This is a genomic window from Staphylococcus sp. 11511212 (genome assembly GCF_011394755.1).
Lineage (GTDB): Bacteria > Bacillota > Bacilli > Staphylococcales > Staphylococcaceae > Staphylococcus > Staphylococcus chromogenes.
In genome coordinates, this window is record NZ_JAANBQ010000003.1 from 749,725 (window position 1) to 865,067 (window position 115,343).

Annotated in this window: 117 protein-coding genes, 2 tRNA genes, 1 pseudogene and 1 riboswitch (2 of these 121 only partly in view); of the genes and pseudogenes, 25 read left to right on the top strand and 95 right to left on the bottom strand. The window is 35.2% G+C overall.

The genetic code is table 11. The features are described 5' to 3' along the window. The 9 genes from G8Y84_RS05030 to G8Y84_RS11340 form a co-directional block, all read right to left on the bottom strand. Nucleotides 1–186, bottom strand: the beginning of a protein-coding gene (locus G8Y84_RS05030; RefSeq protein WP_037571882.1) for a prolyl oligopeptidase family serine peptidase. 633 nt of this gene lie to the left of the window's left edge; the window shows 186 of its 819 coding nt (coding positions 1–186); its start codon is at nt 184–186; its stop codon lies beyond the left edge, outside the window. Between the two features lie 19 nt (nt 187–205). After that, complete coding sequence (locus G8Y84_RS05035) at nt 206–1,123, bottom strand: ABC transporter ATP-binding protein (RefSeq protein WP_107366530.1); 918 nt, start codon at nt 1,121–1,123, stop codon at nt 206–208. Between the two features lie 5 nt (nt 1,124–1,128). Beyond that, nucleotides 1,129–2,319, bottom strand: coding sequence for a glycosyltransferase family 4 protein (locus tag G8Y84_RS05040; RefSeq protein WP_107370418.1), 1,191 nt, complete (start codon nt 2,317–2,319; stop codon nt 1,129–1,131). A gap of 21 nt (nt 2,320–2,340) precedes the next feature. Next, nucleotides 2,341–3,150 (bottom strand): ABC transporter permease, encoded by an 810-nt coding sequence (locus tag G8Y84_RS05045; protein ID WP_037571891.1) that lies wholly within the window; start codon nt 3,148–3,150, stop codon nt 2,341–2,343. Continuing rightward, entirely contained in the window at nt 3,147–5,012 is a 1,866-nt protein-coding gene (locus G8Y84_RS05050; protein WP_037571893.1) for a hypothetical protein, read from the bottom strand. The genes G8Y84_RS05045 and G8Y84_RS05050 overlap by 4 nt, the downstream gene beginning before the upstream one ends. Nucleotides 5,013–5,026: 14 nt before the next feature. Next, nucleotides 5,027–7,588, bottom strand: a complete 2,562-nt coding sequence (locus G8Y84_RS05055; protein ID WP_165806162.1) for a glycosyltransferase — start codon at nt 7,586–7,588, stop codon at nt 5,027–5,029. 1 nt (nt 7,589) lies between these two features. After that, on the bottom strand, nt 7,590–8,516 hold the full coding sequence (locus G8Y84_RS05060) for a hypothetical protein (protein WP_037571900.1): 927 nt from the start codon (nt 8,514–8,516) through the stop codon (nt 7,590–7,592). A 120-nt stretch (nt 8,517–8,636) separates the two neighbouring features. Then, nucleotides 8,637–9,899, bottom strand: coding sequence for a nucleotide sugar dehydrogenase (locus G8Y84_RS05065; protein ID WP_103159134.1), 1,263 nt, complete (start codon nt 9,897–9,899; stop codon nt 8,637–8,639). 341 nt (nt 9,900–10,240) lie between these two features. Continuing rightward, nucleotides 10,241–11,854: an SH3 domain-containing protein gene (locus G8Y84_RS11340; protein WP_233654941.1), complete on the bottom strand. Its 1,614-nt coding sequence runs from the start codon at nt 11,852–11,854 to the stop codon at nt 10,241–10,243. 188 nt (nt 11,855–12,042) lie between these two features. Here G8Y84_RS11340 and G8Y84_RS05075 point away from each other — a divergent pair, with 188 nt between their 5' ends. Continuing rightward, nucleotides 12,043–13,380, top strand: a complete 1,338-nt coding sequence (locus G8Y84_RS05075; protein WP_232160012.1) for an SH3 domain-containing protein — start codon at nt 12,043–12,045, stop codon at nt 13,378–13,380. 77 nt (nt 13,381–13,457) lie between these two features. On the opposite strand, the gene G8Y84_RS05080 is transcribed toward G8Y84_RS05075, so the two are convergent. Next, nucleotides 13,458–15,110 carry a phospho-sugar mutase gene (locus tag G8Y84_RS05080; RefSeq protein ID WP_311542643.1) on the bottom strand — a complete coding sequence of 551 codons (1,653 nt, stop codon included), beginning with the start codon at nt 15,108–15,110 and terminating at the stop codon, nt 13,458–13,460. Between the two features lie 351 nt (nt 15,111–15,461). Between G8Y84_RS05080 and G8Y84_RS05085 the strand changes: the two genes are divergently transcribed. The 6 genes from G8Y84_RS05085 to G8Y84_RS05110 all read left to right on the top strand — a co-directional run bounded on the left by G8Y84_RS05085 (nt 15,462) and on the right by G8Y84_RS05110 (nt 24,706). Continuing rightward, a complete protein-coding gene (locus tag G8Y84_RS05085) occupies nt 15,462–16,709 on the top strand; it encodes an LCP family protein (protein ID WP_165806163.1) in 1,248 nt (415 codons plus the stop codon). Between the two features lie 16 nt (nt 16,710–16,725). Beyond that, nucleotides 16,726–17,196, top strand: coding sequence for a DUF2538 family protein (locus G8Y84_RS05090; protein ID WP_037571909.1), 471 nt, complete (start codon nt 16,726–16,728; stop codon nt 17,194–17,196). 132 nt (nt 17,197–17,328) lie between these two features. Further along, nucleotides 17,329–17,751, top strand: coding sequence for a GNAT family N-acetyltransferase (locus tag G8Y84_RS05095; RefSeq protein WP_037571912.1), 423 nt, complete (start codon nt 17,329–17,331; stop codon nt 17,749–17,751). Nucleotides 17,752–17,953: 202 nt separating this feature from the next. Further along, nucleotides 17,954–22,048 (top strand): N-acetylmuramoyl-L-alanine amidase, encoded by a 4,095-nt coding sequence (locus tag G8Y84_RS05100; RefSeq protein ID WP_165806164.1) that lies wholly within the window; start codon nt 17,954–17,956, stop codon nt 22,046–22,048. A 412-nt stretch (nt 22,049–22,460) separates the two neighbouring features. Then, complete coding sequence (locus G8Y84_RS05105; protein WP_037571918.1) at nt 22,461–23,468, top strand: acyltransferase family protein; 1,008 nt, start codon at nt 22,461–22,463, stop codon at nt 23,466–23,468. A gap of 71 nt (nt 23,469–23,539) precedes the next feature. After that, entirely contained in the window at nt 23,540–24,706 is a 1,167-nt protein-coding gene (locus G8Y84_RS05110) for an aminotransferase class I/II-fold pyridoxal phosphate-dependent enzyme (protein WP_037571921.1), read from the top strand. A gap of 92 nt (nt 24,707–24,798) precedes the next feature. On the opposite strand, the gene menB is transcribed toward G8Y84_RS05110, so the two are convergent. From menB to G8Y84_RS05130, 4 genes are read right to left on the bottom strand one after another with little or no spacing between them, the layout of a single operon-like run. Further along, the gene (gene menB / locus G8Y84_RS05115) at nt 24,799–25,617 is read right to left on the bottom strand and encodes a 1,4-dihydroxy-2-naphthoyl-CoA synthase (RefSeq protein ID WP_037571924.1); all 819 of its coding nucleotides are present in this window, start codon (nt 25,615–25,617) and stop codon (nt 24,799–24,801) included. Next, entirely contained in the window at nt 25,610–26,425 is an 816-nt protein-coding gene (menH, locus tag G8Y84_RS05120) for a 2-succinyl-6-hydroxy-2,4-cyclohexadiene-1-carboxylate synthase (RefSeq protein ID WP_165806165.1), read from the bottom strand. The genes menB and menH overlap by 8 nt, the downstream gene beginning before the upstream one ends. Beyond that, nucleotides 26,412–28,085: a 2-succinyl-5-enolpyruvyl-6-hydroxy-3-cyclohexene-1-carboxylic-acid synthase gene (menD, locus tag G8Y84_RS05125; RefSeq protein WP_037571931.1), complete on the bottom strand. Its 1,674-nt coding sequence runs from the start codon at nt 28,083–28,085 to the stop codon at nt 26,412–26,414. The genes menH and menD overlap by 14 nt, the downstream gene beginning before the upstream one ends. Nucleotide 28,086: 1 nt before the next feature. Continuing rightward, nucleotides 28,087–29,439 (bottom strand): isochorismate synthase, encoded by a 1,353-nt coding sequence (locus tag G8Y84_RS05130; RefSeq protein WP_103159403.1) that lies wholly within the window; start codon nt 29,437–29,439, stop codon nt 28,087–28,089. A 174-nt stretch (nt 29,440–29,613) separates the two neighbouring features. Between G8Y84_RS05130 and G8Y84_RS05135 the strand changes: the two genes are divergently transcribed. Next, nucleotides 29,614–30,552, top strand: a complete 939-nt coding sequence (locus tag G8Y84_RS05135; protein ID WP_165806166.1) for a 1,4-dihydroxy-2-naphthoate polyprenyltransferase — start codon at nt 29,614–29,616, stop codon at nt 30,550–30,552. 22 nt (nt 30,553–30,574) lie between these two features. On the opposite strand, the gene G8Y84_RS05140 is transcribed toward G8Y84_RS05135, so the two are convergent. From G8Y84_RS05140 to G8Y84_RS05285, 31 genes are all read right to left on the bottom strand, one after another. Then, nucleotides 30,575–31,351: an ABC transporter permease gene (locus G8Y84_RS05140; RefSeq protein WP_103159402.1), complete on the bottom strand. Its 777-nt coding sequence runs from the start codon at nt 31,349–31,351 to the stop codon at nt 30,575–30,577. Continuing rightward, nucleotides 31,348–31,995: an ABC transporter ATP-binding protein gene (locus G8Y84_RS05145; protein WP_165806167.1), complete on the bottom strand. Its 648-nt coding sequence runs from the start codon at nt 31,993–31,995 to the stop codon at nt 31,348–31,350. The genes G8Y84_RS05140 and G8Y84_RS05145 overlap by 4 nt, the downstream gene beginning before the upstream one ends. A gap of 11 nt (nt 31,996–32,006) precedes the next feature. Next, a complete protein-coding gene (locus G8Y84_RS05150; RefSeq protein ID WP_037571946.1) occupies nt 32,007–32,564 on the bottom strand; it encodes a GNAT family N-acetyltransferase in 558 nt (185 codons plus the stop codon). Between the two features lie 794 nt (nt 32,565–33,358). Next, the gene (locus G8Y84_RS05155) at nt 33,359–34,096 is read right to left on the bottom strand and encodes a hypothetical protein (RefSeq protein ID WP_037571949.1); all 738 of its coding nucleotides are present in this window, start codon (nt 34,094–34,096) and stop codon (nt 33,359–33,361) included. A gap of 5 nt (nt 34,097–34,101) precedes the next feature. Then, nucleotides 34,102–34,893: a HipA family kinase gene (locus tag G8Y84_RS05160; RefSeq protein WP_037573026.1), complete on the bottom strand. Its 792-nt coding sequence runs from the start codon at nt 34,891–34,893 to the stop codon at nt 34,102–34,104. A 1,050-nt stretch (nt 34,894–35,943) separates the two neighbouring features. Next, the gene (locus G8Y84_RS05165; protein ID WP_105965927.1) at nt 35,944–37,389 is read right to left on the bottom strand and encodes an SH3 domain-containing protein; all 1,446 of its coding nucleotides are present in this window, start codon (nt 37,387–37,389) and stop codon (nt 35,944–35,946) included. After that, nucleotides 37,370–37,804, bottom strand: a complete 435-nt coding sequence (locus G8Y84_RS05170; RefSeq protein WP_105965926.1) for a phage holin — start codon at nt 37,802–37,804, stop codon at nt 37,370–37,372. Before G8Y84_RS05170 ends, G8Y84_RS05165 begins: the two co-directional genes overlap by 20 nt. A 121-nt stretch (nt 37,805–37,925) precedes the next feature. Then, nucleotides 37,926–38,219: a DUF2951 family protein gene (locus G8Y84_RS05175; RefSeq protein ID WP_037571969.1), complete on the bottom strand. Its 294-nt coding sequence runs from the start codon at nt 38,217–38,219 to the stop codon at nt 37,926–37,928. A gap of 15 nt (nt 38,220–38,234) precedes the next feature. Next, nucleotides 38,235–38,528: a hypothetical protein gene (locus G8Y84_RS05180; RefSeq protein WP_037571971.1), complete on the bottom strand. Its 294-nt coding sequence runs from the start codon at nt 38,526–38,528 to the stop codon at nt 38,235–38,237. A gap of 39 nt (nt 38,529–38,567) precedes the next feature. Then, on the bottom strand, nt 38,568–38,711 hold the full coding sequence (locus G8Y84_RS05185) for a hypothetical protein (protein WP_165806168.1): 144 nt from the start codon (nt 38,709–38,711) through the stop codon (nt 38,568–38,570). Next, nucleotides 38,695–42,609 (bottom strand): phage tail spike protein, encoded by a 3,915-nt coding sequence (locus G8Y84_RS05190; RefSeq protein ID WP_119513452.1) that lies wholly within the window; start codon nt 42,607–42,609, stop codon nt 38,695–38,697. Before G8Y84_RS05190 ends, G8Y84_RS05185 begins: the two co-directional genes overlap by 17 nt. 1 nt (nt 42,610) lies before the next feature. Then, nucleotides 42,611–44,125 (bottom strand): phage distal tail protein, encoded by a 1,515-nt coding sequence (locus G8Y84_RS05195; RefSeq protein ID WP_105965924.1) that lies wholly within the window; start codon nt 44,123–44,125, stop codon nt 42,611–42,613. Beyond that, nucleotides 44,125–49,143, bottom strand: coding sequence for a phage tail tape measure protein (locus tag G8Y84_RS11460; RefSeq protein WP_165806169.1), 5,019 nt, complete (start codon nt 49,141–49,143; stop codon nt 44,125–44,127). The genes G8Y84_RS05195 and G8Y84_RS11460 overlap by 1 nt, the downstream gene beginning before the upstream one ends. 16 nt (nt 49,144–49,159) lie before the next feature. Further along, a complete protein-coding gene (gpGT, locus tag G8Y84_RS11565) occupies nt 49,160–49,303 on the bottom strand; it encodes a phage tail assembly chaperone GT (RefSeq protein WP_262900615.1) in 144 nt (47 codons plus the stop codon). 59 nt (nt 49,304–49,362) lie between these two features. Continuing rightward, nucleotides 49,363–49,734, bottom strand: a complete 372-nt coding sequence (gene gpG / locus G8Y84_RS05205; protein WP_096652163.1) for a phage tail assembly chaperone G — start codon at nt 49,732–49,734, stop codon at nt 49,363–49,365. A 60-nt stretch (nt 49,735–49,794) separates the two neighbouring features. Further along, nucleotides 49,795–49,974, bottom strand: coding sequence for a hypothetical protein (locus G8Y84_RS05210; protein WP_107371937.1), 180 nt, complete (start codon nt 49,972–49,974; stop codon nt 49,795–49,797). Nucleotides 49,975–49,994: 20 nt separating this feature from the next. Further along, nucleotides 49,995–50,618, bottom strand: a complete 624-nt coding sequence (locus G8Y84_RS05215) for a major tail protein (protein ID WP_107371938.1) — start codon at nt 50,616–50,618, stop codon at nt 49,995–49,997. Between the two features lie 12 nt (nt 50,619–50,630). After that, complete coding sequence (locus G8Y84_RS05220; protein WP_246864348.1) at nt 50,631–51,041, bottom strand: hypothetical protein; 411 nt, start codon at nt 51,039–51,041, stop codon at nt 50,631–50,633. A gap of 5 nt (nt 51,042–51,046) precedes the next feature. Then, nucleotides 51,047–51,436, bottom strand: a complete 390-nt coding sequence (locus G8Y84_RS05225) for an HK97 gp10 family phage protein (RefSeq protein ID WP_107372806.1) — start codon at nt 51,434–51,436, stop codon at nt 51,047–51,049. Continuing rightward, complete coding sequence (locus G8Y84_RS05230) at nt 51,426–51,794, bottom strand: hypothetical protein (RefSeq protein WP_165806170.1); 369 nt, start codon at nt 51,792–51,794, stop codon at nt 51,426–51,428. The genes G8Y84_RS05225 and G8Y84_RS05230 overlap by 11 nt, the downstream gene beginning before the upstream one ends. Next, nucleotides 51,778–52,065, bottom strand: a complete 288-nt coding sequence (locus G8Y84_RS05235; RefSeq protein ID WP_107371941.1) for a hypothetical protein — start codon at nt 52,063–52,065, stop codon at nt 51,778–51,780. Before G8Y84_RS05235 ends, G8Y84_RS05230 begins: the two co-directional genes overlap by 17 nt. A gap of 17 nt (nt 52,066–52,082) precedes the next feature. Continuing rightward, nucleotides 52,083–53,291, bottom strand: a complete 1,209-nt coding sequence (locus G8Y84_RS05240) for a phage major capsid protein (protein WP_165806171.1) — start codon at nt 53,289–53,291, stop codon at nt 52,083–52,085. Nucleotides 53,292–53,302: 11 nt separating this feature from the next. Then, entirely contained in the window at nt 53,303–54,016 is a 714-nt protein-coding gene (locus G8Y84_RS05245) for a head maturation protease, ClpP-related (RefSeq protein WP_107526423.1), read from the bottom strand. Then, entirely contained in the window at nt 53,979–55,157 is a 1,179-nt protein-coding gene (locus G8Y84_RS05250) for a phage portal protein (protein WP_151367956.1), read from the bottom strand. Before G8Y84_RS05250 ends, G8Y84_RS05245 begins: the two co-directional genes overlap by 38 nt. A 19-nt stretch (nt 55,158–55,176) precedes the next feature. Next, nucleotides 55,177–56,844, bottom strand: coding sequence for a terminase TerL endonuclease subunit (locus G8Y84_RS05255; protein WP_107372797.1), 1,668 nt, complete (start codon nt 56,842–56,844; stop codon nt 55,177–55,179). Next, a complete protein-coding gene (locus tag G8Y84_RS05260) occupies nt 56,831–57,214 on the bottom strand; it encodes a hypothetical protein (protein ID WP_107371945.1) in 384 nt (127 codons plus the stop codon). The genes G8Y84_RS05255 and G8Y84_RS05260 overlap by 14 nt, the downstream gene beginning before the upstream one ends. A 150-nt stretch (nt 57,215–57,364) precedes the next feature. Further along, nucleotides 57,365–57,679: an HNH endonuclease gene (locus G8Y84_RS05265; RefSeq protein ID WP_151367957.1), complete on the bottom strand. Its 315-nt coding sequence runs from the start codon at nt 57,677–57,679 to the stop codon at nt 57,365–57,367. 333 nt (nt 57,680–58,012) lie between these two features. Continuing rightward, the gene (locus tag G8Y84_RS05270; protein ID WP_107363192.1) at nt 58,013–58,414 is read right to left on the bottom strand and encodes a hypothetical protein; all 402 of its coding nucleotides are present in this window, start codon (nt 58,412–58,414) and stop codon (nt 58,013–58,015) included. Continuing rightward, nucleotides 58,407–58,562 (bottom strand): hypothetical protein, encoded by a 156-nt coding sequence (locus G8Y84_RS05275; protein WP_165806172.1) that lies wholly within the window; start codon nt 58,560–58,562, stop codon nt 58,407–58,409. The genes G8Y84_RS05270 and G8Y84_RS05275 overlap by 8 nt, the downstream gene beginning before the upstream one ends. Nucleotides 58,563–58,683: 121 nt before the next feature. Continuing rightward, nucleotides 58,684–58,890 carry a hypothetical protein gene (locus G8Y84_RS05280; RefSeq protein WP_151367958.1) on the bottom strand — a complete coding sequence of 69 codons (207 nt, stop codon included), beginning with the start codon at nt 58,888–58,890 and terminating at the stop codon, nt 58,684–58,686. Between the two features lie 53 nt (nt 58,891–58,943). Next, nucleotides 58,944–59,456, bottom strand: coding sequence for a dUTP diphosphatase (locus G8Y84_RS05285; protein WP_151367959.1), 513 nt, complete (start codon nt 59,454–59,456; stop codon nt 58,944–58,946). 109 nt (nt 59,457–59,565) lie between these two features. Between G8Y84_RS05285 and G8Y84_RS05290 the strand changes: the two genes are divergently transcribed. After that, entirely contained in the window at nt 59,566–59,880 is a 315-nt protein-coding gene (locus G8Y84_RS05290; RefSeq protein WP_165806173.1) for a magnetosome magnetite crystal formation protein family, read from the top strand. Nucleotides 59,881–59,907: 27 nt separating this feature from the next. Here the strand turns inward: G8Y84_RS05290 and G8Y84_RS05295 are convergent, their stop codons facing one another. The 8 genes from G8Y84_RS05295 to G8Y84_RS05330 form a co-directional block, all read right to left on the bottom strand. Further along, on the bottom strand, nt 59,908–60,120 hold the full coding sequence (locus tag G8Y84_RS05295) for a hypothetical protein (RefSeq protein ID WP_037572027.1): 213 nt from the start codon (nt 60,118–60,120) through the stop codon (nt 59,908–59,910). Next, nucleotides 60,120–60,356 (bottom strand): hypothetical protein, encoded by a 237-nt coding sequence (locus G8Y84_RS05300; RefSeq protein WP_037572029.1) that lies wholly within the window; start codon nt 60,354–60,356, stop codon nt 60,120–60,122. Before G8Y84_RS05300 ends, G8Y84_RS05295 begins: the two co-directional genes overlap by 1 nt. Next, nucleotides 60,356–60,592, bottom strand: coding sequence for a hypothetical protein (locus G8Y84_RS05305; protein WP_107369160.1), 237 nt, complete (start codon nt 60,590–60,592; stop codon nt 60,356–60,358). The genes G8Y84_RS05300 and G8Y84_RS05305 overlap by 1 nt, the downstream gene beginning before the upstream one ends. Continuing rightward, nucleotides 60,592–60,999 (bottom strand): DUF3310 domain-containing protein, encoded by a 408-nt coding sequence (locus tag G8Y84_RS05310; protein ID WP_107377228.1) that lies wholly within the window; start codon nt 60,997–60,999, stop codon nt 60,592–60,594. Before G8Y84_RS05310 ends, G8Y84_RS05305 begins: the two co-directional genes overlap by 1 nt. After that, a complete protein-coding gene (locus tag G8Y84_RS05315; protein WP_107369162.1) occupies nt 60,996–61,418 on the bottom strand; it encodes a hypothetical protein in 423 nt (140 codons plus the stop codon). The genes G8Y84_RS05310 and G8Y84_RS05315 overlap by 4 nt, the downstream gene beginning before the upstream one ends. A gap of 1 nt (nt 61,419) precedes the next feature. Further along, nucleotides 61,420–61,833, bottom strand: a complete 414-nt coding sequence (locus tag G8Y84_RS05320) for a RusA family crossover junction endodeoxyribonuclease (protein ID WP_423156892.1) — start codon at nt 61,831–61,833, stop codon at nt 61,420–61,422. Between the two features lie 178 nt (nt 61,834–62,011). Beyond that, nucleotides 62,012–62,797 (bottom strand): ATP-binding protein, encoded by a 786-nt coding sequence (locus tag G8Y84_RS05325; RefSeq protein WP_105963542.1) that lies wholly within the window; start codon nt 62,795–62,797, stop codon nt 62,012–62,014. Further along, nucleotides 62,798–63,541 carry a conserved phage C-terminal domain-containing protein gene (locus G8Y84_RS05330; RefSeq protein ID WP_165806174.1) on the bottom strand — a complete coding sequence of 248 codons (744 nt, stop codon included), beginning with the start codon at nt 63,539–63,541 and terminating at the stop codon, nt 62,798–62,800. It lies immediately after the preceding gene. 62 nt (nt 63,542–63,603) lie between these two features. Between G8Y84_RS05330 and G8Y84_RS05335 the strand changes: the two genes are divergently transcribed. After that, nucleotides 63,604–64,236 carry a hypothetical protein gene (locus tag G8Y84_RS05335; protein WP_037572046.1) on the top strand — a complete coding sequence of 211 codons (633 nt, stop codon included), beginning with the start codon at nt 63,604–63,606 and terminating at the stop codon, nt 64,234–64,236. 53 nt (nt 64,237–64,289) lie between these two features. Here G8Y84_RS05335 and G8Y84_RS05340 read toward each other — a convergent pair whose 3' ends face one another. From G8Y84_RS05340 to G8Y84_RS05390, 11 genes and pseudogenes are all read right to left on the bottom strand, one after another. Beyond that, nucleotides 64,290–64,958, bottom strand: a complete 669-nt coding sequence (locus tag G8Y84_RS05340; RefSeq protein ID WP_105963540.1) for a putative HNHc nuclease — start codon at nt 64,956–64,958, stop codon at nt 64,290–64,292. After that, nucleotides 64,959–65,510 (bottom strand): NUMOD4 motif-containing HNH endonuclease, encoded by a 552-nt coding sequence (locus tag G8Y84_RS05345; RefSeq protein ID WP_105963539.1) that lies wholly within the window; start codon nt 65,508–65,510, stop codon nt 64,959–64,961. It abuts the gene before it with no gap. 12 nt (nt 65,511–65,522) lie between these two features. After that, on the bottom strand, nt 65,523–65,921 hold the full coding sequence (locus G8Y84_RS05350; protein ID WP_105963538.1) for a single-stranded DNA-binding protein: 399 nt from the start codon (nt 65,919–65,921) through the stop codon (nt 65,523–65,525). After that, the gene (locus G8Y84_RS05355) at nt 65,921–66,544 is read right to left on the bottom strand and encodes an ERF family protein (protein WP_107383278.1); all 624 of its coding nucleotides are present in this window, start codon (nt 66,542–66,544) and stop codon (nt 65,921–65,923) included. Before G8Y84_RS05355 ends, G8Y84_RS05350 begins: the two co-directional genes overlap by 1 nt. Further along, nucleotides 66,541–66,759 (bottom strand): DUF2483 family protein, encoded by a 219-nt coding sequence (locus tag G8Y84_RS05360; RefSeq protein ID WP_105963566.1) that lies wholly within the window; start codon nt 66,757–66,759, stop codon nt 66,541–66,543. Before G8Y84_RS05360 ends, G8Y84_RS05355 begins: the two co-directional genes overlap by 4 nt. Then, complete coding sequence (locus G8Y84_RS05365; RefSeq protein ID WP_107363096.1) at nt 66,756–67,022, bottom strand: DUF1108 family protein; 267 nt, start codon at nt 67,020–67,022, stop codon at nt 66,756–66,758. The genes G8Y84_RS05360 and G8Y84_RS05365 overlap by 4 nt, the downstream gene beginning before the upstream one ends. Nucleotides 67,023–67,273: 251 nt before the next feature. Then, the gene (locus G8Y84_RS05370) at nt 67,274–67,486 is read right to left on the bottom strand and encodes a hypothetical protein (RefSeq protein ID WP_105965180.1); all 213 of its coding nucleotides are present in this window, start codon (nt 67,484–67,486) and stop codon (nt 67,274–67,276) included. A gap of 382 nt (nt 67,487–67,868) precedes the next feature. Further along, the gene (locus tag G8Y84_RS05375) at nt 67,869–68,129 is read right to left on the bottom strand and encodes a hypothetical protein (protein WP_105965179.1); all 261 of its coding nucleotides are present in this window, start codon (nt 68,127–68,129) and stop codon (nt 67,869–67,871) included. Nucleotides 68,130–68,140: 11 nt separating this feature from the next. Continuing rightward, entirely contained in the window at nt 68,141–68,914 is a 774-nt protein-coding gene (locus G8Y84_RS05380) for a phage antirepressor KilAC domain-containing protein (protein ID WP_151367961.1), read from the bottom strand. A 12-nt stretch (nt 68,915–68,926) separates the two neighbouring features. After that, entirely contained in the window at nt 68,927–69,196 is a 270-nt protein-coding gene (locus tag G8Y84_RS05385; protein WP_151368054.1) for an SA1804 family transcriptional regulator, read from the bottom strand. After that, nucleotides 69,193–69,368 (bottom strand): annotated as a pseudogene (locus tag G8Y84_RS05390) (transcriptional regulator). The gene G8Y84_RS05385 and the pseudogene G8Y84_RS05390 overlap by 4 nt, the downstream one beginning before the upstream one ends. Here G8Y84_RS05390 and G8Y84_RS05395 point away from each other — a divergent pair. From G8Y84_RS05395 to G8Y84_RS05415, 5 genes are all read left to right on the top strand, one after another. Next, nucleotides 69,331–70,035, top strand: coding sequence for an XRE family transcriptional regulator (locus G8Y84_RS05395; RefSeq protein ID WP_151367962.1), 705 nt, complete (start codon nt 69,331–69,333; stop codon nt 70,033–70,035). The pseudogene G8Y84_RS05390 and the gene G8Y84_RS05395 sit on opposite strands and share 38 nt — an antisense overlap. 12 nt (nt 70,036–70,047) lie before the next feature. Further along, nucleotides 70,048–71,019 (top strand): HIRAN domain-containing protein, encoded by a 972-nt coding sequence (locus G8Y84_RS05400; RefSeq protein ID WP_246864349.1) that lies wholly within the window; start codon nt 70,048–70,050, stop codon nt 71,017–71,019. 570 nt (nt 71,020–71,589) lie between these two features. Then, nucleotides 71,590–71,766 carry a hypothetical protein gene (locus tag G8Y84_RS05405; RefSeq protein WP_157946230.1) on the top strand — a complete coding sequence of 59 codons (177 nt, stop codon included), beginning with the start codon at nt 71,590–71,592 and terminating at the stop codon, nt 71,764–71,766. A 265-nt stretch (nt 71,767–72,031) separates the two neighbouring features. Next, complete coding sequence (locus G8Y84_RS05410) at nt 72,032–73,000, top strand: DUF3644 domain-containing protein (RefSeq protein WP_037572091.1); 969 nt, start codon at nt 72,032–72,034, stop codon at nt 72,998–73,000. A 181-nt stretch (nt 73,001–73,181) separates the two neighbouring features. Continuing rightward, complete coding sequence (locus tag G8Y84_RS05415) at nt 73,182–74,231, top strand: tyrosine-type recombinase/integrase (RefSeq protein ID WP_037572093.1); 1,050 nt, start codon at nt 73,182–73,184, stop codon at nt 74,229–74,231. Between the two features lie 52 nt (nt 74,232–74,283). Here G8Y84_RS05415 and G8Y84_RS05420 read toward each other — a convergent pair. The 5 genes from G8Y84_RS05420 to G8Y84_RS05440 all read right to left on the bottom strand — a co-directional run bounded on the left by G8Y84_RS05420 (nt 74,284) and on the right by G8Y84_RS05440 (nt 76,655). Beyond that, nucleotides 74,284–74,372 (bottom strand) — tRNA-Ser (locus G8Y84_RS05420). A gap of 3 nt (nt 74,373–74,375) precedes the next feature. Further along, a tRNA-Asn gene (locus tag G8Y84_RS05425) sits at nt 74,376–74,450 on the bottom strand. Between the two features lie 152 nt (nt 74,451–74,602). After that, nucleotides 74,603–75,013, bottom strand: coding sequence for a YolD-like family protein (locus tag G8Y84_RS05430; protein WP_037572095.1), 411 nt, complete (start codon nt 75,011–75,013; stop codon nt 74,603–74,605). A 225-nt stretch (nt 75,014–75,238) separates the two neighbouring features. Further along, a complete protein-coding gene (locus G8Y84_RS05435) occupies nt 75,239–75,622 on the bottom strand; it encodes a GNAT family N-acetyltransferase (protein WP_349236830.1) in 384 nt (127 codons plus the stop codon). A 394-nt stretch (nt 75,623–76,016) separates the two neighbouring features. Beyond that, a complete protein-coding gene (locus tag G8Y84_RS05440; RefSeq protein WP_051604934.1) occupies nt 76,017–76,655 on the bottom strand; it encodes a competence protein ComK in 639 nt (212 codons plus the stop codon). A 225-nt stretch (nt 76,656–76,880) separates the two neighbouring features. Between G8Y84_RS05440 and G8Y84_RS05445 the strand changes: the two genes are divergently transcribed. Further along, complete coding sequence (locus tag G8Y84_RS05445; protein WP_103159399.1) at nt 76,881–77,108, top strand: IDEAL domain-containing protein; 228 nt, start codon at nt 76,881–76,883, stop codon at nt 77,106–77,108. 67 nt (nt 77,109–77,175) lie between these two features. On the opposite strand, the gene lplA is transcribed toward G8Y84_RS05445, so the two are convergent. After that, complete coding sequence (lplA, locus tag G8Y84_RS05450; protein ID WP_165806175.1) at nt 77,176–78,168, bottom strand: lipoate--protein ligase; 993 nt, start codon at nt 78,166–78,168, stop codon at nt 77,176–77,178. Between the two features lie 174 nt (nt 78,169–78,342). Here lplA and G8Y84_RS05455 point away from each other — a divergent pair, with 174 nt between their 5' ends. Both G8Y84_RS05455 and G8Y84_RS05460 read left to right on the top strand, forming a co-directional pair. Further along, nucleotides 78,343–78,528 (top strand): YkvS family protein, encoded by a 186-nt coding sequence (locus G8Y84_RS05455; RefSeq protein WP_037572105.1) that lies wholly within the window; start codon nt 78,343–78,345, stop codon nt 78,526–78,528. Between the two features lie 6 nt (nt 78,529–78,534). After that, the gene (locus G8Y84_RS05460; protein ID WP_037572107.1) at nt 78,535–79,137 is read left to right on the top strand and encodes a CPBP family glutamic-type intramembrane protease; all 603 of its coding nucleotides are present in this window, start codon (nt 78,535–78,537) and stop codon (nt 79,135–79,137) included. 82 nt (nt 79,138–79,219) lie between these two features. On the opposite strand, the gene G8Y84_RS05465 is transcribed toward G8Y84_RS05460, so the two are convergent. The 7 genes from G8Y84_RS05465 to G8Y84_RS05495 all read right to left on the bottom strand — a co-directional run bounded on the left by G8Y84_RS05465 (nt 79,220) and on the right by G8Y84_RS05495 (nt 88,415). After that, the gene (locus tag G8Y84_RS05465) at nt 79,220–80,725 is read right to left on the bottom strand and encodes a bifunctional metallophosphatase/5'-nucleotidase (protein WP_037572110.1); all 1,506 of its coding nucleotides are present in this window, start codon (nt 80,723–80,725) and stop codon (nt 79,220–79,222) included. 169 nt (nt 80,726–80,894) lie between these two features. Then, nucleotides 80,895–82,253: a TrkH family potassium uptake protein gene (locus G8Y84_RS05470; RefSeq protein WP_165806176.1), complete on the bottom strand. Its 1,359-nt coding sequence runs from the start codon at nt 82,251–82,253 to the stop codon at nt 80,895–80,897. A gap of 16 nt (nt 82,254–82,269) precedes the next feature. Further along, nucleotides 82,270–83,883 carry a S1C family serine protease gene (locus G8Y84_RS05475; protein ID WP_165806177.1) on the bottom strand — a complete coding sequence of 538 codons (1,614 nt, stop codon included), beginning with the start codon at nt 83,881–83,883 and terminating at the stop codon, nt 82,270–82,272. A gap of 153 nt (nt 83,884–84,036) precedes the next feature. After that, nucleotides 84,037–84,846: a TerC family protein gene (locus G8Y84_RS05480; RefSeq protein ID WP_165806227.1), complete on the bottom strand. Its 810-nt coding sequence runs from the start codon at nt 84,844–84,846 to the stop codon at nt 84,037–84,039. A 76-nt stretch (nt 84,847–84,922) separates the two neighbouring features. Further along, nucleotides 84,923–85,049, bottom strand: a riboswitch (yybP-ykoY riboswitch). Between the two features lie 77 nt (nt 85,050–85,126). Further along, nucleotides 85,127–86,689, bottom strand: coding sequence for a peptide chain release factor 3 (locus G8Y84_RS05485; protein WP_037572120.1), 1,563 nt, complete (start codon nt 86,687–86,689; stop codon nt 85,127–85,129). A gap of 12 nt (nt 86,690–86,701) precedes the next feature. After that, nucleotides 86,702–86,941, bottom strand: coding sequence for a YueH family protein (locus G8Y84_RS05490; protein ID WP_037572127.1), 240 nt, complete (start codon nt 86,939–86,941; stop codon nt 86,702–86,704). Then, nucleotides 86,931–88,415: a UDP-N-acetylmuramoyl-L-alanyl-D-glutamate--L-lysine ligase gene (locus tag G8Y84_RS05495; protein WP_037572130.1), complete on the bottom strand. Its 1,485-nt coding sequence runs from the start codon at nt 88,413–88,415 to the stop codon at nt 86,931–86,933. The genes G8Y84_RS05490 and G8Y84_RS05495 overlap by 11 nt, the downstream gene beginning before the upstream one ends. Nucleotides 88,416–88,940: 525 nt before the next feature. Between G8Y84_RS05495 and G8Y84_RS05500 the strand changes: the two genes are divergently transcribed. Further along, on the top strand, nt 88,941–90,116 hold the full coding sequence (locus G8Y84_RS05500; RefSeq protein WP_037572133.1) for a diglucosyl diacylglycerol synthase: 1,176 nt from the start codon (nt 88,941–88,943) through the stop codon (nt 90,114–90,116). Beyond that, entirely contained in the window at nt 90,094–91,281 is a 1,188-nt protein-coding gene (gene ltaA, locus G8Y84_RS05505) for a lipoteichoic acid biosynthesis MFS flippase LtaA (protein ID WP_037572135.1), read from the top strand. Before G8Y84_RS05500 ends, ltaA begins: the two co-directional genes overlap by 23 nt. 330 nt (nt 91,282–91,611) lie before the next feature. On the opposite strand, the gene G8Y84_RS05510 is transcribed toward ltaA, so the two are convergent. The 3 genes from G8Y84_RS05510 to G8Y84_RS05520 all read right to left on the bottom strand — a co-directional run bounded on the left by G8Y84_RS05510 (nt 91,612) and on the right by G8Y84_RS05520 (nt 94,666). Then, the gene (locus G8Y84_RS05510; protein WP_037572139.1) at nt 91,612–92,121 is read right to left on the bottom strand and encodes a 2'-5' RNA ligase family protein; all 510 of its coding nucleotides are present in this window, start codon (nt 92,119–92,121) and stop codon (nt 91,612–91,614) included. 50 nt (nt 92,122–92,171) lie between these two features. Then, nucleotides 92,172–92,909: an esterase family protein gene (locus G8Y84_RS05515; RefSeq protein ID WP_037573034.1), complete on the bottom strand. Its 738-nt coding sequence runs from the start codon at nt 92,907–92,909 to the stop codon at nt 92,172–92,174. Between the two features lie 176 nt (nt 92,910–93,085). Continuing rightward, nucleotides 93,086–94,666, bottom strand: a complete 1,581-nt coding sequence (locus tag G8Y84_RS05520; protein ID WP_037572141.1) for an alanine/glycine:cation symporter family protein — start codon at nt 94,664–94,666, stop codon at nt 93,086–93,088. Between the two features lie 199 nt (nt 94,667–94,865). Between G8Y84_RS05520 and cozEa the strand changes: the two genes are divergently transcribed. Further along, nucleotides 94,866–95,963: a lipoteichoic acid biosynthesis protein CozEa gene (cozEa, locus tag G8Y84_RS05525; RefSeq protein ID WP_037572143.1), complete on the top strand. Its 1,098-nt coding sequence runs from the start codon at nt 94,866–94,868 to the stop codon at nt 95,961–95,963. 147 nt (nt 95,964–96,110) lie between these two features. Here the strand turns inward: cozEa and fabI are convergent, their stop codons facing one another. The 7 genes from fabI to G8Y84_RS05560 all read right to left on the bottom strand — a co-directional run bounded on the left by fabI (nt 96,111) and on the right by G8Y84_RS05560 (nt 102,986). Then, complete coding sequence (gene fabI / locus G8Y84_RS05530) at nt 96,111–96,881, bottom strand: enoyl-ACP reductase FabI (RefSeq protein ID WP_037572145.1); 771 nt, start codon at nt 96,879–96,881, stop codon at nt 96,111–96,113. A 176-nt stretch (nt 96,882–97,057) separates the two neighbouring features. Next, on the bottom strand, nt 97,058–98,893 hold the full coding sequence (locus tag G8Y84_RS05535) for a monovalent cation:proton antiporter family protein (protein WP_165806178.1): 1,836 nt from the start codon (nt 98,891–98,893) through the stop codon (nt 97,058–97,060). Nucleotides 98,894–98,903: 10 nt separating this feature from the next. Then, nucleotides 98,904–100,247 carry a magnesium transporter gene (mgtE, locus tag G8Y84_RS05540; RefSeq protein WP_103159406.1) on the bottom strand — a complete coding sequence of 448 codons (1,344 nt, stop codon included), beginning with the start codon at nt 100,245–100,247 and terminating at the stop codon, nt 98,904–98,906. A 70-nt stretch (nt 100,248–100,317) separates the two neighbouring features. Then, nucleotides 100,318–101,172 carry an RluA family pseudouridine synthase gene (locus tag G8Y84_RS05545; RefSeq protein ID WP_037572154.1) on the bottom strand — a complete coding sequence of 285 codons (855 nt, stop codon included), beginning with the start codon at nt 101,170–101,172 and terminating at the stop codon, nt 100,318–100,320. Next, a complete protein-coding gene (locus G8Y84_RS05550) occupies nt 101,169–101,978 on the bottom strand; it encodes an NAD kinase (protein ID WP_037572157.1) in 810 nt (269 codons plus the stop codon). Before G8Y84_RS05550 ends, G8Y84_RS05545 begins: the two co-directional genes overlap by 4 nt. Then, entirely contained in the window at nt 101,978–102,622 is a 645-nt protein-coding gene (gene yjbM, locus G8Y84_RS05555) for a GTP diphosphokinase (protein WP_037572160.1), read from the bottom strand. The genes G8Y84_RS05550 and yjbM overlap by 1 nt, the downstream gene beginning before the upstream one ends. Nucleotides 102,623–102,638: 16 nt before the next feature. Then, nucleotides 102,639–102,986 (bottom strand): UPF0738 family protein, encoded by a 348-nt coding sequence (locus tag G8Y84_RS05560; RefSeq protein ID WP_037572167.1) that lies wholly within the window; start codon nt 102,984–102,986, stop codon nt 102,639–102,641. Between the two features lie 201 nt (nt 102,987–103,187). Here G8Y84_RS05560 and G8Y84_RS05565 point away from each other — a divergent pair, with 201 nt between their 5' ends. The 3 genes from G8Y84_RS05565 (at nt 103,188) to yjbH (ending at nt 105,047) form a co-directional block, all read left to right on the top strand. Next, a complete protein-coding gene (locus G8Y84_RS05565) occupies nt 103,188–103,778 on the top strand; it encodes a CYTH domain-containing protein (RefSeq protein ID WP_037572169.1) in 591 nt (196 codons plus the stop codon). A gap of 88 nt (nt 103,779–103,866) precedes the next feature. Then, nucleotides 103,867–104,238, top strand: a complete 372-nt coding sequence (locus G8Y84_RS05570; RefSeq protein ID WP_037572171.1) for a truncated hemoglobin YjbI — start codon at nt 103,867–103,869, stop codon at nt 104,236–104,238. Nucleotides 104,239–104,252: 14 nt separating this feature from the next. Then, nucleotides 104,253–105,047 (top strand): protease adaptor protein YjbH, encoded by a 795-nt coding sequence (gene yjbH / locus G8Y84_RS05575; protein ID WP_037572173.1) that lies wholly within the window; start codon nt 104,253–104,255, stop codon nt 105,045–105,047. 259 nt (nt 105,048–105,306) lie between these two features. Here the strand turns inward: yjbH and pepF are convergent, their stop codons facing one another. From pepF to spxA, 4 genes are all read right to left on the bottom strand, one after another. Beyond that, on the bottom strand, nt 105,307–107,115 hold the full coding sequence (pepF, locus tag G8Y84_RS05580; protein WP_105996727.1) for an oligoendopeptidase F: 1,809 nt from the start codon (nt 107,113–107,115) through the stop codon (nt 105,307–105,309). A gap of 70 nt (nt 107,116–107,185) precedes the next feature. Continuing rightward, nucleotides 107,186–108,181: a competence protein CoiA gene (locus G8Y84_RS05585; protein WP_133170672.1), complete on the bottom strand. Its 996-nt coding sequence runs from the start codon at nt 108,179–108,181 to the stop codon at nt 107,186–107,188. 198 nt (nt 108,182–108,379) lie between these two features. Continuing rightward, nucleotides 108,380–109,093 (bottom strand): adaptor protein MecA, encoded by a 714-nt coding sequence (mecA, locus tag G8Y84_RS05590; protein WP_105996726.1) that lies wholly within the window; start codon nt 109,091–109,093, stop codon nt 108,380–108,382. A gap of 225 nt (nt 109,094–109,318) precedes the next feature. Further along, entirely contained in the window at nt 109,319–109,714 is a 396-nt protein-coding gene (gene spxA / locus G8Y84_RS05595; protein WP_037572189.1) for a transcriptional regulator SpxA, read from the bottom strand. 304 nt (nt 109,715–110,018) lie between these two features. Between spxA and trpS the strand changes: the two genes are divergently transcribed. Further along, nucleotides 110,019–111,011, top strand: a complete 993-nt coding sequence (gene trpS / locus G8Y84_RS05600; RefSeq protein WP_037572193.1) for a tryptophan--tRNA ligase — start codon at nt 110,019–110,021, stop codon at nt 111,009–111,011. A 114-nt stretch (nt 111,012–111,125) separates the two neighbouring features. Here the strand turns inward: trpS and G8Y84_RS05605 are convergent, their stop codons facing one another. The 4 genes from G8Y84_RS05605 to opp3C all read right to left on the bottom strand — a co-directional run. Beyond that, nucleotides 111,126–112,751 (bottom strand): peptide ABC transporter substrate-binding protein, encoded by a 1,626-nt coding sequence (locus tag G8Y84_RS05605; RefSeq protein ID WP_233655895.1) that lies wholly within the window; start codon nt 112,749–112,751, stop codon nt 111,126–111,128. A 65-nt stretch (nt 112,752–112,816) separates the two neighbouring features. Next, nucleotides 112,817–113,755, bottom strand: a complete 939-nt coding sequence (locus G8Y84_RS05610; RefSeq protein WP_037572198.1) for an ABC transporter ATP-binding protein — start codon at nt 113,753–113,755, stop codon at nt 112,817–112,819. Beyond that, nucleotides 113,755–114,828 carry an ABC transporter ATP-binding protein gene (locus G8Y84_RS05615; protein WP_037572201.1) on the bottom strand — a complete coding sequence of 358 codons (1,074 nt, stop codon included), beginning with the start codon at nt 114,826–114,828 and terminating at the stop codon, nt 113,755–113,757. The genes G8Y84_RS05610 and G8Y84_RS05615 overlap by 1 nt, the downstream gene beginning before the upstream one ends. A gap of 14 nt (nt 114,829–114,842) precedes the next feature. Then, nucleotides 114,843–115,343, bottom strand: the final stretch of a protein-coding gene (opp3C, locus tag G8Y84_RS05620) for an oligopeptide ABC transporter permease (protein WP_037572204.1). The gene runs 561 nt beyond the window's last position; only the last 501 of its 1,062 coding nucleotides appear in the window; its start codon lies off the right edge, out of view — the gene reads right to left on this strand; the stop codon is at nt 114,843–114,845.

The window sequence follows — 115,343 nt, forward strand, 5'->3', positions numbered from 1 at the left end:
AAACACTGGAGGTGTAGATTTATTTAAATCAATCGCTCCATTAGAATGCACAAGTAAATTTTCATTATTCTCTTTAAGATGTAATAATATATAGAAATCCAAATTATCTACCACTAGCTTAATTTTTTGATTGTTAACTTTTATTAAATCATCTTTGGTTAATTCATCAAAATTTAATTCAAACATAACTCATTCCCCTTTTATACTACATTAATTGAAAACCAAGAGAGATTAGCCATCCAACAAATACTATACTTACAAATCCATAGGTTTTCCAAGAAACTTCTTGAAACGATTGATGTGGTGTATTCATGTTTGAATTTGCTTGTTGCTGTTGTATTTTCTTTTTTTTATATTCAATTTGTTCTGCTTTAGGCATTTTTTTTATTTTTTGAATTAATGCATTATAGCGTTTAATAACAGCATTGACATCATCATACGCGACCATTTGACCATAATGAATCCAAAGCGCTTTGTCACACATTTTTCTGATTTGACTTGCGGAATGAGAAACGAAAAATATAGTTTTACCATTCTCTTGGAACTCTTTCATTTTATCAATACATTTATTAGAAAACGTTTCATCCCCGACTGAAAGCGCCTCATCAACGATTAATATATCGGGATCCGTATGAATAGCAATGGAAAAACCCAATCTAGACTTCATACCACTTGAGTAAGATTTAAGCGGTTGATAAATAAATTCATCAAGTTCACTAAACTTTACAATATCATCAAACTTGTCATTAATTTCTTTAGTGGTCATTCCATGCATTAAACATTTATAACGTATATTTTCCTCTCCTGTAAAAGAGGGATTTAAGCCAGCACCAATAGCAATTAATGACGGCTTACCTGTTGTCCTAACTTCGCCATAGGTGGGTGATACCACTTGCCCTAAAATATTGGAAAGTGTGGATTTACCTGATCCATTCAATCCGATAATACCTACTGATGTGCCTTTTTCCACCTTAAAACTCACATCTTTCAATGCATAATAGGGTTTAAACTGATACGTTTTACCAAAAGTAAATAGTGAAAGCAATTTCTCTTTTCTACTACGGTTCAAATCGTATATCTTGGTGACATTTTCGCAAACAACATTATATTTACTGTCAGTCATTTGGTTCACTCCTTCAAGAAGTTAATCAATTCTTTAATGTTTGTTTCCCAATTCAAAAATTTATCTCTATAATGCCTAATATTTAATAATTGTGATTGATAGTATGAAGTGTCATTTCGATACAATAAAATCTGCTCTAACAATTCTGAGGGGGTAGCTTTCATTTTGGCAAAACCAATTTGATAATTTCTAATGTCCTCTGCCATTTTTCCACCAATATTTGTTACAGGTAAGGTATCGACACCTAATGCATCGACAATTTTACCTGGTAAAACATTTAAAAAGGTTTCATCTTCATTCAATATTGAAAGCGCAATGTGATGCTTTGATATTTCTTTAAGACATTTTTCCCGGCTCATTGCAGGTTTAAGGATGACATTTTCTAAATTTTCTACAGCTTGTCTAAATTTAGGTGCCTTCACCCCATATACGATGGCTGTAACTTTAATTTTATGGTCATTGAGTAATTGAAATAATTCGATTAAATGATTGACATCTTGCGCATATCCAATATTTCCGGTATAAACTACGCTAAATTCTGGAAATTTTTCCTCTTCAATACGCTCTTCTTTACTCACCGAATTAGGTATAAACTTGATAGGAATATCTTTAGAAATCATTTTTGTAATATGTTGATAAAACCCTTTATTATTAATCACTATTTTATCTGCACGTTGATACATAATTTTCTCTAGTAATTTTAGGAGAGGCCACGTATATTTCAACTTAATCCCTTTAATGCCATTCACACTATCAGGCCATAAATCTCTAATTTCTAAAATATATAACGGTCTTTTAGCCTTCTTTAACAGTAAAGTTGCCCATGCGATAAATATATTTGGACTTGTCACATAGATATAATCGTAGTCATTTTGATGTCTATATATAAAATACTTCACCTTCAAAAACTGCTCTATATAATAAAATAACCTTGCAATTAAATTTTTGTTTTGCTTTGCAAACGTCATTTTCATGCGAAATATTCTATCTTTTTCATATTGATTAATCAATTCATCATTAAAATAGCTTTTATCTTTAAAGAGTTCATGATTGGGATAGGATGGGTATGTTGTTAAGACATGTGTCTTTACATTTTCTTCTGTAAAATGTTTAAATAACATTTTCATTCTATTTGCTGCTGAACCTAGTTCAGGATAAAAGTTCTGTGTAATAATTAAGAGCTTTTTAGATTTCATAATTTAAACTCCTATAAATAATTATAAATAATCTAGAATTCTCTTTCTAAATTTAGTGTGAACGATGGCACCAATAGTTATTAATAGTAATGTCGTCACCCAAAAATAAATATGATCGGACCAAGTCCCGTAAACTGCTGTCTGAGGATGAATAAACGCTGTTCGATAAACACCTATGAGATATGCAAATGGATTTAAGCTCGCTAATTTAACTAATATACCGTGTTGTTCTTCTAAAACCCAAAAAATAGGCGTCATAAAAAATAGCATTCTGATCACGTTTTGAAGTAAATTTTTAGTATCACGTACGATAACAGTTAAAGTACTCATAATTAAAGAAATACCAAAAATGATAGCAAAAGATCCTATCATAAAATACACAAACCAAAAATAATGCCATAATGGGACATAATGATTAAATAAAGAAATAATGAAAACAATCAGTGTAGTAATCAGCAAATTGATCATATTGTTAGTTAAAGCAATAGATATAAATATAGAGGATGGGAATTTCATTTTTGACAGGAGCCCTATATTTTGTTGTATTGCAGTAGCTCCTGAATTGATGCCTTGCGATATAAATAACCATGGAAATAATCCTGAAATAAGGTGAACAATAAAGGGCACACCCATCACTGAGCCAGCGCTACCTCTCAATCCAAGTCCAAATACGATGTAATAAACAATCACTTGTAATAAAGGTTGTAAAATATTCCAAAAGACACCTAAATAATGGTTCGCATATTGACTTTTCATGTTATAAATAGCTAATTTCAAAATCTTTGGCAGATTAATGATTTGTTCTTTAAAAATACTAATTATAGCTCTCATTCTATTACCTTCTTACATAAGTGGATTTCCTTGATTTGAAGTATAGCCGCATTAATCCACGACTTTTTATCGATGTTTTGCGTTGATTGCATCACTATACTCGTTTGAGAATGAGGTGGAATGAACATTTCAACATGTTCATAACCTAAATCAACGATGTCATATTTTTTTGAATCTATATGTAAAAATATTTTCCCTCTACCTTTTTCATTTTTATAAAACGTTCGGATAGCTATTTTTACATTTTCCTCCTTATGATTGACAATATTTATTTTATAAGTCTCTTCCCTGTTAAACGCAGCATGACTTAGCTTCAATTGAATACTTTGTGCCTCATTTTCTTTAACAAAATCAGACGTTAAATACTCTAACTGCAATTTATTTATCTCATCCGTTTCACTTTGTGGCTTAAGTTGCTTTTTTAAATCTAAGTATTTATCGTATAAATTAACATTAGTATTTATTCCAAAAAATTGCAGTAAAGGCCAACTCTCATTAATAATGGAAGTATGAAATTCCATATTTTTTCTAGCCTCATAGTTCATATTGATTAAGCTAAATAAAATATATCTACAATTAATCAGATTATATACCTCCATATAGGGATCGCTTTCTTGTAAAATCGTACTATGCCATCCGTTCATACGAGATTCAAGATACAAAATATCATATGGATGATATCCTTTTTCTAGAAACTCGTTTATTTCGTTTCTTGTGATAAATTCATTTAGTACTCTCTCAATCCATTGTTCATCTTTTATCTGGGACCACCTTTTCAAATAATGTACAAAATCCATTATTTTACTCTCTTGACCTTCTAGCTTTGGCGGCCGGACTCCTTTAGATAGTTCGAAAAGCGTTGATTTTATATGCGCGACATTTTGAAACTGTTGATCTTCACTATAGTGCTGAATAATATATTTAGAATGGTCCGATTCATAATAAGAATATAAATTTTTGACTTCTTCATTTATATTGGTTTTATTTATGCTAAAAAATTTATGCTTTAGATTAAGTTGTTCTACCAAATATGTTACTGCAGTATAATCATTTTGATATATCTTTCTTTGCGCCTCTGACATTTCCTTATCATCTGTTTTTAAATAAGTGAAAAATAAAGTGTCTGGTATGTGGCTTTTCAACAAAGCTAATGTAAGTCTTGAATCATATCCTCCAGTTAACGAAACAACCACCGGACGATTAAGATTAAAAATAAATTCAACCATTTCCTTCATTAAAGGGAGCACTTGTTTTACAACATTGCTTGTCGCTATCTCTTTATAGGTATTGATTGGAAAAATCCTTTTCAACGTATGATTATTCAGTTCAAATCGAAAATTAGAATTGAATTTGTATATATTCTCATACTTACTTAAATCTAAAAATCCTTTCATTTTAGGATGTATGGTAGCTTCTTCAATATTGTAAATTTGTTGAAGCAATTGATGTAATATTTCTGAGTGTGAAGCATAAATATTTTTTTCACGATGATAATATAATGAAAGAAATGACGTTGCATCATTATAAAAATAGAGTTTTTCCTTATCTTCTATAAAAATAGCATAAGCCCCATTGAAATATGACATTTCATTAAGAAACACTTCTGAGTCAATGGTATGTTGTAGTAAATCACTTACAATATTTTTCAATTTCTTTTGGCTATCTCTTACATCCACAATATGGCCGAGTACGAAGACATTAAAATCTAAAATCGAATCAGAGAAATGGTTAAAATCTTCCGTGTAATAAATAGATTTATGCTTAAATTCAAATTTTTTATACCCTTCAACATTAAAGAGCATACTGTTAGATGCGACAAAATAACATTTTGAGAAATTAATCAATTGTAAGTGATTTCCCATACAACTACCACCTTTTATTTCATTTTCACTTCATTTAAAAGCTTTGATATATACTCATCTAATTCAACATCTTTTGGTCTCTCATAATTGTGATAAAGCTGATAGATTTCTAAAAATCGCTTAATAGCTTCTTCTCTTTCTTCTTCTTTAACTTTATTCAGTCTTGGCATATACCACCCTTTTATATACAAATTAAAACGATTCTCCATATATGAATCCATTAATTTATGCTTTTCAAGAAATGGAATACGTTCTAGTTCAAGCTTATAGTACTTATCAAACAATTTTTTTGAAATAGAATTCGTTACAGATCCAGTTACTGCTGCGTAATACATGTGAATTGGAACTTTGATTCCGAGTACTTTTTTACAATAAATCATGAGCTCCTGAAAGAATACAGTATCTTGACCTGCTGCACCTTCAACCATTTTGATGTTATTTTGACTAATTATTTCTTTTTTAACCATTAGCGCCTGAATGCTTTGTGCTCTTAGTCCAGCATTTTTTAAATATTTTCCTGTGTTTGTGATTAAAGCACTGTCATTGTTGTATTTTTTGATGGTTCCGTAATAATTAAACACAGATCTCTTTTGATTGTCCTCTTTAATAATATTGCCAACCACCATATCCAACGAAGCATCTTCTACTAAGTTTTTATATAATTCAGCATACCCATCACCGATAGCTTCATTATCTGGATCCAAATAAGTAATGTACGGTGTCGTCGCAAGTTCTACCCCTTTATTTCTTGGTCTTGAGGCACTACCCGAACCAGACTCAAATCTGAAATATACGATATTTGGATATTTTCTTCTTAAGCGCTGAATCACCTTAACCGTTTCTTCATCTGTTGATCCATCATCAACAAAAATTATTTCAAGCCTATCGAACATAGAAGATCTTCTAAGACTTCTCATACATTTATCTTCTAAATAACGACCATTGTTGTGTATAGGTACAATGACACTTACTAAATCATTTTTACTTATAATTTGCTTTTCTTCATAAAATAACTCTGCATCGTCTAACGTATACCCTATGTTAAAACTCATGTTTTGATAGCATTTCGCATCAAACATTGTTAAATACTTATCTTCATAAGCATTCGTATATTCATGAACATTTGTCTCACTATTTATTACTTTTTTAACGAAATCAACATCTGTATAGTAAAATGCGCTTATTAAGTCAGCTAAATAGTACTCTTCATAATTATAACTTTCATTAAAAAATGTTATAAAGTCTAATTCATGAATACGATCATTCAACTCATCTTCCGTGATTAATACTTTTTGAACATTCATTTGGCGTTGAAACATTTCAACAAGCATATCCGTTCTTTCTGGAACAACAACTCCTATGATTGGTGTATTCGTTGTACTAGGTAGTCCTATGAAGTTTGCAATTTCATCTATGCGGTGATAAGTCGTATTTTCCAACATCACATTTCGTATGTTTTTCGCTTGAAACTCTCTTAATTCACTTTGTGAATGATTATTTATGATTGAACCCACATCTGTCTTATCATTCACCATAAAGACATTTGGAAATTGATTATTTACACCTACAGAATAATTAGAAATTAAAAGATTTCCAAAGGCTTGTAATTCAAAGACACGATTTGCAAACATTGACTCTGAATATTTGACAGAATTGACATTAATAGCCCATCTGAAAATTTTGTGTGTTTTCATTAGTGCATCATGCGTTAATGACCCCGTTATATATGGGATATATTTTTTTGGAAATAAATAACGTTCTCTTTCTAAATGAAGATTTCGATCAAAAATTGTGAAATCGTTGTCACTCATTCGTAAGCCATCAAATATTCTCTCTAAATCTTTATTTCTTTCTGGATACTTTTTCGTCCAACTCCCAGCGAATATCACTTCATTTTGATGTTTTCTAGCCTCAGCTGTTCTTGTTCCAATTGGATTATGATAGTGAGGGTTAATACCGAATTGTAAGACTTTGACATTAGTGTTATTCGTATATTCTATGTAATCATTTACCACTTCTTGTGCAGTGGTAAGTATGTAGTCACATTTTGTTGCAATGTCTTTAAATAAGTGAAAGTTAACCGGGTCTTCTTTAGAATAAAATACTAATGGCACTTGGCGTTCTACCAATTCGTCTAACATACTCATTAAATGCATTCTCATCTTACTTTTAGGACTCGCTGCGCCTTGCCATGACTCATCTATTCCTCTCCAAGTCGTCGCAACGATGACAAAATCAAACTCCAGGTTTTCCAGTTGGGCATTGCTCCCAATGTATGTAATATCTACAATATCTTTAAAAGAATTATATAAAAATTCATCTGCAATGATGCCTACTTTATATTTAGGCTTTTTTAAGATTCTTGAGCCATTGCTTGCTTTCTCTTTTTCCAATTCTTCCTTAAATTGATCTATAAAATGTAACTTGCCCTTCTCTTCTAGCAATTTAAAGTAACTATGTAAGTCATCTGTATTTAGCGTTTCTTCTAAGCGATTAAGACCTTGTAAATAGTCATATTTAAGTAATTTAACTACTTCATTAAGTTGCTCTTGTTTATTCTGAGGATTACTACTCATATTACTTCCCCCATTTTTTTCTCATATTCCAGTATTTAATTTGTAACTTACCTAATTTAGAATTTTTTAAATTTTGATATCTTTCATTTACGCGACTAGGATTATCAACGCTTTCAGTATAGCCTTCCACGCCGTTATTAATTTTATCTTTGACGAGGGAAATCAATAGTTTTTTCGATTTTTTTCTTTCATTTAAAAAGTTATTAATTAAATCATTAATCTCCGCATTTTCAGTTGGATTATATGTCTCTAAAGTACTTAAAATTTTATTTAGCTCAACGTCATCGACATACTTTAAATCAACCCAAAATTTTTTATTTTCACATTCCACTTTTCCTATCGATTTATTAGGGAAAATCATTAACAATTTATAGATATCGTTTTCATTATTTACTTTAGTTTTAAATTGGCTATCCACAAATAATTCTTTATCTCTTGGTAATGTTACCTCATACTCAACGTTATATCCGACATCTAAATCCGACGATTTCATAAATCCAACAAATCTTTCTTTTTTATAAAGTAATTCGTAAAATTCATCATTATAATTGATTAGACCTTTGGACGTTAAATACTTTTTTTGAATATCTTCTGTAAATGATTTTGTAAAATTGTATTTGATATTTAATTCATTTTGAATATTGGCGCCTTCTTTAAGAAAAACAATTTCGTTAGTTTTGTTATAAACGTAATATGAACTTTCTAAATTCACCCAACCAATTTCTCTTTTTCCTTTTATAAAACCAAATAATCTATCATTAATCATTCTAGTACTTAACACTTTATACACTTTATGATTAAAGGGTTCAACTGTCCCTAATTCTTCAGTTAAACCTTCGTCTCTATACAAAAATTGATTATTAGGTTCATCCAAAAAAATATTGAAAAGAATATCATTCGTAATAATATAGTCTCTTAACCCTCGCATAAATTAACCTCTCATTTGAAAATATTAAAATAAAAAGAGTTTGTAAAATTTCAACTCGGCAAACTATATAAGATTCATTGACCGAATATTGTATTTTTACAAACTCGTTTTAACTACTAATTATTTTTCATCAAATTCGTACAAGTTTCCGTAATTGTAATATTGAACAGTTTCAAATTCAGTTTGCACCACATTTTTAGTGTCAAAAATCACTTTGTCTTTCATAGCACTAAAATCAGCATCTGTTAAATGTTTAAATTCTGAATGATCACTTAAAATTAAAACTAAAGAGGCATCTGTTACTGCTTTATTAATATCTTTTTCAACAAAATCTAATTTAACATGCGGATCATAAGTCACAACTTCTAGACCTTGTTGTTGACGTAATAACTCATAAATATCAAATGCTGGAGATTCGCGAATGTCATCAACATCTCCTTTATAAGTTAATCCAAAGACAACAATTTTATTGCCATTTAATGTTTGAATCATATTTTTCGTTTTCTCTACAACATACTCAGGCATAGAGCGATTGACTTTACGCCCTGTTTGAATAAGCGGAGAGTTTTCAGGATCTTTAGCGATAATAAAATAAGGATCCACCGCTAAACAATGACCTCCAACACCTGGACCTGGTAGATGAATATTCACACGTGGATGTTTATTAGCCATTTCAATCACGTCTAATACATTAATGTTTAAATTATTACTAATCTTAGCCAGTTCATTAGCTAACGCAATATTTAAATCACGATATGTATTTTCCATTAATTTACTCATTTCAGCCGTACGTGCATTCGTTTCTATCATTTCACCTTTTACAAAGGTACTGTAGACACGTTTACCTGCTTCAACACACGCAGGAGTGATACCACCAATAATACGGTTATTATTAATTAATTCTTCTAAAATTTTTCCTGGTAAAACTCTTTCAGGACAATGTACAAGGTATAAATCTTCTCCGATTGTAAATCCTTGTTCTTCTAGTAATGGTTTTACATGGTCATCCATTGTTCTAGGGGCAATCGTAGATTCTACAATCACTGTATTACCTTTTTTTAAATATGGAATAATACTTTTTGTCGCAGCCATCACAATTGAAATGTCGCATGATTCATATTGATCATCGTTATTTGGTGTTGGGACGGCAATAATATAAGCATCCGCTTCTTCAGGGGTTTGAGAGGCTTTGAACTTACCTGTTGCTAAAACTTCTTCATATGCTTCTTGTAAGCCTGGCTCCTCGATATGAATATGTCCTTGATTTAGACTTTGTACAGCTTTTTCATTAATATCAACACCAACAACGTCTACACCATGTTTGGCGAACATTATAGATGTTGGTAATCCGATATATCCTAATCCAACAGTAGTTAATTTCATTTCATACACCCTTTAAGTTAGTTATTTTTTTCAAATATCTCACTATTATTAATTCCTCTTTAATTGTTCATTAAAACAATCTTAAATTCAATGTTTAAAGTGCAATTTACGGCACAATTAACAGTATATTTGTTTGGCATTAACTTTGAGATTACATTCTTTACAACTATTTAACATTTTTTTGGTTTTTACTACTTTAGAAATGATATATTTTATATACCCTTTTCATCGACACCCAAATATAAAATTACTTTTATATAAAGTATAAAAATTAAAGAGCACGAGAAATACGTTCTTAGCATCACCCCGTGCTTTATAATATTTTTTATTAAACTCCTAATTTAAAAGAACACCCCAAATATATCACTATTAGGCTTGTAGTTATTCTTGCCATCGCTAAAACCAGTTTGAGCATAATAGCGTTTTCCATTCTTTTCAAAACCAATCCAAACGTAACCATCATTAACGTATTTATAATCATATATTAAGTATTGACCTTTTTTGAGCGTATCGAATTGTTTTCCATCATTGTTGGGCTCAGAGTAAATGGCAACACCTGAATCTTTAGTAACTTTAAAGCGTCCCATCTCATTTCTAAATGTGATACCAGAGTCTGTTTGGCGCCATTGGCTCATTTTTGCATTTTTATCAAATATAGTATCCGAGTAACTTAGATTTTCTATATTAACTTTATTAAAGTTTCCAAACGGCTGGGTTTGAGGCTTAAATGATGTATGGTTATCACTAAAACCAACTTGTGCATAATAGCGTTTATTATTTTTTACATAACTAATCCATACATAGCCGTCATTAACATACTTATAATCATACGTCACTGTATCATTAACTTTGAGTTTATCCAGCATTTTTCCATCATTATCTGGATATCCATATACGGCTACTCCATCTTTTTTTGTGACATTAAAAACACCGTTTTCATATCTAAAAGTAACCCCTGAGTCAGTTTTCATCCAGTCACTCACTTTACTATCTGGATTGTAACCCGTATCAGATAGCGAATCGTAAATATTACTAGAATTAAAAATAGATTTTGCTCTTTGATAAGCACTCCTTCTTTTTTCAAGCGCATTATACCCTCCATTAATAATGCGTGTTATTTCTTCTACAGTAGCTCCGTTGCCAGCTAATGTATTCGCATTTGAGTGAATACTAAAGAACCAAGCTGCTGACTCCCAAGGATAAGTTTTTGAAACATAGCTATATCCCTTGGTTAGAACATTATTATCGTTAATATATGAAGCAAAACTTCTATAATTATTTTTACCTGTTAATTGGAGATACCCTGCACCTCTATAAAATGCGCCTTGACCAGGGCCGTTATTTCCTAACATATAATCTAAATAAGATAAATAGTTAGCATCTCCTAATTCATAGGTATACACTCCATTCCCAGATTCCGCCATAACCTGAGATAGAAAGTGGGCAATTTTTTCTGGACTATCAATATGGTACTTATTTAGTACTGCATTAAGTTGGTTTATATCTGTCTCACTCAGACTGCCTATCCAACCTAAACTGATTAATTGCTCTTTTGTTAACTTAACGCGACGTTGTGCGCTAAAATTATTAAATAGCTTTTTTTCATTAGTGTAAGCACTTGTTTTTTGAGTAACATCGTCATTTTTTATAAAAGTATTTATATTTTTTTGCTTTTGATTAACGTCTAATAAATATTCATATATATCGTTTTTTGACATTTTCTCCCAATTACGCTTAACAAAACTTATTTTGTCCTGATCTATATTTTGTTTCTTTAGATTGTCAATAAATTTTTCTTTATCATCAGATACTTTAGTTTCTTCAGTTCCATTGACTGCATGCTCACTTTTATTTGATAAATCTTTTGCAAAAGAAATATGAGTTGTTGTAAATAAATTTGATATGAGTAAACCCGAAACGATAATTGAATTGGTCATTAAACTTTTTTTATTCATATTTTACCTCCACCTTTTCTCGCTTATAAACATAACAACTATATGTAAATATAAAGTTTATTTAATATTAATATTCTATTCACACTACATTTTTGTACAATTTACAATAAAAATATAAATTATTTACAAGTATTTATAGATTGAGTGTTAGATTGAAAGCAAGAAAAAAATTATGAAGGAGACAAAATATGACTTTTAAGAAATCAAAGTTTAGTAAGGGATTAAAAGTAGGTCTTGGATCAATTGTCATAATTAGCGGTTTAACATACATCACTCCATCAATCAGTAACCAAATCACTTCTGATAATTCCTTAAAAAATTTCACTCACTCTATACAGAGCCTTGGCCTTAAGAATTTATTGAAAAACGAAACAGTTATGGCTGCGACTATCAATAAGGATACTTGGTCCCAGGTAGATGGCGTTAAATATTTACAAAACCATATTGGAGTGGGTGTAGATTTTGATGGGAAATATGGCTATCAATGTATGGATTTAGCCATTGATTATATGTACAAATTATCAAATGGAAATGTTCGTTTATTTGGCAATGCATACCAAGCGAAAAATAACAACCTCGGTAACTATGCCAAAGTATACAATAATACACCTGACTTTTTACCTCAGCCTGGAGACATTGTTGTGTGGTACCCGAGATGGTGGAACTCAAATTATGGTCACATTGGGATTATTAAAGAAGCTAATTTAAATAAATTCACCTCACTAGAACAAAACAAAAAGGGAGATTTAACATATGGTGAAGTTGGCAAATTAGGAACTCATGATTATTCCGATGTAGCTTATTTTATCCGTCCCAATTTCTCTGATGTGAATCATAACCCTGACACTTCTTATTCTGATACTAAATTAGATCCACAATCTGTTGTTGGTGATTGGTCTAAAACACGTAGTGGTATTACATTTAGAAATGAAAACGGCCAATTTACAGTAACCAAAAAAGAAGGTGCTGCTGTATACGGTGAACCTAACAATGACGGAAAGCAAGTCACTACGTTAAAACCTAATACAACGCTTAACTATGACTATAAATATGTGAATGATGGTTATGTTTGGGTTGGCTTTGAAAAAGAGGGTAAACGCTACTATGTGCAAACAGGCTTTAGCGATGGAAAAATAGGTTATAAGATTAATAGCCAACCATTCGGTGCTTTTACTAAGGTTAACTTTGGAGAAAATAGTTATTCAGACACACCATATAATAGTAATGCGATTACAACTGATTGGAGCAAAACTAAATCTGGTATTACCATGCGCTATGAAAATGGTCGATTTAAAGCAACTAAAGATTCTGGTGTCGCTATCTATTCTGAACCTAACAATGATGGAAAACAGTTCGATACACTCAAAAAAGGTCAATACTTAATATATGATTATAAATACATCAATGATGGTTACGTTTGGGTTGGCTTTGAAAAGAATGGAAAACGCTATTATGCACAAGTAGGCTTTAGTGACGGAAAATATGGCTATAAACCAAATACTCAACCATTTGGTCAATTTTATTAATCACACTCTTTTAAATCTATAACTCAACCTGAAAAAGCCCAACAGCTTACAAAACGAACTTAGCTGTTGGGTTTTATTTATAAATATGTTTCTTGAAATTCTCCAACAATTGCTTCAAAATCTGGCACTTTTAATGAAAAATAGATTTTCATTTTGGGTTCAGTCCCTGATGGGCGCATTGCGATAAAACCTTCTTCAAAAGTAAAACGAATCACATCTGAAACCGGAAAGTTCATTTTCGTCGTTTCATCTGTATCAAAATGATATATTGTCGACGTTTGATAATCTTCGATGGTCGAAAGTGTTAAACCGCACAGAGTAGACGCCTCAAAATTTCTAAATTCCGACATTAAAGTTTTAATCTTTTCTTGTCCGTTTTGGCCTTCATATTTAGGAGAGAGCGTTTTGTCTTCATAGCGTCCTACTTGTTGATAAATGTCTTCTAAGACGTTGAAAAGTGTCGTGCCTTTTTGATGAAATAACTGCTTATATTTAATTAATAACGGAATACACTGAATCGCATCTTTATCTCTAGAAAAATCTTGTAATAAATAACCATGACTTTCTTCGTATGCGAGTACGAGCTTATCATTTAAGCTTTCATGCTGGTGAAGTTGATCTGATATATATTTAAATCCAGTTAATACATCAATAACATTCAATCCTAAATATTTAGCTAATGCATCACTTGTCGCTCCAGTGACAATCGTCTTAATAATATAAGGCGTTTGGGTACAGTTCTTTAATTCTTGTGCACGCAAATAGGTTAAGAGTAGGCCTATTTCATTGCCATTAAAAAAGTAATATGTTCCATCTTCATACCGTTCTACTATCCCAAATCGGTCTGCATCAGGGTCTGTTGCGATAATTAAATCGGCATGCGCAAGCTCCGCCCTTTTTAATGCATGATCAAAGGCAACAGGGTCTTCAGGATTCGCAGTTTTACATGTCGGAAACGCCCCATCTGGGATTGATTGTTCTTCATCAATATCAAAATTAAGAAATCCTAATCGTTTTAAAATTGTGGCACTTAGCGGTAAACTCGTCCCATGTAAACTTGTTAAAAGTATATGCGCGCCTTGGTCCTGTATGCCTTCATACATTGCAACGACATGTTCTATATAGCTCTCTGTTACAGACTGGGGTAAGTAACGAATCAATCCTTGCTTCATGAGCGCATTCCAGTCGTTTGATTCTATATTCAAAGCAGAGTCAATTTGGTTGATGGTGTCACTCAATGCTTCTGAGGCTTCAGGCAATAATTGCCCGCCTTCACTGTTATAAACTTTAATTCCATTATAATCGCTCGGGTTGTGGCTTGCTGTAATCATCACCCCTGCATCCGCTTTCAAATAGCGCACGGCAAAAGAGAGCTCTGGGGTTGATTTATAATCTTCGGAAATCATTATGTACACAGATTGCGTCGCGAGGACTTTTGCCATTTCTATCGCAAATTCCTTTGATAAAAAACGTGTATCATAATGGATTACGACGAACGGTTCTACATGGTGACGACGTAAAAGTTGCGCTAATCCTAGTGCCACTTTACGCACCGTGAATTTATTTAGCCTTCCAGGACCTAAACCAAATTTACTTCTAATGCCGGCAGTCCCGAATTTTAATTGTTCTTCGAAAGCAGCATTGCGTTCTGCTTCGTCTTGTTGTTGATAGAAATCTTTGACGAGACTTTCATCTAAACGTGACATCCATTGTGCTTTCAAAATGCGCACCTTCCTTAATTTATGTATTTATCGTTCCATATCGCCCTTATTATACATGAACTTTTTATGCGATGCGAAACAATCTCTCACTTTAAAAACGCCATCAAAATTTATCTCTAAGTGAATTTGATGGCTGTCTCACTTTCAGTTGGCACTATGTTCCTATCCTGTGCCCTATTTCAAATAGCTAACTCATTATAGTAGTAGGATTTATTATCTTTTATACGGCCTTTTATACTTGTAATACACTTTACTTCTATTTCAATGAATTTGTGTTAAAATCATTGAAGTACAGTGATACTTTCCTTTACAATAAAGTATCATATAGATAAAATACACTTTTTTTAGGAGCAACTTACAATGAACAAAGCCTTGAAATACCTGTTATATGCGCTTGTCCTCATCTTAGTAATTGTTCCTGCAATATTCGCTTATATTTTATTTAATTCGTCAAGAGATGCTTTTGACGATTCTTTTTCGCAAAATGACAAAAGAGAATCAGTACTTAGAAAGCATAAAGTTAATCCCACAACTGATCCTGTATCTATTTTATTTTTAGGTATCGATGATAGTAGTGCTCGCCGTGAAAACGGACAAAGCGTTGAACAGTCTAGAACAGATGCCATGATTTTATCAACATTGAATCCTGATAAAAATCAAATTCGCTTGTTAAGCATTCCAAGAGATACATTGAGCTATATTCCAGAAGTGGGCTATTATGATAAAATCACACATGCTCATGCCTATGGCGGACCTAATGCCTCTATGGATACAGTAGAAAAAGCATTAAATGTACCTGTTGACTATTATGTACGAATCGACATGGATGCCTTTGCTCAAACCGTTGATGAACTTGGCGGCATTGAGTACGATGTCCCTTACGACTTAAATGAGCCTAACAGATCAGACAACGGTCGAATTAAATTAAAAAAAGGGAAGCAAGTTTTAAATGGTGAAGAAGTTCTTGCGGTGACACGCACGCGTAAACAAGACTCTGATTTAAAACGGGGTCAACGTCAAATGGAAGTGCTCAAGATCTTATTTAAAAAAGCCCAAGAAACACAATCCCTTCATAAGTTAGACGACATCATTGAAATTGTAGGAAAAAATTCTAAGCATAATCTATCGTATGATGAAATACGAGCGCTCGCAACGGACTACCTTGTTAAAGATACTGATATTAAAACAGAACAACTCAAAGGTGAAAACGAACTTTTAAATGGTATCTATTATATTAACCCAGATGTGGATGCTTTAATTAAAACGGCTAATCGACTTAGAAACGATTTAGGATTAGATTCGATTAAAGATAGAAATGAATTTATGTTGGTTCGTGTAAAAAATGCCTTTGGCGAAATCCCACCACTGGTGAATATTGAAGACAGTCTTAGCAATCCAAATTCAGAAACTGAGACAGAGTCATCGCGCAATCCATCAAATGAAACACCTACAAATCAACCTGATGTAAACTCAAATGAGGCTACGCCACCTGTACAACAAAATGAACCATCAGCAGAACCTCAGTCACCTAACAATCAATACAGCAGTCAACCGCCCGTTCAGAATGATCTAAACACGCAAGAACAAACGACTGCACCTGTATACTAAAAAGGAGGTATATGAGATGTCACGCCACACATACGAAAAAATTAATCAAATCAATGGGATGTTTACGATGTTAGAACAACAAATCATCCATAGTAAAGATATGGCACATTTTCGTTCTGAACTATTTTACGTTAATCACGCACATCGTGAAAATTATGAAGCCCTCCTCCTCTATTATTCTGATAGTGAAACAAATCCTGTCATCAACGGAGCTTGTTATATTGTCGCTCTGCCTGAAATATTTGATGCGATTGATGTATTTGACTCACCTTTACCATTTTCATGGGTCTATAATGAAAAAGGCTTAACAGAAGAAATGCAAAAGCTGAGCGTCCCTATTCAATATCTTGTTGCCGCAGCATTAGAAGTCACAGATGTTAACATTTTCAAACCTTCAGGCTATACAATGGGAATGAATAACTGGAATTTAGTTCAAATGCGCATCTTTTGGCAATATACAGCGCTCGTTAGACAAAATGCTGAATAATCCTAAATAGATAAATCATTCGGGAGACTACTGACAATCAACAGTAGTCTCTTTTTTATAGAACGAAAAAAATGCTTTGCTTCTGCTACTAGTTATTTTAAAATAGGAGCAATCATGAAATGGAGGGATTCGATGATTAAAAAAGTTGAAACTAATCAAGAATATAACGACGCGTTATCTATTCGAAAGGCTGTATTTATCGAAGAACAACAGGTCCCTGCTGAAGAAGAAATCGACCAATTCGAGGACAGTGCTACACACTTTATTGCATATGATGATCATGGTCAACCTCTTGCAACAGCAAGATATCGCGAGGTTGACGGAGTGGTTAAAGTCGAACGCGTTGCAGTAGCTAAAAATGCTCGTGGATTGGGTTTAGGAAAAAAACTCATCACTTTCTTGGAAAATGATGCGATACAACAAGGTTATCTCGAATTTAAGCTTGGTGCACAAACCCATGCTGTCCCTTTTTATGAATCATTAGGCTACATCACTTATGGAGAAATCTTTATGGATGCCAATATCCCACATTTAAATATGTATAAAAAAGTATAAAACACAAAAATCAATATCTCTGTAACATTTCTTGTAATAATTTACAAAATCAATATATAAAAATGTTTTAATCTAATGCATTTCGGGGGACGATTATTAAAATTAAATTACAATACAATTAAAATCACCATTTGCGATTTCTGACGCTATATAATGAACTCAATCAACTTTATACTATCTTAATGATTAAAGGGGTAATGAAATGGTAAAAAAAATTGGGTATAAAACACCTTCTATTATTGCATTGACGATTGCGGGAACAGCGATTTCAGCACATCATGCTGACGCAGCTGAAAACACGACACAACAAGCACCTGAGAAAGTCATTGACAGTGAAAATGCTTTACAACAGGCAGAACAAGCAAAATCAGCGACAACGTCTCAACAGGCTACTATTTCCGGCACACAATCTTACCAAGACCCGACGCAAGTCACTACAAATGAAACGACTACTCCAACTCAAGCCAACGATACAACATCAACAAGTGATGTTTCTTCAACAACTACAAATACAACTGAAGATAGTCATATTAACTTACATAACGAGGCACAAGTTTCACCAGAAGCTTATCACCAATCAACGGTAAACGAAGCTTCAGCATCAAATGACGCTTCTACTGAGACGCTTTCTAACAATACATCTGAGATTCAACCAAATACTGACGCATCTGTAAATACTGAAGCGACTTCAAATAATACTACAGCTGAGACACTTTCTAACAATACAACAGATGTTCCAACAAATACTGACGCATCTCTGAAAACTGAAGCGACTTCAGATGACACTGCAGCTGAGACACTTTCTAACAATACAACAGATGTTCCAACAAATACTGACGCATCTGCAAATACTGAAGCGACTTCAAATGATACTACAGCTGAGACACTTTCTAACAATACAACAGATGTTCCAACAAATACTGACGCATCTGCAAATACTGAAGCGACTTCAAATACAGACACAACAAAGACACAAACACAACCTGAACAAGCATCTGTGGCACCATCTTCTGCTGAAACATCAAAACAGTCACAACTTTCTAGTGAAAATAATACGAATTCAAACCCATCTTTAACTGCTAAACAAAATACGTATGCGACTCAGTCAAATGACACAGACATTAATGCTAATCCAGATGGTCCTACACCTCCTCGTGTAGGTGGCAAAGGTGGACCTGCGACATTATCCTTAAATTCTAGTAATACAGGGACAACTGCGTTCCGTTCTGCAGGCACTACTGCGTTACGCGCAACTGCACCCGCAGCCTATAAACCACAAGTGTCATCTCAAATTAATGATTACATTCGTAAACAAAACTACACTGTTCCTACTTATGAGGAAGATTTTTCAAGTTACTTTCCTAAATATGGCTACCGTAACGGTGTAGGACGTCCTGAAGGAATCGTAGTGCATGATACTGCTAATCCAAATTCAACTATTGATGGTGAAATCAGTTATATGAAACGTAACTATCAAAGTGCTTTTGTCCATGGATTTATTAGTGATCAACGCATTATTGAAACCCAACCTACTGATTATCTTTCATGGGGTGCAGGACCAAATGCTAACGAACGTTTCATTAATATAGAACTCGTTCACGTCTATGGTTATGATAATTTTGCGCGTCAAATGAATAACTTTGCGGATTATGCAGCAACAAACTTACAATATTATAACTTACGTCCTGATAGTGCTGAGTATGATGGTCAGGGAACTGTATGGACACATGATGCTGTGTCACGATTCTTAGGAGGTACAGACCATTCTGACCCTCATGGTTATTTACAATCACGTGGTTACTCATATAACGAATTGTATGATTTAATTAACGAAAAATATATGGTTAAGATGGGCTTAGCTTCACCAGCCTACTCAACAGGCGGCACTACAACGCCATCAACACCGTCAACGCCAAGTACAACTCCTTCGTCACCATTAACAGTAAATAAAGATACGGGTGTCGGACGCATTAAAACAACAAATAGCGGACTTTATACAACTGTCTATGATCAAGCAGGTAAGAAAACATCAGCAACGAATCAAACATTGAATGTCACAAAAAAAGCATCTCTAAACGGCAATAACTTCTACCTCGTTTCTGATTATAATACAGGTTCTAACTTAGGTTGGGTCAAACAATCTGATGTAGATTATCGCACAAGCCAACCTGCTAAAACTATCAACCAATCATACACAATTCCAGCCGGAACTGTACTCTATAGTGTGCCTTGGGGTACAAATGCACAAGTTGCTGGGAAAGTGAGTGGCACAGGTGCTCAAAACTTCAAAGCGACACAACAAAAACAAATTGCGAACAGTGTTTATATTTACGGCACTGCAAACAACTTGTCTGGTTGGGTGAATCAATCCGTATTAAAAGCACCTACAAATCAACTCAAAGTTACTGCTGATACAGGTGTAGGTCGTATCAAAACGACAAATAATGGGCTCTATGCCTCTGTTTATGATGCTAATGGCAAGAAAACATCAGCAACGAATCAAACATTAAATGTGACGAAAAAAGCCTCTCTTAATGGCGACCAATTTTATTTAGTCACAGATTACAATAAAGGTACGAATTTAGGTTGGGTGAAACAATCTGATGTGGATTACCGCACAAGTCAACCTGCGATTAAAATCAGTAAAAACTTCACAATTCCTGCAGGTACAAAACTTTATACGGTGCCTTGGGGGACAAGTGCTCAAGTCGCTGGTGCGGTAAGCGGTACAGGTGCTCAAAACTTTAAAGCGACACAACAAAAGCAAATTGCGAATGCTGTTTATATTTATGGGACTGCAAACAACCTCTCTGGCTGGGTGAACCAAACGTTATTATCAGCACCTAAAGCAACACAACAAGTTGCACAAGCGGTTTCACAAATTGGTCAATTAAAGCCTACGACATCAGGTATGCGTGCAACAATCTATGATTCAACTGCGAAAGATGCAAAACAGTATGCGAATCGCACATATAAAGTTACAAAAACCGCTTCTGCAAATAACCAAAACTTTGTATTATTACAGAGCGCAAATAATACACCACTTGGATGGTTTAAAGCTGAAGACGTCAATACACGTGCATTAGGTAAAGAAGTCCCTACTTCAGGACAATATACTGTGAATGCAACAACATCAGGTTTATATGCGATACCGTGGGGAACTTCAAATCAACGTATCGATACTTTGAAAAATCTATCAAATCGTACATTCAATGCAACGAAATCTGTTTTAGTGGGTAAAGATACTTACCTCTTTGGTAATGTGAATCAAAAAATGGGTTGGATAAACAAAAATGACTTAGCCGCTAAGGCAGTCACACAACTCAAAGCAGCACCAACACAAATTAAAACACTTACTAAACCTGAATATTATGTCGTTTATAACCGTAATGGTCAATATTACACTAATGCAGGTGATACAAACGCAAAAGGTAACTTATCAAGCTATTATGAAAGTATTTTTAAAGTACAACGCTCAGCTATCATTAATGGTGTGACATGGTACTACGGACAGTTTAATGACGGGACACGTGCGTGGATTAAATCATCAGACTTGCGTACACAACTTACACGCTACTTTAACTCGCCGTATACTTTTAACCAAGCTGTAGATACACAAATGAATTTGTCATATAAACCACAAGTTCAGCATGTCGCTGGTCAATGGGTGGATGCATCACGTACTGAAGTAGCTAATGCTATGAATCCGTCACTTATTGAAAAAGACCCAACTCAAAAATACCAATTCCTTAAATTGGACAAATATCAAGGGTTAGATGCTGCTCAATTAGACAAATTACTTGTAGGCAAAGGCATTTTAGCTGGTCAAGGCGCAGCATTTAAAGAAGCGGCACAAATGAATAATATTAATGAAATTTACTTAATTTCACACGCTTTATTAGAAACAGGTAACGGAACTTCAACACTTGCCAATGGTGGATATGTGGATGCTAACAATAAAGTGGTCACAAACGCTCCGCGCAAATTCTACAATATGTTTGGTATCGGCGCGGTCGATACAGATGCGATTCGTGGTGGTTTTAAAACTGCTGAAGCTTATGGTTGGAACACTGTGAGCAAAGCCATTATCGGTGGTGCATCATTTATTAAAGACCGTTACATTGGCATCGGACAAAATACGTTATACCGTATGAGATGGAATCCTAATAACCCAGGTACACATCAATATGCTACAGATATTAACTGGGCGCACCATAATGCTGCGCGTATGAAACAATTCTACGATCAAATTGCAGCTGTAGGTAAATTCTTTGACGTTGATCATTACAAAAAGTAAATCTAGTATATAAATGTTAGGAGCCAAGACAAAACGAAGTCTTGGCTCATTTAGATTATTGAAATGCATAGTTCGTTGTATGCTTCGTAAAAACCACTTTCTAAAGCCACGTATCTCAAGCGTAATTTTAAAACGTTAATATAGATCGTCCTCTCACTCATAATATCTAAGGTCATAGTTACTGTGACTGATTCAAGTACGTATGCCTTATGATGTCTCATGTTTAAAAATTCAAAATTGACTCTAACGCTCTAGTCATTGGATACTTCAGATGCGTGATAAAAATATAACACCGCTTAGAAAAATAACCCTTTCTCTTTGTTTAAATATGATAGGAACCCCTTTTAAATTGCATTGTCCCTATCATTTGTAATACATTTATAGTAACGATTTTAAAAGGAGTATTTCTCTTATGGCACATGGAATCCAGCGTGATGCATTTTTTGATAATGCCCGTGCAATACTTATTTTTTTAGTTGTTTTTGGACATTTGATACAACCGTATACAGATACACACTCGGCGATAAATGCATTGTATTTAACGATATATAGTTTTCATATGCCTGCCTTCCTTTTTATTTCAGGATATTTTGCTAAAAACGTAGGGAAAGCCGGCTATATCGAAAAAGTAGGGAAAAAGTTACTTGGGCCTTACCTCATCTTTTTTGCATTTTTCTCGATATATTATTTTATTACAGGAAAAAATAGTACGATTGATTTAGATCCATTTGACCCTGTATTTGCTTTATGGTTTTTACTGACCTTGTTCTTTTTTAACGTCATCATTGTGATTGTGAGAGATTATAAACCGATTATTGTTTTGCCTATCGCCATTTTGATTGCGGTATTAGCCGGATTTTCATCCAATATCGATGGCTATTTAAGTTGGTCACGTACATTAGTATTCTTCCCTATTTTTTACATTGGGTATATTCTTGATGGTGGCTTTAGTCGTTGGATTAGATGGAAAAAGTTTGTGCCGATCTCTATGTTTATTCTCATCTTCTTCTATATCGGGTATTATATTCACCCAATTAGTTCATCATGGTTACTTGGAAGTTCTCCGTATGCTAATACAGAGGGATGGAATGTGATATGGAGTCCTTTAAAACGGTTAACACTTTATATGATAATCTTTTCATCTATGTTTGCCTTTTTAAATTTAGTCCCTACGAGAAAGTTCAAATGGACCTATATTGGTTCAAGAACAATGTATGTCTATTTGTTACACGGGTTATTTATAGGGATTATACGTGGTCATAATCTCTTTGCATTCATTGATCACCCTGCCCTTGGCCTTCTTTATAATTTTATTTTATCTTTGTTTATTGTATGGCTATGGTCAACCAATTTTATCGCCAAATGGATGAATCCTTTCGTCCATTTGCAAAAACCTTCACAATTTAAACCTTATCCGTAAACAAATCAAGAGAAGTTGTTCAAAGTATGATATGCTTTGAAATAACTTCTCTTTTTTTAGGATGTGATGTTATGAAACTTGAACTCAATGAACAATCTAAATATTTGAAAGCACCTTCTATACGACAATTCTCAAGCCGAATTAGTCAAATCGAGGATGTGATTAACCTGACTGTAGGTCAACCTGATTTTGAAATGCCTCAAGTTGTAAAAAATGCTTATCAACAAGCAATCTCTGACAACCTCACGACATATTCTCACAATAAAGGGTTAATTGAAACACGTCAGGCCGTCTCGCAATTTCTAAAAACCCGCTATAACGTCAACTATGATGCTGAATCCATTATTATGACGAACGGGGCATCAGAAGCGTTGGACACGAGCTTACGATGTATTTTAAACCCAGGGGATGAAGTGCTTTTACCAGGACCCGTTTACGCCGGGTACATCCCATTAATTCAATCATTAGGGGGCGTCCCTGTATTTGTCGATACGCGCCAAACACAATTTAAATTAACCCCCTCTTTAATCGAAAGTCATATGACCGCAAAAACAAAAGTGGTCTTACTCAACTATCCTTCTAACCCTACTGGTGCGACATTGAGTTTTGACGAAGTTAAAGCGCTTGTCGATTGCTTAAAAAAATATGAGGTGTTTGTGATTAGTGACGAAATATACGCTGAAAATACATTTAATCAAACACACACTTCTTTTGCCCAATTTGAAGCGCTTAAAGACCAATTACTTCTTATTAATGGATTAAGCAAATCACACTCAGCAACTGGGATTCGCATGGGGTTTTTAGCGGGCCCTTTATACATCATTGAAAAAATGACATTCATGCACGCCTACAATTGTATTTGTGCGAATGTTCCGGCACAAGTGGCAACAGTCGCTGCGCTGTCTGAAGGCGTAAATGCCCCTCAACGCATGAATGCGGCGTACACTGAACGAAGAGATTACTTAGTGGATGCTTTAACTAAAATGGGATTTGAACTAGAATCTATTCCCCAAGGCGCATTTTATATTTTTCCAAAAATCACACGTTTTACTGAAAACGACTATGATTTTTGTGTAGAAGTTTTGGAAAAAGCACGGGTAGCGATGGTGCCTGGTTCTTCCTTTACCGAATATGGAAAAGGTTATGTACGTATTTCTTACGCCTATCATCTAGATGCGTTAAAAGAAGGCATGAAACGACTTAAGACGTATCTTGACACCTATTATCCACAAGCATAAACCTTATTGCTTACACATAAAAACGCCTTTCAAAGTTTGCATTGTCTACTTTGAAAGGCGTTTGTTTAATATATCATATCTTAATTAAAAGTTTATGGGAATTTAGGGAATTGGTCGAAATCTGGTGAACGTTTTTCTTTAAACGCATCTCGACCTTCTTTTGCTTCATCAGTTGTATAGTATAATAACGTTGCGTCACCCGCAAATTGTTGTAAGCCTGCTAATCCGTCTGTATCTGCATTCATCGCTGCTTTTAAGAAACGTAAAGCTGTTGGTGAATGTTGTAAAATTTCTTTACACCATTGAACAGTCTCATCTTCAATTTTATCTAAAGGAACAACAGTATTTGCCATTCCCATATCTAACGCTTGTTGTGCATCATATTGACGGCATAAGTACCAAATTTCACGTGCCTTTTTATGACCAACAATACGTGCTAAATAACCAGAACCATAACCCGCATCGAAAGAACCGACTTTTGGTCCTGTTTGACCGAATTTAGCATTATCTGCCGCAATCGTTAAATCACAAACCACTTGAAGTACGTTACCGCCACCAATAGCGTAACCTTTAACCATTGCAATGACAGGTTTAGGAATGACACGAATCAAACGTTGTAAATCTAATACGTTTAAACGTGGAATTTGGTCGTCACCGACGTATCCGCCGTGGCCTCGCACTTTTTGGTCTCCGCCAGAACAAAATGCTTTGTCCCCTTCACCTGTTAAGATGATCACACCGATACGTTCGTCATCTCGTGCACGTGTGAATGCGTCAATCATTTCTTGAACCGTATTGGGTGTGAAAGCATTATGTACTTCTGGACGGTTAATCGTTACTTTAGCGATACCTTCAAAATATTCATATTTAATTTCTTTATATTCTTTTAATGTTTCCCATTGTCTAGCCATGGTTGCCCTCCTTATTTAAACCATTAATAAACGCTAATGTTATTGTATCAAATTTTGTCGCATCTTCCACATGAACCGTATGTCCAACACTTGGGACAATTTCTAATTGAGCGTCAAAGAGTTGTTCTTGCATACGTTGTGCAATTTCTATAAACTTCTCATCCCATTCTCCAACTATTAGTAACACAGGCAATTGGAGAACCTCTAATTCATTCCAAAGTGGAGGCATTGCGCCTGTCCCGTAATCACGCAAAGCTTTCGCCAATCCTTTTGGAGATTGACGTAAGCGCATCTCACGAATACGATGACGTTCTACGTCAGATAAAAAGCGCTGTGACTGGAAAAGTGGCAACTGTTCCCAGTCGTTCACAAAAGTTTCTAAGGGAGCTATATCAAGCACTCTCGCTCTAGCCTCATCAACTTGTTGTCGCTCAATACGTTGGGCCTCTGTTTGAATTCCTGGAGAACCGCTCTCTAAAATCAAGCCGTCAAGGGTTTTTGGGTACCGACATGCATAATAAAGTGCAACTCTTGCCCCCATGGAATACCCATGTAAAACCGTTTTACGCTTTTGAACTTTCATTACAATTTCATGCAATGCACGGCTAATCCATTGAAAATCCCATAATTGATGGTCATCTGAGATATCTTCTCCATGCCCAGGTAAATCTATCGTAACAACATGGGTCTTTTGAGTTAACGTTGCAATATGCTGGTCAAACGTTGAACTGTCGCTTATAAACCCATGCAACATAATGAGCACGGTTTCCGATGTCTGTTTTGCCTCATAAATTTTATAGTGTAACATTGACAACCTCGCTTAATTTTTCATAGAGTTCTTGATGCGCCTCATAGTTAGATGCACGTTCTGTCATAATTTCATAGAGTGTCGCTGACATCGCATTTAACTCAGCGTATTCAAATGATTGGATATCTGTAAAACGTTTATATCCCAATTGATACAAATGCGCTGTATTTTCAAAATCGAGTCCCGTCGGTGTTCCAAACAAGCGTTCAAAATGTGGACCCGCTGCTTTTTTCTGAGGTAAATACGAAAAAATTCCGCCACCATCGTTATTGACTAAAATAATATTCATATGAATGTCATTTAATTTTGACATGAGCAGTCCATTCATATCATGATAAAATGCGATATCACCAATCAATAAAGTCACTTTTTTATGTACCGCCATCCCGAGTGCTGTAGAAACAACACCATCAATTCCATTAGCCCCTCGATTCGCATAAACACTGAACTTACGATTAAAATACAAATTATCGATATCTCGAATAGGCATGCTGTTACTTACAAAAAGATGATCCGTCTCATCCAGTTTATCTAACAAGCGAGAAATGTAGCCGGCTTCATCTGAGGCTTGTTTTTGATGCGTTGAAATAATGTCGCGCGCTTGAATTTCTAATTTTTGCCAATGCTTCAACCACACTTTACGATAAGTACTTTCTAATGTGTTGAGAGATCTAAAGAAATCATTCGCTGACATTTCATAAAAGTAATCAGGCATTTTAGGAAAAGCATCGATGTCTTTACTATTTTGAATAAGAATTTGCGTTGCATTAGTTTGTTTTAACCATTGATTCAACTTTTTAGAGACCACTGGTTTTCCTACACGAAGAACAAAATCTGCTTCTAAGGCTAAACCAGATCGTAATAATAAATCATAAGTCGCCACCACGTTAGGATGTTCTGTACGTCGAATTGGATTTAAAGGATCCGCTAGTATAGGTAAATCATATTCAGTCGCAAAAGTTAACAGTTGAGACACATCTTGATGTTGCATGTCCCCCACAATAATGAGTCCTTTGACTTGTTTTAATATGGATTGGATGGGTGTTGGATCAATCGCTTTTTGGTATTTTGGTAACGTGTACTTATGCGTTGTTAACAAATCTGTCCGTGACCAGTCTGGTGTAAGTGGTTCTCTAAAAGGCAAGTTAAAGTGAACGGGTCCTTGATGCGGGCCGACAAAATATTGGCTTGCTTTTTGCAGTTGATAGCGATTAGCTTCCAGAGTGTACGCTGTGCCATCTGCTATAGGCATATCAAATTGAAAACGCACATAATTTTCGAACATATTGACTTGATTGATGGCTTGTGGTGCCCCTACTTCACGCAGTTCGTGTGGTCGATCACTCGTTAAAACGACTAGTGGCAAACGGCTAATATGACTTTCCGCTACTGCAGGAACATAATTCGCTGCTGCCGTGCCAGACGTACAAACGAGCGCTACAGGCTTTTGACTCCCTTTGATTAAACCGAGCGCAAAGAAAGCAGCACTGCGTTCATCTGGATGTATCCAAGTTTTTAGTTCAGGATGACATTCGCAAGCAATCGCTATCGGCGTCGAGCGTGATCCTGGACTAATGACCACTTCCCTCACTCCATATGCGTAAAGTTCAGAGACAAAATGAAATACTTGTTCAGTTAATTGTTGTTGTGCGTGCGTCAATTTAGTTCACCCCTAATGCGTCCATCATCGGACTAAATTTCAAAGCCGTTTCAGCAACCTCTGCCTTGGCATCAGAATCTTTCACAATGCCTGCCCCCGCAAATAATAACGCTTGGTTACCTTGAATCAACATGGAACGAATCGCAACGATAAATTCACTGTCATCATACATGTCTATCATGCCAACAGGAGCACCGTAAAGTCCACGCGCATTAAATTCATGTGCATCTATGTAAGTCATCGCTTGTGCTTTTGGATAACCCCCTAAAGCCGGCGTTGGATGCATCACATCAATGAGTTCAATATAGTTGGACGTTGCGAGTGTCCCTGAAATTTCTGTATATAGATGATACAAATGATCATTTTTTAAAATACTTGGTGTTTTGTTGTAGTTCACATTTTTAACAAATGGCTTGATATCTTCTAAAATACTCTCCACAACAATGTGATGCTCCCCTAGATTTTTATCATCTTGCAAAAAGGCGTGAACGCGCGTTTTATCTTGTTGTGGATTTGGTGTTCGTTTGATGGTACCTGCCACAGCTTTAGTAGAGAGCATCCCCTCTTGCACTTTAAAGAGTTGTTCTGGCGTTTGTGATATAAAACAATCCTCTCCAGACTCTAAAACAAACAAATAGCTGTTTTTTTCATTTTTAAGTGCTTTTTCTAACACCAAAGCAATATCAATTGATGTATTAAACTCTATTGCGCGTCGACGAGACAGAACGACTTTTTCATCTGTATCAAGCTGACGAATTGTGTTAGCAACTAACTGTTCCCACTCTTCGACGTCTAAATCCATTTGACGACAGACCTGTTGTTCTTCAGGTGTGACAGAGGCGTTGTCGTCATTTAATGTATTAAAAAAAGTTTCCCATTCTTTAAACGTTTCATAATGAAATTGCTCAACTGGGACAGTATAAGTTAAATACGTTTCTCCTTTTACATGAGAAACTAAAATTTCAGGTAAAATAAAATGGTTCATCCCAAATTGATGCCATTCCGAACTTGTTCGTTTCGTTGAAAATTGAAACCCTCCACAGATTCTTAAATGATGTCTTTCAGACTGTGGATGTATGAGTGCGATATCATTTTTAAACTGATTCCATTCCTCAAAAATAGAACGCTTATTCTGTTTATTATTTTTAAACTCCTTGGCAACGCGACACCCAAAATAAGCTGTTTCATTATCATTCAGCCGAAAATAAAAGCGGTTACCCGCTTCTTGATTGGTCTTTTTAAATAATGTAACTGGATCCAATGTACGTGATAAACGCACCTCTATGGATACCCAGGTTTTCGATGTGTGCGCTATTGCGTCAATGATTTCCTGCTCACCAACGTCAACAGTCATCTTTCTCTCACTTCTTTCTCATAATCATAATCCCATTAACAATCATTTTAACATTTTTTAATGTTAAATGTGTGGAACATTGCTTAATTCATAGAGTTTGTTATTGATTTCATACATAAACTTTTCTATACTGTTTTTGTATTAACAATATAATTAATCGAGGTTTTGATCTATATGGTGAATCAATTTAAGCAACATTCAGCCTTTCATAAGTACTGGTTGTTAATGCGTCCGCACACGCTAACTGCTGCTATTATTCCAGTGTTGGTCGGTACTGCACTCGCAAAAATCTTTCAACTTGGGAGTGAAGATCGCATTAATATTGGATTATTTCTAGCAATGTTGCTCGCTTGTCTTCTTATTCAAGCAGCAACAAATATGTTTAACGAATATTACGACTTTAAAAAAGGCCTCGATGACCACGAATCAGTAGGTATCGGTGGCGCAATCGTCCGACATGGAATGACTCCTAAATCTATCTTCAACTTAGCGATTGCCTTTTACGTCATCGCAGCGATTTTAGGTCTCTTTATAGCAGCTCAAACGTCATTTTGGCTTATCCCTGTAGGACTCATTTGTATGGCTATTGGGTATTTGTACACAGGTGGCCCTTTTCCGATTTCATGGACACCCTTTGGTGAAATTTTCTCAGGGTTATTCATGGGCATGATTATCATTTTAATTGCCTTCTTTATTCAAATCGGCCATGTCGAAGGGTTTGCGGTTTGGATGAGTATTCCAATAGTGATTACAATCGGTCTTATCAATATGGCGAACAACATACGAGATCGTGTCAAGGACCGACAAAGCGGCCGACGTACATTGCCTATTTTTTTAGGTAAGCGTCTTTCTTTAATTGTTCTTGCAGTAATGTATGTAATCGCATATGTATGGGTGATTTATACCGTGTTTTTTGTCGCAGGAGGCTCTATTTTCTATTTACTCGTTTTACTGAGCTTTCCTTGGCCAATTAAAGTGTACCGTCGCTTTAAAAAGCACGATACACCTGCTTCAATGATGCCTGCCATGGCAGCAGCTGGAAAAACAAACACATTTTTCGGACTCTTATATGCACTTGGCATATATATTAGCGCGTTACTTGGTAATATTTAAACATTATCCCACTTAACAACGGTTAAGTGGGATTTGTTTCGTCTTTTTTAATTTGTATCAATTGATGGCGATAATTAAAAAACTGACGATAACTTAAATATGTCGCCACTAATGCCGAAATGATCGTCGCCGTCGTATGAATAAATACAACCATTAATTGAAATTTAATTGCTTGTAATGGTGGTACTCCCGCAATAATCAAACCTGTCATCATCCCCGGAATGGAAACAAGCCCATAAGTCTTCACAGAATCGATGGTTGGGACAATAGCCACTTTAATACTTTCACGAATCGCATCTTTAGCCGCTAGTGATGGTGCAGCACCTAGCGAAAGCTTCGCCTCAATGGATTCCGTTTCCTTTGTAAAAATGCGGTCTAAATTTTGATAGCTTAAATTAATCGCAATCATACCGTTACTACCTACCATTCCAGCAACAGGAATGATTTCATTAGGTGTAAAATTAATCGCTCCCGTGAGTAAAACACCACCGAGTGATAACACCGCCCCTGTCATAATGGCGATAAACGAAACCCAAAAAACATGCCGTTGAATAGAAGAAGCTCGTTTACGCGTATTGGCTGCAGCATTAATCATAATCACTAACATTAAAGCAAGGACAATCCATGCCTCTTGTACTTTAAATACAAATTCCAATAAAAAGCCAATTAAAACCAACTGTATGACTGCACGTATCGCCGCAATGATTAAATCTTTGGCAATATGTAATTTTTCTTTATAAGAAATAAAAATAGGAACGAGCAATAAAAGAGAAGTCAATAAGAGCGACGTTGTTGTCATGCGTGCGCCCCCTTCTCTATTTCACCATTGCGAACCGTGATAACACGATGAAAATGACGTTCACTTTGCGCTTTGTTATGCGTAATCCATAACACAGAAGTTCCGTTTTTTACCATGTCAAAAATCAATTGTTCAACTTGCGCACTATTTTTATCATCAAGCGCACTTGTCGCTTCATCTAACAGTAAAAACTCAGGTTGATACATGAGTTGACGTGCAATGGTAATCCGTTGTTGTTCGCCTCCCGACATACGATGGACAGAAGCGTTCAATTTATATTTTTTCAATCCTACTACTTCTAGCAAATGCTTTGCACGTGCTTTGTCAAAAGACTGGTCACGTGCAATAGAAGGAAACGCTAAATTATCTTGAACTGTCTCTCCAAATAATTCGACTCTTTGGGGTAAATAACTCACACGTTGTCTTAGTTCTTCAGGCGAATAATCTTGATAAGCATGCCCCTTAAAATAAATATTTCCTTCAGTCGGTGAGATTAAATCACCAATAACCCGAAGCAAGGTACTCTTTCCACTGCCAGAGGGTCCTACAACAGCAATCGCTTCCCCTGGTTTTACCTTCAAATCAATTTGATTTAAAATGCGTTGATCATCGACATGATAACTTACATTTTTTAAATCAAGCATCCTATCCCTCCTTAGCTTTGATAGGTCATATAATGATAGGTGTGACCATACAACGTCTTTTTATTTGTCGGTTGAAATCCCATTTGTTCATAAATTTTTCTCGCGACCGTGTTCGTTTGATCACAATTTAAACTTAACTTTTGCTCTTTATAATGGGACATCACATGTTGCATTAAAGCTTTAGCTATCCCACGCCCTCTAAACGCTGGAAAAGTTGCAATTGATTCTATGTAAATGTCCCCATCATCGGCTTCTTTGACGGGTAATGGGGTTTCTGTAGATAAAGGGAACGCTTTAGCACAAGTGAGCGTCCTCCAAGACTGTTCGTACTGTAGTTCTTTATTCCCCTCATAAGTGACAATCATCCCCGCCACTTGACTGTCCACCTCGTAGACATGAACATGTCGATAATGATTGCGATAAGGGATGTCCGTCACACTGTGTTGTATTGCTTGAATGACTTCTTCCTTTGGATATTTCCTTACAATTTCTAATTCCATATCTTTCCAAATTATGTAGGACAATTCGGCAATCGATTGCGCATCTGCTTCTTTCGCTTCACGTATCATAAGCGCGCCTCCTTTATTTATTATTCTAGAGGATTCTTCAAATTTATGAAATGCGAAAGCTTTATTTTCATGTAAATAACAAAAAAGAACACCGCAATTGCAGTGTTCTTTTACAAATAAAATATAATATATATAAGTAACCCTATACCTACCACTATTGATATCATCAGTGTTCAATCCACGCACTTTCACCTATTATTATACCGCAAACAACTGGCATTTTTTTACAATAAATTAGTGCCATTATCTAAATTTTGTTCTTAAAAGTGAGTAGTCGTCCCTTATTTATGAAGATATTTGTGTTATTTTTGTATTTAAAACAAAAATAACGGCTAGTGAACAACTCACCAACCGTTAAAAGTATAGAACCACAAAATACCGTCATATCAACGTATACAGATACGTGATACAACGGTAAATTTACGAAATATAAACAAATAACGGAAACGGAGGGATATTTTATACTTTCTACGATTATCTAAAACCGCATAACTACGGTATTTATAAAGATTTACTTTCTAACTAAAACTAACAAAACTAAAACATTTTGACACGTGTTTGACACGCGTAATATAAAAGCGACCATATTACAGGTCGCTTGATTTTTATTTACGATAACTTTCTAAATTACTTTTAACTTCTGCCAATGTATAGTCAAATTCGTCAGCATCTTCCACAAGTTCACCATCAAATAATGATTGTAAATCCTCATCTTCGATTAGAATTATGATTTATACAAAATATGCAAAATAAAAAACGTTGATTTAATGCGCTTTTTGCCATTGGTAAGTGGTTTATTGTGTCACTAAATCCTTTTCTAGCACAGCATTTATTTCTGATTCTTTGTTTATCTGATCCTTTAAATCAAAAATAAACTCCCTTTCTTTTTCCATATTATCATCCAGAATGAATGTTATATTTTCTTCGTTAAACATGGCATGAGCTATATATGATCTAATATTAAAAATAGCTTGCGGAGACTTATTTACAACTTTATAACCTATCTTTTTCCCATTTTTGGTTTCTACCATAAAATCAACCGTTATTTTATCTTGATTTTTACCACCTTGAAATACATAAGACTTTTGTACAGTATTGAATTTTTTCGACAAATAGTTGTTTATATATTCTTTTTTCTCTTTTTCAGTCATTTTATTTTTAGGATTTTGTGATGGGTGGAGAATGTATCTAGTTGTATCGTTTATAAATATATTAACTTCATCTAAACTATTGAATTCTCTAATTTGTATGTTAGTGAATTTAAAATTATTCACATAAAATCTAGTAAATTCTTTTATTTCACCTTTGAATTTAACAAAATTGTCTCTTATACCATTTAAAAAGATTTTAGTAAATTCTGGATTAAGTTCTTCGTCAAAATTAAAAAGTTTGCTCTTTCGCTGCATAAGGTTAAATCTGTTTTCATAATAGTTATTATTATTTTCAATTTGAAAAATAACACCCACTGCAATGTTAGAAATCAATAGTGTATCTGGGTAATAATTGAAACTTGAATATTTCACTTTATACATTTTCCTCACCTCACTAAATGCTTTATTATTTCTTCTATTATATCATCAAACTCATTTTTGTTTCTTTCAACAAACTTTTTCAATAATTTAATGTCTTGTTCTTGATGTCCACTTTTAATTTTAAACGGTATAGAATCGATTATAGCATCCATGTCAATATTACCTAATTTATTTTTAAAGTCAGAACCTACTTGTTGAATTTCTGCAGAAGTAAAAGTTTTGTTTTCTATTAGCAACTGATAGTTACCAGTATTAAAAACATCTTCTATCATTGTTTTTATTGATGGATTTCCTTTTTTTAGAACGTCAAACCAAATACATTCACCAGGAAATATATGCGTGTAGTCTATTGGAAACAATTCTGCTTTTTGTTTCTTTTTAGGCATCTTTATTAATAAGTTACCTTTATTCCTATCTGTATTTGAAATAAAACAATCAAAAATAATCAATTCAATAATATTTTTATTTTCAACTGTATTTAACATGCCTGGAGCATCAATAGGTAAAACAGCATTTTCTAATACGGTATATGTAAATAATTCTGCGTGATCAAAACTTACTCCACTTGAAATATGGTTTTTAGTTAGAAAACCATCATACTCTGCAAATCCAAATTCAGGATGTGGAAATTCCAAACTTTCTGCTATATAATAACCCGTTGCTTCATTAAATAAAGCATAGAAACCCTCATCATTTTTTATAGATTTGATTACAACCGCTGATGAATTTATCATTGCATAATAAGGTGTAGTGGCTCCATTACCAACCTTGCTTGTTATTTCAGTTATTTTTTCCATTTTCCACCCACTCAACACAATTATATATATAATATACAACTTATTTAAAAAAAGAAATAGACAGAACATAAAAGCGAACAAAAATACCACCCAGTGACATGCATAGGTGGTTAGAAAATGTAACGATTACGATTATTATTTTTAGCATGTATATATGTATATTATCATAAAAAAAGAGGCCAACCATTACGGTTAGCCTGTAACATAGGTCTAAAACAAATCGAACACTTAATACTCCAAATATTTGAGGTAGCTTAATTATACTACAAATAAAAAAGACGGTCAACTAAGACCGTCTAAAATAGATATGATGAAAATAATAGTAGAACATAATGATACTGTTCTATTTTTAAAATAGCATACTGTTTTTACTTTTGCCATAAAAAACATCTACTTTACAAATTACGCACCCTTTAAAATGAACGGGCGACGCTAAATGATAGATTGTCTATATTTGCATATACTTACATCTTCACACAATAAACAGGCTAACCATTTCGGCTAGCCTGAAAACATAGATTTAAAACAAATTGAACACTCTTTTACATTACCACAAAAAGAGGGTAGCTACAAGAGCTACTCTTAAAAGCTTGTAAATGCTTTTTAACTAAATACTAGGGACACCTAAATTAATGTTAACAAATACAAAAAAGACGGTCAATTAAGACCGTCTAGAAACGTTAAAACCTTTTCTTGAGGTGTGTAGTGTAGTTAGAACGAAAATGTTCTTCTAGTATAATAACACACCTTAATTTACTTGTCATAAAAAACACTTCAAGTTGATGTGAAAGTATTTAGCAATAAAGAAAGGCGGCCATATAAGACCGCCAGTTAATATATACCAAATAGTAAAGGAAAGTAAATACAGACATTGAGTGAATGTCTGTATTTAAAATAACATAAATTTTCCAGTGTGTCTCATAATAAATATTAGACATTTAATATACTTCTGTACTAAAAAAAGACAGCCATAAAGACTGCCTAGAAAAATTAACCTAACTAATATATGAGGAGTAAATGCAACGTATCCTAACATTATATTAGCACAATTTATTTTATTTGTCCCCATAAATAACCTACACCATGATTAGGTGGAGCTACACCGTTCCACGTACGTATTGGCAAATAATAGCGTTGGCCTTGCCAATCATAACTAATCCACACGTGACCATCTTGTAACATCACTTCATCGTAATCACAGTAGCCTCCTGGTTGAAATTGATAACCTATTGGACAAGTTGTAAATGGCCCTTGTAGTCTCACGGTAATAGGTTGATTACCGTTGATAAAACGCGCTTTCTCTGCCATATAATACGTACCATAACTATTACGTTTCCAAGCACTCGCAATAGGTTTAACCGTATTACTAGATGCAGATGATTTGTTAGATACAGTCGCAACTGGAATATCACCATTCATAAACGCACGAATCTGTTTAATGAAGTAGTCTTTTACTTTTAAAATAGCATTATCTGTAATCTTATCTTCTCGGGTGTTAATTCCTGCATGTAAAAGAAACGATCTGTGTGGACATTCTGTATTCTTAAATTCATGATGTAATCGTATAGTGTTACGATTAGCTGGCAACCCCCATTTTTTAAGAAGTCTTGCGCATTCTTGGAATGTGGCTTGCTCGTTTTTAAGGAATGTCGCATTATCAGCACCCATGGATTGGCACACTTCGATACCATATCCATCTCTATTGCCGTTTTTACTAGCAGTATGCCAACCAACTTGTGATTCGTCTAGCGCTTGCCAAACAGTGTTACCACTTACATAACTATGCGCAATACCTGCTTCTAATCGTGATAATGGTGCTTTTACTAAACCATTACGATAAGATTCTGCAGTCGCATATTTACTTCCTGCATCATTATGAATAACGATATATTTAGGTTTATAACCACGTTGTGGTAATTTATACCCTTGTACAACGTCTTTTACAATTTGTAGTTTAACTGGTTTAACTGTTTGCTTAACTGTCGACTTTTTATTCCCAACTGTCGCGGATTGCGAAGATTTAACAGTTGCGTCTTCCTGTTTGTAATTAGGACGAATAAACCACATTGGGAAGTCGTAACTGTGTGTGCGTTTCGTTACCTTTTCCCAACCAGTACCACCTTGTTCAGGTCCATTAGTCCAACCGCCACCTAACCAGTTTTGTTCTAGTACAGTAATGTTATTAATATCAGCATTAATAACCCATGCAACGTGGCCGTAACCGCCGCCGTATTTATTGTTAAATACTACCATATCTCCCGGTTCTGCAATAAATTCTGGTGTGTTTTGAATGATTTTTGCTTTGCCAGTGAAGTTATTAACAAACGGGATATCTTTGGCACCAGCACCACTTAAATTATAACCAAATAATTGTTGCCACCCCGCATTGGCATAATCAACACATTGGTAGCCATACCACCCGTCCATGTCGTACTGTTTGCCTTCAGATTGTTTAAGCCAATTAACAAATTCTTGCTTAGTGAGTTTCGCTGTCATGACTATTAACCTCACTTTCATATTCATTCACATCGTACCTCACATTATCACTATCATCTGTAAACGGTAAAGATGTGTCGAATGTAACAAGCTCCTTTTCTGATTTATCAGGCGTCATCTCTGAATTAACCCCTTGCCATTCCACAAATTCATCAGGATTGGTACTGTCACGTGGTTGTTGGTAAGTTTTAGCAATCCCTGAATCCGATACTCCTTTAGAAGTAGGGTCAGTGATAACGCCTATTCCTGCTAATAAAGTCAAAATAGCACCTATAATACCACTAATCTGTTCTAGTTGTTCTGATAAATCAAATCCGAATAACTCTGTGACTTGTTTTACAAACAATAAAACGGCACCTACCAAGCCAGTAAGCACCGCTTTGTTTTGAAACCGTAATTTCCAATTTATATCCATTCAATTCATCTCCTTGAATTAAAAAGCCGACACCGAAGTGCCGACGTTCATTATTTATTTGCATTTGCCAAACCAGAAACATGACCAGAAACTGTATCCAAATAACATGCCAATCACCTCCTTAAATTCCAAAAAATGTACGCAAAATTGCGATGATTAATGAACCTACAATAGTCCCCACCAAGCCAATTACATACATTTTCATTTCCCGTATATTCTTTTTATTTGTTTCTTTATTTTCTTTATCAATTTCTCTTTCTCTATTAATAGAATCTAAAGTAAAATCCATTTTTTGGTTGATAAGATTTTGACTATGCTGTGTATTCTTGATTTCATCTAAGGAGTCAAAAATTTTATCATCATTTTCTTCTAAACGAGAAAGTCTACGTTCTGTCTCTCTTTGATAAGACTCCAAATCAATTCACCTACTTTATTCGAACTCTAACTTTTTATTTTCCTCCTGAGTATAGGGTTCTCCTTTTTCATCAAAAGAACTACGTGTAATATCTTGTTTCACATAATATGTTTTTGTTCCATTGTTAAAAATGCCAGCTAACATATTCTGCATTGCGCATACCTGTTTGACTTGTTCTTCATCAGTAAACTTATAAGCTGTGTTCGGTGATGCACCACGCACAAAACTGTTTGAGTAGTTTTGCATTAAGCAACTTTCTTCGCCTCTTTTGTCCACTTCTACTAGGTAATACTCTGTAATTTTTTCCATAACAGATTCCTCCAATAAATTTATTTATAATAAAAACGCCTAACGATTATCGTCAGACGTTTCATTATCTTTATTCTGTAATTGTGTAATTAATGCACGCAGTATTGCGTTTTCTTTCTGCAGTTCTGCATTTGCATTTGCTAGGTTATCAATAACTAATTGTGGATTAACTTGTTCGTTCATTATTTAAAGCCTCCAATTTTTTAATGCGCTTATCCATCAACTCCATGTTCACTAACAATTCTTGAATTGCTTTTAATGACCAAGTTGTCATTTCATACTGATCTACACCATCTTCAACTACCCACTCTTTCGGCGTTTGTCTTTCGATGATTACACCATGGTGTCTACGTTGGTTAGGCGTGTCTTTTTCAGACATCAAATCATACTCATAAAGTTTAGTATCTTTAATTTTCTGAAGGACATTCTCATTCCATTCATCAATGTTTTCTTTATACTTTTCAGAAGAAGTCCAAATACCTTGTGATGCTTTAACTGCTAAGAATTTATCTGTCGTATTACGTTGCGTTACACATAAAGCTCCTCCAGGTGCCGGTCTTACATACATGTTACTAGCGTTAGTGTTTCCAGCTACATCTAGGAATGTGCCTAAAAAGCCATTCGCCCTAACGTTTTGATAGGAAGTTGTTGAACCAAGCGCTGTCATTCTAACTTCACCACTTGCACGTAAATATAAGTTACTTGAGGATGTGTTAGGATTTATTTGTACAAAATCAGCATATACCCCATTCGCTACTAGGTCTCTATAAACGTTATCATCACCTTTTGCCACCAATCGTACATTACTATCTGTACCTAAATACAAGTTAGTTGAATCGTTAGATATCAACCTATTCGCGTATATGCCGTTAGCCCGTAAGTCACGATACACTCCATTAACTAATCCCTCTGACATTATGCGAAATTCACCATCGACGCCTACATATCCATTGCTGTTCTGAGGGAACTTTAATGCTAGTGAACGTATAGGCAAGTATTTGTAAGATGAAATAGAACCGTCACTAGGTACCATTGCTCTATCAACAACCCTTGCCTCAAATCCATCACTTGCCGCAAGGTAAACATTTGAGTTGGATGTACCAAGTGCTGCACTTTCAACGAGCAGTTTGTCCATGCTAAATCGCTTTGAACCTCCGCTATTATACATCGCTATGCCGTCAAGCCCTATATCAAGCTTTGCACCGTCAGTTCTATTCATCGTAATAGTGCCACCCTCAACATTAACTGACGCTTGATTGTCCCTAGCTCTAATTCTTCTAGCCTCAATATCGATTGAATTAAGTTTATTAATAGTGGCTTGATTACTAAATAATTTATCAATATAGGCATCTTTAATAGTGGTACGTCCGTTTTTTACAACCACATCACCGTCATTAATTTCAAACTTAGTAGCGTCGAATTTAATCCCTTGTGGACCTATGTTCTGTGATTGTATATTTCCGTTTTCATCATAAGTGAATGTCATTCCGCTAGTTGTATTATTAATAAATTCTGATACAACACGATTTAAGGTTTGACTACTTGCGTTAAACACCTCACGTGATACACGTTGCGATATTTGTTCGCCGTCTTGTAAGATTTCTGTCTTTGCGACAGTAAGCTTTTTATCTGTACTACGTGTTACATCAGATGGTGCTTCCGTATAGTCTGTGGCCTTATTACCTTTTTCTAGTTTTAAGTTTCGGAATTCTACTAAGTTTGAACTTACAGGATATTTAACTGTCCCATCGTCTGAGTAAAAGCCTGAGTATGCCAAAAATTTATGATCAGTGATTTTAGGTGCAACAAACGTTTGAGTAACTTTAAATTTATTACCTATTATTCTTTCAATTTGTTTATAACTACTTGTAATGCTTTCTTTTGAATTAGAAGCGCTGTAAAAAATAATCCCATGATTTTTAGACATCGCTACTTCTTTTTCTGATAAACCGACAATTTCTAATTCATAAGAATACGTGTATTCTTCACCGGGTACTAACACTTTTTTTAGATAATCTGCAGTGTATAACGTTGTCGCCCAATACTTGCCTCTAAATGATTGTGTGGAAGTAATAGATGGATGCACATTATTACCATGTGTTGCACTGTCATATGATTGAAATAGGTTAACTCCACCGATTTTAATGTTGTCTAAACCATTTTGATATTCTGCTTTAGTTACTTTATCACTGATTTGACCTGCAAGCGTCTTACGTTCTGTGTCTGCCGATTCCATGCGTTCAATCAAGCCTTGTTGATTGGTTTGATAATCGACTGACTTCACATAATCCCTTAGCTGTTCTTTAGTATCTTCACGTGCTGCAATAACCGCTTTTTCAACAACATTAGGTTCACCTACAAGTTGATTCTGTTCATTTACTTGTAAGCCGAATGTATCAGCGATTTCTTGTAATGCATCTCTAAATTTTTCTTCTGTATACTGTGATTGCAATAATTTAAATCGATTATCAATCGCTATTTTTGCACGTTCAACCACAGTGTATAATTCTTGCATAGACGTTCTATAATTTAAAAACAGTGTTTGTGTATCGATTAACTTACCTATAGTGGCAGTCTCATCAGTCATACTTTCAAGGTTGCTTTTAATGTTGTTATAAATTGATACAGTAGCGTCAAGTTTGGCATTTAACTCATCTTTCAAATCAAAGTCCACTAAATACTCACTATTCATGACGTCATGCATTTCATTTAACAACTTACTATGTTGAATGGATAGGTTAACGAAAGTATTAGTCAACTCGCTATATAGTGCTTTTTCGCGTGTTATCGCACCTATATCTTCAGCTTTTTCTGCCGTCGCATTAATCCATTGCCCCTCCCAGTATCGTCGTAATACTGCTACATCAGAATTACTTGTATCTAACCACAACATGTCATTCACTGGATTTTCTGGCGGTTCAACACCTTTGATAATCTTACGTTCGAAATACTCAAGTTTACCCTCAACCACATCAGCAACTATAGTATTGACATTAGTTAACCCATCGTTTAGCTTTTGACGAATATAGTCGAGTTTACTTTCAAAGTATTTACGTAACGTTTCTTCTTTATATTCAATAATATTCCCGAATGTATAAGTGCAATTACCGCTTATCAAATCATGCTTAAACCCTATAACTTCAGATTCGGCATATAGGCTAGGTGTAAAATCAGGGTTTTTAATTCTGATAATATCACCAAATCTAATAATTTCATGCGGGTATTCTTTTTCGAGATCAACAACAGATATTTCATAAGATATTGCAGCCGACTTTCGTTTATTTAATTCTGTACGTGTTAATGTACGTAACCGTTCTAGCGTCATATTATCGTCTTCGGTTTCAGGTTCATAAATGCCGTAAATATAACGTTGTGGAAGATTAAACTGTTGTTGTGCCTCGTCGTCTACTTCTTCAACGAATATTCTGTCGCCATTCTCTTTTTCAGGTCCTATACCTATCAAAGCTGTTTTAACCTCTGAAAAATCCACTGTACGTTTAATACTCAACAAGTCTTTACCGTAGACGATTTCTTTACCTTTAAATAAATGGCTTGGTATCTTCATATTAACTAAACGCTGTTTAACTTCATTACCTTCAATAATAATTTCATAATCAGGTTCTAACTTGTGATTTGTAGTTAACTGACTAATCATTTCGTACGGCGTGCGTGGTGATGTCCATGAGTTAGTCCTAATCCCACCATAATCGCAATCGCCTACAGACCAGTTTGTATCACGCAAAACTTCAGATAATTTTTGATCTACGGTCATTTTTTCGTATTTACCCGCCATAATAGGTTTAGCAGTGCTTATATCAGGCACATAAGACGCCGTACATTCAACCTGTAAATACTGACCATTTTCTTCGGTACGTTCAATGATAAACTCACGATAAACGCCGTTAATGTCCTCAATAATCACTCTGTTTCGTTTTTTAAAATGTTCTGCACGTTTACTTAAAACGATTAAATCTAACAATTCACTTGATTTATCACGTTCATAATTTGCTTGTATTACCGCGTTATCTGTACGACTAATAAAATCTATTATCTCATCGTTAAAATTTAAGATATGAATCATATTATAACCACCTATCTTGCCACTTAACTGTAGTATCAAACGTTTCAGGTGGACTGATAACAAGTTCGTTATGACCAGTTTCTACATTAAAATAGTTTGAACCAAAGTCTTTTAACTTTAATACGTCATCGCCATTAATAGTCACACTTTGTGCATGTGTATCAATTTGAATTAAATCACCTTGTCTTATTTCAATTGGTGTTATGTCAGACTGTTTAGGCAGTAACTCTTGTAAACTAAAACCTAATATATTTATAGCCATATAGTTTGTATGCTTAGCAGATTTGCCCACATACATTCTAGCAATACGAGCAGGACGTTGATAAAACTTGCCTTCATCTCTAACTACTACAACATCTTTATCGATGGGCTTTGTCCGATTCGGATCAGTATCGATGTCGTATCTGAAGTTGGTAATTTTAATATCTTGACCTTTACGCTCTAAATACATAAATACATGTGCATTCTTTGCTCTGTGGTATTTAAAAGGAATTAACCTGTTATAAATACGTCTTGCCTCACCATGCTCATTATAGGCATAGACAATAATACTACTTTCATTTTTATCAACTGCAGTATTTACATAAGTTATACTAAACATCGTTCTGTTGTTCTCATCAACAACATATGCAACAGCTTTTCCGGGTCCCACGCCAGCGTGTTGTCTTAAAATCACTTTAAAACGAATTCTGAAATCTTGAACAGAACTGCCTAGTGATTTATAAAGCGCTGCACCATGCCAATTTGTTTTAGTATTGTTACCCCATTCAGACGGATAAATACTTTCTTTCAAATCAGATAAAGCAAATTTACCACCCATAGCGTCACCACCGTCAGGCAAGTTACCAAATGTAGTGTCGTTAGGCATATATGCCCAGTTTTTCAATCCCCCAGTGTTAAATTCATCGTTAAACCTAAAAGGTTCAATATCCTTATTTACACGATACGCATCTTCCGACTTGCCAATCATAAAATAGTCTTGTTCACCTTTAGCAATTAAAAAATTTGTGCTATCTTTTAATGCCCTTGCTTCAACTAATATTGGTGTGTCTGCCGTACCTGTATTAAACACACTTACTGCATCACTAATAGCAGTATTCTTGCTACCTTTAGCCGAATACTTATATGGATCTGTTAACACGACTTTTAAATTAACCACATTGATATGGTTTTCAGTCTTACTTAATAATTCTATAGGCCCTTCAAAATATGCGTTCCAGTACCATTGTTTTGATTTAAATTGAAGTTTAACTTGTTTATCATAGTTAAAGAATTTAACCAACTCATTCAATATGTCATCATGTGACTTTATACCACTATGTGATAAATAGTCATTATGGATGATCATTGGTAATTCAAATTCGTATTGTTTCAACTCTCGCCCTTGATAAACTGAACCACTTCTACCGGGCACTTCTTCAGTTTTTACTTCAAAATTAAAAGAGGGTATTTTAAACCCTCTTTCAATAAACAACCACGGAAGTGTCTTATCATTAACTATTACTGTATCGTTCATTATGCAATCACACCCCCTGTATTAAATCTTTGTTTACGTGAAATGTTGCGTTCACGTTTGTCTACAATGTCGTTGACTTCTCTCTCATGAGCAAATTTATCAACAACTGGGCTAAAGTCTTTATCTGCCACAGTTTGATTACTTTTTGCAATCTCCATAAGAATATTAATTTGCGCTTGTTGGTTTTCAATCATTTTAAGCAATAGTGCTGTATTGTCCGAACCACCACGATTTACATTCGGTAATTGACCAGGACGTTTATTACCTGATGTTTTACCTCTATCGATATCTTGTGCGGCAAGCGCTAACAACTTCATAGCCTCACTGCGTTGTGATGGATCAGTAGGAATCACCCATTCAGGATAACCACCCTCTGCAATGTTGTACCAACCAGCGTTTTTGATGAGGCCGCCAGTAGCAAAACGTCTCGAACCTGATGGCCCCCAACCTGTGATACCACGTGACATACGACTTTTCCAAGCGGATAAATCTCGACGCCAATTGCTATTATTGAAGAATGCAAGCAATTGATGCATACCGCTCATAATGTTACCTGCACCTTTAACTCTATAACCAGCAAATGTACCTGGTGTATATTGTAGTAACCCTCGTGCACGGTTAGCACCTGTATTGATGTCAACGATTTGTTGAACAATACTTTCACGTCCACCTGATTCAGTTTGTATAAGCTTTAATATGTCTTGTACATCACTGTTTGATACTTTAACTTTCATTCGGCTAGCTGCACGTCTAATATTACCAGCCCAGCCACCTTTAGCTTTACCGCTACCATTGTTTTTCTTGAGCCAAGGTAATGGGTTGAAATGACGTCCATTACGTCTCATTTCATAGTGCAAATGCGGGCCTGTACTAAATCCGGAGTTACCTGATATACCAACAGTCTGTCCAACTTTTACTTTTTGCCCCGTTTTAAGTTTATGTTTAGATAGATGAGCGTATATAACCTCTAAAGCACCTTTGACAATTTTTACCCAATTACCATATCCACCATCCATAAATGGCATGACTTTAGCTGTACCATCAATAGTGGAAGGTAATGGTTCGTAGATATAATCAAAGTCTAAACCTTCGTGGAACGGTCGACCTGTTTCGCGTGTGTACGCGGCTGTACGCCCGTATAGATAACGTAACTTGCTCATATCTAAAACGCCGCCATCTCCCGATTCAGAAAAACCATCTTCAATCCATTTGATTGCAGCTTTTTTGATATTTTTCCACGCAGCTTTTGTAATATCTCCTACAATGCCCATGCCTTTTGTAAGGCTATTGAAATTGATTCCTAATCCACCTAATACCTTATCTAATAATTTGCCTGGATTATCCATATAATCCATAACGTCGCCGATTTTACCAGATAGCCATTTACCTACATCTTTGACTTTTCCGCCAATGAAACTTGCTTTGTCAGAAAGCCAATTACTAGCTTTGCCGAACCATGAACCGCCATTTAATCTAGGTAATGTCCCAGTGGATAACATCTGTTGACGCATACTTCCACTTATTACACGTGACCCTTTAGGCAAGAATGTTGTGGTATCTTTTGCAGGAGTTAAAGCAGTGCGTCCGTTAGGGTATTGAATTAATTCACGACGACCATCAATACCTCTGCCGTTACCAGGACCTTTATCTCCCACAACTGCCATTGTCCCTTGTTTTAAACGGCCGTCTGATGTAGTGGTAATATGGCGGTTAATTTTTTGTGTCCCTGTAGACAGTGTCGGTATTTTTGGCAAGCTTAATTTTGAACCTACCCAGTTAAGCCCTTTGATAAGTTCGTTTAAACCTTTCTTAATGGCACTTACCATTCCACCGATGTGTCCTTTAATTTTGTCTATGATATTACGCAAACCATTTTTCATATTTGTGAACGTCCGTCGTACCGCCCCCCATAATTTTGAAGCGATACCAGTTACGGAATTTTTAATTGAATTCCAAACGTTCGTCATCCAACTTTTCACTTTGTTAAAGATATATCGAGTTCCATTCCAAAGCTTTTGCCACGTCCCTTTAACTCTTGACCATAAGTTAGATGCTACACGTGTGATGGTATTTCTTATTGAATTCCAAACATTACTTAACCATAATTTCACCCTGTTAAATATACTTCTTGTACCAGACCACAATTTATTCCATGTATTTTTAACACTTGACCATAATTTTGAAACCACTCTTGTAACTGTAGCCTTGATAGTATTCCAAATACTTGTCAACCATGATTTAATTCTACTAAATATATTTTTAGTCCCGCTATATAAAATATTCCAAGTCCCTTTTACACGCGTCCATAAAGATCTAACGATTGAAGAAACGGTGTTTCTGATACTAGACCAAATAGATTTAACGAAATTAAACACAGATGTAAAAATGCTTTTTGTGATTGAAAAAATACGTTTGAATGTAGAGCTGACAATCGACCATATAAACTTAAGTACGTTGCCTATAATGCTTTTAACACCATTAAACGCCCAGCTTATTGCACTTTTGAAAAATCCACCAAACAGTTTGACAACCTTTAATATTTTGCCTATAAACCATAATTGAACAAGGTTCCAAATCAATGTCAACGCACCGCTGAAAATTTGTTTGACACCGGACCATACCTGACCCCATTGACCAGTAAATATACCACTAAATACTTTAACGATACCTAAAATAACGTCTAAAGCCCCATTAATAATACCTTTGATATTATTCCATGTGTCTACAATCAAAGTTTTTATTAGCGGCCATAAAAATTTCATGACTCCCCAGATAATCTGCATACCTATTTTGACTGCAGGAACAATCACATTTAAAAACACTGTTTTTACAACGCCGCCTAATTCTTGTAGTATCGGCCATAAAAAGTTTTTAACTTCAGTGAATACTGTAATAATCGTATTCCAGATATTAGTTAAAGCCTGCATGATAGTAGCGCCATTTTGACTCCAGAACTGACCTAACTTGAGTCCTATATCCTGGCCGAATTGCCAAATCGCATTAAATACATCTATAAACGCTTGTCTGATTTGCATTAATGTTGTTGTTACTTTAATTGCGGTAGCTTTAGGCATAATTTTTGAAAGTAAATCCACAGTTGGTAGTGTATTTCCGGAAAGTAGGTTTTTTAATGCACTGAACACTACTTTAGCTGTATTCCAAAGGTTTTTGAATGCATTCACGACCGGATCAATGACCGCATGAACAATATTTCTAAATGTTTCAGACTTTTTATAAGCAATTACAAATGCTGTACCGATTGCTACTATTGCTGCAATTGCTAATCCTACCGGACCAAGCATGAATTTAAATGCCCCGCCTACTAAAGTTAAACCTTTAGCCGCAAATGGTGCTTTAGTACCTAGAAAATTCATTAAACCGCCTGCTTTTGTGATACCTGTCATCACAGGACCTATTGTGGTCATAATACTTCCCAATGCTGCGGTAAACGCACCTGTGGTTAAAATTAAAGGGCCTAAAGCTGCAGCGAATATACCTAATCCCACTACTCCAGTTTTCACCCAACCAGGCATACTCGTGAATTTATCCGCTAGCATTGCAAGAAAATCAGCAGCTTTACGTATATGAGGTGCTAGAACATCACCTATACTAATCGCCATTGATTCGATAGCTGACTTCATTTTTCGAATTGAACCGCCAATGCCGCCTTCCATTTCGTCACTCATACGTTTAGAAGCACCTGTTGAGTTATCAATAGACTTAGTTAGTTTTTTGTAATCTTCGTCAGACGCGTTGATGATTGGTAAGATACCACTCATAGCCTCTTGTCCAAATAATGTTTTTACTGCAGCTGATTGTTGTGCTTCGGATAATCCGCCGATACTTTCCCTTAATTGGTCCATAATATCTCTGAAAGGTAACATTTGTCCTTGGCTATCAGTGATTGTAATACCCAATTTTTCCATTGTTTTTTTAGCCTCACCACTCGTTCCGGTCAGCCTAGTCATCATAGTTTTTAGAGCTGTACCCGCTTGCGATGCTTTTACACCTGAATTAGCCATTAATCCCAATGCGATAGATGTATCTTCTACAGAGAATCCGAACGACCCAGCAACTGGTGCAACATATTTAAATGCTTCACCCAAACCATGAACATCAGTATTTGCTTTTGAGCTTGTTTGAGCTAAAACATCAGCAAAATGACTACTGTCTTTGGCTTTTAATCCAAACGCACTCAATCCATCTGTAACAATGTCACTGACTTGCGCTAAATCTTCACCTGATGCAGCCGCTAACTGCATGACTCCATCGATACCGTTAAGCATATCTTTGGTATCCCAGCCGGCTAAGGCCATGTAATTTAATGCATCAGCCGACTCACTAGCACTAAATTTAGTTTTAGCTCCCATTTCTAGTGCTTTATCTCTTAATTGTTGAAACTCTCCACTAGTTGCGCCAGATGTTGCTTTTACCTTACGCATTGAGTCATCAAAATCTATGCTTTTCTTAGCCGCTAGACCAAAACCAGCTACTACTGGTGCCGTCACATACATAGACATGGAACGACCAACACTTTTCATTGTTGCTCCAACGCTAGTAAGTTTGGGTCCTATATCGGTAAATTTTTGACCTAAACGACCAAAACTACTATTAGAGATTCTTGCTGCTTCTTGTGCTTCTTTTTGGAATCTTTTGAAACCATCTACAGTTTGGTCCAGCTCGTGTTCGAGTCTATTTAATGTATCAGCTTGTTTATTATATTCAGTTCTTAATCTAACCGCTTTTGCGCTATTTGCACCTTGCTCTTTCGCAGTTTGCATATATTGATTACGCAGTTCTTTAACATTATTCCTCTGTTGCTTTGTCGCAGCATCTAACTCACGAATTCTATTTTTATAACTTGTCATAGACTTTTCTGAGTATTTAAAGTTGTTACTCGATAATTTCAAGTCAGAATTCAATTGTCTAAAGCTGCGCCTAATGCCAGCTAATGTCGAGCCAATACCCATATCTTGCATAGATAGGTCAATCTGCAAACCTTTAATTCTTTCTGCCATACTTCCACCTCCTTATTTATAAATTGGTGAATGCGTCTAACATGCTGTCTTTTTTATCGACTGATTTGATAGGTTTCCTACCATCTTCAATAACATCCATAAAAAAAGAAAAGGGCATGTCCAAGATATCGTTGATATCTTTTCCGCCCTCTTTCATCATGTCATATGCTACTTTTTTTAAATTTTGCTTATGTTCTGACCACGTGATGACTTTACTCTTTAAATCATCTTCGCTAATTGCTTTTTTCTTTGTTCATCCATTTGACCTTGTGCGATGAATTGTACTTGTGATTGAATTTCTTCAATTGCATCAGGTGCATGTAAACGATCTAATAAATCATCACTTGTGAATTGGTTGTTATATACATCAACAACAAAATCAGTCATACGTTTAAACATTTCTTTTTCTGTTAATTCACTTCCATCTTCAGATGTACCTTCCATAATGTCAGTCGCTTCATAGATTTTACGGAACGGAATAAAGTTAGGTGTAAAATGTGTTTCAACCTCGAAATTTCCGTTTTTATCCTCTTTAGCATTGCCTTCTTTATCTAATACTACTAATTTAATGAAATTGATTTTTTTACTCATTGTTTAAATCTCCTTTAAGTTTTTATTTGCAAATAAAAAGAGGGCTATATGCCCTCGAAATTAGTCTTCAATCTTTTTAATCAATGGTTTGCGTTGACGATTGTCGCTTGAAGAAAGCTCAAGAATACGTTCTTCGTCAATTTTTTTGTTCGCAGGACGTGGAAATGTCTTGCCTTTTTCATACAATTTATCGTTATCTTGCAAATCTTTAAAAGTTTTTAACACTTCATATTTAGCCATTAACGAATTCCTCCTTTGAATTATGCGCCAAGGTCAGATGAACTTGGTTCCTCGGAAACACTCGCATTAGGGTGTGGTTTACCGAATACTTTTTGCCAAATCGCATCACGCATTACAGTAACACCTTTTTCATCACGACCTAAAAGCATGGTTTGTTCTTTATCAAAGCCTTCAACTTCAGCAGGCATGAATTCAGCTGTAGATTGGTCTTGAGAGAATTCAACACCATCTTCTTTAGTTTGACCAGAAACTTCAGGGAACGTGAACATACCTTTAAGCAACCCAACATATTCAGACGCTCCAGTTTCTGTTGTTTTTTCGAAAATAACTGCTACATATGGCGGTGTATTATTACCTACACCGATCACACCATCATCAGATTTATCTAAACCGAATAATACTTCTCTATCTTCAATCGGTAAGTGGTGGAATGTAGACTCTAATTCAACGGTACCATTAGACACTGCTAATTCCGCCACACTGTTGTCCCCGTATGCTTTCTCAATAGATTGTTCCTTTGAAACTTGAACTTCTTGTAAATACTTAATACGTTCAGGGTCAGTTACACCTGAAACTTCTTCTGTATTCAAAGGCATATAGTAAAATCCTGTAATACCTGTAAATGAATTATATTTTTTTGCCATTAGTAATTCCTCCTATAAATTTAATTCAGAACGATAAAAGGTCCCCTCGTATCTTCGAGCGGACCTGTACATTTTTAATTCTTCGTCGTATTCCGGTTTTGCATTTGATGTGTTTTCCATTTTCAATTGTTCTTTCATTAATCGCGAAATGTGATAACTGACTTTATTCCTAACAAAATATGCTTGATACTCCTCAGATTCAGGTACAAACACATCAATTTGTACAAGATAGCTTAAAGCCATATTGTCATTGTCTGCATATTCTACAGGTAGTGTGTCATCAATTTCACTCATCACAATATAAGGTTTTGTCATATCAGATGGTTCGGGGTATTCATAAAACTTAATACGATTGCCAACACATTTTTGTACTAATGTATCTTTAATAAGCACGTTAAAAATATCCATTAAAATATCTTTCAATCATATCAACCCCTTTTTAACCTTTGTTTAATAGCTTGGTAATAAGCTTCTTGTCCACTTCTTAAAGCTCTTTCTACAGCCCCTTTACCACGTGGGTTAGGGTTCTTAATTGTGCCAAATTCATTTAAATGAATAATTCTGTAGCGTTCTTTAGGACCTTTCCAATGTATTTTAATAGTCCGAACACCATTTAAAGTGAAGGGTTTAGATAACTTCACTTCAGCTTTACTAGCTCCTGTGTCTTTAAAGCTTTCAAAGTTACTTTTGATTTTTTGCACGATTACAAGACCACCAGCAACTAAAGCTTCATCCACTATACGTTTCATTTTCGCTTTACCATATCTACTTTCAAGTTCACTTTCCAACTCTTTCATACCTTTTAATTTAATCGCCATTTGCTACACCTACTACCTTAATCATTTCTTTATTACTTGAATTAGGCGCAAAGTCAATTACTTTAAAGGTTGAATTTTCGTATAAACCATAAACGAGTTCGAACGTGTCTGAATGATTGATTTGATAATCAGCATGTGGATTTCTAAAATTAATAGTGATTTTATGAGCGCCAGTTATACCATTTGTTTTTTCTAAATCTTTTGTAGAACTTTCATAAACTTCACAAAGGGTCGTAAATGCTTCTTCTTTCTTTTTACTTCCAGGGAAAGGGCCATCATTTTCAATCATACGAAAAAAAGTAACGGGCACTCGTAAGTCTCCGCTACTTATTTTAGGTGGTTTATAATTCTTGTTCATAATCAACCTCCTTCATGTTTTCTAACGCGAAAGAGGTGATTTGTCCTAAAAAGTTCTCATGAAAAAATTCTAAACTATCATTATAAGCATACCTTGTACGCTCATAAACAAGTTCAGAACCACGTTTATTCTCATTCATATCAAACTCTTGGCAACGATGTTTAATATCCTCATAAGATTGTTCGAGTAATGATTGTATATGTTCATTTTCGAACGTATGAAATATTTTTAATCGTCGCTTCATTTCTTCAACATGATTTTGAGTGATCATTTAACCACCCCTTTCAATTATGCACCTACATCGGACGATACAGAATCACCAGATGGTTTTGCAGCGATATTCAAGTCATAAACCAACGCAACTTTGTTGTCGTCCGGCATACCATGCGCAAACTGTTTTGCGATAAACACATCAGCATCTTCTAATGCGAGTGTTTGATCATATGACTTGATAGTTACTGAACCGGTTTGTACTGCATAATAACGACTTCCTACAACAAAAATGGCTTTATCAGGGTCTACAAACTCTGATGCTACAACATCTACATTAAATGGTAATGACGTCACCCAAGCGCCATTTACAGTTTGCATAGTGTTTTGCGCTTTTACGTAGAATTGATCTGCTGGGTTAACTAAAAGCGTTACACCTGTACTAACATCTACTTGCGCTCCATTCTCTTTAGTTGAAAGTGTCGTAAGCGCTTGTGCTAATTCATTTGCAGTTGTTTGTGCATCTGCGAATGTGAGCGTACCTGATGAAGTCTTTTCTTTAGCACCTGTTACTGTTACACCATCTGAATCATACGTTAAATCTTTTGTTAATCCGTATGGTTGATTTGATGCAGCGCCATTACCTTTTACGATACCTTCTTCTAATTTAAGAGCCATCGCTTCCGCTAATTGTAAGCGAACATAACGTTCAATCCATTCTGGACCAAACTCCAACATATCTTTAGGCACAATCGCAAATGCAGTTAATTTATTTTGTGAGAAGTTTAATTCTTTAAAATTCGCTTGAATTTGTCCTTGAATCTTACCGAATACTTCTCCCCAAACTGCAGCACCATTAGGATCACCGACGATTAGACGTGTTTTAATTCCAGCGATTTGAAAATTAATTTTAGATAATAAAGGTCGTGCTTTTTGCATGTCTTCAAACACACGTAATACTGTAGATTCAGGTAAGATAACTTCTTCTTTGTAAGTATCTAAGTTTGCGTCATCTTCTACTAAATTAGTAAAGAAACGTGATTCTTCAGCAGTAAGAATGTTTTCTCCACGATTCATGCGCACTTGCTTATCTGTCGAAGTGTTATAAACTTCTTCGCGAGCTTCTTTTAATACTTCACTTTGCAAATTAGAAGAGAAAGCAGCCATGTATTCCGCATATTTATTTTCAATCGTTTCAGGGTCAGCATCATTTCGTACTGCCTCGAAATATTCATTCTTTAAATTCTCAACATCTTTGTTGATCGAATCTTTAAATTTCATTGTCATAATTTTTCCTCCTATAGATAACGTTTTTTCTTTGGTTTATTATTACTGTTTTCTAAATTGGACAATTGAATTTTCAATCCCTCGATTTCATTCTTTATTGTCATCATTTCACTATTGTTTTCCACATCTTCTTGAGTTTCTTTAGGTGTTTCAACCGTATCTTTCAATTTATCTGCAAAACCTTTTTCTACAGCATCTTTTGATGTAAACCAAGTTTCAGCGGTCATAAGTTGTTCAATTTCGTTTTCATCAAGTCCTGTTTTATCCTTGTAGACTTCTACAATCGATGCATCCACGGTTTCTAAAGCGTTCAATGTCTTTTTAACATCTGCTTTATTACCAATTGCAATTGTTGCAGCCTCATGAATCATTAGTGAAGCGCCTTTGCTCATAACAAGTTCATCTGCCGCCATCGCAATAATAGAGGCCGCGCTTGCAGCTAAGGCAGTGACTTCAATAGTGATATGTGATGAATGATTCTTTAAATAGTTATAAATTTCAATACCTTGAAAAGCGTCGCCACCAGGACTGTTTAAACGAATTAAAACGTCTTTGTCTACACCGTCTAAAGCTTCTGCAATATCCCGACTATTAATAGTTTCATCTGCAAAAATTGAGGTTTGTGCAACGGGGCCGCTAAGAGTGAGAACGACCTTATCGTCTTTCACTTCATTTTTAAAAGCATATTTAGACGTTGCTTTCATTAACTCTTGTTTCGTCTTCATGTTCATCCTCACCCCCTTTCAAGTCATCTTCCGTTTGATAGTTTTTCGTCAAAATAAAACGGTCTCCACCATCGACAGGTGCAAGACCGAGCATTTCACGAACTTCATTTTGTTTGGCTGCGCTTGATGAAATTAGTTTATCTACTTTTTCAGCGTTCTTAATTGGATCCACTGCGTTAATACCGACAACTTTAATACGTTTACCACTTATAAATTCATTTTCAGTAAAGAATTTACTATTCAGTTCATCTTCGATTTTTGCGATTAAAGGATTAATACAAAAATCTATATATGCAGTCATAGCATTGCTTAAATCTGCGACGTCCCCATGAATCAAGTTCGATGGAATCCCAATAATCTTGGCAACATCATCAATAATCATCCGTTTTACTTTTTGTAAATTCTCCCCACCATTATCGTTACCATTTGTACTATCTTTCGAAAGCTCATGATATTCAAATCCTGGTACTTGAGGTACAATTGCAACACCATTATTCTTAAATTGGCTATAAATTTTATCAATATATTTTTGTAACCTTGTCATTTTTGCATTATCAATGTTCCCGCCTCCAGAATCAACGCTCACAATACCTCTAATTTGATTTTTGCGAAGTTGTGTATCCATCATGCGACCAAATAATTCGCCATAATCAGCAAATAAACTTTCTACAAAACGTTGTAATTTATCATTGTTATAATTCAAATAAATGACTTCATTCATCTTAAATGAACGTTCGAATTTAAAATCTTTGACTACAACATCTTTAAAAACATCTTCGTAAACCGCGAATTCTTCTCTGTAAAAATCATCAGCTATCAACAAATCGTCTGTATCCGTTTTAATAATTAAAACTTCATTGTCATAAACAAGCTTATAAATAACCTTATGCCAGAAGTCTGATGCACTTGAATCTGTGTTAGGTCTAACATTCAACTTATAATACAACTTATCTCTTTTTAATTCTTGCCCATCTTTAACCCAAAATTCTGATTGACTAAATGTTCTAGCAATAAAATTAATTGATGTCTCAAGCGCCATTCTCTTTAAGTATGAACGGTTTGCGGGGTCGTTAGCTAAATCCAAGTCAAGCATATCTCTCAATTCTAAATTACGTTTAAATACTGCATCTAAAAAGCCCAATTAACCACCTCCTTTGTTACTAGAAATTAAGTTGATCTAACAAGTCGAATGCTTTATCTAAATCGATTTCTTGTATTTCATCTATACTGTATAAAGCGTGTAAGAAAGCATGGAAACCGTCGGTTTTACGTCTATGTTCATCTTTTTTGATAAATTCTTTATTACCATCTTTTTTTACTTGTACCGCAACATTGTTCGTATACCAACGCATTAAAGGATTATCTCCAAATATAATTCTATGGTTGGCAAATAATGTTTCTATACGTGGTGCTAGTTTACTATGCACGCCTCTTGGATTTCGTAACACTTCAATCTCAAATCCAGCTTCTTCAAATAAAGGTCGCATTAAATCCATACGGAAATTATCTGCTACAACTTTTTGAATCGCATATTTTTTTCGCATTTTTATAAACCAATTCACTATATGTGCAGGATTAATTGATGGTTCATCTACTATCGTAAGATGCCCTCTACGTTCCCATTCCTTTATTGGAGGCTTTAATTGTGCTTGATCTAAATATTCTTTTCTAGCGAACGAGTGGGATAACCAAACAACGTCTTCTCCTTGTTTGAAAAGTAGACCTACTGCAGCAAAATCTTTAATACTTGCGTAATCCACCCCACCAATGGCAGTTTTATTTTTAAGTGGGGGTATATCTCGACTTGTTGCTAATACATCATCACGTGACGCTACAATCTTACTTGAATCTTCTTCCGGTAGATTCATACGTTTAGTCATAAAGTTTTCATATCCACTTGGACTGTGTTTTAAATCGTGATATTGATTTAATACTTTACGATAAAGACGTTTTCCATAGTCGCTCATAGGCTCTTCAAACATAGGATTTGCTTTTGACCATGTTGAAGGGTCATCTTTTTCATCTTTATGATCTAAACGACAGATAAACGGAAACAAACGGTCATCAGTTGCACGTCCTTCCAATATTTCTTTCGAACGCTCCTTCATTTTGTCTAAGAACCCCTCTCGAACAAATCCATCTGTACCAATAAAAAATTCCCTAGGGTGCTTAACTTTACCTAATCCACTAGAGAATACGTCCACAATATCATTGTTCTCATATCTATGAACCTCATCATAAATAATAAAACCTTCACGTCCCCCATCTTTACTACCAGCATTACTTGTTGCATATTCAAATTTACTTTGAGTTTTTGTAGATGTGATTCTCAGTTTTGTAAGATCGAATACACCTTCACCTTCTACATCGTTTATCTTACCCTCGTATAAACCATGTTTTATTATCATTCTATGCATTTCTTCAAATGACGTTTTAGCTTGTTTTTCTGTGTTCGCAACGACTGTTCCGTCATAGTTATCGATACCATGCAATTCACTAATGAAATATGTCGATAATCCACTTATTAGACCGTTTTTACCAGCACCACGTGCAACAAGCCAAAAGAATTGTTCGAAATAAAGTTCATCTTCCTCATCAAAGAGAAATACAAATGCAATTAGGAATTTTTGAAAAGGCTGTAATTTAAAGTAAAACCTTTCAATAAAAGCAATACACAATTCGATTTGCTCATTATCAAAATACAAATCATCTCTATATAAGACATTATTTTCTAAATGATCAATAAGTTTTATCCTATCGCTATTAAGTCTAATTTCACCATGCTTATACTTGTCGATGTACCATTTAACATGTTTATTTATTTCCATTCAACAAACTCCTTAAATTGCCAGTCTCTTTATCAACCACAACATCTATTTCTTCTGGGAGTAGTTTGGATAATTGCATAATTATTTTTTGATAAGCCGCATCTCGTGAGTTGAAAAGTTTAGCAATAGGTCTTTCCCTTTCATATGGAGGAGCATTCTCAGATTGAGTAAATAACTCATAATCACCTTTTTCCTGAATATCCACCCATGCATCATCTAACAATATACGCATTCGCGCAGCTTGAACAATTAAACCTTGCGCTACCCGTTTTTTATCATCAGGTATAGATTTAAATATTTTATCCAGTCGTTGTTTTTCTTTTTTTACACGAGCTTCATGTTGTTTAATTTGTTCTTCGTTACGTTCCATCGCAATATCACCTCATTTCAGTTTATCTAGGAGGGGTCATATGTGGAAAATTCACAATAAATGTCGAGAGAAGATTCCCCGCCCCGTTCCCCAGGTTTTTAATTTATCTCAAAATATTTCGGTGGGGGTGTATTATAATTTTTTTATACTTTACCACCATTCATCATTTGACCATTTAGTTTCTTTCTTTTTATAAATATTTCTATCGTGATGTTTTTCGTGGCACTCAAAACAAACCGTTACTAAATTATCGATATCCAATGCTAAGTCAGGTCTATCTTTGACTTCTTCTATATGATGTACAATAAGTTTGGTATCTTTATTTGTGACTACTCTACCTTTTTCTTTACACCACTGACATTCATAATTATCAGTGATTAGCCGTTGTTTTCTTAATCGTTTCCAATCCGATGTCTTATAGAATCTCTTTCTATCATTAACATCTTTATAATCTATATGTTTCATAGAATATAAACCGCCTCATCAAAATAAAAAGACACTGCGGTTAACAGTGCCTAGTGATTATGTTTTGTTATTTTATTTGAGCTTTACACTCATACGAACATATGCTACCAAATACATACACTCATATCAGCATAAAGTAAGACGCCCAGTTGTCTCTGGACGCCTAGTTTAGTTACTAATCAACTTCACTAAACAGATGAAACCACAATTTTGAAAGGAGGGAAAATGTCGTCATCGCAGTGCTTACATTAAGCACACACTTATTATATTAAAGATTTTGATATCCTCAAAATAGTGTCATTTTCGTCATTTCTGTCATTTTCGTCATTTTCGTCACTGCAATAAGTATATTTTCTCTGCTAGTTCATCACGTTTGGCAAGAAAGTTATTTCTATTTATTTTAGAATTAGGCATCTTCTTAATAATATCTTCCCTGTTGTAACCTTTTTTTAATAAGTCAAGAAAACAAAAGTCAATAGTACCTAGTTTTTGTTGGGCCTTATTAATAAATTCTATTTCTTCCAGCATTTGTGAGTAACGTCTATTAGTTCTGTCCAATCTAATAACAATATCCTCAACTTTACTGTTATTCTCTCCTTGCGCTTTAGGCAGTGTAGCTTGAATACCATATTGCGCGATTGAATTACTATCGTATTCAGGAATTGCATCAGCTATTACATTACATTTAACTTTATGTGTACCAATCATATTAAGTATGGCTTCTTTGCTATACATTACGTCCCCCCTCAAAGTGTCTTAATCTACTTTCTAATACTCGCTTTTCATATTCCCTAGCCTCTAATTTGCCTTTAAGTTGTGCGTTTTCAGTGATGAATCCTAGTAGCAATAATGTATATATCACAAACAGTATAATCCACCACATCTAATATTCCTCCGTATCAACTTCATCTTGTAGGTACATATCATTCATCAATGCCTTAGCACCCTCATAAATTAAAATAGTTACCAGCGTGTGTAATACCACTCTTAAATATTTCATATGATCACTCCACCTCATAAGTTGCTGTAAAACGTTTTATCTCGCCACCACATTTTTCGGCATATTTTTCAGCAGTAGGATCTTCTCCTACAAGAAAGGCACTAGCGCGGTTTGGATCTTCTGTGAAAGTACAACTACCCTCTGAACGATTAATTCTCAAATATATCCCTTCGTTAACCTCAATAATAAATTTTGTATCTACCGTTTTCATTTGATCACTCCTTGTTTAATATGTCTTTAACAATTTTTAGTATGTCTTTACTACTAGAATCCTGATGAGCCGAACCCTTTTTCTCCACGCTCTGTCACCTCGATAAACTCATCGACAACTTGTAATTGGGGTGTAACAATAGGCATGATAACTAGTTGGGCTAACTTGTCGCCTTTGTTGATTTGGTATGTTCCAACTTCATATTCACCACTATCAAAAGGTTTAAATTCAGATTCATCTACACCTATAACTTTAAGGCTAGTAAAACTTCCAGAACGCTGTGCATCATTCTTAATATTAATCTTCATACTTCCTGTGAATCCTGCATCAATTTTACCCGTTTCAACCACAAGGTGTGTCTTACTACTCACACCACTTCGGCTAGTAAGTAATCCAACGTAACCTTTTGGAATATTCACAGCTATGTCAGTAGCGATTAAAGCTTTCTCTTGCGGTTCGAGTATTACTGTTTCAGCTGCGTAAATGTCAAACCCTGCGTCTGTTGAATGGTTGCGTGTTGGTAATGTTGCGTTCTCCGATAATAATTTGATTTGTAATTTATCCATTTACTCGTCCTCCTCATTAATAAATTCAAAATTTTCATTTAATAAACCTCTTTTTATTTGTTATTAGTATTATTGTTAGATAATATTTGAACCAAGGAGGTGAAACATTATGTCAAATTCATCCGACAAACTGTTAGCTTCTCTATGCTACTTTAGTGTGTTCTTTGCTCCTATTCTTTTCCCTATAGTCGTATGGATTTTAACGAAATACCCAGTAACCACACATGCAAAAAAATCGATTATTTATCACATTCTTCCTTGGATTTCAATGACATTGGCTGCTATCTTTTTTGGTTTAAGCCAAAGTACACCTAACATACCTTTGTACTTTACTTTAGGAATAATACTTTTAGTTATGGCATTCTTAACATATGTCTATAATTTGTATTGCGGTGTAAAAGTTTTAATTACGAAAGAATTGTAGTCCCGATTTACGGGGCTATTTTTCTTATTAAATATCAAATATACTAATCTGACTGCCTAACTCCTCTGCGTACATTAGGTTATGCACTGATTTAAAGTAGTTAAATTCATCTGTAGCATAATAACCGTCGATATGGCTATAGTGCGACTTCGGTAAACCAACCATGATGTAGCCGCCGAAAGTTTCCTGTACAATCATTACTTTTTCTTCGGCTGCATTGTATAAGTGGAATGTGTGCATCACACCAGCCCCAATTCTTTTTGTAATTCAGCAATACTCACTTTTACAGCCACCATTCGCTTACTGTAGCCGTTTCTTTCGTAAGCGTCTGCTTCGCGTTTTTCAGTTCTATTATTAGCAATGGAATCAAGGTTATTTTTGTTTATACCTAGTTTCTTCACCACTTCATCCTTAGTGCCAGCGCAAATCACTTCGTCGCCTTTGTAAACCACATATTCATACATTGGTACGCCCATTACTTATCACGCTCCTGTAATTGTTCGAGTCTTTTGTATAAATCCTTAAGGCGTTCTCGCTCTTTAATTTCTCGCTCTAATCGCTTAACTTCTTTTCTTACTATGCGCTCAGTTCGGGATTTTGGTCTAATATATCCCCAAATTGCCCCCCAACCCATTTCAATTATAAGTAGATACAATGAGGGGATTCCAAAGAGTACTAGCACAATTAATATTGCTATGATGTCATCACTCATCACTTATCACACTCCAACCAATCACGATAACGGGTAGCGTAATCAATAATTTTATTTAATTCTTTTACTTCATCATCTTTGTAACCTAAACGGTCAACGTATTTACTTATCTGTGATTTAAACGCCCCTCTTAATTCGTCAGGACTGTATCTTTCGCACCAATAATCAATAAGGTCTGATTTGCCTAAGCCATAATGACTTGGGCGTTTCTTTTCGAATAATTCAAAATCATCTTCATCAGTAATTGTTTCAACCCCATGCGCACAATGTAACTTCGCCCATCGTTTATCATTCGGCATTTCTCTCACATAACCTTGAATTGGGTAGGCATTGATACCATCTTCTCTGTGGTTGTAATCCACATATGCGATGACTTTATCTCCTAGTTTTAAATCTTTAACCCTCATAACTTCACACCCTTTTTCTCCATTAATTCTTCAGGAGTTGCACCGTTACGCAATCTGCTATTTACAACTTCGTAACGCATGTTTAATAACTTAGCTAACTGTCTGACCGATACCACATAACCATTAATAATAAATTCACGTGAATGATCACCGGGTATTTTAGGTAATTTCTTTTCTTTCGGTTTAGCCTCATAACGTTTGATTTCTTTTTGTTTTACTGGCACACCTGCAAATCTGCATAAATCATAGTACGCCCTGCTAGGCTTAACGGATTGCGGTACTGTAGTTAACCATGGTTTCTCTTTTCTTTTCGTTTTATATCTTTGATACGCTTGCTCCATTTTCGATTTTTCTAATTCATCATGAGATGTTATTGTTGGTTTCTCTCCATTACGATGTAAAGCTAATACTGTATGCATGTTAATCACCTTCTATTTCATTAATTATTAATACTGTGCGTGCAGTTTCTGCATATTTTTTGAATGTTCTGATTTCAACTATTTGATTATCGTCTTTCCACAACTTTTCATTGCCTGCGTCTAATACTGTTTTAAGTAAATTATCTAAGTCAGGTTTAGTTCTCTTGTAACTTCCTAACATCGTAGATAGTAATTTTTTCGACCAACTTTTAAGTGGCGGAAAGTAGAATTCAATAGTTAGCTTTAACTGATTCTCACTTTGAAGATTTGGCATTTGTTCCGCTATAAACTTTTTGTGATGCGAATATGTTGTTGGCATGTAAGTTTGTACAAAACTTCCAGTTCTTCTAAATCGGGGTCTAGGCGACCCCATGGGTTTATCTAAATTCTTTTCATCTGCGTAGAATATTTCTATTCGAGTTTCTTTCATTAATCCACCTCATATAGCGTCATAGCCATACGTCTCTTGCGTTCTGAATACTTTTGGATAAATAGGTCGTACAAGTATTCTTCGTTACCCTGCGCACTTTCTATGAGCTTATTTGCGTATACCTCTGAACAATGGAGGTGTCTAATGATGTATTGTTTATCAATCAAAAGTTAATACCTCTCATTCTGTAATCTTCGCCATTCATGTTTATCGGTGTTGTATTCTTCATCATGCGACTAAATATCTTGGCTAGATCCTTATTTTGTATTAATTCTTTACTACTGTTATTGGTAGTAATGATGTTGTGCTTGCCTGTGCGTGATTCCATTACTTCGAACATTTTTTGAATCCCGAAGTTACTTAATGCTGTACCGTAATCATCTAGTACAAGTAAATCTACATCATCGATGATTTGGTCTAATTCTCTTTCGGTTAGCGTCGCATTCTTGTTATACGTACTTTTATAAGTAGTAATGAGTTGCGGCACGTTCATGTATAAAACTGAAAAGCCTTTTTCTCTAACCCGCTTGATAGTTGCCATAGATAAATGACTTTTACCTGTACCGTAGCTACCGTATAAAAGAATCGATTGCTTATTATCTAACTTAAAGTTGGTAGCGTATCGCTCTAGCAATGCTTTAGCTTTTTCTAAAGACTGGCTAGTTGGTATATAATTGTCGAATGTTGCGTCTGCTAGATCATCGTTAATAATCGATTTATTGAATATGGCATTCGCCTTATTCCGTTGTTGCTTTTTTTTAAAATCCTCTGTCTTTTGTTTGGCAAGTGCAATCATGTCACAATCACAACCGTCTTTAATCACTTGACCGTTATCAAATTCGTAATAGTCATAATCCCTACCGCATTTATCACAATGTAGACCCATTTCTTGTTTTACGACTTTATTCCTGAAGCCTGCTTTGTTAACTAACTTTTCAAAAGGGTTCATCTAAAACACCCCTTCATATTGCTTTCTCCAATCCTCATCTGCTGCATTTGATTGTTGTTGGTTGAGGTAACCTTCAAACTTAGTGCCAAATAACGTTTCAGGACGTAAGTACTTCTCCATATCCGTACCTTTCCATTCGGCTACTTTGTTATCTATGACCTTTTTAAAGTCGTCTAGGTTAAATCCTTCATCTGATCTAGCACGTATAACCGTTTGATTCTTTTTAGTAGTAGATTTATATTGCTTTCCAGTTCTTTCGTTAAGATAGTCAATTACATCACTGTAAGGATATGATGTCGGGTTACCCGACAATGTATCTATTCTATTTATATTATTAATACTTGTATTATTATTACTTGTATTATTATTACTTGTATTATTCTCTTTAACATTTGTGATAATAGGGGTATTAACAGAATTGTTAATAGGGGTATTATCATTTGTGTTAATAGGTCTTATCATTTCTGTTAAGGGGTACATTTTTCTTTGTTTAATTTCATTACCTTCTCTAATGATTTCAACTTGTAAATATCCGCATTCTTTTAAATTAGCTATCCGGCGTGATACTGTAACTTTCGTAACTTCATATAATTTCGCAAAGTAACCGTTGCTTGCTGTGCAGTAACCGTATTTATTGCTTAACGATGTGATTTCAGCGAATAATAACTTTTCACTGTCTGTAAGTCGGTTATCATATCTTACGTTTGCTGTAATGATTGAGTAGTAACTTGGTTGGTCAGTCATTTACATTCTCCTTTCTGGTATAATTTTTCTGAATGCTTTTGCATCAGATTGGGGGTGATAAAATGTATATCGATCCATTGAAAGATGTAAGAGGAGTGCTTACTCAAACATCTGCAAATCTAAAACAAACAACTAATATGGCGCTTAAGCCTTCACTTGAAATTCGTACAACCTTTAACAACGTCTTTCAACAAACAAGACCTGTTATAAAGCCTTTTATTTTTAACAACTCATCCGTGTTTAAGTTGAATATTCAAATAAATCTAACATTTCAACAGTTTCGAAATCGCTTATTTTCGGATGAAATTCTTAACGATTTTATAAAATCTACACAATTTCCTAGAGATGAAATTTTGAAGGTTAATAACAGGATCAGACAAACTCTTATTAAGAGTTACAGGATTAACACCTTGCCTAAACCCTTCAAATTTGCCCAACCAGTAAATACAACAGATGAAACTAACGGCTATGAAGTATTCGATAATTCTTTCGAACATGATTTCGTCACTCCTTTTATAAATTTTGTTAAAGGATTATCTAAAAGTTCAGCTTACGCTCTTGGTGGTCATGTATTAGTTAAGACTTCAAGTAATGAGTATGTTGATTACTTCTTCTCTACATCCGTTATCGCGTTACTTATGTCCGTGTTTATACTTTTGGATATTTTAGCCAAGAAACTTTCAAACGATGAGTGATTTTTATAGTTTTAGTACTCCTAAGTTTCTCCGCCAAGATGAAATTAGGAGTGCTATTTCTTTACTTTCAACATTTTATTAAGTCGCTCATCCACATCAACCCAACTGTCATGTAAATGGTACTTGTCGTTAAAGCTGTCCATGCCTATGTTGTGCTGCTCTGTGTGGTGGTCGCGGCATAAAGCTAATACTTGATTGCCGTAATGATTTATCTTAGTTCTGTCACGCCCTCGTCCTACTGCATACCTATGTGCTAAATCTGAATGAGGTTTACCGCATATAACGCAGTTTCTATTTACTGTTGACCAGTAGAGTTTTGATTTATCCCCTTTTAATAATTCACTTGTTTTGTAGCTGAGGGGTATTCCATTTTCAAACACCCAATCCAATATGATGTCGATGATTTGTGAAGCTTGTGTTCGAGTGCAATTACTAAGTGATATCGGATTGTCATATCCGTAGTAGGTTCTTACATATTCGATAAACATATGCCTCATATAGTCCATAGGTTGGCCCGTATGTTCTTCTATATCTTTGACTAAAGCGAATATCTTACGACGCTGTTTGCCAGTGATTTGAAACGGATCTACGACATTTACGTCAACTTCTACATCGAATCCGTTGTCTAGTAGTAGCGTTTCCTTATCGCCTAATTCAACACCCGAGATAACGACAGTTGTTGTGCCGTCATCTTGAGTGATGTAGCTAGTGATTAAAGGCATCTATATCAACTTCTCGATTTTATAAATTGTATTATCTCTAGCTACTACAGTTGTATAATTCTTTTGAAGTCTGTAACTTGTATATCCAATTGATCTATCAAGCCATTTATCTGCTTTCGCCATACTCTTAAACTCTAACTTTATGCCAGTATCTAGTTGTGTTAAAGACACTGCTTTTTGTGTATCTATAAGTCCATTTTCTAAAGCGTGTCGATTATTTTCCGAGTGGTTACACCACTCAAGATTATCTACATTGTTATTTTTGGGGTTGCCGTCAATATGGTTAATGCAATTTTTGCCCTCAATCATTGGTATAAAGGCAAACGCCACTAATCTGTGAACTAAAAAATCTTTTGGTTTACCATCTTTCCATAGTGCTACTCTTACATCTCGACCATTAGGTGTTTTGTTTTTTAAATAACGTTGTTTCCAATGCCTTACGCCATGTTTTTTTGTATAAGTAGTTTTATATTTATGAGTTCTCACTCCACCTTTGTTGCTGACTTCATACAAACCTTCATAACCTACAACATCTTTCCAAATTTCTTTCATATACACACCTCATCAAAACGGGAGTGACGAGTCATCAAAGTCACTGTTATCAAAGGGATTATCCTGCGCTTGCCCTTGCTGCTGTTTAGGCTGGTTGTTTGATTGTCCTTTGCTATCTAAAAACTCAACTCGGTTAGCAATGACACGCACTGCAGAACGGTTATTGCCTTGTTTATCTTGGAATCGGTCTTGTTTTAGGTTGCCTTCGATTAAAATCTTGCTACCTTTACCGCAGTAGTTGTTAAGTAACTCTGCCGTCTTGCCAAAAGCCACGATGTCAAAAAATGATGCATCATCTCTTTTGAACGGATTATCTACCGCCATTGAGAAGTTAGTCACTTGTGTTTGTCCTGCTGATTTAAGTTCTAAGTCTTTAGTAATACGTCCTGTTAAGATTACTGAATTTGCCATTATTCATTCTCCTTATATTTTTTCGCCATAGTTTGAATTTTGTTTATTGTGTTTACTGCTTGTCGTTCAGTCATAGCAGTGTAGTTTTGAATGCCAAATGTCTTTTCTGCTTGTTGTTGTGTTACATCTTTATTTAGTGACTTCATTAGTTCTACAAAGTTAAGCACTTCTTGCTTTAATGAACCTACAGTCTTACTACTTGCTTTAGGCTCTGATTTACTTTGCTTTCCACTTGCTGCATTACCGTCATCATCTTGATCACTTGTGATGCCGAATATTGCAGATAATGAGTAACGTTTAAGGTAACTAATTAATGACCCTGCACCTTGTGGCGTATTCTTTTCTGCATTCATAAAAACGGGGTCGTATTCAATGTATTCGCCACTTTCATGCATGAGCATTGTAGCGACTCCTACACGCCCCTCACCGTCGTTTAATGCCCATTGTGTATAAGACAAGCCATGAAGTGTTGCAGCCTCGTCAATAGCTTCTACAACGTTCTCAAGAGGTACATATTTTGATTTGAAGAAAGGATTATTTTTATCTTTGAGTGGCTGTTTAACTTCTTTTCGAAAAGCAACCATAGCTTTGTTAATTTCAACAACTGATTCAGATTTGTTCATAATTCCACCCTTTCAATTTCATCAGTTTCAGTGTGTGTGTGTTTATAAACATCATGTGTTGCTGTATCGATTAGCACATTTTCCATTCCATCGAATTTACGTGCATCACGTTTATCTGTTGAGTACTTGATGTTAGGGTTAGCTTCTGTTGGACGGTTCGTTACATAAATGTCTAAATCTTTGTGTTTATAGAAGTAAGTAACTACTTTACTCATTGAAACCCTCCCAACAGTCTACTCATTATGCGGTCATAGCTATCAATATTTTCAGCAATCCATACACGTGTTTCATACATTAAAATATCAATGGCACTTTCCATACCAGATACATCATAGATTGTGATTTCACTTACAGTATTATCGTCACGATCTTGAATTGTTACGTCTACGCCGAATTCTGTCTTGGCCACGTACATGTAAAATTTAAATCCATCTATCGTGATTGTTTTAGAAAATTCTTGTCCAATTTCGTAATACATTTGCGTTTTCCTCCATTTTTGGTAGAATGGAATCGGAATATGGTGTAAAAACTCCGACTCCCGACTGTTTGCTAGCTGCTACTAGCATTCAGTCTTTTTTAATGTGTTGATAACATATTTAGCTACGTAGTAACTAGTAACTACACTACTTATTGATACAAAAACTGTTGTTGTGAAGTATGCTTCGAATGCGAATACAGTAGTAATGACGAATGTGGTCACCATTGCTAGGATTAAAGCAATCATTTTGTCTACCATAAATCCGTCTCCTTTTTTAAAATATTCTCTCTAATGAATCTCAATGCAGGTTTCACTTCGATGTATCGTTTGTTGCCTTTCCCAAAGCGGTACATGCATTCTTGTTGAAATTCTTTGTTGCTATAAACGTGTTTCTCGAGATCATTTCGAGAAATCCCCGAAACCTTGATAAATTCCTTTGCATCTGCAAAGCCGATGAATTCCATTTTGTGTTCCTCCTTTACTTATTCAACACCCACATTCAACAGACGGTCATCGCAATGACTATTGAATGTATTTTTAGCGCCGCTCATATCATCGCCAGCTCTCGCTCACATCTGCTCAATGTGGGCGTTGAATATATTTAGTTGTGCTATACTTTTCTTATCTCCTTATGAAAGGAGGTGGAAAGTGTGAGTTTAAAAATGTACTGCTACTTGTTTTCGCTTTACCTTAAAGGCCGGTTAAAACACAAGGATAATAAAGCTATTGATCGTTTATTAAACAAAAATTACATCTATCAAAAAATTGTGGATTTTGAGGGCTATTTTCCTATTCATGCCGATTACGTCTATATCTCTGATGAAGGTAGAGAATTCTTCGAAAACTTTAATTTAAAATTTGCAATACCACTGCTACTATCGACATTATCGTTGCTAGTATCGATAACAGCGTTGGTAATATCGATTGTGTCTTAAAATCTTCTTTCGGTCGGTTATTTTCATTTAAAGCCTTAATTAAATAGCCGACTGAACGATTGTAATCTGCGTTCCCTCTTCTTAAAGCGAGAAATAATAATTTTGCTTTTGTTAAGTGATAATTTTTGTCATTTATTATCGACATTAATTCCTTTTTATGTTCTTCGTTCAAAATGTCCTCCTTTATGTTGGTTGTTCGATTGTGGGTAGGATGTCGTTGTCTTTTAGTAAGTCGTAAATGAACAATCTACCTTTTTGCGTCCACTTAGTGTTCATACGAACCGATGTGCTACCGTCTTTATGTTCAATCTCCGTTGTAGAAGAATGTGTGTAACCTTTGTCGTGTAGATTTGAATAAAGTAACCATTGTCCTGATTGTTTATACTGAACCCTTAAATCGTGTAATAACTTATTTAGTGCTTGAGCCGACATACCATAATCTTTTGCGATTTGTCCGACTGTTACTAAACTCTTGTTATTTAAAATAGTGTCTAAATAAGATGCTTTCGGTTCGTATTCGGCAATCTTTTGTTTTTGCATGTTGTTTTCAAGTTGTAATGCCTGTTTTTCTTTCTGTTCTTCAATCCAAAGTTCAGCGCGTTTAACTGGGTCATCTATCATGTAACTTGCGGTAGGCTGTTTAATTTGTCTTTCCATTTCGTTAAATTTGTTGATGTACGCCATTTTGAACTCGTTATGACCTTGAATGTTGAACATGTATAGAGTGAAGCCATCTTTGGTTAATAGATATTCTCTATTTTTCTTTCCGTTTTTAGCTTTATATTGATTTGGAATGAATAGAGCCGAAATGTCGGCTGTACTATTTTTAGCAACCTCATCAACTCCTTCTAATACATGTTTGTGTTGTCTACCTAATTCATTAGCTACTACTCGACTAGAGACTACTGCTCCTAATTCTGAATTGTTTTCGATTTTGATTTCTTGTAATAGTTGCATCTTTTATCCTCCTTAGTTCGTGACTTTTTCTTTTTCTTTAAATGCTAAAATGATTGATTGTTTTTTGTTGTTCATAAATACGAAATTTTCGTATTCGTTGCCTAAAAAAATATCATCGTATTTAACATTAAAAGCGCTCATATATTTGGAAAGTAAGCTGTCCTTAATATTGGTGGAATCTTTTTCCATATTTTGAATTGTACGTGAGGAGACACTAAATAAATCTCCTAACTCTTCTTGAGTTAATCCGTAATCAGTTCTCAACTCTTTTAATGTTTTCATGTTGTCACCGCCTTTCGGTAATACTAATATAATACGAAATTTTCGTACTGTCAACATAAAATACGTTTTTTTCGTAAATTTCTTTACTATGATATGAAAATTTCGTATAATAAGAAAAAAAGGAGGTAAGTAAAATGAACAAAGAAAGAAATATGATCATTGCCAAAAATATTAGAAGGTTCTTAAAAGATTCAAACATGTCTCAAAAGAAACTTGCTGAATTAATTAACATAAAACCTTCCACTTTAAGTGATTATTTAAATCTGCGTTCAAACCCATCACATGGAGTTATACAAAGAATAGCTGACGTTTTTGGTGTTGGCAAAAGCGACATAGACACTACATACAAAGACAACAACGACATCACAACTGTGTACAATCAACTCACACCTCCCCGTCAAAAACGCGTACTAGACTTTGCTAACGAGCAATTAAATGAACAAAATAACAAAGTCTTACATATAAATTCACACAATATAATATCCGAAGAAGTTGCTGTATACGGCTATGCTTCGGCAGGTACTGGAGAAACACTAATAGATGGTGTGGAATTTACGACGCAGTACAACGGACACATACCTAACCACGATTTTGCATTGCAGGTCAACGGCGATTCTATGGAGCCCATGTTCGAAGATAAAGAGATTATCTTTATCGATAAAACAAAGCAAATAAATAGTGGTCAAATCGGCATCTTTGTTATTGATGGTGAGGCTTATTTAAAAAAAGTGTTCATCAGTGACAAAGGTATACGTTTGGTTTCGTTGAACTCAAAATATCCTGACTTAAATTTTGATAATAGTCACGATATTAAAGTAGCAGGAAAAGTTATACTGTAGGAGGAATTAATTATGAAAGCTAAACAAAGGGATAAAGATTCACTTTTAAATAAATTTCCTGATTTCAGAATCATTATAGAAACAACTGGATCAACAAATTATCAAGGAACAGAATACAACGGTTCAATTATATCTTCTTTCAAAGAGATAGCTTTTGTATGTGAAAAAAAGAATTTTATATATGTAATTCCATGGTCTGATATAAACTCTATTTCTACTAAAAAAACATTTATAACAAATAATATCTACTTAAATTATGATAATTCATCTAAGAACTTAACATTTAAATTCACTAATGTTGAATCTGTTATAGCTATAGAAGTTTTATCTCAAGCAATTAATGAACACAAAATGGCGTTAAAAGTACAAGAAGATTTGTTAAACTCTAAGGAAAAAGAATTGGAAGACTTACAATTACATAAAGAATCAGAATTTCAACTGACACACCATGATATCGCTTCTATAAAACCGAATAATTTAGAAAAATACGATTTAATAAACGATGAGGCCGAAACAACTGATAATATTGTTCAAGATTCGTTCATCGTAGTTGGTTTGAATTATGAAAACAGACACAAAAAGCTGAAAAAAATGATAAATTCTATGAAAAAGAATGAAGAATTCTTTTTCTTATATGAGGATTTAAGAGGGAAGGAATTGTTAGATGAGCTTGAATTTGGAGGGGTAATATTTGAAATAGATAATTATGAAAAAGTCCCTGGGATTTATTTAGAAAAAGAACCAAATAACATGTACGATTCAAATGCTATAAAAGTTATGGTGTCTAACGATTATGGTAGTTTTAATGTTGGGTATGTTCCTAGTGAAAACGCCAAATATTTAAACGATTATTTCGATAATATAGTATCTTGTACCGCTTATATTTATGGTGGGAAATATAAAGAATTTGATTATATTGAAGAAAGAATAGTAACAAAAGAAAAGAATTATGGTTTAAAGTTGGAAATATCTTACTATAAATAAAAAACGATTATTACGTCACTTTATCACTATCTGATGACGGTAATGTGCGTAGTCTTATAGTTTCAAGTTTCGAATAAATTTAGGGTAGCCCGCCTACCCTTCTTTATTACACCCATTATGACTATCACGTTTGAGCCGTTGAGGGTGTTTGAGGTGAGAAGGATTAATTAAATCAATTTCGGAAAGCAAAAACCGCCACCTGATAACATATAAAAAATCAGACGGCGGAAAAAATATTTGAAAAAGGTATAAAGTCCTCGCAGAAGTGTTTTCAACTTCTAAACTTATTATAACAAACTCTATTATGTTAAGGAAATGATAAAAACACCGCTCCTAATTGGGGAAAGGAGCGGCCAACAAATACAAATATCTATTTAGATCACTATTAATAGGTGAACTATTATTAGTCTAACAATATTAATTTTATTTTTCAAGGGAGATGTTTATATTGAAAAAACTAAATGATAATCATATGGTAGAGGATTTATCTTTTATAGCCATAGTGCTTATTTTTCTAATTTTACCTATTTTACTAATCTTATTTTAATGTTTTAAAGGAGATTTTAAAAGTTGGATATTAAAGAGATCTTAGATGAAACAGGATGGAGTTTAATTGAAATATTAAAAAGAATAAACAGCTTTCCCTATGTTACAGAAAAAATAACTGAAGATACCTTAAGTAATATGACAAAAGAAGAATTTATGAAGTTTCTTTTAGGTAAAAAAGGAGACGACTTATGTGAATAATAACAACAGTGATAACAGTTTTTACACTCTTATAGCTATTCTTATGTTGATAATTGGCTTATTAGGAATTTTAACATTCACACTCATTTAAAACATATGAGTAGAGATTTTGAATTGAAATAAACATCAAAAAACCACCGCCCCTATCTACATAGAAGCGGTGTACAGAACGAACTAGAACGACTATTTAATTCATCTCAAATGAGAAGAACTGTTTATATTCTAGCAATTTTATTTTTATATTACAAGGAATGAGGGTTGAGGGATGGAAAATTTAAGTAAACAATTAGTTGATAAAAGTATTGAGTCATTTATCTTAGGTTTAGAAATATACAACAAACCCACAATTAAATATAGGATTGAAGGTTTTTCATTCTTTATATGTAATGCATGGGAGTTAATGTTAAAAGCAGAACTATTGAATCGTGGAGAAAATATTTATTATGAAGATAATCCTGATAGAACAATTAGTTTATCTAATGCCATTAAATTAGTTTATCCTGATTACAATACTCGCATAAGATTAAATTTAGAGAAAATTGTGGATTTAAGAAATATAAGCACTCACTTTATAACTCAAGAATACGAGATTAAATACGCTCCATTATTTCAAGCGTGCGTTATGAATTATATTAATGAAACCATGAAATTCCATAGCAAAGATGTTTCAGAGAACATTTCTCAAAACTTTTTAACGATTTCTGCTAGTTATGAACCGTTATCTAACGAACAAATAAAATTGAAGTATCCACCTGAAATTGCAGAAAAATTAATTAAAGAATCCAATGAAATAGACGTGTTAAGTAAAGAATATAATTCTGATAAGTTTTCGATTGGCATCAAACAAAATCTGTACATTACGAAGAAGTCAGAAGATGCCGATTTTATGGTAGCTGTTCACAAAGATGCGGATAATAAAGTTGACTTTATAAAAGAATATAAAGATCCGTCCGATACACATAAATATTCATTTAACAATGTAATAACAGCAGTGAACGAGAGGCTTAAAAAGAAGAATATAAATCTATCATATTCTAAAGGGTTCAATCAATATGTATTAAATTTAATAATTGATTTTTATGATGTTAAAAATGAAGAAAAGTATGCATACAAGCATACAATAGGAAAACAAGAATCTTTTACATATTCTCAACAATTTATTGAGTTTATTATTAGTGAAATAAAAAAGAATCCAACAAAATTTGTGGATAGTTTGAGAAATAAAAAAAGATAACCCCAGGCACATAGGAATGCTCAGTGCATAAAGCACCTACCCCATTTTGGGACCCAGCGTTAATCCTTCTCGAGTTATCTTAAATACATTATATGACATTATAAACAACAATTCAAGAATATAATTTCTGGGTACCCCCACGTACCTTATTATTTTTTACTTTTTTGAGGAGTTGATAAATATGGCGTCATTTACAGTGACAAAACGAAAGAATAAAACATCAACATCATGGCAATATGATGTAAAACACCCCTCTTTTAAGTCGGGTAAAAAACGTAAGTCAGGATTTAAAACTAAAGCAGAGGCAACGAATGCTGCTCAACAATTGATTAATGAGTTGGAGAATGGATTTAATTTAGAAGATAATAAGAAGTTTACTGATTACTATTGGGATTGGATAGAAATTAAAAACAAACGTAATTTATCTAAACGCCAGTTTTATTGGTACGAAAGAGCGATTAGTTTGTTTAGTGAACACTTTGGTGAAGATATGCTTATTAAGAACATTACACGTTCTGAATACCAAAAGTTTTTAAATAAGTACGGTCATGATCGTGCAGATGAAACAGTACGTAAAGTACATGGTTGTTTATCCCGTTGTATAAAAGATGCATTGTACGACGGTTATCTAAAAAAAGACCCTACTTATAACGTAGATGTAAAAGGAACGAAACAAGCAAAAAAAGAAGATGCTAAATTTATGACTATTAAACAGTATTTAGACATGATTGAGTATTTTAAATCTAGAGACGAAATGAGTTATATATTCTTATATATCTTAGCTATAACTGGTGCAAGGTTTAGTGACGTTATAAATATGACTGAAATAGATTTAAACGAAAAAGATGGGATTATTCATCTAAGAGGCACTAAAACAGCTAATGCAGATAGATTTGTGGAAGTTACTACAAAGGATGTTAAACATATCAAAAGTAAATTATCGAAATTGCCACGTAGAATTGATGGTAAATTATTTAAAATTAGTCATAACGCGGTAGCCAAAACATTTAACCACGCTAAAGAACATATTGGTTTAAATGACAATTCAATCACACCTTATGCCCTACGACATACACATACATCTTATTTACTTTCAAAAGGCATACCAATCGAATATATAAGCAAGCGTTTAGGTCATTACAACATTTCAATCACCCTTGACACTTATTCACATTTACTTGATGAACATAAAAAAGAGCAAGGTCAACGTGTCAGAGAATTATTCTCTTGACACATATTTGACACTTGCTACTCCGAAACCCTTTCATATCAAGGGTTTAGTACGGAAACGGAGGGATTCGAACCCTCGCGCCGCTCTCGCGACCTACACCCTTAGCAGGGGCGCCTCTTCAGCCAACTTGAGTACGTTTCCTTATGGCTCCACAGGTAGGACTCGAACCTACGACCGATCGGTTAACAGCCGATAGCTCTACCACTGAGCTACTGTGGATAAATAATATTTTTTGTAAGCACAGATACTATTATATCAATTCACTTGAAGAAATCAAGCCTTAAAATTAAAAAAGTTAACGGAATATTTACACTATCCCTTTCAGAATTCCGCCAACTTTACATTTTACGCAATAAAATGATTATTCGCACCTACTCTATCGCATAAAGTTCGTTCAAAGCAATAGTGAGATAATCCTTTTGACGTTCATTGGTAATGACGAGCTCATTGTTTAACGTGTTGATGGATGCAATATACCCTTCTATCGTGTGAATATGACCTGAGCGCCAATAGCTTATTTTCGCAACTTCATTTTTAGATATTTTAAAGTGTAACATATGATTGATTTCAATCATTTGATCTTCACTTAAATCTGGACGATCAATTTTCAGTTGATTCGCCTCAAATTGTTGAATTCTTTCAAATTGTTCAGGTAGCGTCGCAAATGGTGCCCATTTCACAATTCCGCGTCCCATTGGAATGCGCGTATTCAAATATTGTCTTGGTATTTTACGATAATCCGTTTCTGCTTGATATTCTGGAGGAAGTGTACGATCCATCATTTTTATCACCTCAAACATATTATAGAACATATGTTCGTTTTTGTGAAGTGCCAAATTAAATTGTCTGTCCTTGTCAAAAATTCATTAAAGGAACTGCTGACTTTTAGCCACACCACTCTTATCTATTTATCCGCATTCTAAAAAGCATGAAATCCCATCTATAATTTTTTTACAAAGCGCAACATGTCTCGACACCAAATGCCATTTTCATAAATTAAAGGCTCATTATCTTGAACGAAAAAAATCAAATGTAATGTCAACTAACCTAAAACCTGCTTTTTGATAAAATGCGATTTGATTAAGACTTGAATTTCCAGTGCCTACAATAATATCTTGATACTGGTGTTGTGATGCATAATTGATGGCATGATTTAATAAGCATTTTCCGATCCCTTTGCCTTGGTGTTGCTCACACACAGCAATATTCATCAATTCAATGCGAGCATTATCCCGCTTCATCAATACATAACACCCGATAACCTCACCTTTTTCTTTGTATAACATACACACGCCCTCTTCCAAATATCGATACACGCGTTTAACAGAAGGGTCTGCGAGCAATAAAAGATTCATGGGGGCTTCCATCATAGATTTTAATCGTTCAAACATGCTTCAATCAACTCCTCAAAAAGAACACTTATACTTCTAGCGTATCATACAGTCTAGAAGCATAAGTGTATAACAAGTAAAAATTCCAATATTGATACAAATAGCTTTCAAGTCATTTTCAAGCTGATATGTTTTTAAATCTACCGTAATTAATGTTTTCTAGACGACTGACACGTGAAGTTTCTCAAATACATAAAAACATTTCATACAAGTTCTTATAACAAAGTCTTTTACTTTGAGATATTGATAACTACTCTAGAAAGTAATATGACGAAAAATAAAAGTTATTCTTGCAACTGAGTTTCTAAACTTAAATCAATGTATTAACTGAACATGAGTATCACTTTAAATGGTTTAAATCGTAGAAATTAAACGAAGCAATTAAAAGGAACTTCTATAATTCTGGAAGATTTGGAAATGGTTTTGAAGCATCCGGAGCTGGTTCAAATTTAGCTCGCTTTTTCTCTAAAACAGCATATCTTGAGAGCGTCTCAAAAATATTAAAATTGTCATGATTATAGTCTATAGGTTTTTCAGGGTTCATCGTAAGCACTTTCGCTCTACGATCAAGCAAATAAGAAAAAGTAATACAATTTCGAAACTGTGTTCTGATTGTATGTTCTGACGCATTAATAATAACAGACTGACGGTTCGCAAAAATGACTTTTGTACGTGCACCTTTTAATTTTATTATTTGCTCAACAAAATGCATATTAATCCATGAATTGTCGGAAGTTCTATCAGAATGTGATGGAAAATAAAATGACGGGAATAACGGAGTAATATTAATTGGAAGTTTACTTTTGAGATCTGAAATACGTTGCGTTTGATCCTTTCTTAAGCGGTAGGGTTCACCATAGCATTTACAACTGTTCTCAATGATCTCAATCGGAGGTTCGTGAACGATAATAGGTGGTGCATCATAGCGGAAAATTTCTGTGCTCTCATTGAAGCCATTTGGACCATCTATTGGGCGAAGAAGCATGTCTCCTTTCATAAGGATATATTTTTTTGCATTAGGGTATTCTGTCATAGAATCCCTCCTTTTCTTATTATTTTTTATATCTCTTTATACCTTTATTATATTCATAATTTCAAGAGTGTCAACCTATATTTGATATTTTTTAAATTTAATTTTACAACTCGTAGGAGCGACGTAATCCATTTTAAAAAAATTCTGAATATTCATTGCATTTATCTCCTTCTTTCGATATACTTTTATTTAACTATTCTAACAACATATAAGGAGTGATTTATCATGAAACACAAAATAGAAATACAAACACACGATACTACTGATGCCATGCGTATGATTCATCAACTCGCTGTTGAAATGGTCATTGAAGATGCTCTGAAAATTCAGCGTAAACAGAAGTTAAAACAATTAATTGATGAAGCTTTATGTAATAAGAATGAAGCCCAATTCAAAGCCTATACAGAAGAATTTTTACAATTGGAGGAACATGAAATTGAAACACTCGGATAGTTCCAGTCATTCCCATTAAAACAGGTCGAAACATTGAACATTACCAATGCATCGACCTGTTATTTTTTTATACCATTAAATTAATAATGTCTTCTTTTGCAATATCTCCAAAATAATAATAGAAATCATATGATTCTAATGCTTCTTGAATTGCTTGCTTTTGATGTAATACACCTTCAAGTGCATATTCAAGTTCTGTTACATCGCCTTCACCAAAAAAGTCGCCAAATATTTTAGCATGTGCAATACGTCCTTTTTTAACATCTAACTTAATTTGAACAAACCCTTTTTCAAATTTGTGTTCTCTTTCAAAGTTGTATTTTGGATTCTTTCCATAGTTCCAATCCCACGTACGATATTTTTCATTACTCAATTTTTCAATGTTGGCCCAATCTTCGTCGGTTAACACATATTCTTCTACCTCTTGATCACCAAATAATTGTTTTAAAATGATATTTTTAAATGTCTCAATATCTATAGGTTCTTCAAGAAACTCTTGAATGTTTGCCACACGTTTTCGTACAGACTTCACCCCTTTAGATTGAATTTTAGCAGGGTTCACACGTAACGCATTTTGAACTTCATCTAACTCGCTATTTAACATTAATGTTCCATGACTAAACATACGATCTTTTACTTTAACCATCGCATTCCCTGATATTTTAGCTTCACCGACTTGAATATCATTACGCCCCGTTAACGCAGCGTCCACGCCCATTTTATTTAAAGCGTCGACAATAGGTTGTGTAAATTTTTTGAAGTTATGAAAACTCTGGCCATCATCTTTTGAAATAAAACTAAAATTTAAATTACCAAAATCGTGATATACCGCGCCTCCACCAGAAATACGGCGGACCACATCTATATTATTTGCTTCAATGTACGGTTGATGAACTTCTTCAATCGTGTTTTGGTTTTTCCCAACGATAATCGAAGGACGATTGATATAAAATAAAAAATAGCTGTCATCTTTATCCATAGGAACAGTATTCAATACATACTCTTCCATCGCTAAATTCAAAGTGGGATCAGTCAAATTATTATTACTAATAAATTTCATATTGCTTCTCTCCTTTTAATAAGGTTGATTCAATTAAATATTGCCCCATATAAAGAGAAATTGCCACTGTTTACACTTAATGATGACAAAAAGATTAAAATTAATGCAAATAGTTTATTTAAATTGTAAATTTTAGTACAATATATGCTAGTTAAATTTTAAGGGGGCGTAAGTATGACGATAGCTGAAGTTGGAGATATTGTAGAATTTTACGATGGTATTAGAGGTAAAGTTGAAAAAATTAATGATAATTCTGTGATTGTAGATCTCACAATCATGGACAATTTTGCTTCACTTGATTTACCAGAAAAAACAGTCATTAATCATAAACGATATAAGATTGTTGAACAAGAAGGTTAATATACTATGAAGAAATTAAACAAACCGCTACTATGGTTTATTTTAAGTTTTATTGTCTTTCACATTATTTTACTCATCATGTGGGGTGAATATAATGTGTATTGGCAACTTTATACTGGTATTATGCTCATTGCGGGTATTAGTTACGTATTTTATCAACGCGATATTGCATCCAAACGCTTACTCACATCTATTGCAATCGGTCTAGGTACTGGTATTGCGTTGGTACTCGTTCAAGTTATTTTTGCTTTTATCACCTCAGACTTAACTTATACTTCACTTATTAAGCAACTATCTCGAACAGGCGTCTATTTTAAATGGCAAATGTTGATTACTTTACTCTGTGTGATGCCTTGTCATGAGTTGTATATGCGCACAATCTTACAAAAAGAGCTCACTCAGATTACACACCAACCTTGGGTAGGAATTGTTGTTAGTGCCCTTTTATCTAGCTCTTTCTTTATTTACCTTGATCGTTGGTGGATTGTATTTTTCATTTTTATATGTCAACTGATTTTAGGATTCAGTTATGCCTATACACGCCGAATCGTAACAACAACAGTAGCACAGATTGTAGCGGTCGTCGTTTTACTTATTTTTCATGGGTAAAGGCGTAACAAATATTAAATTTGAATTGTAGCATAAGAGGCTAGCACATCATCCATAAGAGATGTACTAGCCTCTTTTTTTATTAATATCCAATAAGTGTCATATTTTGCGAAGAGGACTGAATAGCATCTTTTTGGGTTAAACGTTCTATTAAACATTCTGTCATCGACACTTTGGAAACTTCATGTATTGGCGCGTTTTCTAAATATTGTCTGTAATGACGATAACAATAATCTGTCATAATGACACGATACGTATAATCAGGCCGCAAAGTCATTTGCGTCACACGCTGATGTACAGGTTTCGACAAATCGACTGTATACTCAAACCCCTTCCAAAATAGGAAATGGGTCGGATCAATTTGGGAAAGCTCAAGATGTCCTTCATTGACTTGAATATATGCAACACTTTTTTCTATCAACGTTTTAATAATATGTCCTTTTAGCGTTAAATCAATTAAGTAATCTGGATGCGGATAAACCTCATAGACATCTTTATGTTGAACAGGCGTCTTAAAGCCATGAGATGTAGGAATAGGGATATGCACACAGCTTATCGTGTGATCACAGTGTAGCGTCATACTCTCATGTAATAATTGAATGAAGGGGTGCGCCTCAACCAGTAATGATTGAAAATCTGAGAAACGCGTATCTACGTGAACGCCCTCTATTATTTCATTTTGCCATTTTTGCACCGCTTGACGGTCATACTTTGTCATTTCTAATAATGCTTCATGTTCTTCGTATGCACTTAATGACACAATTTTTGGCTGAATTGCAAGTGTTTCGTAGGAGGACTGACGACGTCGAAATGTCACTTCAACATGCACGAGATGTTCTCCGTTTTGGCCTGCACGTACAAATAAAGTACCATCTTCATGCTCTAATGTTGTTGTGCGTTGATGGCCAGTAATAAACAAATCGACTATACCAATATTACTAAGAATCTCATTTGCATAGGCATCCGTATTCGCTTTTTCATTGCGTTGTGAGGTAGAAACGCCTCCATGATAGAGCACAATTAAAAAATCTGGGGCTTCAGCTTCATAGATATATCGAATCCATCGCTTTGCTGAAATCGTCGCACGCTCAATTGCAATATCTTTTTCCATTTCGATATTTTCATTTTTGACTAATGACTCTGAAGTTAATCCGATGATAGCAATACGTAAGTCTTCTATTTTATGAATAATATACGGCGTTGAAAAATAAGGCTCATGCGTCATCGCATATTCAATATTGGCAGATAACCATGGAAAACGTGATAATGCGACTGAACGGTTAAGAAAATCTAAACCAAATTTAAATTCATCGGCACTGACCCCACTGGCATCATAATCGAGCGCATTCATCAGTTTAATCATCGGGTGACGTTTATGTGGGGCAATTATTGCATAGTAAAACGCGACAATACTACCGGCTAAGCTTCCTCCATTATCTAGCAATAAAACATGTTCTTCACGCGAACGAATTTCAGATACGTATGTTCCTGCACGATAGAGTTGCGCTCCTTCTTCTCCGTTTAAGATATGACTATGAATGTCAGATGTCGCTAAAATATGAAGACAAATTTCCTCATGTTGGCGCATAAACAGTACCCCTTTTTATACATTTGCTTCTATTTTATCATACTCCTCAATAACATGAGATTTTGTAAAACTAGCCGTCCCTTTATTCATTTCCTTTAAAAAAGCAGTAAAGAGGCCATCAATATGGCTTCTCTACTGCTTAACATATTCGGTATATCGTGTTATCAATCTATCCAATTTGAATGCGTTCTTTTGGATAGTGAAATTTGACCGGCTCACGATTTCCACTAAACATGATAATAAATGAAATTAAGCCGACACGTCCAATAAACATTAAGATCATGAGAACGACTTTAGAAATGCCACTCAGCTGACTAGTAACCCCTGTGGATAAGCCACATGTTCCAAAAGCAGACATAATTTCAAAGTAAATATGAATAATATTAAATGCGCGACCTTCTGCAAGTAACATAATAAACATACCTATAAATGTAAGGAAAATAGCAATAATAAATACTGCAAAAGAACGTTGAATATCTTGGGTATGTATTTCTCGATTAAAGACTTTGACATTCGATTTTTCCGCGTTCGGTTTATAATTGATTAAAAACAAAATAAGAATCGCAAATGTCGTCGTACGGATTCCACCACCGACTGAACTTGGTGAAGACCCAATAAACATCAATGCGCCTAAAAACAAGTTCGTAGCATCAGAAAATTGAGAGACATCGATGGTTTGTAACCCTGCACTTCGCGTGGTTGCTGATTGGAATAATGCATAGAAGAAAGATTCATGCCATGAATGATCTCTTAAAACACCATGACTTTCAATCAATAATATTCCAACAACACCCACAACTAAAATGGCTAAATAGGTCACCGTCGTAATTTTAGTGAAGAGTGTAAACCTAAAATTAGGAATTCTATTTTTAATGTATGCTTTGACTTCTAATAAAACCGGAAAACCAATCGACCCTAAAATAATTAAAAAAATGATAATGGTCTGGACAAAATAGTCAGAGGCATACGGAATTAACGACTCTCCTGTAATGTCCAAGCCCCCATTCGTCGTCGCTGAAACGGAGACAAAAATGCCTTGAATAATCGCTTCTTTGACATTATGCAATTCACGAAAGAAATAAAAAGATAACAGGATAGCCCCTACTGCCTCAATTAATAAAATGGCTTTCACAATGTCGAGGATTAATTTTACAGTACCACTCATGGATTCCCTATTATTATCTAGCATAATCAGTTGACGTTCACGAATCCCGATATGTTTGCCTAAAACGACCCACAGCAATGTACCGATAGCCATGACGCCGATTCCACCAATATTTAATATTAGCAAAATGACAAAATAACCAAAAGTGGAGTAGGTTTCTGAAATATTGACTGGGGTCAATCCCGTGACACTCACACCTGATACGGCTACAAAAAGCGTATCAATAGGTGCGACTTTTACTCCAGGTTTATGGACCCCTGGTAGATTCAATAATAAAAATGCGACAACAATCGCAACAAGATAATATAAAACAATCCCCTGTTGTGGGCTTGCTTTTCTAAAGAGTTGATTTACTATCGACAAGATTGTTCACTCCACATTATTTCAATTTAAATGCAATGTTTTCCGTGTGACCTTGACGCAATACTTTAAGTTTCACTTCTTGAGATGTATCACTATGTTTAAAGAGTTGCTGCCTATAAGAAAGTGTATCTTTTATAGGTTGTCTATTTAATTCTATAATAATATCACCTTTTTGTAATCCCGAATTTTTAGCTGGACTATTACTTTCAATTTGTCTTACGACGACACCTTCTTTTCTATCGTCTGGAATTTTTAACGCCTCTCGCTCATTTTCACTCAATTCCACAACGTTTTGCATCCCTATTAAAGAATTAGGATAGTCAATTTTACCCTCTTTTTCTAATTTTTTAGCAATTTTCAAGGCATCATTAATCGGTATCCCAAACGCCATACCCTCAACATTCGGCATGCTAATTTTTAATGAAGCGATGCCTATTAAATCTCCTTTTTGATCGATAATGGCACCACCTGAATCACCAGGATTGATAGGTGCATCGACTTGAAAAGCATGTAATAGCATATCATATTGATTATCTTTATCAATATCTACGGGTACATTCCGATCTAATCCAGAAACAATACCTTCACCCACAGAATTATAAAAATCTAGGCCTAAAGGATTCCCCATAACAATAATAGGCTCGCCGAGTACTAATTTACTAGAATCTCCAATATGTAATGGTTGAAGTTGTTTCGCTTCTTTTGCTGGAACTTTTAATACGGCAATATCAGACCATTTATCCGTTCCTACCACTGTCGCCGTGACTTTTTTATCAGTTAAGTAAGTCAATATTTGCTGTTTAGTCGTCCCGATGACATGCGCATTGGTCAATATATAAAGAGTGTCGTCTACTTTTTTGTAGACGACACCAGAACCAGTTTCATTTTCTTGTTGCGACTGATTTTTGACATCTTGAACATTCTCAGGAGTTGCTTGAGACTGACTTTCTACAGCCACAACGGAATTCAGTGCTGCATTCGCATGTTCCATCGTTTTAGTAATTTTTTTATGTGTCCCTTGTTCATTTTGTTGATGTTCGAGCGCATTACGCACATTATCATCACTATGGTTCACATTAGTAAAAATCGCATATAAAAGGATTAATATTAAGAGCGCAGCTAAAACAATCAAAATTTTTGCCCATTCTTTAGAGATAAAGGCAGACAATTTTTCAGTCCAATCTTTCTTCGATGTATAACGATGTTTTTCATGTTCCGCTAAAGGTTGTGCGTCCTCATGCATATTTGACTCTGTTTCTGTAGTAGGATGATTTTTTTGTTGCGTTGTGGCACTTTTTTTAATTTCCTCAGCTTGTTGCTTATATAAATGATTTTGTACAACTTCAGTTTTTTGAGATGACGCTTCAGACTTTGAAGATTTGTCTGCCTCTGTTTTAGGCGTTCCGTTCGATTTATCTTCATGGGTAATTTTTTCAATCCGAGCTTTTCTCAAATTATCTTTAACACGTTCTTTATTGTTTTGAACTTGTGCTTTCTCTCGCTCAGCTTTTCGTTTAGACGCCTCTTCTTCGGCCTTTATTCTTGCTTCGCGTTCCTCATTATGGAAAAATTCACGTCTTTTACGTTTATATTTGTGTCGCGGAATGACATGTTTTTTATCTTGATCCAATCTTCACGCCCTCCTTAATTATGTGCTTCTCTATTATTATGCCATATTGTTCTTCAAATTTCTTTAATAATCCACTCTAAAATAAAAAAGATAAGGAGCGGTTTCGCATATATAAAATTGCGCTACCACTCCTTTTAGTATTTTAAGATGAGCCTATTTATGTGAATGTTTTTTATTTTTGGCTACTGACGTTAACCAGCCCACAATGACAAGCCCTATCATCACTGCCCAGAAGATGATTTGCCATGTTGCAGAGTGTGGGAAGTCATGTGGAATTATACCGATATCGTCGTGTGCTAATACTAACACGACCAATTTAATACCGACCCATCCAACAATTGCAAATGCTGCAGCTTCTAAACCTGGGTATTTATTTAAAAGTTCAACAAAAATCGTTGCTGCAAAACGCATTAAAATAACACCAATTAATCCACCTAAGAACATGACACCAAATTGACCGGCGTCCATGCCCCCAAAGTGAATACCCACTTTAGGTAATGTGACTGCGATTGCAAGTGCCGCAAGCATTGAGTCTATAGCAAAAGCGATATCCGCAAATTCAACTTTCGCCACCGTACCCCAAAATTCTTTGGCGCTTACTTCTTTTTCTACACCTGATTCGTCGAAATGATGGTCATCATTTTCAGGCGTTTCTTCTCCGTGCTTTTTCTTTTTAAAGAATTCGTACAGATTTTTAATTGACATGTAGATAAGATAAATCGCTCCTAATGCTTGAATCCACCAGAAGTTGACTAAAATACTAATTAAGAATAAAGCAATAAAACGAAATACAAATGCTCCTAGTAATCCATAAAACAATGCCTTTTTACGTTGCTTTGGCGGTAAATGTTTGACCATCACGGCCATAACGACCGCATTATCTGCAGCAAGCAAACCTTCTAAAAAGACAAGTACTAAAACGACCCATCCATAGGTTAACAGTAACGTTGGATCCAATATAATCCCTCCAGTTTTTTAATCCCTTACGCGAAACTTTCACGCTTATTGGCATAATTAAAGAGACCCATGCTAAATATATAGCAAAGGTCTCACTTAGCATTTACATTGCCCGCTTCACCGGAAGATATCTCTTCGTAATGACGACAAAGCGCTTTTAACGTCTACACGTTAAACAAGTTACTCCCCTCTGACAAAAACGTCATAGGTATTTAATTATGATGAGATTATTATACCCAATTCCATAAGAAAAAAACACCCTCATCATGTTATTTTTCAAATCGACTTACAACAAGCTGTAAAGTTCGATTTCAGGAAACTTTTCTTCGAACCAGCGTGTCGCAAATTCATTTTCAAAAAGAAATACTTTATTATCGTAACGGTCGTTTACTAAAATAGAACGACTTGTATTCATTTTTTCTTGAATTGCCTCTTCATTATGAATCCAACGCGCGATTTTCTTACCAACAGGCTCCATCACAACATCGACATTGTATTCATTTTTCATACGATGTTCGAACACTTCAAATTGTAATTGACCGACAGCCCCTAAAATGACTTGGTTCGTATGTGGCGATTTATAGTACTGAATGGCTCCTTCTTGTACTAATTGTTCAATTCCTTTATTGAAGTGCTTTTGTTTCATCACATTTTTGGCCGACACTTTCATAAAAATTTCCGGTGTAAACTGCGGTAAAGCTTTAAAATTAAACTTTTGCGTACCCCCAACTAAAGTATCACCAATTTGATAGTTTCCTGTATCATACAGGCCGATAATATCTCCTGCTACGGCATGATTCACCGTCTCTTTATCATCAGCCATGAATGTCGTTGAACGCGTAATCTTTTGTTTCTTTTGCGTCCGCTGCAGTTTGACGTCCATGCCACGTTCAAATGCTCCACTAACGACACGCATAAACGCAATACGGTCACGATGGCGTGGATCCATGTTCGCCTGAATCTTAAAAATAAAACCTGAGAACTGGTCATCAAATGGGCTGACATCTATATCTTCTTCCGTTTGACGCGCATGGGGCATCGGTGCATGGTCAACATAGGCGTTTAAGAAATTTTGAACGCCAAAATTCGCCAAGGCAGAGCCGAAAAAAACAGGCGTTAAGTCCCCTTTCATGAGGGCATCAGTATCAAAAGCTTCTCCTGCTTCATCTACTAACATTAACTCTTCAATTGCTTGTTGGAACACGCTGTCATTGGCAATGTCGTGCGTTTCTTCTAATTCGTATGCTTCATTAATATGCAGTACATTTTCTTCATCTCTGAATGGCTCAATCGTACGTTCTTTTCGGTCGATGATCCCAAAGAAATTTTGTCCCATACCGATTGGCCAATTCATAGGATAAGTTTCAATACCTAGTGTAGATTCGATTTCGTCTAATAAATCAAAAGGATCTTTACCCACACGGTCTAACTTATTGATAAATGTAAAAATAGGAATACCTCGCATTTTACATACTTTAAAAAGTTTTAACGTTTGGGGCTCAATCCCCTTAGCACAGTCAATCACCATGACCGCACTATCGACAGCCATTAACGTTCTATACGTATCTTCAGAGAAGTCTTCATGTCCTGGTGTATCTAAAATATTAATTTTAAAATGGTCGTAATCAAATTGCATAACAGAACTTGTCACAGAAATTCCACGCTCTTGTTCAACTTTCATCCAGTCACTTGTAGCAAATTTTCCAGTTTTTTTCCCTTTTACCGTACCGGCCTCACGAATGGCACCACTAAAATATAATAACTTTTCAGTTAAAGTGGTTTTTCCGGCATCCGGATGCGATATGATTGCAAACGTTTTGCGGGATTGAATTTCATCTTTAATACTCATGTATGCTCTCCTTTATACTTCTTGTAACCAATGTGTAATACGTAATGCAAGTCTTTGTGCTTCATCTTCATCGATAACATTAAATAAATGCATAAATAAATGTTCAGTTAAACTTTCCCCATATAACGTATCATCTATTAAGATAGACCAATTCAAGTCAGGGATAGAAACGATAAAGTAATCTTCTTTCTTATTTTGGTAGATATAAACCTTTGCTGAATAGTCTTCGCTATGGCTTTCTCTAATTTTCAACAGGTCCACCTCCAAATTTTTCATAAGCCGCTTCTAGACCGATTAAATCATCACGATGCGGAACTTTGACGTGACCTGGCATAATTTGATAAGGTTCTCGTCCTTTGGATGCAAGCACGACCGTATCTCCAGGTTCCGCAACTTCAATGGCATGGCGTATCCCTTCAGCTCTATCCGTAAACTCCACATAGTTAGAATGTGTCGCTCCTTTAGCAAGTTCGGCAGTTAACATTTTAGGGTCATCATTTGCAGGATTGTCAGGCGTGAAAATGACATAATCCGCACGAGAAGCCACACGTCCCATTTCAGGCGTTTTAGTTAGATCTCGTTCCCCTGCCATACCTACAAGGAAAATCAATTTTTGCTTCACAAATGGTTCGACGGCGTCAATTAATTTAGTCATTCCGTCAGCCGTATGGGCATAGTCAATGATTAAGTCAATAGGTAAATCAGGGTCGAGCACTTCTAATCGTCCTTCTACTGGTTCTAGATCTCTCACAATTTTTGTCACTGTGGCTAAATCATAACCGTTGACCCATACCCCTAACATCGCTGCCATTAGATTAGCAATATTAAAACGCCCCACGTAAGGAGAGGTCACAGGGTAAGTTCCAAATGGCGTTACAAAATCAAATGTGACACCTTGTAGAGATTCTTTAATATTTTCAGCTTTAAATTGTGCCTCGTTTTCAATACCATAAGTGAGTATTTCATAAGGCGTTACACTATGTAGATATTTTGAAAAATCATCATCATTATTAACGATAGCGTATTTATCTTTTGACAAATCTTCACCGAGTTGACTAAATAAAAGTGATTTCGCGTGCCCGTATGCTTCCATAGTGCCATGAAAATCCAAATGATCTTGTGTAAGATTAGAAAAAATAGCGACATCAAATGTCACACCACTTAACCGTCCTAGTGATAAACCGTGAGAGGAGACTTCAAGTGTCATCGCCTCTGCGCCTGCTTCTACAGCCTCGTGAATTTTTTTCGTTAATGAGACCGTTTCAGGCGTCGTATTTGCCCCTTTTGTAATTTTTTCATTAATTTGGAACCCGTTTGTTCCAAGATAGGCACTTCCCTTACCCAATTTGCGATAGATATGATGAATCATTGTCGCAATGGAAGTTTTACCATTTGTTCCTGTTACGCCAATCGTTGTTAATTGTTGACTAGGATAGTGATATAGGCGATGCGCAAGGTGACTCGCAACGCGTAACGTGTCAGGGACCACAACTTGCGTTACGTCGCCGGTTAGCTTAAGCGAACGATTAACAACAACGAGTCGACATCCTGCGTCAACCACTTGTTGCGCAAATAGGTGACTATCTACAGTATAACCTTCAGAGGCTATGAAAATACTTCCGACTTTAGCCGTTCTTGAATCAGTCGTAATGTCTGTAATTTCTCTATCCAATGTTCCGATGACATTTTTGATTAAAATTTTTTCAAATAGTTGATGCGCATTCACAAAAATCTCTCCTTTTATTTTCACTCACTCATTATACACTTTTCTCAATAAAATCATATAAAATCCAGGATGATTTTACCATTAAAATTCAAAAAACTTCCTATTTTATAACTTGTTGTTTGGAAAATAGGGAATAGAAAGTACGAACGTGCAAACTGTCATTTCTTAAGTTAAAACCACTTTTTTGTTGTGTCTATGTTGGGGATATATTAAGATATAATAATGAATTTGTTTACGTCAAAAAAGAATGGACCCCCCAGTTCCATATACATATAACAGTGAGACGAGGACAGTTTTGATTCTACATAAGTCATATTCTATCCTTAATTCTTTATCTTTTTTGTAAAATATATAGATATTTTTAACATCACTTACGACACATTAAAATTGTAATAGTTTTGTTAGGATTAAAATAATCTTTTCACAATGAATACATTTTAAGTTACACTAAATACGTATTCAAATATACAGCTGTTGCATACTTCTGTAAGTTACAGAAAACAATAGACGGAGGGTGACCTAATCATGGTGACATATAAGAAAAAAATATTAATCATTACTGGTTCATTTGGTAACGGACATATTCAAGTCACTAATAGCATCGTAGAACAACTTAATAACCTTAAACTAGATAACCTTACAGTGATTTCACATGACCTCTTTTTAGAAGCTCACCCTATCCTCACTACAATCACCAAAAAATGGTATATCAATAGTTTTAAATATTTTCGTCGTATGTATAAAGCATTTTACTATAGTCGCCCGAACGAGTTAGATAAATGTTTCTATAAATATTATGGTTTAAATCGTTTATTAAACTTATTGCTTAAAGAAAAACCTGATTTAATCTTGTTGACGTTTCCTACTCCAGTGATGTCTGTCTTAACAGAGCAGTTCAATATGAACATTCCAATTGCAACAGTGATGACTGATTATCGCATGCATAAAAACTGGATTACTCCTAATTCGGAACGCTATTATTTAGCTACAGACGACTTAAAAAGAGAATTCGAACAGGTTGGCGTCCCAAGTGAACAAATCAAAGTCACTGGGATTCCTATTCCTGATAAATTTGAGGTAGAGATTGATCGCACCGCTTGGTTACAACAAAACGGTCTAGATCCAAATGCGCAGACAATATTAATGTCTGCCGGAGCGTTTGGTGTCTCCAAAGGTTTTGATCAAATGATCCAACGTATTCTTGACGAAAGTCCTAACGCTCAAGTTGTGATGGTATGTGGTCGTAGCAAAGAACTAAAACGCCAGTTGTCTGCGACGTTTAAAGATAATCCTAAAGTACTGATTTTAGGATTTACAAAACATATGAATGAGTGGATGGCTTCAAGTCATATGATGATTACCAAGCCAGGAGGTATTACTATTTCCGAAGCATTAACACGTCAAGTACCGATGGTATTTTTAAATCCTGCACCTGGACAAGAATTAGAAAATGCTTATTATTTTGAAGATAAAAACTTTGGTCGTATTGCTTTTACACCTGATGAAGCAATTGACATCGTGACACATTTAACGAATCATCCGCATCAATTAAAAGAAATGATAGACACTATGGCTCAATTGCGAACGCGTTATGCCACACAACGTTTATGTGAAGATTTACTTGAGCTATTAAATGATGCAATGCAATACGACAATGTTTATGGAAAGGTACCTTTATATGCAAAATTACTCGTCAAATAAAGATAACTATATGAAAAACTTTTATCTATTATTAGTTATCCTATTTTTTATGGAATTTGCGAGAGGCATGTATGTGCTTAGCTATTTACCCCTTTTACCAACTGCTACTTCCATCGCAGTTGGTATTACGTCCGTCGCAGTTTCCATCCACTTTATTGCAGATTCCGTTTCAAATTTTGTCATCGGATTTGTTTTAAAGCGTTTAGGTACTAAAATAGTGTTGACTGTGGGGTTTATTTTGGCACTCGCAAGTTTGTTTTTCGTTATATGGTTCCCAATATCACCCTTGGTGCTGATATTAAGTGCGCTTATGTTAGGGATTGCTGTTTGTCCAATATGGGTCATTATGTTAGCAAACGTTGAAGAGTCTACTCGCGGTAAACAAATGGGTTATGTTTATTTTGCATGGCTTGCTGGTTTATTATCTGGAATGATTGTAATGAACTTAATTTTTAAAGCGCATCCGACTCAGTTCAACTTTTTAATGACCGCATGTGTCGCACTCGCATTTCTACTCTATATGTTTGTCAAAGTCTCTTTAACAGCCTATAACCCTAAAAATATTAAACAACAGTTAAAACAAATTGTGAGTGTGTCGAAAAGACATCTCATTTTATTTCCTGGTATTTTGATACAAGGCATTGCGATTAGCGCACTCGTCCTCGTTCTCCCGATTTACGCCATTAACATTATAGGTGTATCAACGGTTGAGTACACTTTAGCCATTATTATTGGGGGAATCGGATGTACCGTTTCGATGTTATTTTTATCTAAAATTATCGATAAACATTCTAATAAATTTATGTATAGCGTCATTTTTATAGGCTTTTTCGTCTATGCGAGCGCAATACTGTCATTTGCATTTATCCACCAAATTTTCATCGTATGGGGGATTGCCTTTTTTATTGGTTTACTTTATGGACTTTTACTTCCTGCATGGAATACGTTTATGGCAAGCTTTATCCATCAAAACGAACAAGAAGAAACATGGGGTGTTATCAATAGTATTCAAGGCTTTGGTGCAATGATAGGGCCATTACTCGGCGGACCTATTTCTCAATTTACAGGTAGCCCTGTTTATACTTTTTATTTTGCGGCGATCCTTATTTACTTTTTAGCCTTTTTCTATGGCATCTATTTTTTAAAACGACACCGTAAAGCTTGAGGTTTGTAATCGTCAAGGTTGAGTCCATAGAGATGTTAAATTCTATATTTCAAGGGGTACATTATAATATTTACCTCACTAAAAAAATAGCCATCCAAATTTTTCGTCAGATAAATTTGGGTGGTTATTCTAATAGAAGTAGACACTCTCCTGCCTTTTTTTGCTTTCACTTAAAGTTTACGTGATAACGCCTTGTAAGTCCTCAAATTATGCGCAGAACTCCTTTTTCAGACCAAAAAAAGATACATATTTCAACATCACAAACCGGACATTAAAATATGTATCTTATCAAAATAAGGTCTCATCCATTTTGTTCAATTAAAATGTGCATTAACCTAAAGTATATGTTTCAATTTCTTCCCATTTATCGGCGTCGTCATTAAATTTCATTAAAGACAATTTATCAATGATTTCTTTATGCTCAATTCCAGCCAAACGAACTTGACCGTAAATGTCTTCAAATTCTTGACTTGTCAAACCTTGAGCAATTGTAAAATGAGGTACAAATGGGTGCTCCGCTTCGCCGTAGAAGTCATCGCCATCAAAACGGTTGAATAAATCTTGTAATTCGTCCGTTTTTTCAACTTTAAAATAGATGACGTTCGTTGTAGGTGCGAAGTTAGATGCTTTCGTTGCATGAACCGTTACAGGTTGCACACCTTCAAGACGCTTTGGAATATCTTGTTTAATAGAGTCTAGTGCATTGTCATCGACTTCGAATTGACTTTTAACAGTCACGTGCGGTTTAATTTTTGTGTAATGTTTATCGTAGCGTTTACGGTAGGCATTGACCTCTTCTTGAAACGCTTGTGACGGAATTAACGCTAATCCTAAAATCATTGAAATTCCTCCTTTGTTTGTCCTTGTTTCTATTATAGCAAAAAATTATATCATTGGTTACTTAAAAAGTATTTTAACAATGCGGGTAATTCTTTTTTCCACGTTTTCCAGTTATGTCCCCCATCTAATTCTTCATAATGATACGTTGCTGAAGTTGATGCGATTAAGCGACTTAACGCTCGATTAGGTGTTAAAAAGTCTGCCCGTTCACCACTCGTCGGGAGTTCAAAGTCTATTTCTTCCTTACCGACCACATGCCAAATGGTTAAGTCATTCTTAAATTGGCACCGTTGAAATAAAGACTCTACAACCTCATCATAATGAGGACTCAACATCCCCACTTGACTCATCACTCGAGGATAAGATAATGCAGTCAGTAATGCAATACTCCCTGCAAGACTATCACCTAAAAGGAGCCGCGCATTTCCCACTCTATAAGTCGGGAAAGTTTCATCAATCCAAGGTAATACTTCTTGAGCGACCGCTCGCACTGTATTGGCCGCTTTTTCACCTTGGGGATGAAATTCGGTGCGTCGTTTTTCTACATTCTCATAATGAAAACCAACAATAATCACACGTTCTACAGCATGATCTCGTCGTAACCTTTCATACACACGATGAATTTGCCCGAAACGTAAAAAATCCCTTCCATCAAAGCATAAAACCACTTTACTTTTATACAAATCAGAATAATCTTCTGGTAAATACACAGACAAAGTGACCTCACGTTGTAAGATTTCACTATACAATTGTGTGGTTATTACTTGTCCAGGTTTAAATTCACTCATCATTAAAGCGCCCCCTGTTTTTATTCAATAAAGATATTGTACCAAGAGACGCTTAACTTGTTAAATAGAGCGTGAGGATAGAAGACCGCCTACCACTCTTATTTTATATTAATGAATGTTACACTTTGATTGGTCCACATTTACTCGTGATTGACTGCCTTGTTATTTCCAATCTATTATTCGCTATCTGGACGATAATTTTCTTCGCGCAATCGACGTGGATAATCTTCTAACCAAAACGTGGCGTTAGGAAGTTCTTTCGGATCAGGACGATAAATCGCTGTTTTACCCGTTCCATTTTTCTTCTTTTGTTGCTCGAAATCTTTCAACGCCTTGAGCGCTGGTTTACACAATATCCAAATGGCAATGATATTCAACCAAGCCATCATTCCTACCCCTAAATCCCCTAACGCCCAAGCGACGTCTGCTGTTTTAATTGAACCATAAGCCGTAGCTACAATTAATAAAACACGGATGACATTACGCCATATTTTGTTTTGTTTTTTAGCGATTCTATTCGTAATATAACTCACATTAGTTTCTGCCATATAGTAATAAGCTAAAATCGTCGTAAATGCGAAAAAGAATAAAGCAATCGCAATGAAATAAGAGCCTAAACCTGAAAACGTCGGATCAAAATGATATTGAGCGCCTTGAAAAGCTTTATCAATCCCTGCTTGTGCATACATTGCTGTTCCTGAATAATCTTTTGTGCCATCAGCATTTTGAACATATATACCCCCATTTTCTATTAATCCTGGGCGTCCATTCGCATCGGTTGTACCGTCTGTTGTATTGTAAGTTCCTGAAATTAAAATGATAAGCGCTGTGGCTGTACAAACAAATAATGTATCCACGTAAACTGAGAATGCTTGAACCAGACCTTGTTTCGCCGGATGCGATACTTCAGCGGCCGCTGCTGCGTGAGGTCCTGTTCCTTGTCCAGCCTCGTTAGAATACAATCCACGTTTAACCCCAATTTCAATCATTGCACCAATAATACCGCCAAACGCCGCTTCCATACCAAAAGCTGATTTAAAAATTAATGCAAATAAAGCGGGTACCTCTGTAATATTCAAAGCAATAATAACGAGCGCCATTAAAATGTATAAAATTGCCATAAATGGCACAACGGCTGTTGCTACTTTGGCAATCCATTTTATGCCCCCAAAAATAATAAGTGCTAAAATAACGATGAGTGCAACGGCAATGACCCATGTTGGAATACCAAATGCGTTATTCATTGAACTTGCAATTGCATTCGATTGTACCCCAGGTAAGAGTAATCCAACCGAAATGATGGTTACAACCGCAAATAGAAGTCCATAAATTTTACCGAATTTCCCCTTTATCCCTTGTTCTATGTAATAAGCTGGACCCCCACGATACTCTCCGTCTTCTTCTTTTTTAAAGATTTGACCTAATGTTGATTCAATAAATGCTGTTCCTGCTCCTAAAAATGCTGTCGCCCACATCCAAAAAACCGCTCCTGGACCACCGATGAATATTGCAGTTGAAACCCCAACAATATTACCTGTTCCGACACGTCCCGCTAATGATAGCGCAATAGCCTGAAAACTCGATATCCCTGTCGGTGATTTTTCCCCTTGGAACATTAAGCGTATCATTTCTTTAAAGTGTCTTACTTGTAAAAAGCGTGTCATTAAACTGAATAAAATTCCAGTTAACAAAAGGCCATATACCAACGGCTTGCTCCATACGATTTCATTCAACCATCCCACAATTGTTTCTACCATAAACATACCCCCATCTTGTCCGAAAATTAAAATTTATAATTTTCAGATAAATATGAATTCATTATACCTGTTAAATATAATCCGTGCAACACAATTAAAAAATTAGCTTTTGTAATTTTATACTTGAAATTTTGTTTCATCACTTCTCGTTTTGGGCTATACTGAAATGTGACTAAAAAATTTAAAGGAGGCGCATTTTATGACGAATAAAGTGTGGTTTCGAACGGGAGTAGCTTTGTTAATTCTCTTCCTATTAATTAAGCTCTTCTTAGAAATCAACAATATTTTCATGCCACTCGTAATTATCGTCCAATCGGTGTTGTTGCCGTTATTATTGGCCGGATTTTTATTTTACATATGCTTACCATTTCAAAAAATGCTTGAAAAAAGACATGTTCCGAGATGGGCGAGTATTACAATTATCCTTCTTGGTCTTAGTGCAATTATTGCTGCTATCATCGGTGTTGTGGGTCCTGTGATTACAAACCAAGTCCAAAATTTAATTAAAAATATTCCTACCATCCAACGTGAAGCACAAGAGCTCATTAATTTTGTTCTTGATCAAAGAGATCGCTTACCTTCAAACGTAACCGAAAAAATTAACAGTATGATTTCAAAAGTAGGTTCTTATATAACAGATATCTTGTCGAATTCTTTTAATATTATTACAAGCGTTATTTCGACACTATTCTTGCTTATTTTAGTGCCATTTTTCTTAATTTTTATGTTAAAGGATCACGAACGTTTTATCCCTGCCGTTGCACGTTGGTTTAACGGGGACCGTAAAATTTTCATTGTTGACCTTTTAACAGATTTAAATCATACTTTAAAATCATACATTCAAGGTCAAGTGATGGTCAGTTTAATCCTAGGTGCTATTTTATTTATCGGCTATAGCCTTATTGGCCTCGAATATACAGTATTACTTGTCATGTTTGCCATTGTTGCGAATATGATTCCGTTCCTTGGTCCATGGATGGCCTTTTTACCAGCGGGTATTTTAGGTCTTATCCAAAGCCCCTCTACCTTCATTTGGGTTTGTGTGGTCACTTTGATTGCACAACAACTTGAAGGTAATGTCATTACACCTAACGTAATGGGGAAATCTCTCAACATCCACCCTTTAACAATTATCATTGTTATTTTGGCTTCAGGAAGTTTAGGTGGTTTTGTATTAATCTTAGTTGCCGTGCCACTTTATGCGGTACTTAAAACAATCGTTCGTAACGTCTTTAAATACCGACATCAAATTATGCTAAAAGCTCGAAGCGACGTCAATGACCATGATCTTTTATAACACATAATAAAACCGCGGATTGAGAACTCTCTTAATCCGCGGTTTTTTCTATCAAATGCCTATCCTCTTGACTACAAATAAAAAACTGCCGACAAAAGTGTGGTCGACAGTCTTTCATATATCGTTTTACAGCTTAATTAAATATATTTATTTTATCGCATGGAAGCCGGCATCTACATGGATATTTTCGCCTGTAATACCACTAGAAAAATCACTTAATAAGAACGCTGCAGTTTTACCCACTTCTTCTTGATTTACATTACGTTGTAGCGGCGCACGTTGCTCGATTTCTTTAAGAATTGTCGTAAAGTTACCCACTCCACGTGAACTTAACGTTTTAATAGGGCCCGCAGAAATACAGTTCACACGGATATTATCTTGACCTAAATCAGCTGCAAGATATTTCACATTCGCTTCTAAGCTGGCTTTCGCAATCCCCATTACATTGTAATTAGGCACTGCAAATTCTCCACCAATATAAGAAGACGTCACAATACTTCCAGCTTCATTCATTATTTTTCGTGCTTCACGAGCAACAATCGTTAATGAATAAGAGCTAATATCTTGGGCCAATAAGAACCCATCACGAGACGTTTCCGAATAACGTCCACGTAATTCTTCTACACGTGCAAATGCGATAGAGTGGAAGACTCCATCAATTTTACCGACTTCTTTACCGATGCGTTCAAAACCATTTTCAACATCTTCATCACTTTGAACATCAATTTGATACACATGTTTTTCTTTTTGGTTTAATTGATCAATCAATTTGTCTAATTCTTTGAAGCTACGCTCTTTTCTGTATGTAAAAACAAGCTTAGCTCCGAGTTGATCTAAAACTTTTGCGACACCAAAGCCAATACTTCTTTTATTAGCAATGCCCATGATGACATACGTTTTACCTTCTAAATTTATCACTGTGAATTGCTCCTTTAAATTAAGATATACAAAATTCATCTTTAATTTTAACATCTGGTCTTAATTTTTTAAAATCAAATCCCTTTTTAAAGCATTAAGATGATTTTGTTATGCCACCACCATTGAAAAACAAAAAACGCCATCTCTTAAGAAAAAAGAAATGAAGTTCTTTAGCGTTATTTAAACATTTCGAGTTCCATTTTAAGTTGATCGACATACTCTTTAGAACCCGTCACAATCAAACGATCTCCGTATTGAAGTTTTGTATCCCCATGCGGCACAATCGATTCGTTATTACGAATAATTCTGACAAAGATAATATCTCCATCAAATGGGAAGTTACGCAGTTGTGTTTCATCAAAAGCATAGTTGAACATTCCAATTTCGTAAATAGACGTTTCAACATTACTCAATAAGTTCAACATGTTCGGAGTTTCAATCATCCCTTTAAGTAATATTTGATTACTTTGGAAGTTACTAAATATTTCAATCCCTTGATGCTTGAGTTGATGTTCTTCATCATTTGTTTCTAATCTACAAATGACACGCTCAACCCCAAATTCTTTTGCCATTAATGCGACTTTTCGGTTGATTTCATCATCATTCGTTGAACATACAACAATATCGCTCTCAAATAGGCCTAATCGCTCCAACATTTTTGATTCATAGTCAGCAATCTCAACCATTGTTATGTCGTCAGATAAAATGCGATGATCTGTCAAATCTTTACGATAGAACAACGTTATTTGATAAAGTTGGGATTGCAAACTTTGAGCGATTGGAATTGATAGCTGGTTTTTACCAATCATAGCTACCTTTATTGAACGTTGCATTTCATCAGGTAACGGGAATAGCTTTTTAAATACAATTGGTACAATAACACAAGTAATGACCGCACTTAAAATTAAAATCCCTGAGGTATCTGCACTAATGGTACCTAATCGTTCTGCGATTTTAGCGGCGGCAATCACTAATGACAACGTTGACGTCAGTAAAAAGGCAGAGGCAATGGTCGTTTTCATATCAAACCATTTTTTAATGATAAGTACAGGTATTAATTTTGAAATTAGGAAGGCCAAAATTAATACAGGAATAATGATAAGAAGTGATGGATTTTGAATTAATGATGGAATATCTAAATCCACACCTACCATAATGAAAAATATCGGGATAAAAAAGCCATATCCAAATGAGTCGAGCTTTTCTACAAGTTCTTTATTGGGTTGTAGCAAGGATACAACTACCCCGGCCAAAAAGGCCCCCAGTATATGTTCAGCGCCGACACCTTCAGCAAGAACGACAAGTAAAATAATTAAAGCAAAGACCGCGCGGATACCAATTTGTGTTGTACCATCCATCAATTTATTAAGGAATGGCGCTTTTTTAAAAAGTCCTCCTAAAACATAAAACACCACAGTAAACACAACGAGTATTCCGATAAGCCAAATCGTACCGCCGCCTTTAGCATGAATGGTACCATAGACTGTTAACAGCAACATTGTCGCCAAATCTGCGAGTACTGCAACGAGTAAAATAAATTGCCCAATCGTCGTACTCATTATGTTCATTTCTTTTAATGTTGGGACAACCACACCTAAAGAAATCGTCGAGATAATAATCACCATGAGAAGGACATCATTAATCAAGCCAATCCACATAAAGCCGAATGCCAAAACGATTGAAATGACCATAATTAAAATAAATACATATAAAGATAAAGAAAGATGACTAGGTCCTTCATGTTTATCTTTTTTAGCCTTTGTTTTATCTTTTTTGAAAGCATTAAAATCAATTTCAAGCCCACTCAAAAACATTAAAAAGATAAAGCCTAGTGTTGAAAGAATGTCTAAAACGTTGTCTCGATGAACGAGATTTAAAAACGAATTCCCGATAATAATCCCCATTAAAATTTCCGCAACCACTACAGGTAAAAAGGAAATTCTTAGTCGATTGACTAAGATGGGGGTGAGCAGCGCAGCAATAATAACAACAACGAGCGATACAAATTCCATAGACTCCTCCTTAAACTAGATATGTCATAAATGTGGTTGCCAATCCAAAGTAAATTAACATACTCACAATATCGTTAATGGTAGTAATAAAGGGACCACTTGCAACAGCAGGGTCGATACCAATCTTATTCATAATGAGCGGAATCACCGAACCTATCGTTGTTCCTACTGTCATGGCGATCGTTAAACTTCCCCCTACAATTAACCCAAGAAACGGTTCTCGGTAAAGTAATAATATAATAAAAAACAAACTCGTGGCACAACAAATTCCTGTGAGTAAACCACTTCCTGACTCTCGCAAAGCAAGTTTAAACTTACTCTTCTCATCAATCTCACCTGTAGAAATATTACGTACAGCAACGGCCAGGGATTGCGTACCAGAGTTTCCGGACATCCCGCTAATGATAGGAATAAATGCAGCGAGTAACGCCACTTTTTCAAGTGTTTCTTCAAAAGAGCCCAGTATGGAAGCCGTAATCATCCCTAGTACAGTTAAGATTAACAACCACGGCAAACGTTTTAATGCTGTTTTAACAATAGAATCGTCTGTAGAATCTATATCTGAGACCCCGGCTAAACGTGAGTAGTCTTCACTCGCCTCTTCATCCATAACATCGACGATATCATCGATTGTAATAATCCCTAATAAATGATTTTGGTAATCGACAACTGGCATTGCGATAAAATCATAGTCTCTCATTGTTTGGGCTACGTCTTCTTGGTCATCTGCGACATTTGCGCTAATGACACGTTCACTCATAATATCCTCAATGTAGGCATCATTTTCAGCGACGATTAAATCTCGTAACGAAATAACACCAACTAATTTTTTCTGTTCATCCACAACAAAAATCACATAAATGGTTTCTGCATCCGGCGCTTGATCTTTAACACGCATCATCGCCTCGTGAACAGGGGTATTGATGGTCAATGAGATAAATTCTGTTGTCATGATACCGCCGGCAGTATCTTCATCATAATGTAATAATGCTTTAATCTCGCTCGCATCTTCTTTGTTCATTAATAATAAAAGGCTTGCAATTTTACGCTTAGATAACTGATTTAAAATGTCTACGGCGTTATCATAGGACATATGTTCTAAAATTTGACTCGCATATGTCGCATTCATTTCTTCAAATAAATCTTCATAAGCCTCTTCATCTATCTCTAAATGCTCGAAAAATTCGGCCACTTCTTCCGGTGAAAGAAATTGATACATTTTTTGACGAATATCACTTTCACTTTCTTCAAAGTACTCACTTTGCTCATAAGAGTGAAGTTCTAAAAAAGCTTCGCGAAATCCGTCAATGTCATCCTGATGAATGAGGTGATCAAGTAAAGCTTTATCATACATCTCTTCGTCATCTAAAACGATTTGCTCTTTTTCATCCGTCAATGGTGCCACCTCCGTCTCTTACGTTTCCTTATAATGTCATCAAAAGTTTATTCAAATTTGGATGTGTCGCTTTAATATGTAATACATCTTTAGTGATGGGGTGTATAAATTTTACTTCAGCACATTTTAGTAATTGTGACGTGTATAAAGCATGTTGAGTGCCATACAGTCCATCCCCTACAATGGGTGCACCTATATATTGAAAATGCACGCGAATTTGATGTGTTCTTCCCGTTACAAGTTTAACACGGCATAATGTATAAGTCTTGAAATTTTTAATGGGCCAATAAAGTGTTTTGGCATACTTTCCCTCTGGTGAAACGCACCTTGAGATAATACTGTCATCAGCTCTTGCAATAGGTGCAACAATTTCATTGGGTTCCGTCAAATTCCCCTCACAGATACATTCATATATTTTATCAATAGAAGTTTGCGTCATTAAATGATGGAGATGACGCGATTTTGCAAAAATAACAATGCCCATCGTATGACGATCTAGACGTGTCACTATATGCGGTATACCTTGTGACTCAGCCTGTTGCATATAACTCAAAACTTGTTCGACAAGACTCTGATGTGGATGTTCCCGTGAAGGCGCACTATTTTGCGCAGCAGGCTTTGTTACAATCAGTAACCATTCATCTTCATAAAGAATATTGAGCGGTTTCTCATAAGGGATTAAACTTTCACTCGGCGTTTCTATAGGAAGGTGAACTTCAAGTTGATCCCCTTCTTCGAGTTGAGCCCTTACCGTCACGGGTTGACCATTAACAAGTAAAGCGCCATTTTGCTTAATGGCGCTAATCATTTTTTTCGAAAACTGTTGCTCATATAAAAATGTCTTTAATAAATGACGCTCTTGAATCAAATATTTAAAAATCATACGTCATCGCCACTTGAAATAAATGAATCATGCACACGTTTCCAAAAAGGAAAAGGTCTAAAGCGCGCAAAGCGTATTTTCTCATTGGCTACACGATACTGTATTGCATTCACATTTTTATGCTTAATACTCACATGGTCGATTGTTGTCAATATAGAATCGTGATTGACGGGTCTTACATGACATGTATGATGTTTAGGCAATACAAGTGGAGACCCGACTGTCCTAAAAACGCGGTTATTGATAGAGGCAATTTCCGCAATTTGTATCGCTTCAAGCGACGGATGTATCAGTGCACCACCTAACGCTTTGTTATAAGCCGTTGATCCTGAAGGTGTTGAAATACACAAACCGTCCCCTCTAAAACGTTCAAAATGTTGTCCGCGAATGTCTAAGTCGACGACAAGCGTTGTCCCATTCTCTGTTTTCATTGTCGCTTCATTTAAGGCAAGATGACGTGTTTCATACCCTTTATCATTATATCTGACAATAATTTCTAATAAGGGATATTCAATCACTTGAAAATCTGAGTTGTTGATTTCGATTATGAGCTTTTCAACTTCATGGGGGAGCCAATCTGCATAAAACCCTAAATGTCCGGTATGTATTCCTACAAAAGCACATTTAGATAACATGTGACTATATTGATGAAACGCTTGTAATAGTGTTCCATCTCCTCCAACTGAAATGACGATTTCTGGATTTTCATTATCTTCTATCATCTTGAAATCATGCATATGGCTCATCATTTTATGTTTAAGGGCCTCTGACTTGGCGTCACCTTTTGATAAAATCACATATCGCATTACTCCACCCCACGATTTTCATGCTTATCTGCACGTTTTTTTGAATAAAACTTTTGTGCTTCTTTAATTTCTTCTTTAATTTCAGACATTTCTTCATCTAATAAAAATGCCGCTTCTGCTGCACGTTCTAATCGTTTTTGTATTTCTGGTGGATAATCACCATCATATTTGTAACGCAAAGTATGTTCGATGGTCGCCCAAAAATTCATTGCTAGTGTTCTAATTTGAATTTCAGCAAGAATCGTCTTCTGACCGTCAAGTGTCTCAATAGGATATTCGATAATAACATGATATGAACGATACCCACTTTGTTTTGTGTCTTTTATATAATCACGTTCTTCAATTACTTTGAAGTCTTTACGTTGTTTTAACAATTCAACCACTTTATCAATATCATCCACAAATTGACACATCATACGTAATCCAGCAATGTCATACATTTCTTCACGTAAGCGATCAAATGGGATCCCCCTTTTATTCGCCTTATCAATAATACTTGTAATCGGCTTGACACGCCCTGTCACAAACTCGATGGGAGAATTGTGTTCTGTGACTTGATATTCTTTACGTAACCCTTTGAGTTTAATTTTTAGTTCATCAATTGCTTGACGATAAGGCGCTAGAAAAATTTCCCACTGGTTCATCTTACCTCACTCCGCTTCATACTAATTCAAATGTTTCTTCAACGGCTGCCACAAATTCATTACCATAATTGGAATTACCTTCTATATTATCTAATAAATACGTTAGTTCATCTTTGAATTGTGTTAACGTTAACGTATCATTAATGACAATTTTTTTGTCTTTATGTTCATGAAGCATTGACCACGTTTCTTGAACAAAAATTAAGTAAGAAAATGATGACCCATTATCCATCAAATATACGAATGAAAAATTGTCACTGTCCACAATCATCTGACCAACTTCAGATAAACCTTCTGTCGATTGATCTGTATAACATAACATTTGATCATCTTGAATTTTAATTTCATTAACATATATACGCATACGTTCTCCTCCTAGATATGGGAGGCGGTAGTGATATCCGCACATTCCCCAATCCCTTTTCTTTTATCATCGAGGCACACGGCCTTATCATCTAACATTTTAACATAATTCCACTAAGGACTCATCGTCTATCTATCGAATGAGAAATACTTTTAAAGTCTTTTCATATTCGGCATAATACTCAATAAGGAGTGAACACATATGGCAATCGAAAAAGAAATCGAATTCAAACAATTACTTAATTTACAAAGTTACGAAAGCATTAAATCAACATATTTTAACGGAGCGACCCCTTTCAAACAAACGAATCATTATATCGACACACCTGACTTTCAAATTCAATCACAAAAAATGGCATTACGCATTAGAGAAAAAGCTGACGGAGCTTTAGAGTTAACTTTAAAAGTTCCGCAAGCCATTGGGTTAGATGAATATAACTTTGCTACGGACCTTAAACCCATTCAAGGACAAGTGCCAAAAAATGCCCTACCGAAAGAAATTCAGTCGCTTCTTATTGAAAAGCACGTGAATCTTGAAGCGCTTCAAATCTTAGGTGCCTTGACCACTTTGCGCTTAGAAAAACAACTGACAGATGGGTTGCTTGTACTCGACCATAGTTTTTATCTTGGCACAGAAGACTATGAATTAGAATTTGAAGTGAAAGATTTTGAAAAAGGACAACACGCCTTTAATGAACTCTTAAAATCTTTTCATTTGAAACACCAAGAACCTAAGAACAAAGTCCGTCGTTTTTTCGAATATCAATCCTTTCTCAACCAAAATAATAACTGATAGGTATTGTATAAGTGTTTTTACTTTGATATGTAAAAATTCATGTTATTATTTATGTATATCAAAACTAACGATTAAAGGTGAAATGATGCCTCAAACTCCATATGAAATTATTGGTCAAGATGCGCTTTACGACATGATTGACCATTTTTATACACTTGTTGAACAAGACAACCGAATTAATCACTTATTTCCTGGTGACTTTAAAGAAACGAGTAGAAAACAAAAACAATTTCTCACTCAATTTTTAGGCGGTCCTTCTCTTTATACAGAAGAGCATGGCCATCCGATGTTACGCCAAAGACATTTGCCATTTAAAATTGATGCACATGCTAAAAACGCATGGCTCGAAAATATGCATATTGCGATAGAAACTGCCCAACTCCCTCATGGTGTGGGCGATTATTTGTATGAACGTTTAAAGTTAACTGCAGAACATATGGTTAACACAGAAAATTAATTGTAGGTGAAATCATGACGAAAGAATTAAGAGCTGTTGTTCATAGTTGCCAAGAAGACACAAACGCCAATCTTTCTCCTGTGAGCAAAATAGAAATTTATTCTTTTTTCGATCCATTCAGCAAAGAAAGTTTTAAACTGTCTGCCGTGTTATCGAAATTAAAAATTGAATACAGCCAATATATCCGCATTCGTCATATTCTCAACCCTTCATTACGTGTATTGACGAAATGCCAAGCTCAAAGTACTTCAGATAGAGATAACATTGCATTGGCGTTCAAGGCAGCGGAATTACAAGGCCGTGCACGTGCCCATCGCTTTATGCATCTCATTCAAAACGAGATTATTCCTAAACCAGATATCGTCACAGAAGACATGATTTCAAAATGTATTGTGAATGCGGGTTTAGACTACGACGTGTACCAAGAAGACTTAGCGCACGGAAATCTCCGTGAAAGCTTAAAAGTAGATTTGCATATCGCTCGCGAAATGGATGTTGAAATGGCACCTTCACTCGTGTTCTTTAATGAAGATATACAAGAAGAAGGTTTAAAAGTAGAAGGTCTATATCCCTACCATATTTATACTTATATCATTAATGAAATGATGGGCAGTCCAATCGAAAAGCAATTGCCCCCCAAATTGGCTGAATATATTCTTCAAAAACAATTAGTCACTGAAGAAGAGCTTTTAACCATTTATGAATGGCCAGAGAAAACACTAAAAAAAGAACTTAAAAAACTTTTATTACAACAAAAAATCGAAAAGATAAAATATCCTGGTGGAGAATTTTGGAAAGCGAAAATGTGAGAAAACTAAATAAAGAGGTACGGAGTTGGAGCGATTAACATCAGTTCCAACTTTTTTGTATAAAAAAAACGCCGTGTTCTGACACGGCGCTAAACAAAGGGGATGGGAGAAATTTTTCACTTCAAACAAAGGGGTATGTTTGTTATGTGATTAATTTCATGCTCATAATATATCATGTGTTTACAAACGATTCAACCCTTTAACGGCTAAAAATGCAAGTTTTCACAAATCCGTCAAATTGTAAACAGATACACTAGTTTCAAGCTTTCATTAATTTTTCAAAAGCGTCTAATTTCTCTTCAAATACCTTACATGCATCTTCAATAGGTTGAGGTGTTGTCATATCAACACCAGCATTTTTCAATATTTCAATTGGATAATTTGAACTTCCCTTTTTCAAAAATTCATTAATATATCTTTCAACCGCCGGCTGCCCTTCCGTTAAAATTTGATGACTTAAACTTTGTGCAGCGCTATATCCCGTAGCATATTGATAAACATAATAATTCATGTAGAAATGCGGAATGCGTGACCATTCTTTACTAATATTTTCGTCTGTTTCAACTGTATCTCCAAAATATTGGCGGTTGAGCTTAGCATATTCTTCATTCATACGAGTTGCAGTTAATGGCTCTCCCGCTTCTTCAATTTGATGGATTTTATGTTCGAATTCTGCAAACATTGTTTGACGGAACAATGTGGCACGAAAGCGTTCCAACTCTTGATTTAATAAGAGTAAACGTCGTTTATCGTCTAAATGTTGATCCATATAGTGACTGAGTAGTGCTTCATTACATGTAGAAGCCACTTCTGCAACAAAGATGGTATAGTCACTTTGATTGGATGGTTGATATTTACGACTAAAATAACTATGCGCAGAATGGCCAAATTCATGCACTAAGGTATATAGATCTGAAACAGTATTAGACCAATTGAGTAAAATAAAAGGATTCGTTTTATGCGCTCCTGAAGAGTAACCACCAGAACGTTTACCTTTGTTTTCGTAAACATCGACCCAACGATTTGCTAAACCTTCTTTAACCACGTTAAGATACTCCTCACCCATCGGTGCGAGTCCTTTTAACATCCACTCTACTGCTTCATCATAAGGCATCTCAAATTTAATATCTTTGACCATCGGCGTATACATATCATACATTTTAAGATCATCTAATCCGAGCAATGTTTGACGGAGTTTAGTATAACGATGCAGTAAAGGTAAGTATTTGTGCACTGTTTTCACAAGGTTATCGTAAACTTCTTCCGGAATGTGATTACGACTTAAAGCTTGTTCACGTGCTGTTTTGTAGTGATGGGCACGCGCATTGAAAACATGCTTTTTCACTTCTCCAGCAAGTGTCGCCCCTAAAGTATTGTTATAAGCCCCATAAGCTTTATAAACATTGTTGTATGCCGATTTTCTTAATTCTCGGTCGTCTGACTCTAAATATTTGATAAATGTGCCTTGCGTGAGCGGGTGTTGACATCCCTCTTTATCTGTCACATCTTCAAATGTTAAATCTGCATTATCAAACATACTAAACACATTACTTGCTGTAGAGAGCGCATCTTGTGCTTCCGTCAAAAGTTTTTCTTTATCCGCATCTAAGACATGTGGGCGTTGTTCATTAATTAATTGAATATCAAATGCATAACGCTTTAAACCTTCATGAGATGAAACAAAAGATTGTAAACGCCCTTCATCAATTTGTAATAACTCCGGAACTAAAAAGCTCCATGCTGAGCTCAATTTAATCGCCAATTGATGCGCCCGTGCTTCAAAGCCCGTATACTTATCGTTTGCTGTATCTTCATCTTGCTTCAAATGCGCATAAACATAAACTTCCTCAAGTTCAGTTTCGATTTCATCTTCTAAACTTAACGCTTTGTACAAAGTTTCTGCATCGTCACCTAAATGCCCTTTAAAAGCTTCTTCTTGGCCGAGATAACTTTCTACTTTTTTGAAAGCCTCTTCCCAAGCAGCATCATTTTCAAAAATTGTCGTTAAGTCCCAAGTATATTCAGGATATTGTTGTTCTTGTTCTGCTCTCGTTAGTTGTTGTGCCATTTCATATTCCTCCTCTAAAGATGATATTATAGCTATTTTCTCATTTTTAAATTCAGAATGCACTTTTTAACTATGTCACACGTAATAATTTCATGTAAGCATGAACCATCGTCTGCATCATACGTTGATAATCCACATTTTGATGCGCAAAATATCTAGGTTGGAGCATTTTGCGAACGGCTTGATGAGGAATGGAACCTCCTTTAAGAGATTTCAAAACAGTCAGCTGCCAATAGACAGGATGTGTGAGAAAGTAGAGTTGTTCTGGAAATATAAAACCCGTCAGTTTACAAACTTGTTCATCAGATAATTGTAATTGATACATCAGAGATAAATGGGGTTCTAAAACGCTATTTTTACGTCGACAATATGCAATATATCTTTCAATAAAATATTGCGAAAGTTTTCTTATAGGAGGTATTGATTTTGAAGGGTCACTCATATCCTCTAGCCACTGTTCAAAAGGAATTGGGATTATTTCACCTTGAAATGTTTTCGAGGCAATCGGGGTTAACTGTGTGATTTTATGGGGGATAAAAGTTTTTGCATCAATACAATATAAGGTACGTGTTTGATGAATGATACTCGTTTGATGACGTTGAGTGAAATAGTAACTTCCTTTATTCTTTTTGGGAACCTCCGTTACCCAAACGACGTTGTATCCTAAACTTTGTAACCCTGCTGTTCTCACTTGCATGGTCTCTACATCTATAGGGCTTAGTTGAATTTCAATTGCCCATTGATTGTTTATTGTAATGTCAGGAATTTGGCAAATAGTGGATAAGTAAGGTTCTAAACAAACATGTTCATAATGCTGTGCCAACTTCTCAAAAAGTCCTTGTTTCATTTTTAAATGTTGTTCTGTTTCTCCACCTTTATGTTTTAAATGGATTTGACCGGAGGGATGTGCAAAATGCGGCGTCACTTTTATACCTTGACGTAATATGAGTCGTTCTTTACAAATCGGGCAATAGTAGCACTCTAGCCGAGAGGCTTGTCTTGCTGAAACTTGTTCATTATTCTCGTTCATCGCTGTTAACATCAACTTCACCTCATAAAGATACACGCCTCATCCTCTTAAATTACTTTTTATTGCTTAACTTAATTTCAAAATACTTATCAATATACAAGAAATTATGCGCCACCACAAAAAGGAGTTAAGCGATCCATAATTACCTAACTCCTTAAATTAACCCATCCGTATAGCCAAGGACACAAAAAAGCACGACCATCCTCAGAATGGTCGTACACCTTTTAGACTGTATTACTTATTTGGAAAATAACGTTTCACTTGTTCAGTAACATTGTGACTCATTACAATTTTAGCATAATCGTTTAAAAATACTTCAGTTTTATCTGTAGGTGATGCATATTCAAGCACTTGTCCATAAAAATCATGAATGGCTTCTTCTGTCACCTCTTGGTCAAAATGAACCATGTAATAGTAAGTGTCATTAAACATATACAATAAATCTTCGTATTGTGTTAATTTTTGATTATTTTGATGTGCGTAAGCAATTAAAGTTTCTAAATCATCAAATTTAAAGATGAGTGTATTAGATTGAAGTGATGTCATTTGAGATGAACGACGTGTCGCTTGAGTAGTCTCTCTTTCATCTAAATCGTCTTCTTGTGTTTCGCTTGAATGAGCTTTCAACGATTGAGAAAGTAAATCGTTTAATTGGCTATCAAACTCATCTAAGGCACTATCTTCTTCAGACATTTGCATCAATTCGTCATTTTTAGACTTAGAAATCGTCACTTCTACCCCTTTTTCAAAAGCGTGTACTTGAATCCATAAAGGGCCTTCAACAACAAAATCTTCTTCTTGGTTAATTTCTTCCATCATTGACCAGAAAAACTCTTCTCCACGTTTACGGTTCGTCCATAAGTCCTCACGTCTAAATCCACGTGCTTCTATATCTTTATAAGTGATAAACAACTTTACAGTCATGTCGTCAATGCGTTCTATTCTCATATCATCTCACTCCTTACAGTCGATGAATAGTAATCCTATTGTAGTAGACAAATTAGAAAAATACAATCCATTTGTTTGAATACTACAATCATTTGAAAAACGCTTTAAATTCAGTATATCATACTTAAAAAAAGAGCTTAAATAGTTCGTATATATAAAAAAAGACGAGCAACGCAAACCGACGTTACTCGAAAACATTATCTAAATAGATTTATAAAGTTTAAATTAATCAACCATACGTTGCGCTTCTTGCAATTGGAACGTACGGACTTTACGTGGTAAGAAACGACGAATTTCATCTTCGTTGTATCCTACTTGTAAACGTTTATCATCTAAAATAATCGGACGGCGTAAAATGCCAGGGTTATCTTGGATGATGCCATATAAATCTTGTAAAGGTAAAGAATCGATATCTACGTTTAATTTTTGGTATGTTTTAGAACGTGTAGAGATAATTTCATCAGTACCGTCTTCTGTCATTTTTAAAATTTGTTTTATTTCATCTAAAGTTAAATGTTCAGAAAAAATATTTCGCTCCGTATACGGAATGTCATGTTCTTGTAACCATGCTTTCGCTTTACGGCAAGATGTGCAACTTGGTGAAGTAAATAATGTTACCATACATCTCACTCTCCTAATTGAATAAAAATTCATTAAAATTTAACGTTCAAGTTTGACTGATTAATATAAGCTAAAACAATTCAAATCTTTTTTCTGTCTGTCTAACGCTATATATCTATTATAGCCAAACAACATTAAAATTAAATGAGAAATCTGTAAAAATAGTATTTATTTTAAATAATCAGTCTTTAGTATGAGACTTATTTCTACCATTTCCTAATACTTATCATAACATAACTTACAAACTTAGAAAATACTGTTACAATAGTATTGATAAACACGAAAGAAAGTAGGCATTGTTCATATGAAAACATTATTCTCAGGCATTCAACCTAGTGGTATTCCCACAATTGGCAACTATATCGGTGCATTAAAACAGTTTGTTGAAATCCAAGATGATTACGAGTGCTATTTCTGCATCGTTGATCAACATGCAATCACGGTGCCTCAGGATCGCTTAAAATTGCGACAACAAACACGTCAACTTGCCGCGATTTATTTAGCTTCTGGCCTTAATCCGGATAAGATTACGTTATTCATTCAATCTGAGGTTCCTGCACACGTTCAAGCCGGTTGGATGTTAACGACCATTTCCTCCATTGGCGAACTCGAACGTATGACACAATTTAAAGATAAGGCGCAAAAACAAAATGATGGTATTCCTGCCGGTTTATTAACTTATCCCCCATTAATGGCAGCAGACATCATTTTATATAATACAGACATTGTTCCTGTTGGGGATGATCAAAAGCAACACATCGAATTAACACGTAACCTCGTAGATCGTTTCAACAGTCGCTATAATGATGTTTTAACAAAACCTGAAATACAAATGCCAAAAGTGGGCGGACGTATTATGAGTTTACAAGATCCGATGAAGAAAATGAGTAAAAGTGATGATAACCAAAAAAACTTTATTTCGTTACTTGACGAACCTCGTTTAGCTGCTAAAAAAATCAAAAGTGCTGTAACAGATTCAGAGGGAACTGTTAAATTTGATAAAGAGAATAAACCAGGTATCTCAAATTTACTTACGATGTATTCAAGCTTATCTGGAATATCTATTAAAGATTTAGAAGTACAATATGCCAATGAGGGCTACGGTAAATTTAAAGGAGATCTTGCTGAAGTCGTGGAACAATTTTTAACTGACTTCCAAGCTAAATATGAAGAATTTTACAACTCAGAACGTCTCGATGAAATTCTAGATGAAGGCCGTGACAAAGCGCACCGTACATCTTTTAAAACTTTAAAGAAAATGGAAAAAGCGATGGGCCTTGGCCGCAAACGAAAATAATATCAAAATAGCCATCAAAATTTATGCTTAGATAAATTTTGATGGCTTTCTATTTTAACTAGGTACTATCTCCCATCTGAATCCTTATTATTCAAAAGGAAGTCATTTGAGGTATTATTCTTTTTTCTTTTTACCTGTCTCACGATCGATAGATTTATCAATATAAGTGTACTTTAATGATGTATCTCCACCGATATTATGATATTGTAGGTTTTTCACTTGTGGATTCGTTAAATGTGCTTCCCCTTTTTGATAAACTGGCGCAATCGGTGCTTCATTAAGCAATAACTCTTCTGCATCTACAAGCGTTTGATTTCGTTCTTCAGGTTTTTGCAATAATTCGCCATTCGCTTTTTCAAGCATTTTATCATATTCTTTATTACTCCAACCTGTATTATTAGACGAATTACCTGTTGTCATAATATTAAGAAACGTCATTGGGTCCGGGTAATCTGGTCCCCAACCTGAAAGTGAAATTTGATAATTTCCACTTTGTTCACGTGCAATACGTTGCTTAAACGGTAATTGTTGGATTTTAACAGTAACCCCTGGTAACGTGGTTTCAACTTGAGATTTAATAAACTCTGCTGAAATTTTAGACGCTGGAGTATCTTCTGTGTTCAACGTGAAAGTGAATTTATCTTTACCTAGTTCTTTTTTAGCTTTATTGTAATTCTCTTTAGCCTGTTTAGGGTCGTATTTCAATGGGGATTTAATTTGATCTGTAAAATCTTTGCCATTAGGTGCATCTGCAGTTCCTTTAGCAGTGAATCCATCCACTTCTTTAGAACCGTTATTCAATACAGAATCTACATAATCTTTTTTATTGATGGCTTGCGAAAAAGCAAGTCTCATATTTTTGTTTTCAAACTCTGGGACTTCATCTTGATTCAATTTCAAGTAGAATGTTGAGGCAAGAAGACGTTTTTTCAATGCAGGATCCCCTTTATATTTATCCACTTGTTCTGCAGAAATTGTCGTATCATCTACTGAACCTGTATCATAAAGTGACGCTCCAGCTTGACCATCTTTTAGAACTTTATAATTGACTTTGTCTAGTTTCACCACGTCTTTATCCCAATATTTATCATTTTTCACTAAAATAATTTTATCTTCAACGGCCCAATCTTTCACTTTGAATGGCCCATTATAAACACTTTTTTCCTCAGATGTTCCGAAGCGTTCCCCGTATTTTTTAACAACTTTTTCATTTTGTGGTAAATATGTAGCAAATGCGAGCATTTCTTTAAAATAAGGAATCGGTTTAGTGAGTTCAAAACGGAGAGTATGGTCGTCAATCGCTTTTACCCCTAGTTCATCCACATCTTTTTTCCCCATATTAATCGCTTCTGCATTTTTTAAATCATACATAATGTACGCATATTCTGAAGCCGTATTAGGGTCAACTACACGTTTCCATCCATATTCAAAATCATGGGCAGTGACTGGATCTCCATTTGACCATTTGGCATCTTTACGTAAGTGAATCGTCCAAGTTTTACCTCCATTCGTAATTTCAGGGTCTCCTTGTGCAACGCCCGGTTCAGCTTTATCATTTTTTCCTGCTGTGTATAAACCTTCATAAACTTGGCTAAATTTATCAAAACTTACATTATCCGTTACTTTAGCAGGGTCTAATGACGCCATATCTTGAGGAATCACTTTTCGAAATACTTGCCCTTTTTCATCATAAATCCCTTCAGCATTACCGCATGCAGATAATACAATAACTGAACTCATGATTGCCCCGAGTAGTTTGACTTTATGTTTTGCGATTTTCAATTGCATTTCCCCCTTCCTTTGTTTTATACATGTAAACCGTTATTTTGAGTGAATTCTTGAAACTCTTCTTCTGTCGCAAGGACGTAATGATTGGGTGTGAAGGCCTTTAATTCACGTGGCGCATCTGGATTCTTTTCTCCTTCATACGCAAAACGTTTTCGTGTACGTTCGCTATCTGGATCTGGTTGAGGAACAGCCGACAATAACGATTTTGTATAAGGATGTAATGGGTGATTATAAATTTCGTCTGCGGGCCCTAATTCGACAATTTTCCCTAAATGCATAACTGCAATTCGATCTGAAATATATTTCACCATCGATAAATCATGCGCAATAAATAAAAACGTAATATTGCGTTCTTGTTGAAGTTTTCGCATCAAGTTAACGACTTGGGCTTGAATCGATACATCCAGTGCCGAAATAGGCTCATCCGCAATAATAAATTCTGGTTCTACCGCTAAAGCACGAGCAATACCGATACGTTGTCGTTGTCCACCCGAAAACTCATGGGGATAGCGATTGGCATGACTTTTACGAAGTCCTACTGTTTCTAGTAAGTCATAGACGCGTTTTTTACGGTCTTTTTTATCTTTCGCTAAACCATGAATATCAATACCTTCAGCCACAATGTCCATAACTTTTAATCTTGGATTTAATGAAGCATACGGATCTTGGAAAATCATTTGGATTTTTTTATTAAACTGAAGCAAATCTTTACGTTTTTTAATACTTTGAATATTAACCCCTTCGTAAAGCACCTGACCTTCTGTCACATCGTTGAGTTTAATAATGGCCTTACCTGTTGTTGATTTCCCTGAGCCGGATTCTCCAACAAGGCCAAATGTTTCTCCTCGATAAATATCGAACGAGATGTCATCAATTGCACGGACTTCATTCCGTTTTCCTTGGTTGAAATACTGTTTTAAATGTTTAACTTCCACTAAAATATCTTTTTCAGCCATTAAAACGACACCCTTTCTACGCGTTCTGGTTTCGCAAAATTGTTCGGCATTGGACGCTGTTTACGTTTTACCAATTCTGGAGGCTCTACTTTTGGAGCACGCTCATCTAACAACCAAGAACGAACATAGTGGGTCGGTGATACTTTAAACCACGGCGGCGCTTCTTTAAAGTCAATCGCCAATGCATACTCGCTACGTGCGGCAAATGCATCCCCTTTTGGCGGATGAACTAAATCTGGTGGCGATCCCGGAATCGCCCGAAGTTCAGTTGACCCTTCAGTTTCTAAATCTGGCATGGAAGATAATAACCCCCATGTATACGGATGTTTGGGATCATAAAATATTTCATCAACATCGCCTGTTTCAATCATTTGTCCACCATACATTACGGCTACTCGGTCTGCTACGTTTGCGACAACTCCCAAATCATGTGTAATGAAAATAATAGAAGTATCTATTTTTTGTTGTAATTCTTTCATTAAGTCTAAAATTTGTGCTTGCATCGTAACATCTAACGCTGTTGTAGGCTCGTCTGCAATTAAAACTTTAGGTTCACATGCAAGTGCCAGTGCAATGACAATACGTTGACGTTGTCCTCCTGAAAATTGATGTGGATATGCGTTAAAACGCTCTTTCACACGTTTTAAACCGACAAGTTCTAACAACTCAATTGCGCGTTGTTTCGCTTCTGCTTTACTTAAACCAATATGTTTAATAATCGGTTCCATCACTTGCTTTCCTATTTTCATTGTTGGATTAAGTGATGTCATCGGATCTTGGAAAATCATCGAAATCTCTTTTCCTCGTAATTTCATCAATTCTTTTTCCGATTTTTTTGTTAAGTCTTCGCCATTAAAAATGATGCTACCTTGTTTAATACGACCCGACTTCCCTTGGAAAAGCTTCGTAATCGCTTTTGTTGTGACAGATTTTCCTGAACCGGATTCTCCCACAATAGCTAACGTTTCCCCTTTGTTTAAATAAAAATCTACACCTCGAACAGCTTGCACTTCTCCGACCTCAATATCAAAGGAGACATGCAAGTCATTGACTTCAATCACGCGTTCTGACATGTGCCATACCTCCTTTATTTTCTCATTTTAGGGTCAAATGCATCTCTTAGACCATCACTGAATAGGTAGAAGAATAAAATTAATAAACTTAAAATGAAAGCCGGAATAAATAGTTGGTGCGGATGAATCAATAACATTGCGCGACCTTCATTGACAAGTGAACCTAATGATGTTTGTGGTGCTGGAACACCAATACCGATAAAGCTTAAAAATGCTTCGAAGAAAATCGCATTAGGTACTGTGAACATAGAAGTTACAATAATAGCTCCTAATGTATTTGGTAAAATATGTTTAAAAATTAACTTTAAATTCGACGTCCCTAATGTGCGTGAAGCTAAGACAAATTCTTGATTTTTCAATTTTAAGAATTCTCCACGTACAACACGACTCATTCCAATCCAACCTGTAATGGCCATCGCTAAAATAATTGTCCAAATGGAAGGTTCAAATATTAAGACGAATAAAATAACAACGATGAGTGTTGGAATGGATGAGATGATTTCAATGATACGTTG

What these genes read in the sequence shown, in the direction of transcription:
- G8Y84_RS05430 (WP_037572095.1), bottom strand. Translation starts at nt 75,013, where the DNA reads ATGATGGATCGTACACTTCCTCCAGAATATCAAGCAGAAACGGATTAT.
- G8Y84_RS05105 (WP_037571918.1), top strand. Translation starts at nt 22,461, where the DNA reads ATGGCACATGGAATCCAGCGTGATGCATTTTTTGATAATGCCCGTGCA.
- G8Y84_RS05455 (WP_037572105.1), top strand. Translation starts at nt 78,343, where the DNA reads ATGACGATAGCTGAAGTTGGAGATATTGTAGAATTTTACGATGGTATT.
- G8Y84_RS05510 (WP_037572139.1), bottom strand. Translation starts at nt 92,121, where the DNA reads ATGATTTTAGGATTAGCGTTAATTCCGTCACAAGCGTTTCAAGAAGAG.
- G8Y84_RS05060 (WP_037571900.1), bottom strand. Translation starts at nt 8,516, where the DNA reads ATGCGAGGGTTAAGAGACTATATTATTACGAATGATATTCTTTTCAAT.
- G8Y84_RS05240 (WP_165806171.1), bottom strand. Translation starts at nt 53,291, where the DNA reads ATGACAATGAAATTTAAAGATTCGATCAACAAAGATGTTGAGAATTTA.
- ltaA (WP_037572135.1), top strand. Translation starts at nt 90,094, where the DNA reads ATGCAAAATTACTCGTCAAATAAAGATAACTATATGAAAAACTTTTAT.
- G8Y84_RS05270 (WP_107363192.1), bottom strand. Translation starts at nt 58,414, where the DNA reads ATGTATAGCAAAGAAGCCATACTTAATATGATTGGTACACATAAAGTT.
- G8Y84_RS05245 (WP_107526423.1), bottom strand. Translation starts at nt 54,016, where the DNA reads ATGAAGACGAAACAAGAGTTAATGAAAGCAACGTCTAAATATGCTTTT.
- G8Y84_RS05340 (WP_105963540.1), bottom strand. Translation starts at nt 64,958, where the DNA reads ATGCCTTTAATCACTAGCTACATCACTCAAGATGACGGCACAACAACT.
- G8Y84_RS11460 (WP_165806169.1), bottom strand. Translation starts at nt 49,143, where the DNA reads ATGGCAGAAAGAATTAAAGGTTTGCAGATTGACCTATCTATGCAAGAT.
- G8Y84_RS05110 (WP_037571921.1), top strand. Translation starts at nt 23,540, where the DNA reads ATGAAACTTGAACTCAATGAACAATCTAAATATTTGAAAGCACCTTCT.
- trpS (WP_037572193.1), top strand. Translation starts at nt 110,019, where the DNA reads ATGAAAACATTATTCTCAGGCATTCAACCTAGTGGTATTCCCACAATT.
- menH (WP_165806165.1), bottom strand. Translation starts at nt 26,425, where the DNA reads ATGTTACACTATAAAATTTATGAGGCAAAACAGACATCGGAAACCGTG.
- G8Y84_RS05090 (WP_037571909.1), top strand. Translation starts at nt 16,726, where the DNA reads ATGTCACGCCACACATACGAAAAAATTAATCAAATCAATGGGATGTTT.
- G8Y84_RS05445 (WP_103159399.1), top strand. Translation starts at nt 76,881, where the DNA reads ATGAAACACAAAATAGAAATACAAACACACGATACTACTGATGCCATG.
- G8Y84_RS05335 (WP_037572046.1), top strand. Translation starts at nt 63,604, where the DNA reads ATGTATATCGATCCATTGAAAGATGTAAGAGGAGTGCTTACTCAAACA.
- G8Y84_RS05055 (WP_165806162.1), bottom strand. Translation starts at nt 7,588, where the DNA reads ATGAGTAGTAATCCTCAGAATAAACAAGAGCAACTTAATGAAGTAGTT.
- G8Y84_RS05255 (WP_107372797.1), bottom strand. Translation starts at nt 56,844, where the DNA reads ATGGAAATAAATAAACATGTTAAATGGTACATCGACAAGTATAAGCAT.
- G8Y84_RS05065 (WP_103159134.1), bottom strand. Translation starts at nt 9,899, where the DNA reads ATGAAATTAACTACTGTTGGATTAGGATATATCGGATTACCAACATCT.
- G8Y84_RS05100 (WP_165806164.1), top strand. Translation starts at nt 17,954, where the DNA reads ATGGTAAAAAAAATTGGGTATAAAACACCTTCTATTATTGCATTGACG.
- G8Y84_RS05165 (WP_105965927.1), bottom strand. Translation starts at nt 37,389, where the DNA reads ATGACAGCGAAACTCACTAAGCAAGAATTTGTTAATTGGCTTAAACAA.
- G8Y84_RS05185 (WP_165806168.1), bottom strand. Translation starts at nt 38,711, where the DNA reads ATGAACGAACAAGTTAATCCACAATTAGTTATTGATAACCTAGCAAAT.
- G8Y84_RS05385 (WP_151368054.1), bottom strand. Translation starts at nt 69,196, where the DNA reads ATGAAAACATTAAAAGAGTTGAGAACTGATTACGGATTAACTCAAGAA.
- G8Y84_RS05095 (WP_037571912.1), top strand. Translation starts at nt 17,329, where the DNA reads ATGATTAAAAAAGTTGAAACTAATCAAGAATATAACGACGCGTTATCT.
- G8Y84_RS05415 (WP_037572093.1), top strand. Translation starts at nt 73,182, where the DNA reads ATGGCGTCATTTACAGTGACAAAACGAAAGAATAAAACATCAACATCA.
- G8Y84_RS05360 (WP_105963566.1), bottom strand. Translation starts at nt 66,759, where the DNA reads ATGAGTAAAGTAGTTACTTACTTCTATAAACACAAAGATTTAGACATT.
- G8Y84_RS05045 (WP_037571891.1), bottom strand. Translation starts at nt 3,150, where the DNA reads ATGAGAGCTATAATTAGTATTTTTAAAGAACAAATCATTAATCTGCCA.
- G8Y84_RS05190 (WP_119513452.1), bottom strand. Translation starts at nt 42,609, where the DNA reads ATGATTCATATCTTAAATTTTAACGATGAGATAATAGATTTTATTAGT.
- G8Y84_RS05145 (WP_165806167.1), bottom strand. Translation starts at nt 31,995, where the DNA reads ATGCTTGATTTAAAAAATGTAAGTTATCATGTCGATGATCAACGCATT.
- G8Y84_RS05140 (WP_103159402.1), bottom strand. Translation starts at nt 31,351, where the DNA reads ATGACAACAACGTCGCTCTTATTGACTTCTCTTTTATTGCTCGTTCCT.
- cozEa (WP_037572143.1), top strand. Translation starts at nt 94,866, where the DNA reads ATGACGAATAAAGTGTGGTTTCGAACGGGAGTAGCTTTGTTAATTCTC.
- G8Y84_RS05050 (WP_037571893.1), bottom strand. Translation starts at nt 5,012, where the DNA reads ATGGGAAATCACTTACAATTGATTAATTTCTCAAAATGTTATTTTGTC.
- G8Y84_RS05180 (WP_037571971.1), bottom strand. Translation starts at nt 38,528, where the DNA reads ATGGAAAAAATTACAGAGTATTACCTAGTAGAAGTGGACAAAAGAGGC.
- G8Y84_RS05550 (WP_037572157.1), bottom strand. Translation starts at nt 101,978, where the DNA reads ATGCGATATGTGATTTTATCAAAAGGTGACGCCAAGTCAGAGGCCCTT.
- G8Y84_RS05535 (WP_165806178.1), bottom strand. Translation starts at nt 98,893, where the DNA reads ATGGAATTTGTATCGCTCGTTGTTGTTATTATTGCTGCGCTGCTCACC.
- G8Y84_RS05300 (WP_037572029.1), bottom strand. Translation starts at nt 60,356, where the DNA reads ATGGGCGTACCAATGTATGAATATGTGGTTTACAAAGGCGACGAAGTG.
- G8Y84_RS05330 (WP_165806174.1), bottom strand. Translation starts at nt 63,541, where the DNA reads ATGACTGACCAACCAAGTTACTACTCAATCATTACAGCAAACGTAAGA.
- mgtE (WP_103159406.1), bottom strand. Translation starts at nt 100,247, where the DNA reads ATGTATGATAAAGCTTTACTTGATCACCTCATTCATCAGGATGACATT.
- yjbM (WP_037572160.1), bottom strand. Translation starts at nt 102,622, where the DNA reads ATGAACCAGTGGGAAATTTTTCTAGCGCCTTATCGTCAAGCAATTGAT.
- G8Y84_RS05325 (WP_105963542.1), bottom strand. Translation starts at nt 62,797, where the DNA reads ATGAACCCTTTTGAAAAGTTAGTTAACAAAGCAGGCTTCAGGAATAAA.
- G8Y84_RS05565 (WP_037572169.1), top strand. Translation starts at nt 103,188, where the DNA reads ATGGCAATCGAAAAAGAAATCGAATTCAAACAATTACTTAATTTACAA.
- G8Y84_RS05305 (WP_107369160.1), bottom strand. Translation starts at nt 60,592, where the DNA reads ATGAGTGATGACATCATAGCAATATTAATTGTGCTAGTACTCTTTGGA.
- G8Y84_RS05365 (WP_107363096.1), bottom strand. Translation starts at nt 67,022, where the DNA reads ATGTATTACGAAATTGGACAAGAATTTTCTAAAACAATCACGATAGAT.
- G8Y84_RS05285 (WP_151367959.1), bottom strand. Translation starts at nt 59,456, where the DNA reads ATGGATAAATTACAAATCAAATTATTATCGGAGAACGCAACATTACCA.
- yjbH (WP_037572173.1), top strand. Translation starts at nt 104,253, where the DNA reads ATGACGAAAGAATTAAGAGCTGTTGTTCATAGTTGCCAAGAAGACACA.
- G8Y84_RS05400 (WP_246864349.1), top strand. Translation starts at nt 70,048, where the DNA reads ATGAAAGCTAAACAAAGGGATAAAGATTCACTTTTAAATAAATTTCCT.
- G8Y84_RS05570 (WP_037572171.1), top strand. Translation starts at nt 103,867, where the DNA reads ATGCCTCAAACTCCATATGAAATTATTGGTCAAGATGCGCTTTACGAC.
- G8Y84_RS05440 (WP_051604934.1), bottom strand. Translation starts at nt 76,655, where the DNA reads ATGACAGAATACCCTAATGCAAAAAAATATATCCTTATGAAAGGAGAC.
- G8Y84_RS05315 (WP_107369162.1), bottom strand. Translation starts at nt 61,418, where the DNA reads ATGCATACAGTATTAGCTTTACATCGTAATGGAGAGAAACCAACAATA.
- G8Y84_RS05275 (WP_165806172.1), bottom strand. Translation starts at nt 58,562, where the DNA reads ATGTGGTGGATTATACTGTTTGTGATATATACATTATTGCTACTAGGA.
- G8Y84_RS05520 (WP_037572141.1), bottom strand. Translation starts at nt 94,666, where the DNA reads ATGGTAGAAACAATTGTGGGATGGTTGAATGAAATCGTATGGAGCAAG.
- G8Y84_RS05355 (WP_107383278.1), bottom strand. Translation starts at nt 66,544, where the DNA reads ATGAACAAATCTGAATCAGTTGTTGAAATTAACAAAGCTATGGTTGCT.
- G8Y84_RS05160 (WP_037573026.1), bottom strand. Translation starts at nt 34,893, where the DNA reads ATGGAAAAAATAACTGAAATAACAAGCAAGGTTGGTAATGGAGCCACT.
- G8Y84_RS05610 (WP_037572198.1), bottom strand. Translation starts at nt 113,755, where the DNA reads ATGGCTGAAAAAGATATTTTAGTGGAAGTTAAACATTTAAAACAGTAT.
- G8Y84_RS05075 (WP_232160012.1), top strand. Translation starts at nt 12,043, where the DNA reads ATGACTTTTAAGAAATCAAAGTTTAGTAAGGGATTAAAAGTAGGTCTT.
- G8Y84_RS05350 (WP_105963538.1), bottom strand. Translation starts at nt 65,921, where the DNA reads ATGGCAAATTCAGTAATCTTAACAGGACGTATTACTAAAGACTTAGAA.
- G8Y84_RS05280 (WP_151367958.1), bottom strand. Translation starts at nt 58,890, where the DNA reads ATGAAAACGGTAGATACAAAATTTATTATTGAGGTTAACGAAGGGATA.
- G8Y84_RS05460 (WP_037572107.1), top strand. Translation starts at nt 78,535, where the DNA reads ATGAAGAAATTAAACAAACCGCTACTATGGTTTATTTTAAGTTTTATT.
- G8Y84_RS05290 (WP_165806173.1), top strand. Translation starts at nt 59,566, where the DNA reads ATGTCAAATTCATCCGACAAACTGTTAGCTTCTCTATGCTACTTTAGT.
- gpGT (WP_262900615.1), bottom strand. Translation starts at nt 49,303, where the DNA reads ATGATGAAAGAGGGCGGAAAAGATATCAACGATATCTTGGACATGCCC.
- G8Y84_RS05260 (WP_107371945.1), bottom strand. Translation starts at nt 57,214, where the DNA reads ATGGAACGTAACGAAGAACAAATTAAACAACATGAAGCTCGTGTAAAA.
- G8Y84_RS05085 (WP_165806163.1), top strand. Translation starts at nt 15,462, where the DNA reads ATGAACAAAGCCTTGAAATACCTGTTATATGCGCTTGTCCTCATCTTA.
- G8Y84_RS05485 (WP_037572120.1), bottom strand. Translation starts at nt 86,689, where the DNA reads ATGAGTATTAAAGATGAAATTCAATCCCGCAAAACGTTTGCAATCATA.
- G8Y84_RS05235 (WP_107371941.1), bottom strand. Translation starts at nt 52,065, where the DNA reads ATGATCACTCAAAATCATGTTGAAGAAATGAAGCGACGATTAAAAATA.
- G8Y84_RS05560 (WP_037572167.1), bottom strand. Translation starts at nt 102,986, where the DNA reads ATGCGTATATATGTTAATGAAATTAAAATTCAAGATGATCAAATGTTA.
- G8Y84_RS05225 (WP_107372806.1), bottom strand. Translation starts at nt 51,436, where the DNA reads ATGGCGATTAAATTAAAAGGTATGAAAGAGTTGGAAAGTGAACTTGAA.
- G8Y84_RS05195 (WP_105965924.1), bottom strand. Translation starts at nt 44,125, where the DNA reads ATGAACGATACAGTAATAGTTAATGATAAGACACTTCCGTGGTTGTTT.
- spxA (WP_037572189.1), bottom strand. Translation starts at nt 109,714, where the DNA reads ATGGTAACATTATTTACTTCACCAAGTTGCACATCTTGCCGTAAAGCG.
- G8Y84_RS05395 (WP_151367962.1), top strand. Translation starts at nt 69,331, where the DNA reads ATGAACAAAGAAAGAAATATGATCATTGCCAAAAATATTAGAAGGTTC.
- G8Y84_RS05345 (WP_105963539.1), bottom strand. Translation starts at nt 65,510, where the DNA reads ATGAAAGAAATTTGGAAAGATGTTGTAGGTTATGAAGGTTTGTATGAA.
- G8Y84_RS05130 (WP_103159403.1), bottom strand. Translation starts at nt 29,439, where the DNA reads ATGACTGTTGACGTTGGTGAGCAGGAAATCATTGACGCAATAGCGCAC.
- G8Y84_RS05515 (WP_037573034.1), bottom strand. Translation starts at nt 92,909, where the DNA reads ATGAGTGAATTTAAACCTGGACAAGTAATAACCACACAATTGTATAGT.
- pepF (WP_105996727.1), bottom strand. Translation starts at nt 107,115, where the DNA reads ATGGCACAACAACTAACGAGAGCAGAACAAGAACAACAATATCCTGAA.
- G8Y84_RS05265 (WP_151367957.1), bottom strand. Translation starts at nt 57,679, where the DNA reads ATGAAACATATAGATTATAAAGATGTTAATGATAGAAAGAGATTCTAT.
- G8Y84_RS05170 (WP_105965926.1), bottom strand. Translation starts at nt 37,804, where the DNA reads ATGGATATAAATTGGAAATTACGGTTTCAAAACAAAGCGGTGCTTACT.
- G8Y84_RS05135 (WP_165806166.1), top strand. Translation starts at nt 29,614, where the DNA reads ATGGTGAATCAATTTAAGCAACATTCAGCCTTTCATAAGTACTGGTTG.
- G8Y84_RS05040 (WP_107370418.1), bottom strand. Translation starts at nt 2,319, where the DNA reads ATGAAATCTAAAAAGCTCTTAATTATTACACAGAACTTTTATCCTGAA.
- G8Y84_RS05380 (WP_151367961.1), bottom strand. Translation starts at nt 68,914, where the DNA reads ATGCAACTATTACAAGAAATCAAAATCGAAAACAATTCAGAATTAGGA.
- G8Y84_RS05295 (WP_037572027.1), bottom strand. Translation starts at nt 60,120, where the DNA reads ATGCACACATTCCACTTATACAATGCAGCCGAAGAAAAAGTAATGATT.
- lplA (WP_165806175.1), bottom strand. Translation starts at nt 78,168, where the DNA reads ATGAAATTTATTAGTAATAATAATTTGACTGATCCCACTTTGAATTTA.
- mecA (WP_105996726.1), bottom strand. Translation starts at nt 109,093, where the DNA reads ATGAGAATAGAACGCATTGACGACATGACTGTAAAGTTGTTTATCACT.
- G8Y84_RS05605 (WP_233655895.1), bottom strand. Translation starts at nt 112,751, where the DNA reads ATGAGTTCAGTTATTGTATTATCTGCATGCGGTAATGCTGAAGGGATT.
- G8Y84_RS05370 (WP_105965180.1), bottom strand. Translation starts at nt 67,486, where the DNA reads ATGGAATTCATCGGCTTTGCAGATGCAAAGGAATTTATCAAGGTTTCG.
- G8Y84_RS05545 (WP_037572154.1), bottom strand. Translation starts at nt 101,172, where the DNA reads ATGATTTTTAAATATTTGATTCAAGAGCGTCATTTATTAAAGACATTT.
- G8Y84_RS05615 (WP_037572201.1), bottom strand. Translation starts at nt 114,828, where the DNA reads ATGTCAGAACGCGTGATTGAAGTCAATGACTTGCATGTCTCCTTTGAT.
- G8Y84_RS05035 (WP_107366530.1), bottom strand. Translation starts at nt 1,123, where the DNA reads ATGACTGACAGTAAATATAATGTTGTTTGCGAAAATGTCACCAAGATA.
- G8Y84_RS05230 (WP_165806170.1), bottom strand. Translation starts at nt 51,794, where the DNA reads ATGAACAAGAATTATAAACCACCTAAAATAAGTAGCGGAGACTTACGA.
- G8Y84_RS05410 (WP_037572091.1), top strand. Translation starts at nt 72,032, where the DNA reads ATGGAAAATTTAAGTAAACAATTAGTTGATAAAAGTATTGAGTCATTT.
- gpG (WP_096652163.1), bottom strand. Translation starts at nt 49,734, where the DNA reads ATGAGTAAAAAAATCAATTTCATTAAATTAGTAGTATTAGATAAAGAA.
- G8Y84_RS05500 (WP_037572133.1), top strand. Translation starts at nt 88,941, where the DNA reads ATGGTGACATATAAGAAAAAAATATTAATCATTACTGGTTCATTTGGT.
- G8Y84_RS05435 (WP_349236830.1), bottom strand. Translation starts at nt 75,622, where the DNA reads ATGTTTGAACGATTAAAATCTATGATGGAAGCCCCCATGAATCTTTTA.
- G8Y84_RS05150 (WP_037571946.1), bottom strand. Translation starts at nt 32,564, where the DNA reads ATGATACGTGAAGCGAAAGAAGCAGATGCGCAATCGATTGCCGAATTG.
- G8Y84_RS05310 (WP_107377228.1), bottom strand. Translation starts at nt 60,999, where the DNA reads ATGAGGGTTAAAGATTTAAAACTAGGAGATAAAGTCATCGCATATGTG.
- G8Y84_RS05155 (WP_037571949.1), bottom strand. Translation starts at nt 34,096, where the DNA reads ATGTATAAAGTGAAATATTCAAGTTTCAATTATTACCCAGATACACTA.
- G8Y84_RS05215 (WP_107371938.1), bottom strand. Translation starts at nt 50,618, where the DNA reads ATGGCAAAAAAATATAATTCATTTACAGGTATTACAGGATTTTACTAT.
- G8Y84_RS05210 (WP_107371937.1), bottom strand. Translation starts at nt 49,974, where the DNA reads ATGGCTAAATATGAAGTGTTAAAAACTTTTAAAGATTTGCAAGATAAC.
- menB (WP_037571924.1), bottom strand. Translation starts at nt 25,617, where the DNA reads ATGGCTAGACAATGGGAAACATTAAAAGAATATAAAGAAATTAAATAT.
- G8Y84_RS05465 (WP_037572110.1), bottom strand. Translation starts at nt 80,725, where the DNA reads ATGCGCCAACATGAGGAAATTTGTCTTCATATTTTAGCGACATCTGAC.
- G8Y84_RS11340 (WP_233654941.1), bottom strand. Translation starts at nt 11,854, where the DNA reads ATGAATAAAAAAAGTTTAATGACCAATTCAATTATCGTTTCGGGTTTA.